Source organism: Streptomyces sp. NPDC046860 (genome assembly GCF_040645115.1).
Taxonomy (GTDB): domain Bacteria; phylum Actinomycetota; class Actinomycetes; order Streptomycetales; family Streptomycetaceae; genus Streptomyces.
In genome coordinates this window covers 228,644-342,032 of record NZ_JBEYXQ010000005.1, presented here as the reverse complement: position 1 = coordinate 342,032, position 113,389 = coordinate 228,644, and the positions used below count along the sequence as shown (strand labels likewise).

General features: G+C 72.4%; 99 protein-coding genes and 1 other RNA gene (2 of these 100 cut by a window edge). 42 read left to right on the top strand and 58 right to left on the bottom strand.

Annotation, left to right across the window (positions count from 1 at the left end; all coding sequences use genetic code 11):
* Positions 1 to 299, top strand: an RNA gene (gene rnpB, locus ABZ898_RS10750) — RNase P RNA component class A; it begins 103 nt to the left of the window's first position.
* Between the two features lie 87 nt (positions 300 to 386).
* A complete protein-coding gene (locus ABZ898_RS10745) occupies positions 387 to 1,247 on the top strand; it encodes a hypothetical protein (protein ID WP_361655502.1) in 861 nt (286 codons plus the stop codon).
* 27 nt (positions 1,248 to 1,274) lie between these two features.
* On the opposite strand, the gene ABZ898_RS10740 is transcribed toward ABZ898_RS10745, so the two are convergent.
* The gene (locus tag ABZ898_RS10740) at positions 1,275 to 1,820 is read right to left on the bottom strand and encodes a DoxX family protein (protein ID WP_361655499.1); all 546 of its coding nucleotides are present in this window, start codon (positions 1,818 to 1,820) and stop codon (positions 1,275 to 1,277) included.
* Positions 1,821 to 1,969: 149 nt separating this feature from the next.
* On the opposite strand from ABZ898_RS10740, the gene ABZ898_RS10735 reads away from it, so the two are divergent.
* From ABZ898_RS10735 to ABZ898_RS10710, 6 genes are all read left to right on the top strand, one after another.
* Entirely contained in the window at positions 1,970 to 2,296 is a 327-nt protein-coding gene (locus ABZ898_RS10735) for a nuclear transport factor 2 family protein (protein ID WP_361655496.1), read from the top strand.
* Positions 2,297 to 2,380: 84 nt separating this feature from the next.
* Positions 2,381 to 3,580, top strand: a complete 1,200-nt coding sequence (locus ABZ898_RS10730; RefSeq protein WP_361655493.1) for a serine hydrolase — start codon at positions 2,381 to 2,383, stop codon at positions 3,578 to 3,580.
* Between the two features lie 102 nt (positions 3,581 to 3,682).
* Positions 3,683 to 4,969, top strand: coding sequence for a multidrug effflux MFS transporter (locus ABZ898_RS10725; RefSeq protein WP_361655490.1), 1,287 nt, complete (start codon positions 3,683 to 3,685; stop codon positions 4,967 to 4,969).
* Entirely contained in the window at positions 4,921 to 6,096 is a 1,176-nt protein-coding gene (locus ABZ898_RS10720) for a serine hydrolase domain-containing protein (RefSeq protein ID WP_361655487.1), read from the top strand. Before ABZ898_RS10725 ends, ABZ898_RS10720 begins: the two co-directional genes overlap by 49 nt.
* Before the next feature lie 55 nt (positions 6,097 to 6,151).
* Positions 6,152 to 7,144: a small ribosomal subunit Rsm22 family protein gene (locus ABZ898_RS10715; protein ID WP_361655484.1), complete on the top strand. Its 993-nt coding sequence runs from the start codon at positions 6,152 to 6,154 to the stop codon at positions 7,142 to 7,144.
* A 206-nt stretch (positions 7,145 to 7,350) separates the two neighbouring features.
* A complete protein-coding gene (locus ABZ898_RS10710; protein ID WP_361655481.1) occupies positions 7,351 to 8,088 on the top strand; it encodes a bifunctional DNA primase/polymerase in 738 nt (245 codons plus the stop codon).
* Between the two features lie 33 nt (positions 8,089 to 8,121).
* Here the strand turns inward: ABZ898_RS10710 and ABZ898_RS10705 are convergent, their stop codons facing one another.
* From ABZ898_RS10705 to efeO, 4 genes are all read right to left on the bottom strand, one after another.
* Positions 8,122 to 9,114, bottom strand: coding sequence for a hypothetical protein (locus tag ABZ898_RS10705; protein ID WP_361655478.1), 993 nt, complete (start codon positions 9,112 to 9,114; stop codon positions 8,122 to 8,124).
* 74 nt (positions 9,115 to 9,188) lie between these two features.
* Complete coding sequence (efeU, locus tag ABZ898_RS10700; protein ID WP_361655475.1) at positions 9,189 to 10,031, bottom strand: iron uptake transporter permease EfeU; 843 nt, start codon at positions 10,029 to 10,031, stop codon at positions 9,189 to 9,191.
* Positions 10,032 to 10,034: 3 nt separating this feature from the next.
* Complete coding sequence (gene efeB / locus ABZ898_RS10695; protein ID WP_361655472.1) at positions 10,035 to 11,285, bottom strand: iron uptake transporter deferrochelatase/peroxidase subunit; 1,251 nt, start codon at positions 11,283 to 11,285, stop codon at positions 10,035 to 10,037.
* A gap of 18 nt (positions 11,286 to 11,303) precedes the next feature.
* Positions 11,304 to 12,440 carry an iron uptake system protein EfeO gene (gene efeO, locus ABZ898_RS10690; RefSeq protein ID WP_361655469.1) on the bottom strand — a complete coding sequence of 379 codons (1,137 nt, stop codon included), beginning with the start codon at positions 12,438 to 12,440 and terminating at the stop codon, positions 11,304 to 11,306.
* Positions 12,441 to 12,653: 213 nt separating this feature from the next.
* Between efeO and ABZ898_RS10685 the strand changes: the two genes are divergently transcribed.
* Positions 12,654 to 13,298: a PhzF family phenazine biosynthesis protein gene (locus tag ABZ898_RS10685; protein ID WP_361655466.1), complete on the top strand. Its 645-nt coding sequence runs from the start codon at positions 12,654 to 12,656 to the stop codon at positions 13,296 to 13,298.
* A 3-nt stretch (positions 13,299 to 13,301) separates the two neighbouring features.
* Here ABZ898_RS10685 and map read toward each other — a convergent pair whose 3' ends face one another.
* Positions 13,302 to 14,159 (bottom strand): type I methionyl aminopeptidase, encoded by an 858-nt coding sequence (gene map, locus ABZ898_RS10680; protein WP_361655464.1) that lies wholly within the window; start codon positions 14,157 to 14,159, stop codon positions 13,302 to 13,304.
* 58 nt (positions 14,160 to 14,217) lie between these two features.
* Between map and ABZ898_RS10675 the strand changes: the two genes are divergently transcribed.
* Complete coding sequence (locus ABZ898_RS10675; protein WP_361655461.1) at positions 14,218 to 14,448, top strand: hypothetical protein; 231 nt, start codon at positions 14,218 to 14,220, stop codon at positions 14,446 to 14,448.
* A gap of 59 nt (positions 14,449 to 14,507) precedes the next feature.
* On the opposite strand, the gene ABZ898_RS10670 is transcribed toward ABZ898_RS10675, so the two are convergent.
* Positions 14,508 to 15,104: a hypothetical protein gene (locus ABZ898_RS10670; protein ID WP_361655458.1), complete on the bottom strand. Its 597-nt coding sequence runs from the start codon at positions 15,102 to 15,104 to the stop codon at positions 14,508 to 14,510.
* Between the two features lie 127 nt (positions 15,105 to 15,231).
* Between ABZ898_RS10670 and npdG the strand changes: the two genes are divergently transcribed.
* Together npdG and ABZ898_RS10660 are read left to right on the top strand one after the other, a co-directional pair.
* A complete protein-coding gene (npdG, locus tag ABZ898_RS10665; RefSeq protein ID WP_361655455.1) occupies positions 15,232 to 15,957 on the top strand; it encodes an NADPH-dependent F420 reductase in 726 nt (241 codons plus the stop codon).
* A gap of 78 nt (positions 15,958 to 16,035) precedes the next feature.
* On the top strand, positions 16,036 to 16,230 hold the full coding sequence (locus tag ABZ898_RS10660; RefSeq protein WP_361655452.1) for a hypothetical protein: 195 nt from the start codon (positions 16,036 to 16,038) through the stop codon (positions 16,228 to 16,230).
* Here the strand turns inward: ABZ898_RS10660 and ABZ898_RS10655 are convergent.
* Positions 16,220 to 17,020, bottom strand: a complete 801-nt coding sequence (locus tag ABZ898_RS10655) for a site-2 protease family protein (protein WP_361655449.1) — start codon at positions 17,018 to 17,020, stop codon at positions 16,220 to 16,222. The two genes, ABZ898_RS10660 and ABZ898_RS10655, sit on opposite strands and share 11 nt — an antisense overlap.
* Before the next feature lie 152 nt (positions 17,021 to 17,172).
* On the opposite strand from ABZ898_RS10655, the gene ABZ898_RS10650 reads away from it, so the two are divergent.
* On the top strand, positions 17,173 to 20,448 hold the full coding sequence (locus ABZ898_RS10650; RefSeq protein WP_361655446.1) for a BTAD domain-containing putative transcriptional regulator: 3,276 nt from the start codon (positions 17,173 to 17,175) through the stop codon (positions 20,446 to 20,448).
* A gap of 14 nt (positions 20,449 to 20,462) precedes the next feature.
* Here the strand turns inward: ABZ898_RS10650 and ABZ898_RS10645 are convergent, their stop codons facing one another.
* From ABZ898_RS10645 to panB, 3 genes are all read right to left on the bottom strand, one after another.
* Positions 20,463 to 21,290: an ABC transporter permease gene (locus tag ABZ898_RS10645; RefSeq protein ID WP_361655444.1), complete on the bottom strand. Its 828-nt coding sequence runs from the start codon at positions 21,288 to 21,290 to the stop codon at positions 20,463 to 20,465.
* Positions 21,287 to 22,312, bottom strand: coding sequence for an ATP-binding cassette domain-containing protein (locus ABZ898_RS10640; protein WP_361655442.1), 1,026 nt, complete (start codon positions 22,310 to 22,312; stop codon positions 21,287 to 21,289). Before ABZ898_RS10640 ends, ABZ898_RS10645 begins: the two co-directional genes overlap by 4 nt.
* 144 nt (positions 22,313 to 22,456) lie before the next feature.
* A complete protein-coding gene (panB, locus tag ABZ898_RS10635) occupies positions 22,457 to 23,320 on the bottom strand; it encodes a 3-methyl-2-oxobutanoate hydroxymethyltransferase (protein ID WP_361655439.1) in 864 nt (287 codons plus the stop codon).
* 185 nt (positions 23,321 to 23,505) lie between these two features.
* Here panB and ABZ898_RS10630 point away from each other — a divergent pair, with 185 nt between their 5' ends.
* The 4 genes from ABZ898_RS10630 to ABZ898_RS10615 all read left to right on the top strand — a co-directional run bounded on the left by ABZ898_RS10630 (position 23,506) and on the right by ABZ898_RS10615 (position 28,367).
* Complete coding sequence (locus ABZ898_RS10630; RefSeq protein WP_361655436.1) at positions 23,506 to 25,092, top strand: MFS transporter; 1,587 nt, start codon at positions 23,506 to 23,508, stop codon at positions 25,090 to 25,092.
* A 75-nt stretch (positions 25,093 to 25,167) separates the two neighbouring features.
* Entirely contained in the window at positions 25,168 to 25,797 is a 630-nt protein-coding gene (locus ABZ898_RS10625) for a TetR/AcrR family transcriptional regulator (RefSeq protein WP_361655434.1), read from the top strand.
* A 189-nt stretch (positions 25,798 to 25,986) separates the two neighbouring features.
* Positions 25,987 to 27,039: an endonuclease/exonuclease/phosphatase family protein gene (locus ABZ898_RS10620; protein ID WP_361655431.1), complete on the top strand. Its 1,053-nt coding sequence runs from the start codon at positions 25,987 to 25,989 to the stop codon at positions 27,037 to 27,039.
* Positions 27,040 to 27,137: 98 nt separating this feature from the next.
* Positions 27,138 to 28,367 (top strand): MFS transporter, encoded by a 1,230-nt coding sequence (locus ABZ898_RS10615; RefSeq protein WP_361655429.1) that lies wholly within the window; start codon positions 27,138 to 27,140, stop codon positions 28,365 to 28,367.
* 67 nt (positions 28,368 to 28,434) lie between these two features.
* On the opposite strand, the gene ABZ898_RS10610 is transcribed toward ABZ898_RS10615, so the two are convergent.
* From ABZ898_RS10610 to ABZ898_RS10595, 4 genes are all read right to left on the bottom strand, one after another.
* Positions 28,435 to 30,189, bottom strand: a complete 1,755-nt coding sequence (locus ABZ898_RS10610; protein ID WP_361655426.1) for an NAD+ synthase — start codon at positions 30,187 to 30,189, stop codon at positions 28,435 to 28,437.
* Positions 30,190 to 30,272: 83 nt separating this feature from the next.
* Complete coding sequence (locus tag ABZ898_RS10605; RefSeq protein ID WP_361655423.1) at positions 30,273 to 32,213, bottom strand: S53 family peptidase; 1,941 nt, start codon at positions 32,211 to 32,213, stop codon at positions 30,273 to 30,275.
* 198 nt (positions 32,214 to 32,411) lie between these two features.
* Entirely contained in the window at positions 32,412 to 33,041 is a 630-nt protein-coding gene (locus ABZ898_RS10600) for a DUF305 domain-containing protein (protein WP_361655420.1), read from the bottom strand.
* Positions 33,038 to 33,712, bottom strand: a complete 675-nt coding sequence (locus ABZ898_RS10595) for a DUF3105 domain-containing protein (RefSeq protein ID WP_361655417.1) — start codon at positions 33,710 to 33,712, stop codon at positions 33,038 to 33,040. Before ABZ898_RS10595 ends, ABZ898_RS10600 begins: the two co-directional genes overlap by 4 nt.
* 333 nt (positions 33,713 to 34,045) lie before the next feature.
* Here ABZ898_RS10595 and ABZ898_RS10590 point away from each other — a divergent pair, with 333 nt between their 5' ends.
* Positions 34,046 to 35,407 (top strand): glutamine synthetase family protein, encoded by a 1,362-nt coding sequence (locus ABZ898_RS10590; RefSeq protein ID WP_030807800.1) that lies wholly within the window; start codon positions 34,046 to 34,048, stop codon positions 35,405 to 35,407.
* A 16-nt stretch (positions 35,408 to 35,423) separates the two neighbouring features.
* On the opposite strand, the gene ABZ898_RS10585 is transcribed toward ABZ898_RS10590, so the two are convergent.
* On the bottom strand, positions 35,424 to 35,813 hold the full coding sequence (locus ABZ898_RS10585) for a VOC family protein (RefSeq protein ID WP_361655413.1): 390 nt from the start codon (positions 35,811 to 35,813) through the stop codon (positions 35,424 to 35,426).
* Positions 35,814 to 36,241: 428 nt separating this feature from the next.
* Here ABZ898_RS10585 and ABZ898_RS10580 point away from each other — a divergent pair, with 428 nt between their 5' ends.
* On the top strand, positions 36,242 to 39,235 hold the full coding sequence (locus tag ABZ898_RS10580) for a bifunctional [glutamine synthetase] adenylyltransferase/[glutamine synthetase]-adenylyl-L-tyrosine phosphorylase (protein WP_361655410.1): 2,994 nt from the start codon (positions 36,242 to 36,244) through the stop codon (positions 39,233 to 39,235).
* Here the strand turns inward: ABZ898_RS10580 and ABZ898_RS10575 are convergent.
* Positions 39,223 to 40,104, bottom strand: a complete 882-nt coding sequence (locus ABZ898_RS10575; RefSeq protein ID WP_361655407.1) for a phosphatase PAP2 family protein — start codon at positions 40,102 to 40,104, stop codon at positions 39,223 to 39,225. The two genes, ABZ898_RS10580 and ABZ898_RS10575, sit on opposite strands and share 13 nt — an antisense overlap.
* A gap of 95 nt (positions 40,105 to 40,199) precedes the next feature.
* Positions 40,200 to 41,234, bottom strand: coding sequence for a LacI family DNA-binding transcriptional regulator (locus tag ABZ898_RS10570; protein ID WP_361655404.1), 1,035 nt, complete (start codon positions 41,232 to 41,234; stop codon positions 40,200 to 40,202).
* A gap of 458 nt (positions 41,235 to 41,692) precedes the next feature.
* Between ABZ898_RS10570 and ABZ898_RS10565 the strand changes: the two genes are divergently transcribed.
* The 11 genes from ABZ898_RS10565 (at position 41,693) to ABZ898_RS10515 (ending at position 60,485) form a co-directional block, all read left to right on the top strand.
* Positions 41,693 to 42,967, top strand: coding sequence for an extracellular solute-binding protein (locus ABZ898_RS10565; protein ID WP_361655402.1), 1,275 nt, complete (start codon positions 41,693 to 41,695; stop codon positions 42,965 to 42,967).
* Between the two features lie 105 nt (positions 42,968 to 43,072).
* A complete protein-coding gene (locus tag ABZ898_RS10560) occupies positions 43,073 to 44,077 on the top strand; it encodes a sugar ABC transporter permease (RefSeq protein ID WP_361655399.1) in 1,005 nt (334 codons plus the stop codon).
* 19 nt (positions 44,078 to 44,096) lie between these two features.
* Positions 44,097 to 45,020, top strand: coding sequence for a carbohydrate ABC transporter permease (locus ABZ898_RS10555; RefSeq protein WP_361655397.1), 924 nt, complete (start codon positions 44,097 to 44,099; stop codon positions 45,018 to 45,020).
* Positions 45,021 to 45,076: 56 nt separating this feature from the next.
* Positions 45,077 to 46,759, top strand: coding sequence for a glycoside hydrolase family 13 protein (locus tag ABZ898_RS10550; protein ID WP_361655394.1), 1,683 nt, complete (start codon positions 45,077 to 45,079; stop codon positions 46,757 to 46,759).
* A gap of 158 nt (positions 46,760 to 46,917) precedes the next feature.
* Positions 46,918 to 48,294 carry an alpha-amylase family protein gene (locus ABZ898_RS10545; protein ID WP_361655392.1) on the top strand — a complete coding sequence of 459 codons (1,377 nt, stop codon included), beginning with the start codon at positions 46,918 to 46,920 and terminating at the stop codon, positions 48,292 to 48,294.
* Between the two features lie 344 nt (positions 48,295 to 48,638).
* On the top strand, positions 48,639 to 54,041 hold the full coding sequence (pulA, locus tag ABZ898_RS10540; protein ID WP_361655389.1) for a pullulanase-type alpha-1,6-glucosidase: 5,403 nt from the start codon (positions 48,639 to 48,641) through the stop codon (positions 54,039 to 54,041).
* Between the two features lie 424 nt (positions 54,042 to 54,465).
* A complete protein-coding gene (locus ABZ898_RS10535) occupies positions 54,466 to 57,219 on the top strand; it encodes a BTAD domain-containing putative transcriptional regulator (protein WP_361655386.1) in 2,754 nt (917 codons plus the stop codon).
* A 53-nt stretch (positions 57,220 to 57,272) separates the two neighbouring features.
* Positions 57,273 to 58,325, top strand: coding sequence for a hypothetical protein (locus ABZ898_RS10530; RefSeq protein WP_361655383.1), 1,053 nt, complete (start codon positions 57,273 to 57,275; stop codon positions 58,323 to 58,325).
* Between the two features lie 98 nt (positions 58,326 to 58,423).
* Complete coding sequence (locus ABZ898_RS10525) at positions 58,424 to 59,278, top strand: alpha/beta hydrolase (RefSeq protein WP_361655380.1); 855 nt, start codon at positions 58,424 to 58,426, stop codon at positions 59,276 to 59,278.
* Positions 59,275 to 59,862: a histidine phosphatase family protein gene (locus tag ABZ898_RS10520; RefSeq protein WP_361655377.1), complete on the top strand. Its 588-nt coding sequence runs from the start codon at positions 59,275 to 59,277 to the stop codon at positions 59,860 to 59,862. Before ABZ898_RS10525 ends, ABZ898_RS10520 begins: the two co-directional genes overlap by 4 nt.
* Positions 59,859 to 60,485 carry an acyltransferase gene (locus ABZ898_RS10515; RefSeq protein ID WP_361655374.1) on the top strand — a complete coding sequence of 209 codons (627 nt, stop codon included), beginning with the start codon at positions 59,859 to 59,861 and terminating at the stop codon, positions 60,483 to 60,485. The genes ABZ898_RS10520 and ABZ898_RS10515 overlap by 4 nt, the downstream gene beginning before the upstream one ends.
* Positions 60,486 to 60,511: 26 nt before the next feature.
* On the opposite strand, the gene ABZ898_RS10510 is transcribed toward ABZ898_RS10515, so the two are convergent.
* The 5 genes from ABZ898_RS10510 to ABZ898_RS10490 form a co-directional block, all read right to left on the bottom strand.
* The gene (locus tag ABZ898_RS10510; protein ID WP_361655371.1) at positions 60,512 to 61,201 is read right to left on the bottom strand and encodes a TetR/AcrR family transcriptional regulator; all 690 of its coding nucleotides are present in this window, start codon (positions 61,199 to 61,201) and stop codon (positions 60,512 to 60,514) included.
* A 66-nt stretch (positions 61,202 to 61,267) separates the two neighbouring features.
* Complete coding sequence (locus tag ABZ898_RS10505; protein ID WP_361655368.1) at positions 61,268 to 62,323, bottom strand: PDR/VanB family oxidoreductase; 1,056 nt, start codon at positions 62,321 to 62,323, stop codon at positions 61,268 to 61,270.
* Positions 62,316 to 63,218 (bottom strand): metal-dependent hydrolase, encoded by a 903-nt coding sequence (locus ABZ898_RS10500; RefSeq protein WP_361655365.1) that lies wholly within the window; start codon positions 63,216 to 63,218, stop codon positions 62,316 to 62,318. Before ABZ898_RS10500 ends, ABZ898_RS10505 begins: the two co-directional genes overlap by 8 nt.
* Before the next feature lie 78 nt (positions 63,219 to 63,296).
* Positions 63,297 to 65,219, bottom strand: coding sequence for a hypothetical protein (locus ABZ898_RS10495; RefSeq protein ID WP_361655362.1), 1,923 nt, complete (start codon positions 65,217 to 65,219; stop codon positions 63,297 to 63,299).
* A gap of 61 nt (positions 65,220 to 65,280) precedes the next feature.
* Positions 65,281 to 65,787: a tetratricopeptide repeat protein gene (locus tag ABZ898_RS10490; RefSeq protein WP_361655359.1), complete on the bottom strand. Its 507-nt coding sequence runs from the start codon at positions 65,785 to 65,787 to the stop codon at positions 65,281 to 65,283.
* Between the two features lie 136 nt (positions 65,788 to 65,923).
* Between ABZ898_RS10490 and ABZ898_RS10485 the strand changes: the two genes are divergently transcribed.
* Positions 65,924 to 66,337, top strand: a complete 414-nt coding sequence (locus ABZ898_RS10485) for a hypothetical protein (RefSeq protein WP_361655356.1) — start codon at positions 65,924 to 65,926, stop codon at positions 66,335 to 66,337.
* Between the two features lie 113 nt (positions 66,338 to 66,450).
* Here ABZ898_RS10485 and ABZ898_RS10480 read toward each other — a convergent pair whose 3' ends face one another.
* The 6 genes from ABZ898_RS10480 to ABZ898_RS10455 all read right to left on the bottom strand — a co-directional run bounded on the left by ABZ898_RS10480 (position 66,451) and on the right by ABZ898_RS10455 (position 72,921).
* Positions 66,451 to 68,028, bottom strand: coding sequence for a DUF1996 domain-containing protein (locus ABZ898_RS10480; RefSeq protein ID WP_361655354.1), 1,578 nt, complete (start codon positions 68,026 to 68,028; stop codon positions 66,451 to 66,453).
* A 119-nt stretch (positions 68,029 to 68,147) separates the two neighbouring features.
* Positions 68,148 to 69,194, bottom strand: coding sequence for an NAD-dependent epimerase/dehydratase family protein (locus ABZ898_RS10475; protein WP_361655352.1), 1,047 nt, complete (start codon positions 69,192 to 69,194; stop codon positions 68,148 to 68,150).
* 61 nt (positions 69,195 to 69,255) lie between these two features.
* Positions 69,256 to 69,858 carry a winged helix-turn-helix domain-containing protein gene (locus ABZ898_RS10470; RefSeq protein WP_361655349.1) on the bottom strand — a complete coding sequence of 201 codons (603 nt, stop codon included), beginning with the start codon at positions 69,856 to 69,858 and terminating at the stop codon, positions 69,256 to 69,258.
* Positions 69,859 to 70,295: 437 nt separating this feature from the next.
* Entirely contained in the window at positions 70,296 to 71,327 is a 1,032-nt protein-coding gene (glnII, locus tag ABZ898_RS10465; protein WP_361655346.1) for a glutamine synthetase, read from the bottom strand.
* A 365-nt stretch (positions 71,328 to 71,692) separates the two neighbouring features.
* Positions 71,693 to 72,451 (bottom strand): hypothetical protein, encoded by a 759-nt coding sequence (locus ABZ898_RS10460; protein ID WP_361655343.1) that lies wholly within the window; start codon positions 72,449 to 72,451, stop codon positions 71,693 to 71,695.
* Positions 72,452 to 72,546: 95 nt separating this feature from the next.
* Positions 72,547 to 72,921, bottom strand: coding sequence for an ArsC/Spx/MgsR family protein (locus ABZ898_RS10455; protein ID WP_361655340.1), 375 nt, complete (start codon positions 72,919 to 72,921; stop codon positions 72,547 to 72,549).
* 211 nt (positions 72,922 to 73,132) lie between these two features.
* On the opposite strand from ABZ898_RS10455, the gene ABZ898_RS10450 reads away from it, so the two are divergent.
* Positions 73,133 to 73,438 (top strand): hypothetical protein, encoded by a 306-nt coding sequence (locus ABZ898_RS10450; RefSeq protein WP_361655337.1) that lies wholly within the window; start codon positions 73,133 to 73,135, stop codon positions 73,436 to 73,438.
* A gap of 52 nt (positions 73,439 to 73,490) precedes the next feature.
* On the opposite strand, the gene ABZ898_RS10445 is transcribed toward ABZ898_RS10450, so the two are convergent.
* Positions 73,491 to 74,213 carry an alpha/beta fold hydrolase gene (locus ABZ898_RS10445; RefSeq protein WP_361655334.1) on the bottom strand — a complete coding sequence of 241 codons (723 nt, stop codon included), beginning with the start codon at positions 74,211 to 74,213 and terminating at the stop codon, positions 73,491 to 73,493.
* Positions 74,214 to 74,304: 91 nt separating this feature from the next.
* Here ABZ898_RS10445 and ABZ898_RS10440 point away from each other — a divergent pair, with 91 nt between their 5' ends.
* The gene (locus tag ABZ898_RS10440) at positions 74,305 to 74,577 is read left to right on the top strand and encodes a hypothetical protein (RefSeq protein WP_361655331.1); all 273 of its coding nucleotides are present in this window, start codon (positions 74,305 to 74,307) and stop codon (positions 74,575 to 74,577) included.
* Between the two features lie 15 nt (positions 74,578 to 74,592).
* Here the strand turns inward: ABZ898_RS10440 and ABZ898_RS10435 are convergent, their stop codons facing one another.
* Genes ABZ898_RS10435 through ABZ898_RS10425 form a run of 3 tightly spaced genes read right to left on the bottom strand, consistent with a single transcriptional unit; the run spans position 74,593 to position 76,422 of the window.
* Entirely contained in the window at positions 74,593 to 75,186 is a 594-nt protein-coding gene (locus ABZ898_RS10435; RefSeq protein WP_361655328.1) for a hypothetical protein, read from the bottom strand.
* 3 nt (positions 75,187 to 75,189) lie between these two features.
* Positions 75,190 to 76,110, bottom strand: a complete 921-nt coding sequence (htpX, locus tag ABZ898_RS10430; protein ID WP_361655325.1) for a zinc metalloprotease HtpX — start codon at positions 76,108 to 76,110, stop codon at positions 75,190 to 75,192.
* Between the two features lie 57 nt (positions 76,111 to 76,167).
* Entirely contained in the window at positions 76,168 to 76,422 is a 255-nt protein-coding gene (locus ABZ898_RS10425; RefSeq protein ID WP_361655322.1) for a hypothetical protein, read from the bottom strand.
* Positions 76,423 to 76,724: 302 nt separating this feature from the next.
* On the opposite strand from ABZ898_RS10425, the gene ABZ898_RS10420 reads away from it, so the two are divergent.
* Positions 76,725 to 76,973: a hypothetical protein gene (locus ABZ898_RS10420; RefSeq protein ID WP_361655320.1), complete on the top strand. Its 249-nt coding sequence runs from the start codon at positions 76,725 to 76,727 to the stop codon at positions 76,971 to 76,973.
* A gap of 75 nt (positions 76,974 to 77,048) precedes the next feature.
* Here the strand turns inward: ABZ898_RS10420 and ABZ898_RS10415 are convergent, their stop codons facing one another.
* Both ABZ898_RS10415 and ABZ898_RS10410 read right to left on the bottom strand, forming a co-directional pair.
* Positions 77,049 to 78,182, bottom strand: coding sequence for a HAMP domain-containing sensor histidine kinase (locus ABZ898_RS10415; protein ID WP_361655317.1), 1,134 nt, complete (start codon positions 78,180 to 78,182; stop codon positions 77,049 to 77,051).
* Positions 78,175 to 78,849, bottom strand: coding sequence for a response regulator transcription factor (locus ABZ898_RS10410; protein WP_361655314.1), 675 nt, complete (start codon positions 78,847 to 78,849; stop codon positions 78,175 to 78,177). The genes ABZ898_RS10415 and ABZ898_RS10410 overlap by 8 nt, the downstream gene beginning before the upstream one ends.
* Before the next feature lie 88 nt (positions 78,850 to 78,937).
* Here ABZ898_RS10410 and ABZ898_RS10405 point away from each other — a divergent pair, with 88 nt between their 5' ends.
* A complete protein-coding gene (locus tag ABZ898_RS10405; protein ID WP_361655311.1) occupies positions 78,938 to 79,933 on the top strand; it encodes an endonuclease/exonuclease/phosphatase family protein in 996 nt (331 codons plus the stop codon).
* Between the two features lie 63 nt (positions 79,934 to 79,996).
* On the opposite strand, the gene glnA is transcribed toward ABZ898_RS10405, so the two are convergent.
* Positions 79,997 to 81,406, bottom strand: a complete 1,410-nt coding sequence (gene glnA, locus ABZ898_RS10400; RefSeq protein WP_161150111.1) for a type I glutamate--ammonia ligase — start codon at positions 81,404 to 81,406, stop codon at positions 79,997 to 79,999.
* 210 nt (positions 81,407 to 81,616) lie between these two features.
* Here glnA and ABZ898_RS10395 point away from each other — a divergent pair, with 210 nt between their 5' ends.
* Positions 81,617 to 82,084, top strand: a complete 468-nt coding sequence (locus ABZ898_RS10395) for an RDD family protein (RefSeq protein WP_361655307.1) — start codon at positions 81,617 to 81,619, stop codon at positions 82,082 to 82,084.
* A gap of 72 nt (positions 82,085 to 82,156) precedes the next feature.
* Here the strand turns inward: ABZ898_RS10395 and ABZ898_RS10390 are convergent, their stop codons facing one another.
* From ABZ898_RS10390 to lipB, 4 genes are all read right to left on the bottom strand, one after another.
* Entirely contained in the window at positions 82,157 to 82,861 is a 705-nt protein-coding gene (locus ABZ898_RS10390; RefSeq protein WP_361655305.1) for a DUF4191 domain-containing protein, read from the bottom strand.
* A gap of 73 nt (positions 82,862 to 82,934) precedes the next feature.
* Complete coding sequence (locus ABZ898_RS10385) at positions 82,935 to 83,132, bottom strand: hypothetical protein (RefSeq protein WP_361655302.1); 198 nt, start codon at positions 83,130 to 83,132, stop codon at positions 82,935 to 82,937.
* Positions 83,133 to 83,361: 229 nt separating this feature from the next.
* Positions 83,362 to 84,327, bottom strand: coding sequence for a lipoyl synthase (lipA, locus tag ABZ898_RS10380; RefSeq protein ID WP_361655299.1), 966 nt, complete (start codon positions 84,325 to 84,327; stop codon positions 83,362 to 83,364).
* Positions 84,328 to 84,449: 122 nt separating this feature from the next.
* Positions 84,450 to 85,244, bottom strand: a complete 795-nt coding sequence (lipB, locus tag ABZ898_RS10375) for a lipoyl(octanoyl) transferase LipB (RefSeq protein ID WP_361655296.1) — start codon at positions 85,242 to 85,244, stop codon at positions 84,450 to 84,452.
* A gap of 251 nt (positions 85,245 to 85,495) precedes the next feature.
* Here lipB and ABZ898_RS10370 point away from each other — a divergent pair, with 251 nt between their 5' ends.
* On the top strand, positions 85,496 to 86,941 hold the full coding sequence (locus ABZ898_RS10370; RefSeq protein WP_361655293.1) for a regulator: 1,446 nt from the start codon (positions 85,496 to 85,498) through the stop codon (positions 86,939 to 86,941).
* A gap of 31 nt (positions 86,942 to 86,972) precedes the next feature.
* Here the strand turns inward: ABZ898_RS10370 and ABZ898_RS10365 are convergent, their stop codons facing one another.
* The 3 genes from ABZ898_RS10365 to ABZ898_RS10355 form a co-directional block, all read right to left on the bottom strand.
* On the bottom strand, positions 86,973 to 88,337 hold the full coding sequence (locus ABZ898_RS10365; RefSeq protein WP_361655291.1) for an FAD-dependent oxidoreductase: 1,365 nt from the start codon (positions 88,335 to 88,337) through the stop codon (positions 86,973 to 86,975).
* A gap of 194 nt (positions 88,338 to 88,531) precedes the next feature.
* Complete coding sequence (locus tag ABZ898_RS10360) at positions 88,532 to 89,428, bottom strand: TIGR01777 family oxidoreductase (protein ID WP_361655289.1); 897 nt, start codon at positions 89,426 to 89,428, stop codon at positions 88,532 to 88,534.
* Positions 89,429 to 89,488: 60 nt separating this feature from the next.
* Positions 89,489 to 90,682: a MarP family serine protease gene (locus ABZ898_RS10355; RefSeq protein ID WP_361655287.1), complete on the bottom strand. Its 1,194-nt coding sequence runs from the start codon at positions 90,680 to 90,682 to the stop codon at positions 89,489 to 89,491.
* A gap of 242 nt (positions 90,683 to 90,924) precedes the next feature.
* On the opposite strand from ABZ898_RS10355, the gene ABZ898_RS10350 reads away from it, so the two are divergent.
* Complete coding sequence (locus tag ABZ898_RS10350) at positions 90,925 to 91,731, top strand: peptidoglycan recognition protein (protein ID WP_361655284.1); 807 nt, start codon at positions 90,925 to 90,927, stop codon at positions 91,729 to 91,731.
* Here the strand turns inward: ABZ898_RS10350 and ABZ898_RS10345 are convergent.
* The 8 genes from ABZ898_RS10345 to ABZ898_RS10310 all read right to left on the bottom strand — a co-directional run bounded on the left by ABZ898_RS10345 (position 91,728) and on the right by ABZ898_RS10310 (position 102,796).
* Positions 91,728 to 92,126: a RidA family protein gene (locus ABZ898_RS10345; protein WP_361655554.1), complete on the bottom strand. Its 399-nt coding sequence runs from the start codon at positions 92,124 to 92,126 to the stop codon at positions 91,728 to 91,730. The two genes, ABZ898_RS10350 and ABZ898_RS10345, sit on opposite strands and share 4 nt — an antisense overlap.
* A gap of 64 nt (positions 92,127 to 92,190) precedes the next feature.
* Positions 92,191 to 92,709 carry a DUF4240 domain-containing protein gene (locus ABZ898_RS10340; protein ID WP_361655551.1) on the bottom strand — a complete coding sequence of 173 codons (519 nt, stop codon included), beginning with the start codon at positions 92,707 to 92,709 and terminating at the stop codon, positions 92,191 to 92,193.
* Between the two features lie 124 nt (positions 92,710 to 92,833).
* Positions 92,834 to 95,545, bottom strand: coding sequence for a pyruvate dehydrogenase (acetyl-transferring), homodimeric type (gene aceE / locus ABZ898_RS10335; RefSeq protein ID WP_361655281.1), 2,712 nt, complete (start codon positions 95,543 to 95,545; stop codon positions 92,834 to 92,836).
* 247 nt (positions 95,546 to 95,792) lie between these two features.
* The gene (locus tag ABZ898_RS10330; protein ID WP_161149184.1) at positions 95,793 to 96,416 is read right to left on the bottom strand and encodes a GntR family transcriptional regulator; all 624 of its coding nucleotides are present in this window, start codon (positions 96,414 to 96,416) and stop codon (positions 95,793 to 95,795) included.
* Between the two features lie 299 nt (positions 96,417 to 96,715).
* Positions 96,716 to 98,536, bottom strand: coding sequence for a 2-oxoglutarate dehydrogenase, E2 component, dihydrolipoamide succinyltransferase (sucB, locus tag ABZ898_RS10325; protein ID WP_361655278.1), 1,821 nt, complete (start codon positions 98,534 to 98,536; stop codon positions 96,716 to 96,718).
* 62 nt (positions 98,537 to 98,598) lie between these two features.
* Positions 98,599 to 99,987 carry a dihydrolipoyl dehydrogenase gene (gene lpdA, locus ABZ898_RS10320; RefSeq protein ID WP_361655276.1) on the bottom strand — a complete coding sequence of 463 codons (1,389 nt, stop codon included), beginning with the start codon at positions 99,985 to 99,987 and terminating at the stop codon, positions 98,599 to 98,601.
* Between the two features lie 230 nt (positions 99,988 to 100,217).
* Positions 100,218 to 101,744, bottom strand: a complete 1,527-nt coding sequence (locus tag ABZ898_RS10315; RefSeq protein ID WP_361655273.1) for a leucyl aminopeptidase — start codon at positions 101,742 to 101,744, stop codon at positions 100,218 to 100,220.
* A gap of 239 nt (positions 101,745 to 101,983) precedes the next feature.
* On the bottom strand, positions 101,984 to 102,796 hold the full coding sequence (locus ABZ898_RS10310; protein ID WP_361655270.1) for an adenosylcobinamide-GDP ribazoletransferase: 813 nt from the start codon (positions 102,794 to 102,796) through the stop codon (positions 101,984 to 101,986).
* A 61-nt stretch (positions 102,797 to 102,857) separates the two neighbouring features.
* Here ABZ898_RS10310 and ABZ898_RS10305 point away from each other — a divergent pair, with 61 nt between their 5' ends.
* Positions 102,858 to 103,622, top strand: a complete 765-nt coding sequence (locus ABZ898_RS10305; RefSeq protein WP_361655267.1) for a hypothetical protein — start codon at positions 102,858 to 102,860, stop codon at positions 103,620 to 103,622.
* Here ABZ898_RS10305 and ABZ898_RS10300 read toward each other — a convergent pair.
* The 3 genes from ABZ898_RS10300 to cobT form a co-directional block, all read right to left on the bottom strand.
* Positions 103,562 to 104,257: a hypothetical protein gene (locus ABZ898_RS10300; protein WP_361655265.1), complete on the bottom strand. Its 696-nt coding sequence runs from the start codon at positions 104,255 to 104,257 to the stop codon at positions 103,562 to 103,564. The genes ABZ898_RS10305 and ABZ898_RS10300 overlap by 61 nt on opposite strands.
* On the bottom strand, positions 104,254 to 106,035 hold the full coding sequence (locus ABZ898_RS10295; RefSeq protein WP_361655262.1) for a phosphatidylglycerol lysyltransferase domain-containing protein: 1,782 nt from the start codon (positions 106,033 to 106,035) through the stop codon (positions 104,254 to 104,256). The genes ABZ898_RS10300 and ABZ898_RS10295 overlap by 4 nt, the downstream gene beginning before the upstream one ends.
* Before the next feature lie 260 nt (positions 106,036 to 106,295).
* On the bottom strand, positions 106,296 to 107,423 hold the full coding sequence (gene cobT, locus ABZ898_RS10290) for a nicotinate-nucleotide--dimethylbenzimidazole phosphoribosyltransferase (RefSeq protein ID WP_361655259.1): 1,128 nt from the start codon (positions 107,421 to 107,423) through the stop codon (positions 106,296 to 106,298).
* Positions 107,424 to 107,555: 132 nt separating this feature from the next.
* Between cobT and ABZ898_RS10285 the strand changes: the two genes are divergently transcribed.
* Entirely contained in the window at positions 107,556 to 108,428 is an 873-nt protein-coding gene (locus ABZ898_RS10285) for a class I SAM-dependent methyltransferase (RefSeq protein WP_361655256.1), read from the top strand.
* Between the two features lie 12 nt (positions 108,429 to 108,440).
* Here ABZ898_RS10285 and ABZ898_RS10280 read toward each other — a convergent pair whose 3' ends face one another.
* On the bottom strand, positions 108,441 to 109,640 hold the full coding sequence (locus ABZ898_RS10280) for a bifunctional adenosylcobinamide kinase/adenosylcobinamide-phosphate guanylyltransferase (protein WP_361655254.1): 1,200 nt from the start codon (positions 109,638 to 109,640) through the stop codon (positions 108,441 to 108,443).
* A gap of 133 nt (positions 109,641 to 109,773) precedes the next feature.
* Here ABZ898_RS10280 and ABZ898_RS10275 point away from each other — a divergent pair, with 133 nt between their 5' ends.
* Positions 109,774 to 109,986 carry a hypothetical protein gene (locus tag ABZ898_RS10275; protein ID WP_361655251.1) on the top strand — a complete coding sequence of 71 codons (213 nt, stop codon included), beginning with the start codon at positions 109,774 to 109,776 and terminating at the stop codon, positions 109,984 to 109,986.
* 56 nt (positions 109,987 to 110,042) lie between these two features.
* On the opposite strand, the gene ABZ898_RS10270 is transcribed toward ABZ898_RS10275, so the two are convergent.
* The 3 genes from ABZ898_RS10270 to ABZ898_RS10260 form a co-directional block, all read right to left on the bottom strand.
* Positions 110,043 to 111,113, bottom strand: coding sequence for a trypsin-like peptidase domain-containing protein (locus ABZ898_RS10270; RefSeq protein WP_361655248.1), 1,071 nt, complete (start codon positions 111,111 to 111,113; stop codon positions 110,043 to 110,045).
* A 56-nt stretch (positions 111,114 to 111,169) separates the two neighbouring features.
* Positions 111,170 to 111,916, bottom strand: coding sequence for a class I SAM-dependent methyltransferase (locus ABZ898_RS10265; protein WP_361655246.1), 747 nt, complete (start codon positions 111,914 to 111,916; stop codon positions 111,170 to 111,172).
* A 74-nt stretch (positions 111,917 to 111,990) separates the two neighbouring features.
* Positions 111,991 to 112,587, bottom strand: coding sequence for a DUF3043 domain-containing protein (locus tag ABZ898_RS10260; RefSeq protein ID WP_361655243.1), 597 nt, complete (start codon positions 112,585 to 112,587; stop codon positions 111,991 to 111,993).
* Between the two features lie 307 nt (positions 112,588 to 112,894).
* On the opposite strand from ABZ898_RS10260, the gene ABZ898_RS10255 reads away from it, so the two are divergent.
* On the top strand, positions 112,895 to 113,389 hold the 5' portion of the coding sequence (locus ABZ898_RS10255) for a PspA/IM30 family protein (protein WP_361655240.1). 303 nt of this gene lie beyond the right edge of the window; 495 of the gene's 798 nt are visible here — the first part of the coding sequence; its start codon is at positions 112,895 to 112,897; the stop codon falls past the right edge of the window.

The window sequence follows — 113,389 nt, the reverse complement described above, 5'->3', positions numbered from 1 at the left end:
GCGGGACAGTGCCACAGAAAACAGACCGCCCGGCGCTCCGGCGCCGGGTAAGGGTGAAACGGTGGTGTAAGAGACCACCAGTGCCCAGGGTGACCTGGGCAGCTAGGTAAACCCCACCTGGAGCAAGGTCAAAAGGAAACACCCCGGTGTTTCTGCGCGGACGACCGAGGGCTGCCCGCCCGAGTCCGCGGGTAGACCGCACGAGGCCGGTGGCAACACCGGCCCTAGATGGATGGCCGTCACCGGGACGCCCGCGAGGGCCCCCGGAACAGAACCCGGCGTACAGCCCGACTCGTCTGTCGTTCCCCTTCCCGCCGCATGCGGCGAGCCCAGTCGGTTTGCGGCAACTTGGTTGCTGCAGAGCGGACTTACTGTAGGTTCCTGCCATGAATCAAGGTGAGGCGGGCGAGAACCCCGAATCGCGCTTCTCCGCGGTGCTGGTGGGCGCGGCCCGGCTGCCGGGCGTGCGTATCCACAGGGAGGCTTACCTCCGCAAGGCGCTGGCACGCTATTGCTCCGAGGACGAGATTCGCAGGGCGATCGAAGAGACCCCCGCGGTGGCAGGCATCAGCACGGACGTTCTGGACAAGGCGGCCGACGACTCCATCCGTTACGAGACCGCCAAGGCCAGCGCTCTCTCCGCCGCGGCCGGTCTGCCCGGCTTCTTCGCCCTCCCCGCCACCGTGCCCGCGGACATGGCGCAGTACTTCGGCCACATGCTCCGTATCGCGCAGAAGCTCGCCTACCTCTACAGCTGGCCCGATCTGTTCTCCGACCGTGGCGATGACGTCGACGACGCGACCATGGGGGTGCTCACGCTGTTCTTCGGCGTGATGTTCGGTACCCAGTCGGCGAACGCCGCTGTGGGCAAGGTCGCCGGAATGATGGCGGAGCAGGTGGCCAAGAAGCTGCCCCAGAAGGCACTCACCCAGGGTGTCGTCTACCCGGTCGTGAAGAAGGTCGCCGCCTACATCGGTGTCCAGATGACGAAGCAGACCTTCGCTAAAAGTGTCTCGAAGGCCATCCCCGTCGTCGGGGCCGCGGTCTCCGGCGGGCTCACCTATGCGACCTACCGGCCCATGGCCAAGCGGCTGAAGAAGCACCTCTCCGAGTCGGAACTGGCGAGGCCGACCCACCGAGTCGTGGTGGTGGAGGCCGAGGAGGCGCGCGAGACCTTCGTGGCCGAATCCGCCGAGAGTCACGCCTCGGACGGAAAGACCGTCACAGCGGAGAGCCCTCGGTCCTGACCTCGCGGATCACCTCGGATGGTGCTCCTACTCCTCGAACAGCACCTCCTGCTCACCCACCACCGTCCGGCGCAGGCGGCGGCTGCGGGCGCCGATGATCGCGGCTGTGGCGGCCGCCGTGACGCCGAGGGCTGCCGGGACCATCCAGTTGCGGTCGAAGACGTGGCCGAGGAGGTGGTCCAGGGAGAGGCGGCCGGGGCCGGTGACGGCGAGGCCCGCCGCGGCCAGGCCGAGGCTGGCCGCGTACTCGTAGCCGCCCTCCTGGGCGAAGAAGCCGTTGGGGACGTGCAGGGCCGCCGCCCCGGCCATCGCGCCGGCCGCCGCCGCGCCCGCCGCGGGGGTCGCCAGGCCGAGCGCCAGCAGCACCCCGCCGCCCGCCTCCGCCGCGCCCGCCGCCGTCGCGCTCGCCTTGCCCGGCGTGAAGCCCACGGACTCCATGAACTGCCCGGTGCCCTCCAGGCCGTGGCCGCCGAACCAGCCGAACAGCTTCTGCGCGCCGTGCGCGGCCAGGACCCCGCCGGTGCTCAGCCGGAGCAGGAGCAGGCCCACATCGCGTCGGTCGTAACAGGTCATGGTGACTCCCTGGGGGCGCGGACGGGTGACCTTCCCTCGTTCCACCGTCGCACCGGGTACCCCGTCCGGCCTCCCGGACCGGGCGTCCGGGTGGCGCGGGCGGCGGACGTCCGGTGGCAGGCCGCGGGGAGCGGTGTGAGCCTGACACCATGACGATTCAGACCGCCAAGCTGCGCGACCCGGCCGTCCGGGCCTTCGTGCACGCCGTCAACTCCCATGACCGCGAGGGCTTCATGTCCCTCCTCGCGCCCGGCGCCACCATGGCCGACGACGGCGCCGACCGCGATCTCGCCGTCTGGATCGACCAGGAGATCTTCTCCACCCACGGCCACCTGGAGGTCGACAACGAGTCCCGGGGCGGACGGGCGCTGGTCGCCCGGTACCGCAACGACACCTGGGGCGAGATGCGCACCCGGTGGACGTTCACCGTCGCCGAGGACGGCCGGATCTCCCGCTTCGAGACCGGGCAGGCCTGAGGCGGTTCACGGGCGGGCAAAGTCCTGGCCGGGGAACCACCCCCGTCCGGCAATGCCCCCTCGGGGCCGGTGTACGGTCCCCGGGTGCGTGAATGTTCCCCGCTCAGCCGACGTGCCCTGCTCGGACTCGCGGCGGCCGCCGTCCCCCTGACGGCCACCGCCTCTCCCGCCTCCGCCGCCGGGGCGAGATCCGCGGGCACGGCCGTCGTCGGCGGTGAACGGCTGGCGCGCGGCGGCGTCCAGGTGCGCGCGGCCGGACTGCCCAGGCTCACCGCCCAGGCGTGGCTCGTCGCCGACCGGGACACCGGTGAGGTGCTGGCCTCCCACAACGCCCACCGGCGGCTCGCGCCCGCGTCGACGCTGAAGATGCTGTTCGCGGACACCGTCCTGCCCAGGTTCGAGCGCGGTCAGCGGCACCGGGTCACCGCCGCCGACCTCGCCGACATCCCGTCCGGCTCCAGCCTCGTCGGCATCCAGCCCGGCACCACGTACACCGTCGAGCAGCTCTGGCAGGGCGTGTTCCTGCGCAGCGGCAACGACGCCGTGCACGTGCTCGCCCACATGAACGGCGGGGTCGCCCGCACGGTCGCCGAGATGCAGGCCAGGGCGGAGCACCTGCACGCCCTGGACACCCATGTGGTCAGCCCCGACGGCTTCGACCACCAGGGCCAGATCTCCTCGGCGTACGACCTGACGCTGTTCGCCCGCGCCGGGCTTCAGAACCCCGAGTTCCGGCGGTACTGCGGCACGCGGACCGCCGACTTCCCGGCCGGCGGCAAGAAGACCTTCCAGATCCAGAACACCGACCGCCTGCTCACCGGCGCCTGGGGGCTTCACCCCTACGAGGGGCTGATCGGCGTCAAGAACGGCTACACCAGCCACGCGGGCAACACCTTCACCGGTGCCGCCACCCGCGACGGCCGCACCCTGCTGGTCAGCGTCCTGCACCCCGCCGAGGGCAGCAACGCCGTCTACGAGCAGACCGCCGCCCTCCTCGACTGGGGCTTCGGCCGCGGCCGCGCCGCCCAGCCGGTCGGCATGCTCGTCGAACCCGGCGGCACGGGCGGCAGCCGCCCCACCGTCAGCCCGGTCCCCGAGGGCGGCGCCGCGCACGCGGCGACCACCCCGCCCGGCCCCTCCGCCTTCCGCCTCGCCGAGGGCGGCGCGGGCACCGCCGCCCTCCTCGGGGCCGGCGCCTGGGCCCTGCTGCGCCGCCGCCGGACCCGTACGGCGGCCGGTCCGGCCGAGGAGGCGCCCCAGCCGGGCGGCCGCCACCGCCGCTGACGGCGGCACCGGTTCCGCTCTCCTCGCACACATGTCCTCCGCATCCCGCGCGAGCTGAGACCATGGGACCCGTCGTACGGGGCGTCGGCCGGGAGGGGCTGTATGGGTGAGCGGGACACGGTGGCGGCATCGGGGGTGGATGCCGTCCCGGAGACGGTCACGGCCAGGGACAGGCCGCGCGGGGTGCTCGTCACCTTCCTGCTCGGCGCGCTGACCGCCACCACCCCGCTGGCGATGGACATGTACCTGCCCTCGCTGCCGGAGGTCACCCGCACCCTGCACGCGCCCGCCGCGACCGTGCAGCTGACCCTCACCGCCTGCCTCGCTGGGATGGCGGTCGGGCAGCTCGTCGTCGGGCCGATGAGCGACCGGTGGGGGCGGCGGCGCCCGCTGCTGACCGGGCTCGCCGTCTACCTCGTCGCGACCGCCCTGTGCGCGCTGGCGCCCACCGTCGGGACGCTGGTCGCCTTCCGGGTGGCCCAGGGGCTCGCGGGCGCGGCCGGGATCGTCATCGCGCGGGCCGTCGTACGCGACCTGTACGACGGCGTCGCCATGGCCCGCTTCTTCTCCACCCTGATGCTGATATCCGGGGTCGCCCCGATCGTCGCCCCGCTGATCGGCGGGCAGATCCTCCGGGTGACCGACTGGCGGGGCGTCTTCGTCGTCCTCACCGGCATCGGGGCCGTGCTGACCGCGCTGGTCTGGCTGCGGCTGCCGGAGACGCTGCCGCCCGCCGAACGGCACCGGGGCGGGGTGAAGGAGTCCCTGCGCACCATGCGCGGACTCCTGGCCGACCTGCCCTTCACCGGCTACCTCCTCGCGGGCGGCTTCGCCTTCGCCGCGCTGTTCGCGTACGTCTCGGCGTCCCCGTTCGTCGTCCAGGAGGTCTACGGCGCCTCCCCGCAGACCTTCAGCCTGCTGTTCGGGCTCAACTCGGTCGGCCTGGTCGCCGCCGGGCAGATCAACGGCAAGCTGCTGGTCGGCCGGGTCCGGCTGGACCGGGTGCTCGCCTCGGGCCTCGCGGTGATCGTGCTCGCCGCGAGCGCCCTGCTGCTCATGGCCACCGGGGTGTTCGGCGAGGCCGGGCTCGCGCCCGTGGCCGCCGCGCTGTTCGTGCTGATGTCGGCGATGGGCTTCACCCTGCCCAACACCCAGGCCCTCGCCCTGCTGCGCACCCGCCACGCGGCCGGCTCCGCCTCCGCGCTGCTCGGCACGACCTCCTTCCTCGTCGGCGCGGTCGCCTCGCCGCTGGTCGGCATCGCCGGGGAGCGCACCGCCGTCCCGATGGCCGTCGTCCAACTGGCCGCCGCGCTGGTGGCGGGCGCCTGCTTCATGGGACTGTGCCGTCCCTGGAAGGCGGGCGCGTGCCCGGAGGGAGCGGACCACTGAGCGCACCGAGACTCCGCGTCGCCACCCCCGAACGGGCCGGGCTCGACCCCGCCGGGATCGCCCGCCTCACCGACGACCTGCACGCCCTCACCGCCGGGACGCGTCCCTGGGCGGCCGGGGCCGTCGCCGTCGCCGGGCGCGGCCCCGTGATCGCCGTCGCCGAGGCGTCGGGCTGGGCGGTGCGCTACGCCTCCTGGGACCCCGACACCGGCACCGGCGTCGAACTGCCGCCCGCCGAGCGGGTGCCCGTCACCCTGGACACCCCCTTCGACCTGGCCTCGCTCACCAAGCTGTTCACGTCCGTCGCGGCGCTCCAGCAGATCGAGCGCGGCACCCTGGGGATCGACGCCCGCGTGGGCGCGTATCTGCCGGAGTTCACCGGGGCCGCCGAACACGGCCTCACCGTACGGCAGTTGCTCACCCACACCTCCGGGCTCGCCCCCGAACTCCCGCTCTACGACTGCCCCGACCTCACCGCCCGCCTCGCCCGGCTGCGCGCCGAACCGCCCACCGGCCCGGTGGGGGAGTACCGGTACTCCGACCTGAACATGCTCCTCCTGCAGGGCGTGCTGGAGCGGATCACCGGTCGCCCGCTGGACCTGCTGATCGCCGACGGCATCACTCGCCCGCTGGGCATGACGGCGACCTCCTACGGGCCGCGCCCCGACGCGGCGGCCACGGAGTACCAGCGGCGGCCCTGGGCGAAGGCGGACCGGGGGATGCTGCGCGGCGTGGTCCACGACGAGAACGCCTGGGCGCTGGGCGGGGTCGCGGGCCACGCGGGCCTGTTCTCCACCGGCCCCGACCTCGCCGTCTTCTGCCGCGCACTCCTCGCGGGCGGCGCGTACGGACCCGCCCGCATCCTCGGCCCGGACTTCGTCGAACTCCTCCTCACCCCGCCGGGGCTCGGCTTCGCCCTCGACCAGCCCTGGTTCATGGGCGAGCTCGGCGGCCGGGGCGCCGCGGGCCACACCGGGTTCACCGGCACCTCCCTGGTCCTGGACCCGGCGTCGGACACGTTCCTCGTCCTGCTGGCCAACACGGTCCACCCGGTACGGCGGCCCGCCGACAGCAACCCGCGAGCCGCACTGGCGACCCGCCTGGCCAGAGCCGTGCGCGGCGCCTGAGCCCGGCCCCGCCGGCCCCGCCCCGGCAGGCCGGAGCACCTGAGAGAATCGAGCGGTGAACGCCCCCGCCTCCACCGCCGATACCCTCCGCTCCACCCTCGCCGGGGTGCTGGACGGGCTGCCGCCCCGGCAGGCGGCGTCCGCCGTCGAGCGGCTCATCGCCAACTACCGGGGGGACACCCCGACGAACGCGCCGATCCTGCGGGACCGGGCCGATGTGGCGGCCTACGCCGCGTACCGCATGCCCGCGACGTTCGAGGCGGTGCGCTCCGCGCTGGAGGCGTTCGCCGACGCGGTGCCCGGGTGGGTGCCCGGCAGCCATGTGGACATCGGGGGCGGCACCGGCGCCGCGACCTGGGCCGTGGCCGCCACCTGGGACGGGGAGCGGCCGGTCACCGTGCTCGACTGGGCCGAGCCCGCGCTCGCGCTCGGCCGGGAGATCGCCGGGGCGCACCCCGCGCTGCGCGGCGCCGAGTGGCGGCGCGCCCGGATCGGGTCCGCGCTGGAGGTGCCGGCCACGGACCTGGTCACCGTCTCCTACGTCCTCAACGAACTGTCCGGACCCGACCGGAGTGCCCTCGTCGACGCCGCTGCCGCCGCCGCGCGGTCCGTCGTCATCGTGGAGGCGGGCACCCCGGCGGGGTACGAGCGGATCATCGAGGCCCGCGGCCGGCTGATCGAGGCCGGGTTCCGCGTCGCCGCGCCCTGCCCGCACAGCGCGCCGTGCCCGATCGTCCCCGGCACCGACTGGTGCCACTTCGCCGCGCGGGTCAGCCGGTCCTCGCTGCACCGGCAGGTCAAGGGCGGCTCCCTGGCGTACGAGGACGAGAAGTTCAGCTATGTCGCCGCCACCCGCCTGCCCGCCGACCCGGCGCCGGCCCGCGTGGTCCGGCGCCCGCAGATCCGCAAGGGGCAGGTGCTGCTGGACCTCTGCGAGGCCGACGAGCGGCTGAGCCGGACGACCGTCACCAAGCGGCACGGCGATCTGTACAAGGCGGCCCGTGACGCCGAGTGGGGCGACGCCTGGCCGCCGGCCGGGGACGCGTAGGCCGCTCCAGAACACCTCGCACGCCCCGGACTCCCCGGACCGCACCAGGCCCCCCTCCTGGCAAAGAAAAGGGAAATTCGCGCATAACCCACCATTGTGAGGTGCGTCTCGTCGGCTTCCTTCGTATCCGTGCTCAGGCTCCCCGGAGCGCAGGAAGGTGGGACGATGAGGCATGCTGTCCGCACCACAGCGAGGCGAGGGGACAGATGAGCGCGACGTTCGGCGGCCGGTCCGGCCGGCAGGGCAGGATCTCCCAGTGGCTGCGCGGACGCCGCCCCGAGGAGGAGAGCGCCGACGACGGCGGCCGTGAGTCGCTGCTGCTCGCCACCGCCGCGGCCGGGCTGCCGCTCGCGCCCGCCGCGTACCCCGCCCCCGGCTACGGCTGTTCCTGCGACCGCGTCGGCTGCCCCACCCCGGCCCGGCACCCGGTGTCCTTCGCCTGGCAGACCCAGTCGACCACCGACCGCGCCCAGATCGAGCGGTGGGCCCGCAACCAGCCGCAGGCCAACTTCATCACCGCCACCGGCATGACCCACGACGTCCTCGACGTCCCCCTGGAAGCCGGACGCGCCGCCCTCGACCGGCTCCTCGGCGAGGGCGTCGAGGTCGGCCCGGTCGCCGAGAGCGACGACGGCCGGATGCTCTTCTTCACCCTCACCCGGGGCACCCCCGAGGACGAGGACGAGTGGTGGCCCTGCGAACTGGACTGCCACCCCGAGACCATGGACGAGCACCCGGGCCTGCGCTGGCACTGCCGGGGCTCCTACGTCCTCGTGCCCCCCGCCCGCCTCCCCGGCGACACCGGCCGCGGAGTGCGCTGGGTCCGCGGCCCCGAGCATCCGCTCCCCGAACCCCTGACTCTGCTGGAAGCCCTGACCGACGCGGGCGCCCGCCACGCGGCCACCGAGACCGACCACCACGCGGCCTGGCCCTCGCGTCGCTGACCCCCGCCGGGGGAGCCAGGACCGGCCGCCGCCCTACTCGCCCCGCGCGGCGGTAAGCCCCTGCACCCGCCCCAGCACCGACACCGGCCCCGCGCCCGGCGGGTCGAGCGCGACCTGGTTGGAGACGAACTCCAGCGTCAGCGACTGCTTCACCTCGCCCTTGGTCAGGGCCTGCACGTCCCGGTTGGGCACCGTCACCGACGTCCCGGCGGCGGCCGTCCGCTTCTCGAAGTGGTGCGAGGCGAAGAACACCAGCGCCCCGCCGTCCGCCGTGCGCAGCGCGAGCGGCGCGAAGTCGCCCCGGGTCAGCGGCTGGTCGACGTACTGCCGCACCAGCCCCGGCTTGCGCGCCTGCTCCGCGCGGACCGTGCGCCAGCCGCTGGTGCTCGGGCCGTCGGCGAACGTCTTGCCCCCGCCGCGCAGATAGTCCGCGTACCGCTCGCTCAGCTCGCCCGGCGGGAGCGCCTCACCGGTGGAGGCGGCGGGCACGGTCTCGGCCCGGCCGTGCTCGTCGAGCCGGAACTTTGGCAGGTCGGCGGGCTTGACCAGCGTCACGTACGACGCCCGCCACGGCTCGCCGGCGCCGTCGCGGAGGAAGACCATCAGCCAGCGGGCGCCGCCACCCTTGCTGCCCTTGGCGTCCGCGACGAACCAGCGGGGCCAGCCCGCCTTGGCGGGGATGGTGAACCGCGCGTCAGTCAGCGTCAGCGGGGTGTGCGCGGGGTTGCCGCCGGGGTTGTTGGCGCGGCCCGCCCGCAGCCGGGCGGAGTCGATCGCGCCGAACGCGCCGGTGACGTGCCCGGCGTCCAGGGAACTGTCGTAGGCCCGGTCGGCCTTGTTGTACGCGTCGGTGAACCGCGTCAGGGCGCGGGCGGCCTCGGCGCGGGTGGCGGCGGGCAGCACCTCGCGCTCGCCGTGCACCACGACACATCCGCTCGTCGTCAGCGTCCAGGCGGCCAGCGAGGCCGCTATGAGTGCCCTGCGGTTCCGGCCGCGAAGCGCGCGGCCGCTGCGATCCCTGCTCATGAGGCGCGTTCACCCTCCCCTTCCCGGAGGCGAACCCTACCGGGACGGGGAGCGGGCCGGACCCGCCGAGGCGCTCACTTCGCCGCGTCCGCCACCGCCCCCGCGTTCCGCGCGGGGCCACGGGAGGGGAGCAGGAACAGGGTGAGCACCGGCACCAGGTACAGCAGCCAGACCGTGATCTGCACGGCCGTCGGGTCCGGCTGGAAGTTGAACACGCCCTTGAGCAGGGTCCCGTACCAGCTGTCCGGCGGGATCGCGCCGGAGATGTCGAACGGCACGTTCGTCAGGCCCGGCACCCAGCCCGCCTCCTGGAGGTCGTGGAAGCCGTACGCCAGCACGCCCGCCGCGACCACGACCAGCATCCCGCCGGTCCAGGTGAAGAACTTCGCCAGGTTGATCCGCAGCGCGCCCCGGTAGAACAGCCAGCCCAGCAGCACGGCCGTGGCGAGACCGAGGGCGACGCCGATCAGCGGGCGCGGGGTGCCGTCGCTCGCCGCGTGCACCGAGGCCCACACGAACAGCGCGGTCTCCAGGCCCTCCCGGCCCACGGCCAGGAACGCGGTGGCGACCAGCGCGCCCGTCCCCATGGCGAGGGCCGCGTCGAGACGGCCGTGCAGCTCCGACCTCAGGTGCCGGGCGGTGCGCCGCATCCAGAACACCATCCACGTCACCAGGCAGACCGCGACGATGGACAGCGAGCCGCCCAGCGCCTCCTGCGCCTGGAACGTCAGCTCCTGCGAGCCGAACTCCAGCGCGCAGCCGAAGCCCAGGGCGAGCGCGACCGCGACGGCGATGCCCGCCCAGATGGGCCGCAGCGCGTCCCGACGGCCGGTCTTGACCAGGTACGCGATCAGGATGCAGACGACGAGCGACGCCTCCAGACCCTCGCGCAGGCCGATCAGGTAGTTGGAGAACACGGACTACGCCTCCTCGGAGAACAGGGCCCGGCCCCACCAGTCGGCGGAGTCGCGGACACCGGGCGGGACCGCGAAGACCGCCGAACCCACGTGCTGGATGTACTCGTTGAGCGCGTCGCCGGCCGACAGCCTGCGCTGGAGCGGGATGAACCCCTCGCGCACGTCGCGCTGGTAGGCCAGGAAGAACAGGCCCGCGTCCAGGCGGCCGAGCCCGTCCGTGCCGTCGGTGAAGGAGTAGCCCCGGCGCAGCAGGGTGATCCCGCCGTTGGAGTCGGGGTGGGCCAGGCGCACATGGGCGTCCGGCTTCATCGCCTTCAGGAACGGCTCGTCGTGCTCCTTCGCCTTGCCCACGGGCGCCCCCTCGCCCTTGTCCCGGCCGAACACGTCCTCCTGCTCCTGGAGCGACGTACGGTCCCAGGTCTCGATGTTCATCCGGATGCGCCGGGCCACCAGGTAGGAACCCCCGGTCATCCAGGCCGACTTCGCGTCCCCGTCGGAGGCGCCCACCCAGACGTGCTTGTCCAGCCGGGCCGTCTCGGTGCCCGCGATGTTGCGGGTGCCGTCCTTGAAGCCCATCAGGTTGCGCGGGGTCTGGGCGTCCGGCGTGGTGGAGGAGGTCTTCCCGAAGCCCAGCTGGGACCAGCGCACGGCGACCTTGCCGAAGCCGACGCGGGCCAGGTTGCGGATGGCGTGCACCGCCACCTGCGGGTCGTCCGCGCACGCCTGCACGCACAGGTCGCCCCCGGTGCGCGACCGGTCCAGGTTGTCGCCGGGGAACTTCGGCAGGTCCGCGAGCGCGTCCGGACGCCGGCCGGACAGGCCGAACCGCTCGAAGAGCGAGGGCCCGAAGCCGATGGTGAGGGTCAGCCGGGAGGGGCTGAGGCCCAGCGCCTCGCCGGTGTCGTCCGGCGGGGCCTCGGCGAGCCCGCCGTACGCGCCCTCGCCGACCGGCTTCCCGGCGGTCATCAGCCGGGCGGCCGCCGTCCAGTCCTTGAGCAGCCGGACGAACTCGGCGCGGTCGTCCGTCTTCACGTCGAACGCCGCGAAGTGCAGCCGGTCCTGCACCGGGGTGGCGATGCCCGCCTGGTGGGCGCCGTGGAACTCCACCCCGCCGCCCGAACCGGCCGGGGCCGGGTCCGGCCGTCCGTCGGAGAGTGCCACTCCGCCGCCCGCCGCGGCGGCGCCCACCGCGAGCCCGGCGCCGCCCCAGCCGATCAGTGCGCGCCGCGAGGGTCCGCGTTCGTTCCCGGTCATCGCCCGTGACTCCCGTGCTTACTTGACGACCGCGGCCGCGAGCTTGGACAGCGGCTCGGCCAGGGCGTTCACCGCGTCCGACAGTTCCTTGCGCTGGTCCTCGCCGACCTTGTCGTAGGAGACGAAGTCGTAGGAGTCCCTCGCGGGGCGGTACTTGTCCAGCAGCTTGTCCAGCGCCGCGAACTGCTCGTCCAGGTCACCGGTGAGCGCGGAGTCGTTCTTGGCGGCGACCGGCTTCAGCAGCTCGTACGCCTTCTGCGCGCCCTCGACGTTGGCCTTGAAGTCGACCAGGTCGGTGTGCGAGTAGCGGTCCTCCTCGCCGGTGACCTTGCCGGTGGCGACCTCGTCCAGCAGCTCCTTGGCGCCGTTGGCCATGGAGGTAGGGGTGATCTCGGCCTTGCCGACCCGGCGCTGCCAGTCCTTGAGGTCGGTGACGAGCTGCGCGGCCAGCTTCCTGTCCTCGGCGCCGATCTTCTTGTCCTGCCAGAGGGACTTCTCCAGCCGGTGCCAGCCGGTCCACTTCTGGCCGTCCTCCAGGCCGTCCGCGCGGGTGTCGACCAGGGGGTCGATGTCGCCGAAGGACTCGGCGACCGGCTCGGTGCGCTCCCAGCCGAGGCGGGAGGGCGCGTACGCCTTCTTCGCGGCGTCGAGGTCACCGGCCTGGACGGCCTTGGCGAAGGTCTCGGCGAGCGGGACCGTCCCGTCGGCCTGGTCCTGGGCGTACTGGCGGTAGGCGGCGACCGCGCCGTCCAGCGCCGGGTTCCGCTTCGCGGACCTGCCGGAGCCGGTCACCTCCAGCTTCTGCCGGACGCCGTGACCCTTCATGCCCGGGCGGCAGGCGATCTCGTAGGAGCCCGCCTTCACCTCGGCGGTCAGCGTGTACTTGGTGCCCGGCCCGATGTTCTCCTTCTCGGAGACGATCCGGTCGTCCGGGAAGACGATCTCGACCTCGGTGGCGCGCGAGCCCTTGTTCTCGATCTTCAGGGTCACCTGGCCGGCCGGCACGGACGTGGCCGAGGTGTCGCACTTGGTGTCGGCGGCGGTGACCTGGATGGCGTCGCCGTCCTTGGCGTCGCTCTTGGCGGTGCAGGCCGACAGGGCGGTCAGCGCTGCCGCCGCGGTGGCGGCGATCGCGATCGGGCGGACGGCTCGCATACGGGCTCCATGCGGTCAGGACGGCACGAATCCGCCCATACGGTTTGGTGAGGCTTGCCTAACTTACCCGAGCCTTAGTCGTCACGTCTCCGCCTGAAACCGGATTCGAACGGCACGAAAAGATCACAGACACGACTTGATGTCGACGTCCCAAAAAGGATCTCAAGGGGCGGCAAAGAGCAGCCCAAGCGCCCTCGGTGCTTCAATGCACCGGTGACTGACTACGACGTACTCCGTGTCTTCTGCGGCCCCGCGGGCGGATACGGGAACGAACTGGGCGTCGTCCGCAACGGCTCGACCGTGCCCGAGCGGGACGACCGGCAGGCGCTCGCCGCCAAACTCGGCTTCAGCGAGACCGTGTTCGTGGACGACCCCGAGCGCGGAGTGATCGACATCTACACGCCCGCCTCACGGCTGCCCTTCGCGGGCCACCCCTGCGTCGGCACCGCCTGGCTGCTCGACGTGCCCGAACTGGTCACCCCGGCCGGGGAGGTGGGCACCCGGCTGGACGGCGAGTTCACCTGGATCGAGGCCCGCGCCGAGTGGGCCCCGCCGCGCACCCTGCGCCAGTACGCGAGCGCCGCCGAGGTCGACGCCCTCCAGGTGCCGCCGCCCGGCGAGTGGATCTACGCGTGGGCCTGGGAGGACGAGGCGGCGGGACGGGTGCGCGCCCGCGCCTTCCCCGGCCGGGACGACGGCATCGACGAGGACGAGGCGACGGGCGCGGCCGCGCTGCTGCTCACCGACCGGCTCGGCCGCGCCCTCAACATCACCCAGGGCCGCGGCTCCCAGATCCTCACCGCCCCCCAGCCGCACGGCTGGGTGGAGGTCGGCGGCCGGGTCGTCCTGGAGCGCTGACCCCTACGGAAGGGTCAGAATGTCCGCGCCGGTGTCCGTCACCACGAGGGTGTGCTCGAACTGGGCCGTGCGCCTGCGGTCCTTGGTGACCACGGTCCAGCCGTCGTCCCACATGTCGTACTCGTGGGTGCCCAGCGTCAGCATCGGCTCGATGGTGAAGGTCATGCCGGGCTGGATGACCGTGGTGGCGTGCGGCGAGTCGTAGTGCGGGACGATCAGCCCGGAGTGGAACGACGAGTTGATGCCGTGGCCGGTGAAGTCCCGCACGACGCCGTAGCCGAAGCGCTTGGCGTAGGACTCGATCACCCGGCCGATGATGTTGATCTGGCGGCCGGGCCTGACCGCCTTGATCGCCCGGTTCAGCGCCTCCCGCGTCCGCTCCACCAGCAGCCGCGACTCCTCGTCCACCTCGCCGACGAGATACGTGGCGTTGTTGTCGCCGTGCACCCCGCCGATGTACGCCGTCACGTCCAGGTTGACGATGTCGCCGTCCCGGAGCACGGTCGAGTCCGGGATGCCGTGGCAGATGACCTCGTTCACCGAGGTGCACAGCGACTTCGGGAAGCCGCGGTAGCCCAGCGTGGAGGGGTAGGCCCCGTGGTCGCACATGTAGTCGTGCGCGACCTTGTCCAACTGGTCCGTGGTGACACCGGGAGCGATGATCTTCGCCGCCTCCGCCATCGCCTGCGCGGCGATCCGGCCGGCGGTCCGCATCGCCTCGACCGTCTCGGGCGTCTGCACCTCCGGACCGGTGTACGGCGTGGGCGCGGGCTTTCCGACGTACTCCGGGCGGCGGATGTTCCCGGGCACCGGGCGGGTGGGGGAGAGCTCCCCTGGTACGAGCAGCGACTGGCCAGACATGCCAGCGAGTCTAACCAGCGGCCATGGGGGAACATGTGGGTGGCGAGAGGAGCCGTTGATGTCCGTGTTCAAGAAGCGCACCCAGGGCAAGCCGGGCGAGTGGTACTACTGCCTGGAGCACAAGAAGGTCGAGGAGGGCCCCGACTGTCCCGGCAAGGACCGGTTCGGCCCCTACTCCTCCCCGGACGAGGCGCGGCACGCGATGGAGACCGCCCGCGAGCGCAACGTCGACTGGGAGAACGACCCGCGCTGGCACGACACCCCGGCCGACGAGTCCGACAAGGACTGACCCCGCCGTATCGCCAGGAGGCCGCCCCCGCCCGTCATGGCGGGGGCGGCCTCCGTCCGTCACCAGGGTGCAGCCGGGGGAGCCGTCAGGGTCTCCGCCAGCCGGGACAGCCGGTCCCGGAACCCCCGGCGCGCCCTCGGCGGGCCCGCGTCCTCGCCGGCCGCCGCGCTCACCAGGTGCTGCACGCTGTCCAGGTCCAGCTCCGCGCCCTCGGGCACCGCCAGCGTCTCGTGGGCCATCGCCGCCAGCTCGGACCCGCCCGCCCCGAGCGCCAGCACCGTCACCCCGGCCCGCCGCGCGGTGTGCACCCGCTCCAGCAGGCCGGCCGGCTCCCGGGGTGCCACCACCAGCAGGGTCTCGCCGCGCCGGGCCTCCGCGATCCGGCCGGGGCCCACCGCCAGATGCGCCGGGTCACCGGGGCGCACATGGTGCCTGACCAGCGTGGGGGCCAGCTCGGGGGTGCCGGACCAGGCCGCCTCGTCCACCAGATGCGCGGCCAGGTGCCAGGGCTCGTACTCCTCGGTGCCCGCCAGCAGCAGGCCGCCGCCGTGCGCCGTCACCGAGCCGCGCAGCACCCCGGCGAACCTCCGCGTCGCCCCCAACCACTCGGTCCCGGCGAGCACTTCACGCAGCAGCGCGACCCGTACGGCGTCCATGCGGCCGCATCCTGCCGCAACCCGTCCCTCCCGCACCGCAGTTCACTCGTGGTTCACCCCCGCGGGTGGCGCGTGACGCGGCCCACCTCGCCGGGTACGGGCGCCCGCGCGGACGTAGAGTCGGCCCATGACCTCCAGCGACAGCGCACAGAACTCCGGTACCGCCCCCGCGAAGGCCCCCGCCAAGGACCCCTGGGACCTGCCCGACGTCTCCGGGCTGACCGTCGGCGTCATCGGCGGCACCGGCCCGCAGGGCAAGGGCCTCGCCTACCGGCTCGCCAAGGCCGGGCAGAAGGTGATCGTCGGCTCGCGGTCGGCCGGGCGGGCGCACGCCGCCGCCGGGGAGCTGGGCCACGGGGTCGAGGGCGCCGACAACGCCGAGACCGCGCGGCGCAGCGACATCGTGATCGTCGCCGTGCCGTGGGACGGCCACGCCGACACCCTGAAGTCGCTGCGCGAGGACCTCGCGGGCAAGCTCGTCGTCGACTGCGTCAACCCGCTCGGCTTCGACAAGCAGGGCGCCTACGCGCTCACCGTCGAGGAGGGCAGCGCCGCCCAGCAGGCCGCCGCCCTGCTGCCGGACTCCCGCGTCACCGCCGCCTTCCACCACCTGTCCGCCGTCCTCCTGGAGGACCAGGAGACCGACGAGATCGACACGGACGTGATGGTCCTCGGCGACAAGCGGGCCGACACCGACATCGTGCAGGCCCTCGCCGGCCGCATCCCCGGCATGCGCGGCGTCTTCGCCGGGCGGCTGCGCAACGCCCACCAGGTGGAGGGGCTGGTCGCCAACCTGATCTCCACCAACCGCCGCTACAAGGCGCACGCCGGGCTCCGCGTCACCGACGTGTGACGGCACCCGGACCGGGCGGCCGGACGGGATGGGGGACACTGGTCGGCGTAGCAGTGTCCCCCGACAGGAGCCGACCCCATGCCCCGCATCGCCCTCGTCACCCTCGCCGCCTGCGTGCTCGCCGTGGCGGCGGCCGTCGTGTCCTTCGCCCAGGGGAGCTGGCTGGGGATCGTCTGGGTGCTGCTGGCCGGGCTGACCTCCAACATGGCCTTCTTCTACATCCGGCGCAGCCGCGCCGCGGCCCGCTCCGGCTCCGGCTCCGTCACGGGATGACGGAGCACACCTGCGGCGTCTCGGACCAGAAGCGGTACAGGAAGTAACCGCAGTCCGAGAAGAAGCTGTCCACGCCCAGCGCGCTCAGCAGGGTGTAGATCACGTCGAAGAACGCCTCGTTGACCGCGGGCACCCACAGCAGCGCGAACACGATCAGCAGGCCGAACGGGGCGATCGGCTCCACCTGCCGCTTGATCCCGTTCGACAGCCAGGGCTCGATCACGCCGTAGCCGTCCAGACCCGGCACGGGCAGGAAGTTCAGGATCGCCGCCGTGACCTGGAGCAGGGCGAGGAAGGCCAGCGCGTACCGGAAGTCGCGCGGCACCCCGTCCAGCGCGTGCAGCCAGAACGGCGCCGTGCACACCGCCGCGAACAGCACGTTCGTCAGCGGACCGGCCGCCGAGATGAGGCTGTGCCGCCAGCGGCCCCTGATCCGGCCCCGCTCGATGAAGACCGCGCCGCCCGGCAGGCCGATCCCGCCCATGATCACGAACAGCACCGGCAGCACGACGCTCAGCAGGGCGTGCGTGTACTTCAGCGGGTTCAGCGTCAGATAGCCCTTGGCCCCGATCGAGATGTCCCCGCTGTGCAGGGCGGTGCGCGCGTGCGCGTACTCGTGCAGGCACAGCGAGACGATCCACGCGGCCGTCACGAACAGGAACACCGCGAGCCCCGGCTGGGCGGCGAACCCGGTCCAGGTCGCCCACCCGGTCACCGCCGCGACGGCCACGATTCCGGCGAACACGGGACTGATCCGGCGGTCGCCGGTACGCGAGAGGGCGGTGGTCATGGGGCTCCTGCCTACGGTGGGTGCTGAGGGTCGACCGTACCCGTGATGGAAGGGGAACGTCCCGGCCCCGCCGCGAGGTTCCGGGCCGCCCGCCGCGCAGGGTTCGCGGGTGCCGGAAACCCGGAGGCGCCGCGGGTGCGTCCCCAGGGACAATGGACCCCGTGCGCTATCGGCTACTCGGCACCACCCAGGCCCTCAGACCGGACGGCACCGCCGTCCCCGTCGGCGGGGCGCGGCTGCGCGCGCTGCTGACCGTGCTCGCCCAGCGCGCGGGGCGGACCGTACCGGCCGCGGTGCTGGTGGACGAGGTGTGGGGCGACGAACCGCCCGCCGACGCGCCCGGCGCCCTCCAGGCCCTCGTCGGACGGCTGCGCAGGGCCCTCGGCGCCGGTGAGATCGCCTCCGCCGACGGCGGGTACCGGCTCACCGCCGCCCCGGACGACGTGGACCTCACCCGCTTCGACCGCCTCACCGGCGACGGACTGCGCGCCCTCGCCGACTCCGACCCGGCCAAGGCCGCCGTCCTCCTCGACGACGCCCTCGCCCTGTGGCGCGGCCCCGTCCTCGCCGACCTGCCCGACCGCACCGCCGACGCGGCCCGCTGGGAGACCCGGCGCCTGGACGCGCTGCGCGCCCGGCACACCGCCGCCCTCGCCCTCGGCCGGGCCGAGACGTCCCTGCCCGAGCTGGCCGCCCTGTGCGACGAGCACCCCCTGGACGAGTCCCTGCAGGTCCTGCGGCTGCGGGCCTTGCGCGACACCGGCCGCACCGCCCAGGCCCTGGCCGCCTACGAGGAGGTGCGCCTGCTCCTCGCCGACCGGCTGGGCTCCGACCCCGGCACCGCACTGCGCGCCCTGCACGCCGAACTGCTCTCCGGCACCGGCCCCGCCCCGGCGGCGCCCGCCCCCGCCGACTCCCGGCCCGCCCCGGGCAACCTGCCGGCCCGGCTGACCTCCTTCGTCGGCCGGGAGTCCGACATCGATGCCATCGGCGCCGACCTCGCCGCCTCCCGGCTGGTCACCCTGCTCGGGCCCGGCGGAGCGGGCAAGACCCGGCTCTCGGTGGAGGCCGCCGACACGGTCCGGGACACCGCCCCCGACGGGGCGTGGCTAGCCGAGCTCGCACCGGTGGACGACCCCGACGCCGTGCCGCAGGCCGTGCTCACCGCCATCGGCGCCCGCGAGACCGTGCTGCACGGCGCGGGCGTCGAGGGCGTGCGTGCCGTGTCCGACCGCTTCGGCGACCCCGTCGAACGGCTGGTGGAGCACTGCGGCCGGCGCCGGATGCTGATCATCCTGGACAACTGCGAGCACGTCGTGGACGCCGCCGCCCGCCTCGCCGAACGCCTGCTGGCCGACTGCCCGCGCCTCACCGTCCTCGCCACCAGCCGCGAACCCCTCGGTGTGCCGGGGGAGTTGCTCCGGCCCGTCGATCCGCTGCCCGGGCCGGTCGCGCTGCGGCTGCTCGGCCACCGCGGCGCGGCCGCCCGGCCCGGCTTCACCGTGGCGGACGACCCGGAGGCGTGCGCCGAGATCTGCCACCGCCTCGACGGTCTGCCCCTGGCGATCGAGCTGGCGGCCGCCCGCCTGCGCATGCTCACCCCGCGCCAGATCGCGGACCGGCTGGACGACCGCTTCCGCCTGCTCACCTCCGGCAGCCGCACCGTGCTGCCCCGCCAGCAGACCCTGCGCGCGGTGGTCGACTGGTCCTGGGACCTGCTGGACGCCGACGAACGCGACGTGCTGGGAAAGCTGTCGGTGTTCGCGGGCGGCTGCGACCTGGCCGCCGCCGAGGCGGTCTGCGGCCCCGTCGCGCTGGACGCCCTCGGTTCCCTGGTCGACAAGTCCCTGGTGGTGGCCGCCCCTTCGCCCGGTGCGGGGATGCGCTACCGGCTGCTGGAGACCGTCGCCGAGTACGCCGCCGAGCGGCTGGACGAGAGCGGCGAACGCGCCGCCACCGAACGCGCCCACCTCACCTACTACCGCGAACTCGCCCGCACCAACGACGCGTTGCTGCGCGGACCCCGCCAGCGCGAGGCCATCGACCGCATCCAGGTGGAGTACGAGAACCTGCGCACCGCCCTGCGGCACGCCGTCGACCTGCGCGACGAGCAGGAGGGGCTGTGCATGGTGCTGTCCCTGGTCTGGTACTGGCAGATGCGCGACCAGCGGCTGGAGGTGCGGGCATGGTGCGAGGAGGTGATGGCGCTCGGCCCCGACCCGTTCGCCGAGCCGGCCGCGCGCGCCGAGCCGGTGTGGACGCGCAGCACCGACACCCCGCCCCCGCTCACCGGAGAGGACCTCGCCGAGGCCCGGCGCGGACTGCACCTCGCCCATCTCGCCTGCATGGACACCGACATGGAGGCCTGGCAGAACCCGGCGGCACGGAGCAAGCTGACCGTCGTCACCGAGGTCTACCGCCCCGGCCTGCCGCAGACCTGCCGCTCGCCCGGCATGCTGTGGTGGTTCGCGGAGATGCTGGTCAACGGCGTCGGACGGCTGCCGGAGATCACCGACGCCACCGTGCGCACCTGCCGGGAGACCCCCGGCTACGAATGGGAGCTGGCGGGCGCCCTCCAGGTCCGCGCCAACCTGCTCGCCAACCGTGCCACCTGGGCGGGCGACGCCGCCCGCGACGCGGACGAGGCGCTGGAGATATACCGGCGCCTCGGTGACGAGTGGGGTCTGGCCGAGGCGCTGTCCGCGCGCGGCGAGGCCCGGGAGCGCAAGGGCATGAACCGCGAGGCCGCCGCCGACTACGAGGGCGCCATGGCGCACGCCGAACACCTCGGCGCCCGCGCCCAGATGGCCGTCCTCGGTGCCCGGCTGGGCAACGTGCTGATGGAGGCCGGGGACGAGGAGCGCGGCGAACGGCTGCTGCGCGAGGTCGTCCACGAACTGGACGGCAGGCACAGCGAGGCGATGCCGGTGGCCCGGCTGCACCTGGCCTCCTGGCTCCTGGCCACCGGCAGGCCCGCCGAGGCGCGGGGGCAGCTCCGGCTGCTGCGGGAGGAGTTCGTCCTCGCCCGGTTCATCGTCTTCGACGCCATGATCCTCGCCCAGGAGGCGTGGCTGGACGCCGAGGACGGGCACCCGGAACGCGCGCTGGACTCGATCCGCCGCGCGCTGGAACTGGCCGGCGACCCGCTGTGCGACGTCGTCGTCCCGCAGATGCCGGCCATCTGTCTCGGCGTCGCCGCGCTGGCCGTCGTCGTCGCCGGTGGCGGGGCCCGGGCCGCGGACGCCGCCCGCTGCCTGGGCGCCGCGGTGGCACTGATGCCGGAGGGGCATCTGCGCTCGCGGGTGGAGCAGATCGCGTACGACCGCACCGAGGCCCGTATCCGGGAGGTCCTGGACGAGGCGGCGTTCCGCGCCGCGTACGCCGAGGGCGGTGGCCTCTCCCTCGGGGAGGCCACCGCCCTGGTGTGAGATCCGGGCGGACCTCAGGTCTTGGTGCGGAACTTGTGGATGGCGACCGGCGCCATCACCGCGGTGATCCCCACCGACCAGGCGACCGTCACCCACAGGTCGTGGGCCACCGGCCCGCCCACCATCAGACCGCGCGCGGCGTCCGCGAGCGTGGACAGCGGGTTGTAGTCGGTGAACGCCTGGAGCCAGCCGGGCATCGACTTCGTCGGCGCGAAGATGGACGAGCCGAACTGGAGCGGGAACAGCACCAGGAAGCCCATCGCCTGCACGGACTGCGCGCTCTTCATCACCACGCCCAGGGTGAGGAAGACCCACATGATCGAGGACGCGAACAGCGTGGCCAGGCCGACGGTGGCGAACAGCCCCGGCCAGTCGGTGATGTCGAAGCCGACCAGCACGGCGACGATCATCAGCACGGTCGTGGCGAACAGCATCCGGCCCAGCTCCACCGCCAGCTTGGCGAAGAGCACCGAGCCGCGGCCGATCGGCAGCGAGCGGAACCGGTCCATGACACCGCTGTTGAAGTCCTGGCTGAAGCCGGTGCCGACGCCCTGCGACATCGTCATGCTCATCATCGCCAGCATGCCGGGGATGACGTACTGCACGTACTGGTCCTGGCCGCCGCCGAGCGCCTGCCCGATGGAGCCGCCGAAGACGAACACGAACAGCAGGGTGAAGACGACGGGCATCAGCAGCGCGTCGAACATCGACTCCGGGTCCTGCTTGATCCACAGCAGGTTGCGGCGGACGAGGGCGCCGGTGTGCCGCAGGTGCCCGCGCAGGGTGATGCGGGAGTCCGCCGCGAGCGGGACGGGCGGGACGGTCGTGGTGGCGGCGCTCATACGGCGACCTCTTCGCGGGTCTCGGCGGGCGCGGCGTCCTGCGGGGCACTGGCGCGGTGGCCGGTGAGCGAGAGGAACACCTCGTCCAGGCTGGGAAGTTCGGTGACGATGGAGGAGATGGTGATGCCGCGCGCGGTGACCGCGCCGACGACCGCGGTGAGCTGCTCGTCGCTGAGGATCGGCACCAGCAGGGTGCCGGTCTGGTGGTCCACGGTGGTGGTGGCCAGGCCGGTGATGCCCAGCTCGTCCAGCGTGCCGGCGAGCGGCTCCAGCTGGAGCGGGTCCACCGGGCGCACCCGCAGGGTGCGGCCGCCGACCTTCGCCTTCAGCTCCTCGATGCGGCCGCCCGCGATGACCTTGCCCCGGTCCACCACGGTCAGCTCGGAGGCGAGCTGCTCGGCCTCCTCCATGTACTGGGTGGTGAGCAGCACGGTCACGCCGTCGCCGACCATCGCCTTCACCTCGTCCCAGACCTCGTTGCGGGTGCGGGGGTCGAGGCCCGTCGTGGGCTCGTCCAGGAACAGCACCTGCGGCCGGCCGATCATGGAGGCGGCCAGGTCCAGGCGCCGCCGCATGCCGCCGGAGTAGGTGGAGGCGGGGCGCTTGGCCGCCTCGGTGAGGGAGAAGCGCTCCAGCAGCTCGTCGGCGCGCAGCCGGGCGTCCTTGCGGGACAGGTCCAGCAGCCGCCCGATCATGTACAGGTTCTCCCAGCCGGGCAGCTTCTCGTCCACCGAGGCGTACTGCCCGGTCAGCCCGATCACCCGGCGCAGCTGCCGGGGCTGGCGCACCACGTCGTACCCGGCCACGAGCGCCTCTCCGGCGTCCGGGGTGATCAGGGTCGACAGGATGCGTACGAGGGTGGTCTTCCCGGCGCCGTTCGGGCCGAGCACCCCCATCACGGTCCCCTCCCGGACCTCAAGGTCGACCCCGTCCAGTGCCTTGGTCTCGCCGTAGTGCTTGACCATTCCCCGCACGGACACGGCGGAACGGCCGCCGCCGGGGTTGTCGTCGATTCGCGTCATGGCCAGGAGCATGCCAGGGGGCACCGACAAAGCACCGACAGCCGGCCGACAGCACCCCGGCACCCCCGGTGCCACCTGCGGGAAAAGGGGCAGCCCGCCGACAGGGGGAAGATCGGCGGGCTGCCCGTGGTGGTGCCGCAGTGGCTAGTGGACGGAGTGCTCCTCCGTCGGGAAGGCGCCGCCGACGACCTCCTCGGCGAACTCCTTGGCCGCGTCGCCCATGACCTCGCGCAGCGCCGCGTACTTCTTGACGAACTTCGGCACCCGGCCCGTGGTCAGGCCCAGCATGTCGGTCCACACGAGGACCTGCGCGTCGGTGTCGGGACCGGCGCCGATGCCCACGGTCGGGATGTGCAGCACCCGGGTCACCTCGGCGGCCAGCTCGGCCGGGACCAGCTCCAGCACGACGGCGAACGCGCCCGCGTCCTGCACGGCCTTGGCGTCGCGCAGCAGCTGCGCGGCCGCCTCCTCGCCGCGCCCCTGGACGCGGTAGCCCATGGCGTTGACGGACTGCGGGGTGAGGCCGATGTGGGCCATCACCGGGATGCCGGCCTCGACCAGCAGCTTGATCTGTTCGTGCGAGCGCTCGCCGCCCTCCAGCTTCACCGCGCCCACGCCGGCGTCCTTGACCAGCCGGGTCGCCGAGCGCAGCGCCTGCACCGGACCCTCCTGGTAGGAGCCGAAGGGGAGGTCGGCGACGATGAGGGCGCGGCCGGTGCCGCGTACCACGGCGGCGGAGAGCATGGTCATCTCGTCGAGGGTGACGGGCACGGTGGTCTCGTAGCCGAGATGGCAGTTGCCCGCCGAGTCGCCCACGAGGAGCACGGGGATGCCGGACTCGTCGAAGACGGACGCGGTCATCGCGTCGTAGGCGGTGAGCATGGGCCACTTCTCGCCCCGCTCCTTGGCGAGGGCGATGTCGCGGACCGTGATGCGGCGGGTGCCCTTTCCTCCGTACAGCGTCTTGCCGTCGGAGGGCTTCGTCTGGGCAGCCGAGAGCTGCGTCATGGCAACGGCTCCTTCAGTTCATCTCGAGGCGCCCTTTCGGCGTCCCCGGATCGTCTCCATGGTGGCACTTCGTGCCGCGGGTGGCCAGGGGGGACCCCCGGTTCGGGAGGGCGCCGCGCAATACCTCGGCAAAGGAATTCAGATACGAGACGGTTCCGTATCGTAATAGGAATACCCTCAGGCACATGACAACCTCCGTTCCCGCCCCCCGGATACCGGAAGCCGTGCACCGGCGCCGCTGGGCGATCCTCGGCGTGCTGATGCTGAGCCTGCTCATCGTGGTGCTGGACAACTCGATCCTGAACGTGGCCATCAAGACCATCGCCACCCCGGCGCCCACCGGCCTCGGCGCCACGCAGAGCGAGATCGAGTGGGCGATCAACTCGTACACGCTCGTCTTCGCCGGACTGCTCTTCACCGCCGGACTCATCGGCGACCGGCTCGGCCGCAAGAAGGTGCTGCTCGGCGGGCTGGTGGTGTTCGGCATCGGCTCGGCACTCGCCGCCGAGTCCGGCTCCCCGGCCCAGCTGATCACCTACCGCGCCGTGATGGCGCTCGGCGCCGCCTTCGTCATGCCCGCCACCCTGGCCGTGCTGATGAACGTCTTCGAGCGCTCCGAGCAGCCCAAGGCCATCGGCATCTGGGCGGGCGGGGTCGGCCTCGCCATCGCCATCGGCCCGATCACCGGCGGCGCGCTGCTGGACCACTTCTGGTGGGGCTCGGTCTTCCTGATCAACGTGCCCATCGTGGTGATCGCCGTCGCCCTGATGGTCTGGCTGGTCCCCGACTCCCGCGACCCGAAGCCCGGCCGCCTGGACCCCGTCGGAGTCGTGCTCTCCGTGCTCGGCCTTGTCCTGCTGGTCTACGGCATCATCAAGGGCGGCGAACTCGCCGACTTCACCGACGCCAAGGTGCTGGCCACGATCATCGGCGGCGTCGTCGTGCTGATCGCCTTCATCGTGTACGAGAAGCGCAGCGACCACCCCTCGCTGGACGTGACCTACTTCCGCGACAAGGTCTTCTCGGCCGCCATGGCCGCCATCGCACTGGTCTTCTTCGCCCTCATGGGCGTCACGTTCTTCGGCGTCTTCTACACGCAGAGCGTGCGCGGCTACTCGCCGCTGGAGTCCGGCCTGCTGATGCTGCCGCTGGCCGCCGCCCAGATGATCTTCGCGCCGCGCGCCCGGCTGCTGGTCGACCGGTTCGGCAACAAGGCCACCACCACCGCGGGCATGCTGCTGATCGCCGCCACCCTGGCCGCGTTCGCCGCCTTCGAGGCCGACACGCCCATCTGGCTGCTGGAGGTCGTCTTCTTCCTGATGGGCACCGGCATGGCGCACATCATGACCCCCACCTCGGTCGTCATCATGCAGGCCCTGCCCCGCGAGAAGGCGGGCTCCGCCTCCGCGCTCAGCAACACCTTCCGCCAGGTCGGCGGCGCCCTCGGCATCGCCGTGCTCGGCTCGGTGCTCGCCACCTCCTACCGGGGCGGCATCGAGGACAGGCTCGGCGCGCTACCGCCCGGTCTGCGCGACACCGCGGGCGAGTCCATCGAGGCCACCCTCGGCATCGCGGAGAAGCTCGGCCCGCGCGGCCAGGCCCTGGTCACACCCGCCTACGACGCCTTCCTGCACGCCATGCACGTCACCGCGCTGTGGGGTACGGGCGTCGCGCTGGCCGGAGCCGTCGTCGTCGCCGTGTTCCTGCCGGGCAGGCCGCCGGCCGGACAGAGCGGTGAACGCGAGCCCGAACTGATCGCCACCGGCGACTGAGCCGGCGGAGACCGGCGGGGGGAGGCCGCCGCTGCGGGACAATCCTCCGCAGCACACCGAGAGGACGACACCGACGTGAGCCTTGCCGCAGACCGGCCCGCGCAGCCCGCCCCCGCCCGGGGCAGGCCCCGCAGCGAGGCCGTGGAACGAGCCATCATCGAGGGCGTGATGAAGCTCCTTGAGGACGGCGTCCCGCTGGCCGACCTCTCCATCGAGCGGGTCGCGCGCACCGCCGGGGTCGGCAAGGCCACCATCTACCGCCGCTGGAGCGGCAAGGAGGAACTGTTCGTCGACGTCATGCGCGCCGCCGAACCCCCCGACCCGGAACTCCCCGGCACCTCCATGCGCGACGACCTCGTCGTCCTGCTGGAGACCCTGCGCCGCCGGGGGCTGGTCAGCCGCTCCTCGGCGATCATGCACAACGTCTACGTCCAGGCGAAGTGCAGCCCCCGGATCTGGGCCGCCTACGAGGCGAGCGTGATAGCGCCCCGCCGCGCACTCGCCCTGGACGTGCTGCGCCGGGGGCAGCGCGACGGCGAACTGTGCCCCGGCGTCGACGTGGAACTGGCCAACGACATGTTCGTCGGCGCCATGCTGGTGCGCACCGTCCTGCGCCCCGAGGCCGACCTGCCCGAGGGGCTCGCCGAGGAGATCGTCGACACTCTTCTCGCCGGCCTACGCCCCGTCAGCCCGGCCGCGCAGTAGTGCGGATGTGCGCGTTTCGTCACAGAACCCCGCTCCGACGGGGTTTTCCGGAACTGCCGGCGCCGCCTCGATCGTCATCGTCTTCCGAACGGCCGTCGACGTACGGCGGAACGAGACCGGACATCCCCTAGGGTCGTACACACACACGGGGGGATGACGGAGTGCACGGCAGGCAGTGAGGCAGACGGTATGGCGCAGCAGGCGTACATGACGGAGACGGACAACGGCGGCTCGGGGCCCGAGCGACCAGTGTCCCGGCTTCGGCGCCTGGCACACCGCCTGCTCGGCGGCTGGCGCGGCGACCCCCGGATCTGGCGCCGGGGCCTGTTCACGGCCGTGCTCGCGCTGCTGCTGGCGCTGGTGATGCTGGTGCACTCGCACATCCCCAACCGGCTCGGCAACCTCGGCAGCCTCATCGAGACCTTCCTGCCCTGGCTGGGCCTGGCGGTGCCGGTGCTGCTCGTGCTCGGCTTCCTGCGGCGGTCCGCCATCGCGCTGATCGCGGTGCTGCTCCCGGCGATCGTGTGGCTGAACCTGTTCGGCGGGCTGCTGCTCACCGACAAGTCGGCCGCCGGCGGCGACCTCGTGGTGGCCACCCACAACGTGAACGCCGACAACCCGGACCCCTCCGCCACCGCCCGTGACGTGGCCGCCTCCGGCGCCGACATGGTCGCCCTGGAGGAGCTGCCCGCCACCGCCGTCCCGGTGTACGGCGACGCGCTCAAGGCCACGTACCCCTATCACGCGGTGGTCGGCACGGTCGGGCTGTGGAGCAAGTACCCGATGAGCCAGGTCGAGCCGGTCGACATCAAGCTCGGCTGGAAGCGCGCCATGCGCGCCACCGTCTCCACCCCGGACGGCCTGGTCGCGGTGTACGTCGCCCACCTGCCCTCGGTGCGGGTGAAGCTGGAGGCCGGGTTCACCGCCCGGCAGCGCGACAAGAGCGCCGACGCGCTCGGCGAGGCCATCGCGGACGAGACGCTCACCCGGGTCGTGCTGCTCGGCGACCTCAACGGCACGATGAACGACCGCTCGCTGAACGCGGTGACCTCGCAGCTGCGCTCCACGCAGGGCGCGGCGGGCAGCGGGTTCGGGTTCAGCTGGCCGGCCGCGTTCCCGATGGCGCGGATCGACCAGATCATGGTCAAGGGCGTCGAGCCGGAGAGTTCCTGGACGCTGCCGCGCACCAACAGCGACCACCTTCCGGTGGCGGCCCGTGTGAAGCTCGACATGCCCTCGTAACCCGCAGGAATAGTGGCCTTGAAAGAGTTTGTTCCGTACGGGAACATAGAAGATTCCCCCGAGCCCTGTACGGCACCAGCTTTCTGAGAGGTCCCCTCATGCCCCTGGCCCTGCTCGCCCTCGCCGTGGGCGCCTTCGGCATCGGTACCACCGAGTTCGTGATGATGGGCCTGCTGCCCGACGTCGCGGACGACCTGCACATCTCGATCCCGACCGCCGGCCACCTGGTCTCGGCGTACGCGCTGGGCGTGGTCATCGGCGCCCCGCTGCTCGCCGCGGTCACCGCCCGGATGTCCCGGCGCACGGTACTGATCGGCCTGATGGCCCTGTTCGTCGCCGGCAACGCGCTCTCCGCGCTCGCCCCCGGCAACGAGTCCCTGCTCGCCGCCCGCTTCCTGAGCGGCCTGCCGCACGGCGCCTTCTTCGGCGTCGGCGCGGTCGTCGCCACCGGCATGGTCGCGCCGGAGCGCAAGGCCCGCTCGGTCTCCCTGATGTTCCTCGGGCTGACCGTCGCGAACGTCGCCGGTGTGCCCGTGGCCACGCTGATGGGCCAGAACCTCGGCTGGCGGGCCACCTTCCTCGGGGTCAGCGCCATCGGCCTGGCCGCGATAGCCGCGCTCGCGCTGCTCATCCCGCGCGACCACACCCACGCCACCGCGACCGGCCTGCGCCACGAGCTGGCCGCGCTGAAGTCCCTGCCGGTCTGGCTGGCGCTGGGCACCACCGTCGCCGGCTTCGGCGCGCTGTTCGCCGCGTACAGCTACGTCACCCCGATGCTGACCGACTCCGCCGGGTACGCCCCCGCCAGCGTGACGCTGCTGCTCGCGCTGTTCGGCGTCGGCGCCACCGCGGGCAACCTGCTCGGCGGGCGGCTCGCCGACCACGCGATGCGGGGCACGCTCTTCGGCGGGCTCGCCGCGCTCGGTGTCGTCCTCGCGCTGTTCCCGGTGCTGATGCGCGCCGAGTGGAGCGCGGCGCTCGGCGTGACCCTGCTCGGCATGGCCGCCTTCGTCACCGGCTCGCCGCTGCAGCTGATGGTGATGGAGAAGGCCGCCGCGGCCCCCTCCCTGGCCTCCTCCGCCAACCAGGCGGCCTTCAACCTGGCCAACGCCGGCGGCGCCTGGATCGGCGGCCTCGCACTGGCGGCGGGCTTCGGCGCGACCTCCCCGGCCCTCGCGGGTGCGCTGCTCGCGGTGCTCGGCCTGGGTGTGGCGGGCGTCGCGTACGGGGTGGACCGGCGGCGTACCGCCCTCTCGCAGGGCGAGGCGGCGACGGGCCGGCTGGTCGCCACGCACGTCCCTGAGCAGCAGGAACACTCCCACCGCTGACACCGGCCCGCGCACACCGTGAGGAGGGGCCCCGGCGAGACCGCCGGGGCCCCTCCGGGGCGTACCGCTACGCCCGCTCCCGCCACCCGTTGGTGATCGGCAGCCGCCGGTCCTTGCCGAAGCCCTTCGCGGAGATCTTCGTGCCCGGCGGGTACTGCCGCCGCTTGTACTCGGCGGTGTCGACCATGCGGAGGATGCGGACGACCAGCTCACGCTCGAAGCCCGCCGCCACGATCGCGTCGGCGCCCCGGTCGTGGTCCACGTACAGGTCGAGGATGGCGTCCAGCACCGGGTAGTCCGGCAGCGAGTCGGTGTCGACCTGGCCCGGGCGCAGCTCGGCGCTCGGCGGCTTGCTGATGGAGTTCTCCGGGATCGGCGGGGTCTCGCCGCGCTCGCCGGCGGCCCGGTTGCGGTACCGGGCGAGCCGGAACACCGAGGACTTGTACACGTCCTTGATCGGCCCGTACGCCCCCACCGAGTCGCCGTACAGCGTCGAATAGCCCACCGCCAGCTCGGACTTGTTGCCCGGTGCCAGCACCAGCTGGCCCTCCTGGTTGGAGACCGCCATCAGCAGCGTGCCGCGCAGCCGCGACTGGAGGTTCTCCTCCGCGAGGCCCGTCAGGCCCAGCGCGCCCATGTACGCGTCGAACATCGGCTCGATCGGCACCGTACGGAAGTGCAGCCCGGTCCGCCGGGCCAGCTCGGCCGCGTCGCCCCGGGAGTGCTCGGAGGAGTACTTCGACGGCATCGAGATCCCGTACACGTTCTCCGGGCCCACCGCGTCGCACGCGATCGCGGCCACCAGCGCCGAGTCGATGCCGCCGGACAGGCCGATCAGCACCGAGCGGAAGCCGTTCTTGGTCACGTAGGCCCGCAGGCCCGTCACCAGCGCGCCGTACATCTCCGCGTCGTCGTCCAGCCGCTCCGCGTAGCCGCCGAGGTGCTCCGGCTCGTACGGCGGCACGGGCTCCGGGGTGAGGACCACGCGGTCGATGCGCAGACCGTCGTCCACGACACCCGTCGGGGCGTCCGGGCCGGCGGCGGGCAGGTCGAGGTCCAGCAGCAGGCAGGTCTCCTCGAACTGCGGCGCCCGCGCGACGACCAGGCCGTCCGCGCCGACCACGATCGAGTCGCCGTCGAAGACCAGCTCGTCCTGGCCGCCGGTCATGGCCAGGTAGGCGGTGGTGCAGCCCGCCTCCTGGGCCCGCTTGCGGACCAGCTCCAGGCGGGTGTCGTCCTTGTCCCGCTCGTAGGGGGAGGCGTTGACCGAGAGCAGCAGCCCCGCCTGGGCCGAGCGGGCCGCCGGGACACGCCCGCCGTCCTGCCAGAGGTCCTCGCAGATGGCCAGCGCCACGTCGATCCCGCGCACCCGGACCACCGGCATGGTGTCGCCCGGCACGAAGTAGCGGAACTCGTCGAAGACGCCGTAGTTGGGCAGGTGGTGCTTGGCGAAGGTGAGGACCACCTCGCCCCGGTACAGCACCGACGCCGCGTTCTGCGGGGCGCCGGCCGGCTGGCCGTACCTGGGCTGCGCGGTCGCCGAGCGGTCGAGGTGGCCGACGACCACCGGCACCTCGCCGAGCCCCTCCGCGGCCAGCCGGGAGGCCAGCGTGCGCACGGCGGCGCGGGAGGCTTCGACGAAGGAGGAGCGCAGGGCGAGGTCCTCCACGGGATACCCGGTCAGCACCATCTCCGGGAACGCGACCAGATGCGCTCCCGCCTCGGCCGACCGCCTGGTCCGGCGGAGAACCGACTCGGTGTTGGCGGCGATGTCGCCGACCCGGGCATCGATCTGATTCAGGGCGAGACGAAGTTGAGGCACCCCGCCAGTGTAATCGTCACTCAGACGCGATGGGGGGCGTGAGGTGTCCGACACCCCACGCCCCCGTCACCGGCCGAAGCCGGTCAGTGGCCCTTGTACGACTGCACGTAGCCGTTCGAGGGCGAGCCCACGCCGGTCACGTCGTCGTAGCCCTTGACCGCGTGCAGCGAGCTGTCCTTGCCGAGGACGCGGACCGAGGTGGCCAGCCCGCCCGAGGCGTCCAGACCGTTCACGAAGTCGGTACGGGCCACCGCCAGGCCGGAGCCCGTCGGGTTGTCGGTGACGTCGTGGAAGACGCCCTTCTTGCCGTACCGCTGGTAGATCGACGGGTTGGCGAAGCCGATCGCCTTGCCGCCGCGCGCCTCCTGCGCCAGCGCCTGCACGGCCGCGATCACCGGCGCGGCCAGCGAGGTGCCGCCGATGCGGTACTCGCTGTAGCGCTGGGTCCCGTCCGGGAAGGTCTGGGTCTGGCCGACCAGGAAGCCGGTGTTCGGGTCGGCGATGGCCGCGATGTCCGGGACGACGCGGTTGCCGGCCTTGTTGTTGGCCGTGGCCAGCTTCTTCGGGACGATGCCCTGCTGGTAGTAAGGCTGCGGCACGGTCTTGCTGGTGCCGCCGCCCGCGCCCGAGGTGAAGGCGCCGGGGAAGGCGTCCCAGCTCTTGCCGTCGGCCGACAGGTTGGCCTTCTGGGTGCCCCAGCCGGTCTCCCACTGGTATTTGTCGCCCTTGCCGACCGCCAGCGAGGTACCGCCGACCGCCGTCACCCAGGCCGAGTTGGCGGGGGTGTCGACCTGCTTCACGCCCGAGGCGGCGACCTGGTCGCCGTCGTCGCCGGAGGAGAAGTAGAAGCCGATGCCCTGCACCGCGCCGAACTGGAACACCTGGTCGTAGGCGGCGGCCAGGTCGGGCGTCTGGTTGCCCTCCACATCGCCCCAGGAGTTGGAGACGATGTCGGCGAGGTGGTTGTCGACGATCTTGCTGAGCGAGTCCAGCAGGTCGTCGTCGTAGCAGGACGCGGCGCCCACGTAGGTGACGTCCGCGTTCGGCGCGACCGCGTGCACGGCCTCGACGTCGAGGGTCTCCTCGCCGTACCAGCCGGAGGCCCCGCACTCCTCGGTCTTGGTGTAGTCGGCCGGCAGCACCTGGTGGAGCTGGCCGGTCTTCCACGCCGCGTCGCCGTGCTTCTTGGCGTAGGAGCCCGCGTCGTAGGCGATGGTCGGCGAGGCGTACGCGTCCGTGATGGCGACGCGCACGTGCTTGCCGGTGTACTTGCCCGCGCCGTAGGCCGGGCGGAGCTGCTTGCCGGTGTACCCCTTGACCGCGTACGGGATCTTGTGGCCGTAGGCGTCCGGCAGGCTGCTCGCGGTGTTCGAGCCGAAGTAGCTGGAGAACGGGCCGGCGTTCTTGAACACGGCGTCCGGCGGCGGAAGCTGCTCGTCGTGGTCCGACTTGTGCGGCGCGTTGTCCAGGCCGGACACGGTGAGCACGGCGCCCCTGAGCGAGGCGGGCGCGGAAGCGGTCTTCGCCGGGGCGCGGTAAGTCCGCTTGCCCTTCGCGTAGTTGTGGAGCTGGGTGCCGAACGCCTTCTCGGCGGCGGCCACGTCACCGGAGACGGCGACGTAGTGCGCGGTGACCCCGGTGACCGTCAGACCGGCCGACCTCAGCCAGGACTTGACGGCGCTCACCTGGGCCTTGGTGGCCCCGAAGCGGGCCTGCGCCTGCTCGGCGCTGAGGTGCTTGCCGTACAGCGGCGAAGCCGGGTCGGAGACGGCCTTGGCGTAGGCCGCCAGCCCGGCCGCGTCCCGCCCGGCCAGGTAGACGCGGGCGTTCACCCGGGCGCTGTCGGCGGCGGCGCCCTTGTCCGCCTTCGCCGTGGCCCACAGCGGCCGGGTGCCCGTCAGCGCGTTGCGCGCCGGGCCGTCCGCGTGGGCCGCGGGTATGCCGAGCGCCAGCGCCCCGGCGATCATCGGCAGCGTCGCCGCCATGCTCACACCGGCGCGCGTCTTGGCGCGGTTGGATCTCATAGAACCCCCTGCGATGCGTTGCGCATGCATGTCGTGTCCGGTACGTCGCGGATGCGCGCCGGTGAAGCGGCGGTGTCGACCGGCGTGGAGATCGCACGACGGGGGCCACTCTGGCCGATGAACCGTTCATGTCAGGGGAAGCAAAAGGTCAAGAGAGGATCAAGTAACCGCGAAAGGGCGCCACTTGACCCGGCCGCCTCACGAACGCGCGGACGCGCCCCGCTTCTTGAGCATGTCCGCCATCAGCCGGATCTCGGACCGCTGGGCGTCCACCATCCCCCGCGCGAGCCGCCGCTCCGGCCCCGCCGCGCACCGGGCCGCACACCCCTCGGCCATGTGCACCCCGCCCTTGTGGTGCTCCGTCATCAGCCGGAGGTAGAACACCTCGGCCGCCCGCCCCTTCAGCGAACCGAGCTCGCGCAGCTCGGAGTCGGTCGCCATGCCCGGCATCAGCGCGCCGTCCCGCCCCGGCGGCATGTCACCCATGCCCATCCAGGTCATCGGCGGCTCGGCGGACACCTTCGGCAGCCCCCACAGGTCCAGCCAGCCCAGGAGCATCCCGCGCTGGTTGGCCTGGGTCTGCGCGATGTCGTACGCGAGCCTGCGCACCTCCTCGTCGCCGGTGCGGTCGCGCACGAGATAGGACATCTCGACGGCCTGCTGATGGTGCACGGCCATGTCCCGGGCGAACCCGGCGTCGGCCGACTCCGCCCCCGGCACCCGTACCGCGACCGGGTCGCTCCCGCCGGCCGCGTACCCCCCGGCCCCCGCGGCGACGACGGCCAGCACGGCCGCCCCCGCCGCGAGCCCGGCGTACCCGCGCCTCACTTCATGACCCCACCCGTGCAGGGGGCGCCCGGCTCCGGGGTCTGCTTGCCCTGCACGTAGGCGGCGAGGAACTTGTCCACCTCGGGGTCGGACGCGCTCTTCACGCTCACCTGGTGCCCCCAGGCCGACAGCATCAGCGGCGCGTCCTGGTCCGCGTACGGGCTCATCAGCGAGTAGGGCGTCCGCTTCACCTTGGCCGCGAGCGCGTCCACGTCGGTCTTGTCCGCCTTGTCGGTGTACGTCACCCAGACCGCGCCGTGCTCCAGCGCGTGCACCGCGTTCTCGTCGCGCACCGGCTCCTTGTACACATTGCCTTCGCAGTTGAGCCACACCGGGTTGTGGTCGCCGCCGACCGGCGGGTGCATCGGGTACGACACCTTGGTGCCGACATGCGTCCGCGACAGCTTGCCGGACCAGGTGCGCACCCCGTCCGCGCCGGTGGTGAAGTGCCCGGAGCCGCCCTTGGCGTCGGCGGCCGTGTCCTTGCCGCCGTCCGGGTCCGACTGGGAGCGCACCAGCACCACCCCGCCCACGGCCAGCCCGGCGACCACCACCACGCTCGCGGCGACGGCCAGCACGCGGTTCCGGCGCTTGCGGGCGTGCTCGGCGTTCCGCATCTCCTCTATGCGCGCGGTGCGCGCGGAGGCGGGGCCGTGCTGATCGGTGCCCATGGGGGTGTCCTTCCGCGATGCGGTCTCGGGGTCCGCTGATCGTAAGGGGGCGCGCGGGGCGCGGGGGAGCGATGTGCGACAACCGGATAATTCGAATCCCACGGCCTCCTTCCGGCCGCGCCCGCCCCCGGCCATGACGGACGGGCCGATGAACATGCAAGATGGGCGGCAGGACGGTATGTCCCCGCAGGCGGAACGTTCAGTCCGGCGACGTCCGGACGATCAAGGTCCGCAACGCGCGCGAAACGCCGATGTGGTGGGATGCTCAGGTGCCGACCGCCTCCATCGCACCACGGACAGGCGGCCTGACCAGCAAGGATGGGGAAGCGGAAGATGGACAAGCAGCAGGAGTTCGTGCTCCGGACCTTGGAGGAGCGCGACATCCGGTTCGTACGCCTGTGGTTCACGGACGTGCTGGGCTTCCTCAAGTCCGTCGCCGTGGCTCCCGCCGAACTGGAGCAGGCGTTCGACGAGGGCATCGGCTTCGACGGCTCGGCCATCGAGGGCTTCGCGCGCGTCTACGAGTCCGACATGATCGCCAAGCCGGACCCGTCCACGTTCCAGGTCCTGCCCTGGCGCGCTGAGGCCCCCGGCACGGCCCGCATGTTCTGCGACATCCTGATGCCGGACGGCTCCCCGTCCTTCGCCGACCCGCGCTACGTCCTCAAGCGGGCGCTGGCCCGCACCTCCGACCTGGGCTTCACCTTCTACACCCACCCGGAGATCGAGTTCTTCCTGCTGAAGAACAAGCCGACGGACGGCAGCCGCCCGACCCCGGCCGACAACTCCGGCTACTTCGACCACACCCCGCAGAACGTCGGCATGGACTTCCGCCGCCAGGCGATCACCATGCTGGAGTCGATGGGCATCTCGGTGGAGTTCTCCCACCACGAGGGCGGCCCCGGCCAGCAGGAGATCGACCTGCGTTACGCCGACGCGCTCTCCACGGCGGACAACATCATGACGTTCCGCCTGGTCATGAAGCAGGTCGCGCTGGAGCAGGGGGTCCAGGCGACCTTCATGCCGAAGCCGTTCTCGGAGTTCCCCGGCTCGGGCATGCACACCCACCTGTCCCTCTTCGAGGGCGACCGGAACGCGTTCTACGAGTCCGGCTCGGAGTACCAGCTCTCCAAGGTCGGCCGCTCCTTCATCGCGGGCCTGCTGCGGCACGCGGCGGAGATCTCGGCGGTCACCAACCAGTGGGTGAACTCCTACAAGCGCATCTGGGGCGGCTCGGAGCGCACGGCGGGCGCCGGCGGCGAGGCCCCCTCCTACATCTGCTGGGGCCACAACAACCGCTCCGCCCTCGTCCGGGTCCCGATGTACAAGCCCGGCAAGACGGGCTCGGCCCGCGTGGAGGTCCGCTCCCTCGACTCCGGAGCCAACCCCTACCTGGCCTACGCGGTCCTCCTGGCGGCCGGCCTGAAGGGCATCGAGGAGGGCTACGAGCTCCCGCCGGGCGCCGAGGACGACGTCTGGGCCCTCTCCGACGCGGAACGCAGGGCGATGGGCATCGAACCGCTCCCCCAGAACCTGGGCGAGGCCCTGACCCTCATGGAGCGCAGCGACCTGGTGGCCGAGACCCTGGGCGAGCACGTCTTCGACTTCTTCCTCCGCAACAAGCGCCAGGAGTGGGAGGAGTACCGCTCCGAGGTGACGGCCTTCGAACTGCGCAAGAACCTCCCGGTGCTGTAGAGGGCGGCGGGCGGCGTCACCGCACGGGCTGCCCGATCCCGATCAGATTCCCCTCGCTGTCGCGGAACCAGACGGCACGCTCGCCGGTGGACCCCTTGCTCGGGTAATTGCCCTCGACGAGGGCGATCCCGCGCTCGTCGGTACGGAAGCCCGGGGCGTCGACGCTCTCGAACCGCACGCCGCGCGAGCGCAGCTCGTCCACCACGGCGTCGAGGTCGGCCACCTCCCAGCCCATCTGGGTGAAGGTGCCGGAGGAGGCGCCGGTGGACCTGAAGACGACGAAGAAGGTGTCCCCGACCCGGTAGAGCAGCCCCCCGGGCCGCTCGTCGAAGGGCTCGAGCCCGAGCTTCTCGGAGTAGAAGCGCCGGGCCCGAGCAAGATCCTGAGCAGGCAGCCGAGTAGCCACGGCCCCGCCCCCCAACAGCCCGCTCACGCGGCGGCCCGCCCGGGCCGAACGGCAGGCACGCCGACTTCGAGACTCATATCCACGCGGGACTCCTCCGTAGACCAGGTAGACCAGGACGACACCCCTCCACGGAACCCGAAACCACCACAGCCCGCCACCGCGCCGCCGCACCCGCGAACGGCGAGAAGGGGACGTGTCGGGGGGTGTCCGCCCGCAGCGGCCGGCGAAACACCAAGCTGAACGCATCGCAGAAACACAAGTCGCCGGACCGAGGACGGACACCCCCCGGCGCGGCCCCGCCCCACGACGACGCGGGGGCGATGCACGACGGCGCGGAGGGCGACGCGAGGGGAATGCCACACGAGGTCCGGACGGCGGCACGGTTAGGCTCTGGCCAGGACCGTCCAGATCCCGAGGGGAGGCCACGGATGACGCCGGGCCGCAGGAGCAGCACGTTCACCAGACTGCTTCGGCACGGCTTCACGGACCCCTCCGGAGCGGAACGCCTCCTGGACGGCCCGGAGCTGACCCAGGTGAAGGCGGACCCCGTCCTCCTGGAGGCGCTGGGCGCCACCGCGGACCCCGACCTGGCCCTGCACGGCCTGGTACGCCTGCTGGAGTCCCAGCCCGCGGCGAAGGACCACCGCGAACTGCTCGACACCCTCATCTCCGCGAAACCCCTCCGCGACCGCCTCCTGGGCGTCCTCGGCGCGTCCGCCGCACTCGCGGACCACCTGGCCCGCCACCCCCACGACTGGCAGGAACTGGTCACCTACGAACCGAGGGACCTCCACCCGGGGATCACGGAGTTCGAACGCGGCCTGGCCGAGGCGACGGACCCGGTGTCGCTGCGGGTCGCCTACCGCCGCTGCCTGCTCTCCATCGCGGCGAGGGACGTCTGCGGCACCACCGACGTCACCCAGACGGCGGCGGAACTCGCGGACCTGGCGACGGCCACCCTGCGGGCGGCGCTGGCGATGGCGGAGGCGGACGCCCCGCAGGACGCGGCGGCCTGCCGCCTGGCGGTGATCGCCATGGGCAAGTGCGGCGGCCACGAGCTGAACTACGTCTCGGACGTGGACGTCATCTTCGTGGCGGAACCGGCCCAGGGCACGGACGAGACGAAGGCCCTGAAGGCCGCCACCAGGCTCGCGTCCCACATGATGCGCATCTGCTCGGAGACGACGATCGAGGGCTCGATCTGGCCGGTGGACGCGAACCTGCGCCCGGAGGGCCGCAACGGCCCCCTGGTCCGCACGCTCAGCAGCCACCTGGCCTACTACCAGCGCTGGGCGAAGACATGGGAGTTCCAGGCCCTGCTGAAGGCCCGCCCGGTGGCGGGGGACGAGGAGCTGGGCCGGGCGTACATGGACGCGGTGACCCCGCTGGTGTGGCAGGCGGCCGACCGGGAGAACTTCGTCGCCGACGTGCAGAAGATGCGCCGCAGGGTGGTGGAGAACATCCCCCCGGCGGAGATCGAACGGGAACTCAAGCTGGGCCCCGGCGGCCTCAGGGACGTGGAGTTCGCGGTCCAGCTGCTCCAGCTCGTGCACGGCCGCACCGACCAGTCCCTGCGCAGCGGCACCACCCTGAAGGCGCTGAAGGAGCTGGCGGCGGGCGGCTACGTGGGCCGGGAGGACGCGGCCCGGCTCGACGAGGCGTACCGCTTCCTGCGCGAGCTGGAACACCGCATCCAGCTGTTCCGGCTGCGCCGCACCCACCTCGTCCCCGAGGCGGAGGAGGACCTGCGCCGCCTGGGCCGCTCGCTGGGCCTGCGCACCGACCCGGTCGCCGGCCTGCGCCGGGAGTGGAAGCGCCACACGGGCGTCGTCCGCCGCCTGCACGAGAAGATCTTCTACCGCCCCCTCCTGGACGCCGTGGCCCAGCTCGCCCCCGGCGAGGCACGGCTCAGCGCGGAGGCGGCGAGGGAACGCCTGGTGGCCCTCGGCTACGCCGACCCCGCGGCGGCCCTGCGCCACCTGGAGGCGCTCGCCTCCGGCGTGACCAGGAAGGCGGCGATCCAGCGCACCCTGCTCCCGGTCCTGCTCGGCTGGTTCGCCGACTCCGCCGACCCGGACGCCGGCCTCCTGAACTTCCGCAAGGTCTCGGACGCGCTCGGCAAGACCCCCTGGTACCTCCGCCTGCTGCGCGACGAGGGCGCGGCGGCGGAGAACCTGGCGCGGGTCCTCTCGGCGGGCCGTCTCGCCCCGGACCTCCTGCTGCGCGCCCCCGAGGCCGTGGCCCTCCTCGGCGACGGGGACGGCGGCGGCCTGGAGCCACGCGGCAGGGCCCAGCTGCAACAGGAGATCACCGCCGCGGTGAACCGGGCGGAGAACGCGGAACAGGGCGTCACGGCCGCCCGGGGCGTCAGGCGCCGGGAACTCTTCCGCACGGCGGCCGCCGACATCGTCGGCTCGTACGGCACGGAGACCACCCCGGCCGAGCCCGACGAGGGCGTCCTCCTGGACCGCACGGGCGGCGCGATCTCGGACCTCACGGCCGCCACGCTGGCAGGAACCCTGCGCGCCGTGGTCCGCGAGGGCTGGGGCGACACCCTCCCGACGCGGTTCTCGATCATCGGCATGGGCAGGTTCGGCGGCCGGGAACTGGGCTACGGCTCGGACGCGGACGTGCTGTTCGTGCACGAGCCGAGGGAGGGCGTCGACGAGCACGAGGCCGCGAAGGCCGCCAACAAGGTGGTGGCCGAGATGCGCCGCCTCCTGCAGATCCCCAGCGCCGACCCGCCGCTGCTCATCGACGCCGACCTGCGCCCGGAGGGCAAGTCCGGCCCGCTGGTGCGCACCCTGAAGTCGTACGAGGCGTACTACCGCAGGTGGTCGCTGGGCTGGGAGTCGCAGGCGCTGCTGCGGGCGGAACCGGTGGCGGGCGACGAGGATCTGGGCCGCCGCTTCATGGAACTGATCGACCCGCTGCGCTACCCGGCCCGCGGCCTGGACGAGGACGCGGTGCGCGAGATCCGCCGGCTGAAGGCGCGGATGGAGTCGGAGCGGCTGCCGCGCGGCGCGGACCCCAAGCTGCACACCAAGCTGGGCCCGGGCGGCCTGTCGGACGTGGAGTGGACGGTGCAGCTCCTCCAGCTCCGGCACGCCTGGGAGGTGCCGGGCCTGCGCACCACGAGGACGCGCGAGGCGCTGGCCGCGGCGCGGGAGGCGGGCCTGATCGGCCCGGAGGACGCGACGGTGCTGGACGAGGCGTGGGTGCTGGCCAGCCGGGTGCGCAACGCGGTGATGCTGGTCCGCGGCAGGGCGGGCGACACCTTCCCGACCGAGCCGCGCGAACTGGCGGCGGTGGGCCGGTACCTGGGCTACGGCGAGGGCAGGGCGGGCGACATGCTGGACGCGTACCGCCGTACGGCCCGCCGGGCCCGGGCGGTGGTGGACGAACTGTTCTACGCGGGGTAGTCACCCAGCCGCGGAGCCGGCCCCGGCGCCGCCCCGGCGTCCGTCCCGGAGCCGCGCACGTGCGGCAGCCGCCCGTACCAGACCCGGGCCAGCGCCACCCCGAAGCCGAGGCACGCCACCCCGCCGACCGCGTCCAGCCAGAAGTGGTTGGCGGTGGAGACGATCACCACCAGCGTGAGCGCGGGGTAGGCGAGCCCCAGCACCCGCGCCCAGGGCACGGAGGCGAGCGCGAACACGGTCAGCCCGCACCACAGCGACCAGCCGATGTGCATGGAGGGCATCGCCGCGTACTGGTTGGACATGTGCTTGAGGTCGCCGGAGGCCATGGACCCCCAGGTCTGGTGCACCGCCACGGTGTCGATGAAGTGGCCGCCGCGCATCAGCCGGGGCGGGGCGAGCGGGAAGAGGTAGTACCCGGCGAGGGCGACGCCCGTGGTCGCGAACAGCACCAGCCGGACGGGGGCGTAGCGGTCGGGATGCCACCGGTAGAGCCACACCAGCACCCCGATGGTGATCACGAAGTGCAGTGTGGCGTAGTAGTAGTTCATGCCGATGATCAGCCAACCCACCGAGTCGGCGGCGTGGTTGACGGACGCCTCGACCGCGATGCCCAGCCGGTGCTCCAGCCACCACAGGGCGTCGGCGTTGCTCAGCGCCTGCTGCCGCTGTTCCGGGACGGCGTTGCGGATGAGGGAGTAGGTCCAGTAACTCGCGGCGATCAGCAGGATCTCGAACCACAGCGGCGGCCGCCCGGGACTGCGCAGCCGTTCGCCGAGGCGGCGTCCGGCGCCGCGCCGGCCCGTGACGGTCCGCGGAACGGCCACCTCCGCGGGGCGGCCGTCCGGGCCTGTCACGGTCGGGTCACTCATAGCTACCAAGTCTGCCAGACAAGGGATGCCCGACTGATCATCCCAAGGCCGGTGCCACCACGCATGTTCTGGGCGCGCACGCCCGGCCGGCGGGCTCAGCCGCGTGGACGCTCGCCCGGCGCGGAGGCGGTGGACCCCCGTACGACCAGCTCCGGCATGAACACGAACTCGCTGTGCGGAGCGGGCGTCCCGCCGATCTCCTCCAGCAGGGTGCGCACCGCGGCCTGCCCCATCGCCGGGACGGGCTTGCGGACGGTGGTCAGCGGCGGGTCGGTGAACGCGATCAGGGGGGAGTCGTCGAACCCGACCACCGAGATGTCGCGCGGCACGTCGAGGCCGAGCTGCCGGGCGGCCCGTATCGCGCCCAGCGCCATCATGTCGCTGGCGCACACCACGGCCGTGCAGTCCCGCCCGATCAGCGCGGCCGCCGCGGCCTGGCCGCCCTCCAGCGTGTACAGCGAGTGCTGCACCAGCTCCTCGGCCACCATGTCGGCGCCCAGCCCCAACTGGTCCTGCATCGCCCGGACGAAGCCCTCGATCTTGCGCTGCACCGGCACGAACCGTTTCGGCCCGAGCGCGAGACCGATCCGGGTGTGGCCCAGCGACACCAGGTGCGTGACCGCCAGGCTGGTCGCCGCCCGGTCGTCGGGGGAGATGAACGGCGCCTGCACCTTCGGCGAGAACCCGTCGACCAGCACGAACGGCACGCCCTGCGCGCGCAGTCGCTCGTAGCGCTGCATGTCGGCGGTGGTGTCGGCGTGCAGCCCGGAGACGTAGATGATCCCGGCCACCCCCCGGTCCACCAGCATCTCGGTCAGCTCGTCCTCGGTGGAGCCGCCCGGGGTCTGGGTGGCCAGCACCGGGGTGTAGCCCTGACCGGTCAGCGCCTGGCCGATGACCTGGGCCAGCGCGGGGAAGATCGGGTTCTCCAGCTCGGGGATGATCAGGCCGACCAGGCCCTCGCTGCGCTGACGCAGCCGCACCGGGCGCTCGTAACCGAGCACGTCCAGCGCGGCCAGGACTGACTGGCGGGTGGTGGCGGCGACGCCCGGCTTCCCGTTGAGGACCCGGCTGACGGTCGCTTCGCTCACCCCCGCCTGTGCGGCGATGTCCGCAAGCCGTGTGGTCACGCCTGTGGACTGTACCGGCCGCACCTGGCCCGGCGCACCGGCGGGACGCCGTGCGCGGGCGGCCGAACGGCCCGCCGTGGATTGCCGCGTCATCGCGCTCCTCGCCCCTTGTGGGAATGTCGTCGCTCGCGCCCGCCGGAGGTCCGCCCGGCAAGAGGCCGCAAGGGGATGATCCCGGCGGCGGCCCCGCGCGGCAAGAGCTTGCAGAGTCTTGCACAAGTGTCCGTCAACCCGTCTACCGGCGGTAGACCAGTATTTCGACAAGGTCTGGCGCAGGTCACGACACGGTAACCCGGGCGTCTTCTTGCACTTTTTTTCTGCAAGGTCTTTCGCGGCGCTTACAACGCTGTTACGTTCCGAGTCGCCCGGCCGCGGCAATGGCGCAGTCGGCACGACGCGGGTGGCGGCAGACGGGGCCGCCCCTGCAATCTCGGGCTTTTCACCCTCAAGGAGAACTCATGCGGCGTGGCATAGCGGCCTCCGCGCTCGTGGCGTCCCTCGCCCTCACGGCGACGGCCTGCGGCGGGAGCGACGACGGCGACAGCAAGTCGGACGGCCCGGTGACCCTCACCTGGTGGGACACCTCCAACGCCACCAATGAGGCGCCGACGTACAAGGCCCTGGTCGAGCAGTTCCAGGCCGCCAACAAGAACATCAAGGTCAAGTACGTCAACGTGCCCTTCGACCAGGCCCAGAACAAGTTCGACACCGCCGCCGGCTCCAAGGGCGCCCCGGACATCCTGCGTTCCGAGGTCGGCTGGACCCCGGCCTTCGCCAAGAAGGGCTTCTTCCTCCCGCTGGACGGCACCGAAGCCCTCGCCGAGCAGGACAAGTTCGAGCCCAACCTGATCAAGCAGGCCCAGTACGAGGGCAAGACCTACGGCGTGCCGCTGGTCACCGACACCCTCGCGCTCGTCTACAACAAGGCGCTGTTCAAGCAGGCCGGCATCACCAAGGCCCCGGCGACCTGGGACGAGCTGAAGGAGGCCGCCGCCAAGGTCAAGGACAAGGCGAAGGTCGACGGCTACTGGGGCTCCACCCAGGCGTACTACGCCCAGAGCTTCCTCTACGGCGAGGGCGCCGACACCGTCGACGTCTCCGCCAAGAAGGTCACCGTGGCCTCCGCCCCGGCGAAGAAGGCGTACGGCACCTGGCTGAGCACCTTCTCCGGCAAGGGCCTGCACAAGGCCGACACCACCGCGGACGCCTACGCCCACATCCAGGACGCGTTCGTCAACGGCAAGGTCGCCTCGATCATCCAGGGCCCCTGGGAGATCACGAACTTCTACAAGGGCTCGGCCTTCAAGGACAAGTCCAACCTCGGCATCGCCACCGTCCCGGCCGGCTCGGCCGGCAAGGCGGGCGCCCCGACCGGCGGCCACAACCTCTCGGTCTACGCCGGCTCGGACAAGGCCCACCAGGACGCGGCCCTGAAGTTCGTGAAGTTCATGACCTCGGCCAAGTCCCAGGAGACCATCGCGCTGAAGAACTCCACGCTGCCGACCCGCGGCGACGCCTACACCTCCCAGGTCAAGGCCGACCCCGGCATCGCCGGCTACCAGGGCGTGCTCCCCGCCGCCCAGCCCCGCCCGGCGCTGCCGGAGTACAGCTCCCTGTGGGGTCCGCTGGACACCGAGCTGCCCAAGGTGGCCGGGGGCAAGGAGCCGCTGGACAAGGGCCTGAGCAACGCCGAGCTGGCCATCGCCAAGCTGGTGCCCGACTTCAGCAAGTGAGCCCGTGTGGCCGCCGGGTTCCCCCGCCGTGGGGGATGAGGGGAACCCGGCGGCCACCGGTCGCCCGACCCAGCCCGCCCCCGAACTCGTAGAAGGTGTCGCACCATGACAGTCGCCATCGACCGCGCGACCGGCAAGCGCCGCGATGAGCGGCCGCCCCGGCCCGGTCTCGGGCAGCGCCTCAGGAACGGGTACCAGAGGTACTGGTACGCCTACGCGATGATCGCGCCCGTGGTCGTCGTGCTCGGGGTGCTCGTGGGCTACCCGCTGGTGCGGGGCGTCTACCTCACCCTCACCGACGCCAACAGCCTCAACTCGGCGCGCACCATCGGCGTCAACCACATCGAGGCCACCTACGAGTTCATCGGGCTCGACAACTACCAGGACATCCTCTTCGGCCCCACGGCCTACGACCGCTTCTGGTCGCACTTTTTGTGGACCGTGTTCTGGACCGCCGCCTGCGTCACCCTGCACTACGTCATCGGCCTCGGCCTCGCGATGATGCTCGACCAGAAGCTGCGCGGCCGCACCGTCTACCGGCTGCTGCTGGTGCTGCCCTGGGCCGTGCCCACCTTCGTCACCGTCTTCTCCTGGCGGATCATGCTGGCCGACTCCGGCGTGCTCAACCAGGTCCTCGGCGCCCTCCACCTGCCCCAGCCGGCCTGGCTGGAGGACACCTTCTGGCAGCGGTTCGCCGCCATCATGGTCAACACCTGGTGCGGTGTGCCGTTCATGATGCTCTCGCTCCTCGGCGGACTCCAGTCCATCGACTCCACGCTGTACGAGGCCGCCGAGATGGACGGCGCGACCGCCTGGCAGCGCTTCCGGCACGTCACCCTGCCCGGTCTGCGCTCGGTCAGCTCCACCGTGGTCCTGCTCGGCGTGATCTGGACCTTCAACCAGTTCGCCATCATCTTCCTGCTGTTCGGCCCCACCGGCGCCCCGGACGCGCAGATCCTCGTGACCTGGGCCTACTTCCTCGGCTTCGGACAGCAGCCGCGCGACTTCGCCCAGTCCGCCGCGTACGGCGTCCTGCTGCTGTCGATCCTGACCGTGTTCACCTCCTTCTACTTCCGCTGGCTGAAGCGCAATGACCAGCTCGCCGTCTGACGCCGCAGGAGCCGCCGCCATGAGCACCACGACACCCCCCGAGACCGCTCCCGGCCGCCCGCTCACCGCCGCCGGGGCCCCGGCCGCCGCCCCGCCCCGCGCGACCCGCCGGCGCGGTGAGCGCGGACCGCTCGGCACCGCCCTGCTGCACGGCGGCCTGGTCCTGGCCAGCCTGATCGCGCTGGTCCCGGTGGCCTGGCTGTTCTTCCTGTCGCTCGGCCCGGACAAGGACGACTACCTGCACCCGGGCAACATCTTCGGCAAGGCGGGCTTCTCCAACTACGCCTTCGTGCTCCAGCACACCGGCTTCTTCGACTGGTTCAGGTCGACGATGATCGTGGCGCTCGGCACCACCTTCATCGGCGTCTTCGTCGCCGCGACCACCGGCTACGCCGTCTCCCGGATGCGCTTCCCCGGCTACAAGCAGCTGATGTGGGTCCTGCTGCTCACCCAGGCGTTCCCGATCGCCATCCTGATCGTGCCGATGTACGAGATCTTCGTCGAGCTGGGCCTGATCGACACCTACTGGTCGCTGATCCTCATCAACTGCACCACCGCCGTGCCGTACAGCGCGTGGCTGCTCAAGGGGTACTTCGACACCATCCCCTTCGAGATCGACGAGGCCGGCCGGGTGGACGGGCTCACCCCCTTCGGCACCTTCTTCCGGCTGATCCTGCCGCTGGCCCGGCCGGGCCTGGCCGTCGCCGCCTTCTACAACTTCATCACGGCGGTCAGCGAGGTCGCCTTCGCGACGACCTTCATGCTGGACGACTCCAAGTACACCTTCGCCGTGGGCCTCCAGACCTTCGTCAGCGAGCACGACGCGCAGTGGAACTACATGGCCGCCACCGCGGTGCTGATCGCGATACCCGTGTCCGTGTTCTTCTACCTCGTGCAGAAGAACCTCGTCACCGGCCTCACCGCGGGCGGCACCAAGGGCTGACGCCCCGCCGCACCCACGCACCAACGAACCGAACCTCGTCACGCACCAAGGACGCCATGAGCCAGCAGCACCTCGCAGCCCCGGCCGACGAAACCGCCGCCGACCCCGCCGCCCGCCACCGCGACTGGTGGCGCGGCGCGGTGATCTACCAGGTCTATCCGCGCAGCTTCGCCGACAGCAACGGCGACGGCATGGGCGACCTGGAGGGGGTGCGGGCCAGACTGCCCTACCTGCGCGACCTCGGTGTGGACGCCGTCTGGCTCAGCCCGTTCTACGCCTCCCCGCAGGCCGACGCCGGCTACGACGTGGCCGACTACCGGGCCGTCGACCCCATGTTCGGCAGCCTGCTCGACGCCGACGCGCTGATCCGCGACGCCCACGCGCTCTCCCTGCGGATCATCGTCGACCTCGTCCCCAACCACTCCTCCGACCAGCACGAGTGGTTCAAGCGGGCGCTCGCCGAGGGCCCCGGTTCGCCGCTGCGCGAGCGCTACCACTTCCGCCCCGGCAAGGGGAAGAACGGCGAACTCCCGCCCAACGACTGGGAGTCCATCTTCGGCGGCCCCGCCTGGACCCGGGTCACCGAGCCCGACGGCACGCCCGGCGAGTGGTACCTGCACCTCTTCGCGCCCGAGCAGCCCGACTTCAACTGGGAACACCCGGCCGTCGGTGACGAGTTCCGCTCCATCCTGCGGTTCTGGCTCGACATGGGCGTGGACGGCTTCCGCATCGACGTGGCCCACGGCCTGGTCAAGGCCGAGGGCCTGCCCGACCTCGGCGCCCACGACCAGCTCAAGCTGCTCGGCAACGACGTGATGCCGTTCTTCGACCAGGAGGGCGTGCACGAGGTCTACCGCCAGTGGCGGACCGTCCTGGACGAGTACGCGGGGGAGAGGATCTTCGTCGCGGAGGCGTGGACGCCGACCATCGAGCGGACCGCCCACTACGTCCGCCCCGACGAGCTGCACCAGGCGTTCAACTTCCAGTACCTCGGCACCGACTGGGACGCGGCCGGGCTGCGCGAGGTCATCGACCGCACGCTCGCCGCGATGCGCCCGGTCGGCGCCCCGGCCACCTGGGTGCTCTCCAACCACGACGTCACCCGGCACGCCACCCGCTTCGCCAACCCGCCCGGCCTCGGCACCCAGATCCGCACCGCCGGTGACCGCGACCTGGGCCTGCGCCGGGCCCGCGCGGCCACCCTGCTGATGCTGGCGCTGCCCGGCTCCGCCTACCTCTACCAGGGCGAGGAACTTGGTCTGCCCGACGTGGTCGACCTGCCCGACGAGGTGCGCCAGGACCCCGCCTACTTCCGGGGCGAGGGCCAGGACGGCTTCCGTGACGGCTGCCGGGTGCCGATCCCCTGGACCCGCGAGGGCTCCAGCCACGGCTTCGGCGACGGGGGCAGCTGGCTGCCGCAGCCGGCGGGCTGGGGCGAGCTGAGCGTGCAGGCGCAGACCGGCGTGCCCGGCTCGACGCTGGAGCTGTACCGGGCCGCGCTCGCCGCCCGGCGCGAGCAGCCCTCGCTCGGCGCGGGCGAGGACATCGAGTGGCTGACCGCTCCCGAGGGCGTCCTCGCCTTCGGGCGCGGGGAGTTCACCTGCGTCGCCAACACCACCGGCGCCCCGGTCACCGTCCCGGCCCACGGGCGGGTGCTGCTGGCCAGCGGGGAGATCCGCGAGAGCGCCGCCGGTGCCGAGATCCCGGCCGACACCACGGTCTGGTGGACCACGGCCTGACAGCCGACTTCTGAAAGTTCCCGCATCAACTTCCCACGGCCCGCTGCCTTTTCAGGTGGCGGGCCTTTAACATCTGCGTCACCGCAAGTTTGCTGAAACATTTCAGCAAGGGCATTCAGTCCTGCGGCAACAGCCTTCAACGACGAAGGAACCCCCACATGGCACGCAGAACCCTCACCGTGGCGCTCGCCCTCGCGGCCGCCGCCTCGGTTGGCATGTACCCAACTACCGCACAGGCCGCCCCGCCCGGCACCAAGGACGTCACCGCCGTCCTCTTCGAGTGGAACTTCGCCTCCGTCGCCCGCGAGTGCACCACCACCCTCGGCCCCTCCGGCTACGGCTACGTGCAGGTCTCCCCGCCCGCCGAGCACATACAGGGCTCGCAGTGGTGGACCTCGTACCAGCCCGTCTCGTACAGGATCGCCGGCCGCCTGGGCGACCGCACCGCCTTCAAGAGCATGGTCGACACGTGTCACTCGGCCGGCGTGAAGGTCGTCACCGACACGGTGATCAACCACATGTCCGCGGGCAGCGGCACCGGTACCGGCGGCTCGTCGTACACGAAGTACAACTACCCGGGCCTGTACTCGTCGCCCGACTTCGACGACTGCACCGCGCAGATCAGCAACTACCAGGACCGCTGGAACGTCCAGCACTGCGAACTGGTCGGCCTGGCCGACCTGGACACCGGCGAGGAGTACGTCCGCAAGACCATCGCCGGGTACATGAACGACCTGCTCTCGCTGGGCGTCGACGGCTTCCGCATCGACGCGGCCAAGCACATCGACAAGGCGGACCTCGCCAACATCAAGTCCCGGCTGACCAACCCGTCCGTGTACTGGAAGCAGGAGGTCATCTACGGCGCGGGCGAGGCCGTCCAGCCCACGGAGTACACGGGCAGCGGGGACGTCCAGGAGTTCCGCTACGCCTACGACCTCAAGCGGGTCTTCAACAACGAGAACCTCGCCTACCTGAAGAACTACGGGGAGGGCTGGGGGTACATGAGCGGCTCCACCTCGGGGGTCTTCGTCGACAACCACGACACCGAGCGCAACGGCAGCACGCTCAACTACAAGGACGGCGCCAACTACACGCTGGCCAACGTGTTCATGCTGGCCTATCCGTACGGCGCCCCGGACATCAACTCCGGCTACGAGTGGTCGAACGCGGACGCCGGGCCGCCCAACGGGGGCAAGGTCAACGCCTGCTGGCAGGACGGCTGGAAGTGCCAGCACGCCTGGCCCGAGATCAAGTCCATGGTCGCCTTCCGCAACGCCACCCGCGGCCAGGCCGTCTCCAACTGGTGGGACAACGGCAACGACGCCATCGCCTTCGGGCGCGGCAGCAAGGGCTTCGTGGCCATCAACCACGAGCCCTCGTCCCTGTCCCGCACCTACCAGACCTCGCTGGCGGCGGGCACGTACTGCAACGTGCAGAACAACACCACGGTGTCGGTGAACTCCAGCGGCCAGTTCACCGCGAGTCTCGGCGCCAACACCGCGCTGGCCCTCTACGCGGGCAAGTCGAGCTGCTGAAGCTCCTCTTGAGGGGTCTTCCGGCGAACCGTCCGTCGTATACGGGCGGTTCGTCCCCCGCTCATCGTTGAAATTTCTTTCTTCATGTTTCACAAGTCTTGCTGCAAGGCTTTCGGCGGCGGTACGGTCACGCCGCGTCCGGCAGCGAAGCCGTGCCGCAGGCCCTAGGGAGTGTCTCCCCGATCTTCGCGGGCCCGCGACGCCTGGCACGGCACCTCGCCGCACGGCCGAATCGCCCAAGTACATCCAGTACGAGGGCGACTCGACCGCACGCCGAGGCACCGCACCAGACGCCGCGGCCTGATCCACGAAGATCGAAGAGACACCCCCTAGGAGTTGTGCCCGTGAGACCGATCTGGCAGGCGCGCCGGTCGCGCCGCACCCCCTACCGGCGCCGGGCGGCGACCGTCGTCGTGGCGGCCCTCGCCGCTTCCCTGGTGACGCCCCTGTCCGCCCATGCGGCGAGCCCGCCCGCGCCCCCGTCCGACGCCCGCCTCGCCGCCGAGCCCGCGCGGCACGACGACACGCGTGAGCAGTTCTACTTCGTCATGCCGGATCGTTTCGCCAACGGCGACCGCTCCAACGACCGCGGCGGGCTGACCGGTTCGCGGCTGAGCACCGGCTACGACCCCACCGACAAGGGCTTCTACCAGGGCGGCGACCTCAAGGGCCTCACCCGGCGCCTCGACTACATCAAGGGCCTCGGCACGACCGCCATCTGGCTCGCCCCGATCTTCAAGAACCGCCCGGTGCAGGGCTCGGGGGCCGACGCGTCGGCCGGCTACCACGGCTACTGGATCACCGACTTCACCCAGGTCGACCCGCACTTCGGCACCAACGCCGACCTGAAGGGCCTGATCGCCCAGGCGCACGCCAAGGGCATGAAGGTCTTCTTCGACGTCATCACCAACCACACCGCCGACGTCGTCGACTACCAGGAGAAGTCCTACGACTACCTCTCCAAGGGCGCCTTCCCGTACCTGACCGAGGACGGCCGCCCCTTCGACGACTCCGACCACGCCGACGGCCGGAAGAGGTTCCCGGCCGTGGACACCTCCTCCTTCCCGCGCACCCCGGCCGTGCGCAGCCGCGACAAGGTCCCGGCCTGGCTCAACGACCCGACGATGTACCACAACCGGGGCGACTCCACCTTCGCGGGCGAGTCCGCCGAGTACGGCGACTTCTCCGGCCTGGACGACCTGTGGACCGAGCGTCCCGAGGTGGTCAGCGGCATGGAGAGGATCTACCAGCGCTGGGTGCGCGACTTCGCCGTCGACGGCTTCCGCATCGACACCGTCAAGCACGTGAACATGGAGTTCTGGACGCAGTGGGCCACCGCGCTGGACCGCTACGCGGCCGCGCACGGGCGGAAGAACTTCTTCATGTTCGGCGAGGTCTACTCCGCCGACACCTCGGTCACCTCCCCGTACGTCACCCAGGGCCGCCTCGACGCCACCCTGGACTTCCCCTTCCAGGACGCCGCCCGCACCTACGCCTCCCAGGGCGGCAGCGCCAAGAAGCTCGCCGGGGTCTTCGGGGACGACTACAAGTACACGACCGACAAGGCCAACGCCTACGAGCAGGTCACCTTCCTCGGCAACCACGACATGGGCCGCATCGGCTCCTTCCTCAAGCAGGACGCCCCGGACGCCTCCGACGCCGAACTCCTGCGCAAGGACCGCCTCGCCAACCAGCTCATGTTCCTCAGCCGGGGCAACCCGGTCGTCTACTACGGCGACGAACAGGGCTTCACCGGTTCCGGCGGCGACAAGGACGCCCGCCAGACCATGTTCGCCTCCAAGGTCGCCGACTACCTGGACGACGACGAGATCGGCACCTCCCGCACCCACGCCCGCGACGCCTACGACACCGGCGCCCCGCTGTACAAGGACATCGCGGCCCTGGCGAAGCTCCGCAAGGCCAACCCGGCCCTCACCGACGGCGTCCAGACCGAGCGCTACGCGGCCGACGGCGCCGGTGTGTACGCCTTCACCCGCACCGACGCGCGCACCGGCGCCGAGTACGTGGTCGCCCTCAACAACGCCGCCACCGCGCGGACCGCGTCCTTCCGGTCCGGCTCCGCCCGCATGACCTACCAGGCCCTCTACGGCACCCACGGCACGGTGCGGACGGACGCCGGCCGCGAGCTGACGGTCACCGTTCCGGCCGGGTCCGCCGTGGTCTACAAGGCCACCGGTCCGCTCGGCAGGCCCTCGGCCGGGCCGGAGCTCACCCTGACCGCCCCCGCGGCCGGGGCCACCGGCACGGTGGAGGTCGGCGCCGACGTGTCCGGCGGCGGCCTGAACCGGGTCGTCTTCGCCGCGCAGGTCGGCAACGGGGCCTGGAAGACGCTGGGTTCGGCGGACCACGCCCCGTACAAGGTCACCCAGGCCATCGGCAAGGACGTACCCGCCGGGACCGCACTGCGCTACAAGGCCGTGGTGATCGACTCGGCCGGGCGCACCGCCGGCGCCCTGGCGACCAGCACGACCGGCACCGTACCCGCCCCCGAGACCCCCGCCGCCGCCTCCCGTGACTACGCGGTGGTGCACTACAAGCGGGCCGACAGCGACTACGCGAACTGGGGCCTGTACGCCTGGGGCGACCTCGCGGACGGCGAGGCCACCCAGTGGCCGGCCAGCCACCCCTTCACCGGCCGCGACGCCTACGGCGCCTTCGCCTACGTCAAGCTCAAGCCGGGCGCCTCCAACGTCGGCTTCCTGGTCATCGACAAGGACGGCAATAAAGACGTCTCGGCCGACCGGACCATCGACGTCACGAAGACGGGTGAGGTCTGGATCGAGCAGGGCAAGCCCGAGATGCTCACCGAACGGCCCGAGTACCCGGCACAGGACCAGGACAAGGCCGTACTCCACTACCACCGCGCCGACGGGAACTACGACGGCTGGGGCCTGCACACCTGGACGGGTGCCGCGAACCCCACCGACTGGTCGAAACCCCTGACGCCGGTGAAGACTGACGCCTATGGCGCGGTCTTCGAGGTACCGCTCACCGAGGGTGCCGGCAGTCTCAGCTACATCCTGCACAAGGGCGACGAGAAGGACCTGCCCACCGACCAGTCCCTCGACCTCAAGGCCGACGGCCACGAGGTGTGGCTGTTGAGCGGCCAGGAGAAGTACCTGCTCCCGCAGCCCAAGGGCAGCGCGGCCGCGCTCGACCCGAGCACCGCCAAGGCGGTCTGGATCGACCGGGACACCCTCGCCTGGAACGGCGTCGAGGGCGCCGCCTCCACCCAGCTCCTCTACTCCCGCGACGGCTCGATCGCCGTCAAGGACGGGACCCTGACCAGCGACGACGAGCGCTGGCTGCGGCTGGCCAAGGGCACGCTCACCGACGCCCAGAAGGCGAAGTTCCCGCACCTGAAGGACTACACCGCCTGGACCGTCGACCCGCGCGACCGGGACCGCGTCCGCGAGGCCCTCACCGGCCAGCTGGTCGCGTCCCAGCGCGCGGCCAACGGCGCGGTGCTTGCCGCGACCGGGGTGCAGATCGCCGGGGTGCTGGACGACGTGTATCCCGGAGCGGCCAAGGCGGACCTCGGGCCGGTCTTCCACGACGGCAGGCCCACCCTCTCCGTCTGGGCGCCGACCGCCCAGAGCGTCTCGCTGGAGCTGGACGGCTCCCTCAAGACCATGCGCCGCGACGACACCACCGGCGTCTGGTCCGTCACCGGCCCCGCCTCCTGGACGGGCAAGCCCTACCGGTACGTGGTCAAGGTGTGGGCGCCCACCGTCGGCAAGCTCGTCACCAACTCGGTCACCGACCCCTACTCGGTCGCCCTGACCGCCGACTCCGAGCGCAGCCTGGCGGTCGACCTCGCCGACCGCTCCCTCGCCCCCGAGGGCTGGGCCCGGCTCGCCAAGCCCAAGGCGGTGCCGCTGAAGGACGCGCAGATCCAGGAACTGCACATCCGGGACTTCTCGGTGGCCGACGGGACCGTCCCGGCGAAGGACCGGGGCACCTACCTGGCCTTCACCGACAAGAACGGCGCCGGCTCCAGGCACCTGCGCGAGCTGGCGAAGGCCGGCACCTCCTACGTGCACCTGCTGCCCGCGTTCGACATCGCCACCATCCCCGAGAAGAAGGCCGACCAGGCCACCGTCGACTGCGACCTGGCCTCCTTCCCGGCCGACTCCGACAAGCAGCAGGAGTGCGTGGCGAAGGCCGCCGCCAAGGACGCCTACAACTGGGGGTACGACCCGTTCCACTACACGGTCCCCGAGGGCTCGTACGCCACCGACCCCGACGGCACCGCCCGCACCGTGCAGTTCCGCGAGATGGTGCAGGGGCTCAACCAGGACGGGCTGCGGGTCGTCATGGACGTCGTCTACAACCACACGGCGGCCAGCGGGCAGGCCGACACCTCGGTGCTCGACCGGATCGTGCCCGGCTACTACCAGCGGCTCCTCGCCGACGGCAGCGTGGCCAACTCCACCTGCTGCGCGAACACCGCGACCGAGAACACCATGATGGGCAAGCTCGTCGTGGACTCCATCGTCACCTGGGCCAAGCAGTACAAGGTCGACGGCTTCCGCTTCGACCTCATGGGCCACCATCCCAAGGGCAACATCCTCGCCGTCCGCAAGGCGCTGGACGCGCTGACCCTCGCCAAGGACGGCGTCGACGGAAAGAAGATCATCCTCTACGGCGAGGGCTGGAACTTCGGCGAGGTCGCCGACGACGCCCGGTTCGTGCAGGCCACCCAGAAGAACATGGCCGGCACCGGCATCGCCACCTTCTCCGACCGGGCCCGTGACGCCGTGCGCGGCGGCGGCCCCTTCGACGAGGACCCCGGCGTCCAGGGCTTCGCCTCCGGTCTGTACACCGACCCCAACTCCTCGACCGCCAACGGCACCGAGGCCGAGCAGAAGGCCCGGCTGCTGCACTACCAGGACCTGATCAAGGTCGGCCTGACCGGCAACCTCGCCGGGTACCGCTTCACCGACAGCGCGGGCAAGGAGGTCACCGGCGCCGGGGTCGACTACAACGGCTCGCCCGCCGGATACGCGGCCGCCCCCGGCGACGCCCTCGCCTACGCGGACGCCCACGACAACGAGTCCCTCTTCGACGCCCTCGCCTTCAAGCTGCCCAAGGACACCCCGGCCGCCGACCGGGCCCGGATGCAGGTGCTGGCGATGGCCACGGCCGCGCTCTCCCAGGGCCCGGCCCTCTCCCAGGCGGGCACCGACCTGCTGCGCTCGAAGTCGCTGGACCGCAACTCCTTCGACAGCGGCGACTGGTTCAACGCCATCCACTGGAACTGCGCCGACGGCAACGGCTTCGGACGCGGGCTGCCCCCGGCCGCCGACAACCAGTCCAAGTGGAGTTACGCGCGGCCCCTGCTGAGCACGGTGAAGGTGGGCTGCCCGCAGATCACCGGCGCCTCCGCCGCCTACCGTGACCTGCTGCGCATCCGGACCACCGAGGACGCCTTCTCCCTCGGCAGCACCGAGCGGGTGCAGGACCGGCTCTCCTTCCCGCTCTCCGGCGAGGACGAGACGCCGGGCGTGATCACCATGCGCCTGGGCGACCTGGTCGTGGTCTTCAACGCCACACCCCAGCGGCAGGACCAGCACGTCCCCGCCCTCGCGGGCACCGCCTACCGTCTCCACCCCGTCCAGGCGTCGGGCACCGACGAGGTGGTCAAGTCGGCCTCCTACGCCCCCGCTTCGGGCACCTTCACGGTCCCGGCGCGGACGGTGGCGGTGTTCACGGCCGGCGGTTGACGGCCGCCGAGGCGGGCGGCCGCGAGTCCGCCCGCCTCAGCGTGCCCGCTTGCTTACCGGCCTCACTTCGCCCCGTCTTGCGGGCAGAGTGAGGCCGACCCTCGTCGATGACGCGTGCGCGCTTCCGGGACATCCTTCCTCCTGTAGAGCTCGAAATTGTCCGGCCAGAATGTCGCCGGCCGCTTACGGGTGGCTCCGCAGAAGCTGCGGCGACGCTACCGTCACGCTGACCCGAGGACTCGCACCGCCAAGTCGTCCCGTCACCGACTGTGGCGCACTGCTGATTGTCGGTAGCATCGATCCTCACTCGGGCGGGGTCACGACAGCCGAGCGTCAGCGAAACGACAGCACCACGCCCTAGAACAGGCAGCATCAGTGGCCCTGTGCGGACGTCATCGTGCGAGGTGCGAGGAGGCGAGCGCGGGTGGAGATCCGGATTCTCGGGTCGGTCGAGGTCGACGTCGACGGAGAGACCGTCGTCCTGCGCGGCAAGACGGCCTCCTTGCTGGGAGTTCTCGCTCTGCACTCACCGCGGCCGGTGGAGAAGCAGCGCCTGCACGATGTCATCTGGGACGGCCAGGGCCGGGTGAATGTCGTCGAGGGCAAGATCAGGGTCGTCCGCGCCAAGCTCGGCCTTGCCGCCAACCAGGGGGTCCTCACGCATGGTTCGGCCTATCAGCTCCAGGCCGAGACCGATGTCCAGCGATTCCAGGACCTGGTCGGACTGGCGGACAGCCGTAAGGAAGCCGGTGAACCGGGTGCCGCCGCGGAGGGATACGCACAGGCGTTGGGCCTGTGGCGAGGCGAGCCACTGCCGGAGCTGACGGACGACCATGTGCGCGGCGAGATCGCGGCACTGATGCATCAGCGTCGGGCGGCGCAGCTGAGCCGCCTGCGGATTCTCATGGACCTGGGCGCGCACAGCGAGGCTCTCGGCGCAGCCGACCAGCTTCGGGTGGAGGACCCCTACTGGGAGGAGGTGCTGCGCATCAAGGTGCAGGCCCTCTACCAGGCGCAGGGGGGCCACGCGGCCTCCAGACTGCTGCGGCAGTTCAGCGAGGAACTGGCCGAGCAAGGTCTGGATCCGTCTCCGCAGTGGCACACGCTCGCCGGCCGGGTACTCAACCACGAACTGCCCGTCGTGCCGACCGTCGCCTCGCTGCCGAGCCAGAGGCAGTTCGTTCCCGCGTCGGAGGCCGAACCGCAGGCAGACGCTCCCGTCGACAACATCCCTCCCGCGACCTACTCCAGATTCGTGATGCGCCCCCAAGCATGGGCTCGGCTGGAGGAGGCCGTCGGCCAAGGACTGCCGGTGATCAGCCTGGTCGGTATCGGCGGTTGCGGAAAATCGACGATCGCCCGCGAGTTCGCGGTGCGCTGCATCGAGGAGGGCTCCCGGTTCCAGGGCGCGGTCTGGGTCTCGGACCGGGAGCAGCCCGGCACGACCACGCTGGTCAGGGTGCTGGACACCATTGCCCTGACCATGAACTATTCCGGACTGCTCGGGCTGGATGCGACGCAGAAGAAGCACCAGGTGCGCCGTCTGCTCCGGCGCAGCCCGGTCCTGCTCATCGTGGACAATCACGAGACCATCGAGGATCTCGAACTCGACGAGTGGCTGGTGTCCGTACCGGAACCGAGCAAGGTCCTCGTCACCAGCATCACCCACGCGCGAGCCATCAGCCCGCACTCGTTCCAGGTCGACATGCCGGGCATGACTCCCGAAGAAGCGGACGACTTCTACGTCCAGTGCCTCAACCGCATGGGGATGCGGGACCTTCTGGTCAGGCAGAAGTCGCTCGACGCGCTGCGACGCGTCGCTGAAGGGAATCCACGGCTCATCGAGTGGGGACTCGGCCAGGTGAAGAGGCGGGGCCGTTCGCTGGAGGAAGTGGCCGAGGAGATCGGCAACGCGCCGACCGGCGATCGCAGTGGCGACATCGTTCTGCGCGAACTGTTCCGGGAGAGCTGGACGTTGCTCAGTCATTCCGCGCGATGTGTGCTCGGCGCACTGGCGTGTTTCCCCTATGGCGCGGAGCGCGAGGCCCTGCGGCAGGTGTCCGGCTGTGGTGACGGGCTCGAGGATGCGCTGGCCGAGCTGATCGATTTCTGCTTCGTGTCGCGTCAGGTACAGGGCGACGGAATGGAACCGCAGTACGTCGCCTACCCGCTCGCCGCGAACCGGCTCTCGACCATGCGGACGACGTACATGGAGGTCATTCGCCAGCAGTGGCTGGAATACCTTGTCGCACTCACGCGGGAGGTCGGATTCTGCCCGGACGACGTCAGCCGTCTGCGGCGCCTGGACGCGCCGGGGCTTCGCCAGAATGTCGAGTTCGCGCTCGTCTGGGCTGCCGACCACCAGTACTGGCGGGAAGTGATCGACATCGCCAGGGAGGCCCGCTATTACTACTACGTGCGCGGCCTGTGGGCCGGTCAGCCCGACATCCATCTGCTTCGCGCGAAGGCGGCGCGGAGTGTCGGTGACCCGGCCGAGGAGTTCGACGCCCTCGTGTACCACTTGAACATCGCGGCGAAGCAGGAGAATCAGGCCCAGGCGCAGTTCGTGCTGACCCGTATCGAGGAATTGCTGTCCCTGCATCCCGAGAGCTTCGATCCCCGGCAACTGGGCGAGTACCGTCATGCCCTCGCGCTCCATCTGCTGTCGCAGCACCGGTTCGTGGAAGCGGAGCGTCAGTGGCGGGCGAACCTGGCGGAGCCGGAGGTGCACGGACCGGCCAACTACAGCGCCAACCTGAGGTGGCTCGCCATCTGTCTGGCCCGTTCCGGCACCCGTGACACGGAGGCGCTCGCCTTGTTCGAGGAGGCACGTACGCACGCGCACGTACACGCCTTCCGCCGGGCCGAACTCCTCATCGATCTCCAGATCGCCGAACTGCGGCTGGCCATGGACAGCAGCCGTGAGGCGACTCTCGCGGTTCTCGGTGACCTGGGCGAGCGGACCCCGCAGATCGCCAACATCGCTGATCAGCGCTATCAGGCCGATCACGCCTGGCTGCTCGGCCAGGCTCACCAACGCCTGGAGAACCATTCCCTCGCCGGACCGCTGCTCAGCCGGGCGGGTGAGTTGTACAGCAAGCTGGGCCTCGTCGAGCGGGCCGCCCAGGCAAGGAACCTCGAGGCCACGTGTGCAGGTCCGCACAGGAGGCAAGCGTGAGAATGCTGCGTGATCCGGACGCCACTCAGAGAGAGATCCTCGCTCACTTACATGTGACGGAGAACCTGCTTTCCCGGACGGCCACGCTGGTGTCGGGCCGGGCCTGCGACGCCGAGATCGTGCCGATGCCCGATCTCGGGCTGCCGCACAATGTGCGGCGCATCCACGGAGGCTTCTACACCGGGGCCTTCTACCAGTGGGAGAGCACGGTCCCCATGGTCCCGGTGGATGCCACCGTCAACCTGTGCGGCGTCTCGTTGTTCCGGGTCGACGACGACTTCGCCGACGAGCGGCACTTCCGCGAGCGAGTGGCGGCGGCGAGAGCGGTGCTGAGCGACCGGTCCAGCTACGTATGGAATTTCACCAGTGGAAACCACTTCGTGATCCTCGCGGAGAACCGCACGCCGGGAGTCCTGCCTCAGGGCCGGTACCTGGTCCTGCACGCGTCGGCGGCGGAGTTCAAGAATCAGTACAACGGCCTGTATCCGGCTCCGGGGAACTGGTACCACGAGGAGGTCAGAGTACTGGCCGGGCCGGACGGCAGATATCTGCGCTATCTGAGCGGAAAGCCGGCCGAGAGGTTCGCGAGCATGGTCTCGATGATCGAGGCCTATCAGCATGAGCGGCAGCGCATGTGCGCGGCCCTGATTCTGGGGTCGGAGGCCCGGATCACCGAGGAGATCTGCTCCGTCCTGCATTACGGCATGCCGGACGCCTCGTCCATCGCGATCGGCTGTCAGTGGCTGTCCGGCGACGACCCGCGGTCGCTGCTGTTGACCCGCCCCGGAGCTCCGCTGTTCCTCGTGCGCTCGGAGGCAGGCGGCTCGAACGAGGTGCACACCGCTCACGGCCCCCGCACCCTCACCCCTCACGGCCTGGGAGTCCAGGCGACGCTGCCCCTCGGTCTCGGTTTCGGCGCCGATCACCTGCTCATAGGCGGCCGGCGCGTGGGGCTCGAGGAGTCCCTGGCCGGGGGCGACTTCGTCGCCATCCGAGACTTCTCTCCCCAGACCGACCTGCCCAGGATTCTCGCCGAGTGTCCCGGAACGGTCGAGGCAGAACTCCAGCAGGTGTACTCCTACCACCGAACCCAAGAGGGACCATGAACACGCTAGATCCACAGGCCCAAGCACTGGTCGACGCGGCGGCCGCCAGCGGTCTTCCGCCCGTCTACACCCTGCCGCACCAGGAGGCGCGCGCCCGCATGCGGGCCGCTTTCCTGCAAGGAGCCCCCGAGCAGATCGCCTCGGTGCGGGACTTCGCCGTCCCCGCGGAGCACGGGAGCATTCCGGTACGGGTCTACCACCCGGATCCCGCTCGGACGCTTCCGGTCGTGCTGTTCTTCCACGGCGGCGGCTGGACGGTCAACGATCTCGACACGCACGACAGGCTCTGCATCCTCCTGGCCAAGGGGTCCGACAGTGTCGTCGTGTCGGTCGACTACCGTCGGGCGCCGGAGCACAAGTACCCGGCGGCCTTCGAGGACGGCTGGACCGCCCTGCACTGGGTGGTGGGAGGCGCCCCGGATCTCGGGGCGGATCCGGCGAGGATCGCCGTGGCCGGGGACAGCTCCGGAGGCACGATCGCCGCCGCCCTGGCGCTGAAGGCACGCGACGAGGGCGGCCCCGTGATCACGCAGCAGTTGCTGATCTATCCCGTCACCGACTACCTCGACCCGCCGACCGGTTCGTACGTCTCACGAGCGAACGGATACTCGCTCAACCTCCCCTTCATGCAGTGGTCCTGGGAGAACTACCTGCCGGAGGAATGGTCCCGTGAGGACAGCGGCCTGTTCCCGCTGCGTGCCCGCAGTCTCCGGGACCTGCCTCCGGCGCTCGTGCTGACGGCCGAGTTCGATCCGCTGCGTGACGAGGGGATCGCCTATGCGGAGCGCCTGCGAGGTGACGGCGTGCCTACCGAGCATTGGCACTTCGACGACCAGATGCACGGTTTTGTCATGCAGACACGCGCCATCGCCCGGGCCAGGAAAGCGGTCGAGGACGTAGCGGCTCACCTCGCATCCGGCTTCCGGCGCGACGCGGAGGAGGGGGGACGATGACCTCTCCCGTGCTCATCGTCGTGCGGCACGCACCCACCGCCTCCAACGGCGCGCATGTGTTCATGGGAAGCGCCGACGTACCGGCCACGGCCGACGGGCTGCGCGATGCCGCGTCCCGTGCGCCCGTCTTCCGTGAGCTGGGGCGCGAGCCGGTGTTCGCTTCACCGCTTTCGAGGGCCACGGAGACCGCGCGGGCACTGTTCCCGGACGCCACCGTTCAGGTGGACTCACGTCTCGCCGAGCGGGATCTGGGTGAATGGGCCGGTCAGCCGCAGAGCCAGGTACGCCTCGAATTCGCCCAGGCGTTCCGCGACACCGGCGTGATGGACCCGCGCTTCACACCGCCCGGCGGCGAGGCCCTGGAGACGTTCGAGACACGCATCCGCTCCTTCCTCGAGGACGCGGTGGAGCTGTGTGAGACGGCCACCCCGGTGGCCGTGAGCCACAACGGGTGGATCCGCACCGCTCAGTACGTCCTCGGGCTCGTCGAGGCGGAGGAGATCTTCGCTGAGGGGGTGCCCTTCCTGGAGCCCATCCACCTCGACCTGCGGCCGTTGATGGCCGGCCGGATCGCCTCACGGTGAGAAAGGAGATCGCGGCGTACGAGCGGGGCGACTCGTCCGCACAACCGTTGTTCGAGGGCTACCAGTCCTGGCGGCGCCTGCAGTTCTGGGCTCTGCGGCGGCTGTTGCCGCTCATCGGGACCGGATCGCACAGCTGGCACATCGTGCAGGACCGCCTCGCGCGCACGTCGTCCGTCGGTGTCGATCTGGAGATGCGCTCCTGGTTCTACAGTCGCACCATCTCCGGCTGCGGCGAACTGCTGTGTGTGTTCCCGGACGTCACCATGCACTATCCGGCGAACATCACCGTCGGGACCGAGGTGTTCATCAACCGCGGGGTCAACATCACCGCGCCGGCTCGCGTCAGCCTTGGCGATCACGCGCTCATCGGCCCCTACACCGTGATCAACAGTGGCAATCACCGGTTCTCGGATGCCGGACGGCGTATCCGCGATCAGGGACACGACCTCGCCCCCATCTCCATAGAGAAGGACGTATGGCTCGGTGCCCATGTCAGCGTCCTCGCGGGTGTGCGTATCGGTGAGGGGGCGGTGGTCGGAGCCGGTGCCGTGGTCACCCGTGACATTCCTGCCTACGCCGTGGCCACGGGGGTGCCGGCGCGGGTCACCGGGCACCGGGCCTGACCGGGAGGCGTGGCCACCGGCCTCCTTCAGGAAGCCAGCGTGATCAGCCGGGTGGCGAGTTCCGCGAAGGGACCGTCACCCGGCTCGTTCGCCACGAAGGTGCGCACCACGGCGGCCATCTCCGGGTCGTAGGCGGCGCTGACGGCGGCCAGGGCCGCGAAGTCGTGCACCAGCTGGCGTTCCAGTTCCTCGCGCGGCACCCGCCGGCCGTCCAGCCAGATCAGCGCCGTCGACTCCACCAGCGAGATCCAGGAGCGCACCACCAGTTCGAGGCGGGCGGGGGCCTCGGTGAGGCCCAGATGGGACAGGATCTGCTCGTAGGCCGCCTGCCGCACGGAGTCGATGAGCGCGTTGGTGGCCGAGGAGCCGACCGCCGGGCCGCCCCGCATCAGGGCGGAGAAACCCGGCCCGTGGTCGTCCACGAAGTCGAAGAAGCGGCCCATCACCCGCAGCAGCCGGGAGCCGAGCGGGCCCTCGTGCGGCTCCTCGAAGCGGCCCGCCAGATCCTCCGCGGCCCGCGTCAGCGCGGCCTCGTACAGGCTGAGTTTGCCGGGGAAGTAGTGGTAGACCAGCGGGCGGGAGATGCCCGCGGCGGACGCTATCTCGTCGATCGAGACCTCGTCGGGGGAACGGCGGCTGAACAGGTCGAGCGCGACCTTGATCAGCTGCTGCCGACGCTCCTCGACGCCCATCCTGCGACGACCACCGGTACTCATGGGCTCAACCTTACCGACCGGCAACGACACTTGGACGATCCGCTTCCGCCCGGCCGCTCTCCACCCTCACATGTCCAGGACCAGCCGCTCTCCCCGGGCCCGGGACACACAGATCAGCATCGAGTCCTCGCGCTCGCCGTCCGTCAGCAGCTCGTCCCGGTGGTCCACCTCGCCCTCCAGCACCGGTTGCAGGCAGGTCCCGCAGAACCCCTGCTCGCAGGAGTAGAGGGTGTCCGGCAGCTCCCGGCGCACCTCGGCCAGCACCGTCGAGCCCGCGGGCACGGTCAACGTCCTTCCGCTGCGCCGCAGTTCCACCTCGAACGCGGTGTCGGCGCCGGCCGCCGCGCGCGGCGCGAACCGCTCCAGGTGCGGCGCGGTCCCCTCGGGCAGCGCCGCCTCCACCGCCGCCATCAGCCCCTCCGGGCCGCAGCAGTACACGGCGGCGCCCTCGGGGAGCCCGGTCAGCACGGCCGCGAGGTCGGGGCGCCCGTCCTCGTCCTCGGCCACCACCACGCACCCGTCCCCGGCCAGCTCCGCGACCTCCCGAAGAAAGGGCATCGAGGCCCGCGTACGCCCGCAGTACAGCAGCCGCACGTCCGCCCCCTCGGGCAGCGCCCGCAGCATCGGCAGGACGGGGGTGATGCCGATGCCGCCCGCCACGAACACGTACGCGGGCGCCTCGACCAGCGGGAAGCGGTTGCGCGGGCCCCGCACCTCCAGCTCCATCCCCTCGGTGAGCCGCTCGTGCACCTCGCGCGAGCCGCCCCGCCCGTCCTCGACCAGCCGCGCCGCGACCTCGTACGCGGACCGGTCCGCCGGGTCCCCGCACAGCGAGTACTGCCGGACCAGCCCCGAGGGCAGCACCAGATCCAGATGGGCGCCCGGCTCCCAGGCGGGCAGGCCGGTGCCCTCCAGGCGGAGCCGCACCACCCCGTCCGCGATCCGCTCGTGCCCGGTCAGCCGCAGCCGCAGCGCCCGTGAGCGGGGGCGCCCGGAGACCGGCGGGTCCAGCGCCGGCATCGGCCACAGCGGTGATCGCCGCACCCGGCGGCGCAGAGCCCGCCGGGTCAGCAGGCCGGCACCCGCCAGGAGCGCGGCGGCGGCCACGGTCCGCCTAGGCATCGTGTTCCGCCCTCTCCGCGGCCAGCGCCGCCGGGGACGAGGCCAGGTAGGCCACCGCCTGCGCGGTCGAAGCCTCCTGGGACGGGTGGTAGGCACGGCTGAGATAGCGCGGTATCGACTTCAGCAGGGCCCCGGTGGCGGGCAGCGTGCCCCGGCGGCCGCCCGCCCAGAACTCCCGGAACGACGCCCTGCCGTCGACCAGCGTCGGGTCGTTCTCCATGAAGAACCGGGCCCCGCGCTGCCAGAGGAACATCAGCGCCGCGAACGCCAGCGCCCAGGTCCGCACCCGGCGCCGGTAGCCGCCGTCCACGTGTACGAAGAGGTCGAAGGCGACCGAGCGGTGCTCGACCTCCTCCGCGCCGTGCCAGCGCAGCAGGTCCAGCATGGTCGGATCGGCACCCCGCCGGTCCAGCTCCCCGGCGTTCAGCACCCAGTCGCCGAGGAACGCGGTGTAGTGCTCGATCGCCGCGATCAGCGCGATCCGCTCCAGCAGCCACCAGCGGCGCGCCCGGCCCGGGGGCAGCGTGCGGTCCCCGAGCAGCTTCTCGAAGAACCAGTCGACCTGCGCGGTGTACGGCGTCGGGTCCAGCCCCTGCTCGCGCAGATGCGGCAGCACCTCGTCATGGGCCTGGGAGTGCATCGCCTCCTGCCCGATGAACCCGATGACGTCCTCACGCAGCCGCTCGTCCCGGATCAGCGGCAGCGCCTGCCGGTACACATGGACGAACCACCGCTCACCGGCGGGCAGCAGCAGGTGCAGCACATTGATGGTGTGCGTGGTGAAGGGGTCGCCGGGCACCCAGTGCAGCGGGGTGTCCTCCCAGGCGAAGGACACCTTGCGCGCCTTCAGCGGGATGCGCTCGGCCTGTACCGGCCGGGCCTGCTTGTTAGACATGGCGTCAATGTACTGAGGGGTACGCCGCCTGAGAACCCCCGTGCACCACCTTGTTGGGCACGTTGTCAGCAAGCGCCGTCAGCGCAGCCCGCTGATCTTCCGCCCGCCCTCCAGCGTTCCCGACAACCGCGCCTGGGCGCCCTGCTCCGCCTTGGCCACCAGCAACCGCCCCGGCCCGGCCGCGGTCACACCGCCCGACGAACGGATCGAGGCCACGTCCTCACTGCCCGCCGCCAGCAGGTACCAGTGGCCGCCGCTCGACTTCCACAACACCCCCGCCAGCACCTGGGGATCACGCGGACCGCACGCCGTGGTGTCCCCGGCCTTGGCCACGACCGCCCCCACGGGCCCGCCCGGAGTACGGAACTGCGCCAGCGCCACCGTGCCGTCACCGCGCCAGGTCTCGGCCCGCGTGCACACCCACTCCCCGTCGCCGCTCGCGTCCGGCAGCGGCTGCTCGGCGAACGCCCAGGAGTTCACCCCGCGCACCCCGGCCGCCCGCTGCGCCGCCAGCGAGCAGGCGAACGGCGCCCAGGCCCGCAGCCCCTCGGCCCCCGTCGCCTCACCGGCCGCGCCGGGGCGGCCCGCGGTGAGGTGCGCCGGCACCAGCTCGCCCAGGTCGGTGGAGAGACTGCTGCCCGAACCGTCCGAGAGCTGGAGCACGTTCCACGAGGTGCAGTCGCCCGTGCGCAGCGCGGGGCTGGCCAGCGGGGACGTCACGCCGTCGGTGAGGGCGAGCGGACTCGCCGCCGACCGCGGCTTGGTCAGGTCCCGCTCGGCCGCCTTCTTCACCCAAGGGGCGGTCAGATAGCGGACGTTGCCGTCGGAACGGCCGAGCACCAGCGCGCTCGCCTCGGCGCCGGTCGCGCCGTCGACGCGGGCGAAGTCCAGGGCCGCGCCCTCGGTGCCGTCCCTCGGCTCGGCGTAGCGGGCGATGCGCAGACCGTCGTAGAGGATCACCACGCGGGCCGCGTCCACCTCGCCCGCGTACAGCAGCTGGGGCGGTCCGGCGGGGCCGCCGGTGAAGGTGCCGGGGGTCGCCGAGACGCGGACCGTGGCGCCGGGGCGGGCCCAGACCGCCAGTGCGCGACGCAGCAGGGCCTCGTCACCGGTGAGCGGGCCGCGTGCGGGCCAGACGGAGAAGTCGGTGCGCGCGGAGGTCTTCCACGCCGCCGGGGCCACCCGCCCCACCTTGCCGGGATCGAGCGCGGCGAGCGCGGCCGGGTTCCCGGCGTAGGCGGGCGCGGCGGCGCCGTCCGGGCCCCAGCCGCCGCCGGGCAGCGCGACCAGCGCGCAGGCCACGACGAGCGCGGCGGCCGCGGCCAGCGCCGCCTTGGTGTGCTGGCGGCGCCGCATCAGGTCGGTGGGGCGGGCCTGGAGCGAGCAGGCGTCGAACTCGGGGGAGGCCAGCAGCGCGTACCGCGCGGGCACACCGTTCGCCCCGGCCAGCGCCGACTCGGTACGGGTGACCCCGGCGGCCTTCAGGACCGCGCGCACGTCGTCGTCCTGAAGCCCCTCCAGGCCGCGCAGGACGTACGCCGCGCGTGCCGGGCCGGTCAGGGCCGACAGCTCCTGGTCCAGGGCGAGTTCGTCGGCGCCGCCGGAGCGCGGGAAGAGCCTGAGGCCCCACACCTGGGGGAGCGGGGCGGGGAGCCGGGAGAGCTTGGGCAGTCCCTTGCGCGGCCCGGACGCCTCCAGCGCGGAGCGCAGCACCCGCAGCCGGACCAGGGCGTAGCCGGGGTCGCCGTCGCGGCCGGCCGGCTGGGCCGGGATCGGCGAGCGCTGCTTGCGGCCGCGTGGCAGGGCGCGCTGGGCGAGGGCGTGTGCGGTCAGGACCCGGCGCCCCCGGCCGAGCGCGGGCGGGAGCACCAGGTAGGCGAGCCGGACCAGCCGCGGGTAGTGCTCGACGAGCGCGGCCTCGGCCCGGCCGACGTCGACGGCCGGGTCCTGGGTCCGGGAGGAGGCGGGTGCGTGACGGTGGGCTACATCCTGTGACTGCACATCGGGGAGAACGAGCGAGTCGGCCCGAGGTCACCGCCGCACGGGTGAGGTGCGGCGGGGCTCACACCGGTTCCGTCAGCGCGCGGGCGTAGTTGGCCATCGACCGCTGGTAGCGCGGGAGATGGGGGGCGAGCGCGCCGAGCACCAGGGAGAGGCCCTCGCGGTCCCGGCCCAGACTGGACAGGCACAGCGCCAGACAGGCCCGTACCGCGTCGTCCAACTCGTCGGACGGGGCGTCCAGTTCGGGGGTGAGCAGTTCGACGCCCTCCGCCGCGTGCCCGGTGTTCCGCAGTGAGCTGGCCAGTTGGATCTTCGTCCGGCGGGCCCGGTACGGGCTGGCCTCGGCCAGACCGCGCTCCAGCGCCGCGCGGTACAGCCCGGCCGCCTCGGCCGAGTGGCCGGTGGAGTCGAAGGCACAGGCCCGCTCGAACAGCGCCAGCGGGCTGTCCTCGGGCAGTTCGGCGGCCAGCTTGTCGACGGCGGCGCGGAACCCGGCCGCGTCGTCCTCGGGCCAGGTGTCGAAGGCCGCCCAGGCGGCCGCCACGCGCTCTTCCCAGTCTCGGTCCATCGGCCCACCCTGGCAGGCATCCGGCCTTTCGATCAAGGGATTTGAGCGTGCCGCCGCCCGCAGCCGTATCCGAGGGTCGGGGCCCTCGCGGGGCTCCGCGTGCGCGATGCTTGGCCCACCAGGACCGGAGGAACAGATGAGGATGACCAGCGCGATGCTCGTGGGCGCCGCGGTGCTGACACTGGCGGGCTGCGGCGCGGGCGGCGACTCCGGCGGCGCCGAGAAGGTGCCGGCCACCGCGACCGGCAGCCTGGAGAGCCTGGCCGCCGAGGTCAGGTGCCGCCCCGACATGCAGACCGACGCGGACGAGATCCGCCAGGCGCTCTGCAAGAACGCCGACGGGAAGTTCGTCCTCGCCACCTTCGCCACCGACCGGGGCCAGCGCGAGTGGATCAACGACGCGAAGGACTACGGCGGTCACTACCTCGTCGGCCGCAAGTGGGTGGCCGTGGGCGACGACGGCGTGGTCAACGCGCTGCGCGGCACGCTCGGCGGCGACGTGGAGGTCGGCACGGACCACAGCGGCCACGGCGCGAAGCACTCCGGCTGACGCCGGCCCGCGGCACACGACGGCGAAGGCCGGTGACGGGAGGTTCTCCCGGCACCGGCCTTCTGTCGTGATCCCCCGAGGAGGGGGGTCTTCAGAGGATCACGAGCCTGTGATCACTGGCAGTTCTGACCGCGGTTCACACAGTTGGCGATCTTGTTGGCGAGCCCGCCCTTGGTGATGGCGATGAAGTCGTCGTGGTCGGTGGAGGGCTTGTGGAGCTGCTCCGGGAAACCGTCCACGGCGTAGGCGTTCTTCACCTGGCCGTTCTCGATGGTGGGCGGCGCGATGTCGTACACCAGGCGCATGGTGAGCTGCGGAATGGCCTTGAAGTTGTTCTGGCAGTTGCCGTTGGCGTCCGCGAAGGCCACGTGCGTGCGGTGGTTGGCGCTGTCGGCGTTCTGGCCGTCCCAGCAGCTCTGGAAGGCGAAGGTCCGCACGACCTTGCTGCCCTGCGGGCAGATCGGGTACTGCTCGGTGAGCTGGACCTTGTTCTCGAAGCCGGTGCAGCTCCAGTGCGCGTTGGCGTTGGCCAGACCGTTGGTGGTGGTCTTCGCGTCACCGGTGATGATCCGCAGGAACTGCGGCATCGCCACGACCTTGCCGGTGGGGCTGCCGACGTACTTGATCTGCGCCGAGGTGGGCGTCAGGATCTTGCCGACGTTGCCCTCCTTGCCGCCGCCGTCGTTGTTCTGGTCGAAGTCCTGCGAACCGTCCTGGACACGGACGACCGGCCAGTAGTACGACGACAGGTCGTTCTTGTTCTGGCAGCTCGAACCGCCCTGCAGGAACGTGTCGTTGCTGGCGAAGGCGTCGATCTTCTGGTTGCCGACGTAGTCGTGCAGGTGGTGCGCGCCGTTCTTCACGCCGGGCGCCACGATCACGTTGTCGGTGTTGTGGTTCTTGTTGGTGTTCACACCGCAGCGCGTGGTGAAGGTGCCCCGCGAGGCGTTGCGCGCCTGGCGCGGCTTGGCCTTCACGTTGGCCTGGGCCTTGGTGATGTCGACGAAGTCGGCCGCGACGGGGCCGTTGCCGGCCTGGCCGCCGATGGCGCCGCCCTGCTGCTGGCCGCCGTTGTTCTGGCCGCCCTGCTGCTGACCGCCGCCCTGCTGCTGGCCGCCGCCGTTGTTCTGGCCGCCCTGCTGCTGGCCCCCGCCCTGCTGCTGGCCGCCGTTGTTCTGACCGCCCTGCTGCTGGCCGCCGGCGTTGGTCTGGTCGGCCGGGGTGCCGGTGCAGTTGGCCAGGGTGTCGAGGTCGCCCGGGGCGGTGCCGCCCACGCGGGTGATCTCCAGCTTGATCCGGTCCAGGATGTTCTGGCGGCGCTCCTTGAGCGGCTGCAGGATGCTGTTCTGCACGAAACTCGCGTCACGGGTCTGCGCGTCACGCGTGGTCGCCAGGCGCTGGTACGCCTCGGTGATCTGCCGGTCCAGATTGGACAGTTCACCGGCGACGTCGGTACGGGCCTTGTCCGGCACGTTGGTCAGCTTCTGGCCGACGTCCGGGCAGGAGATCGTGGCGACCTGGGCGGCCGTGGCCTTGGTGCGGTTGCCTCCCCACGCGTCGTTGTTCGACTCGTGAGCCGAGGCGTAGAAGTTCGCCCAGATCAGCCCGCCCCCGCCGAGCGCTAGGGCCGCCGATGCGGCGGTGACCTTCACGGCCAGCGGCGAGCGGCGTTTACGTATGTTGCGTCCCATGGAACTCCTCTGACTTCCTTGCGGGGCAGCTTCGAGGCGCCCGACAGGAGTGAAGCGGCGCCCTTCCATACGCACGCCGCACCAGAGGTGTTCACCGGTCTCACAAATATTTCCCAGTCCTACCCCGGCTCCGCAGAGGAAATGCCTTCTGAACTGGGGGAGTTGAGAGGTGACCCGAGTGCCGCGGCCTCCTTCTCGGCCGGGACGCCCGGCGCCGTGCGGCCCGGCTCCTCGGGCAGACGGCCGCCGAGGGAGGCCAGCCAGCGCCAGGTGTCGGCGACCGTCTCGTCCACCGGCCGGCAGTCCAGCCCGGTGGCCAGCGCGCGCGACACGTCCCCCCGGTGCACACAGGACAGGTCGCCGTCCGGCGGGGTCCACACCGGCAGCTCGGTCCACGGCTCGATCCCGGCCGCGAGGATCGTCTCCGGGTCGGTCCAGCGCAGCTCGGCGGCCGATCCGGTGACCTCCCGGCACCGCTCCAGCAGCTCGCCCATGGTGGCGTGACCCGACGGACTCGTCAGGTCGAACGGCCCGCTCAGCCCCTTGTCCAGCGCGCCCAGCAGCCAGTCGGCCAGGTCGCGGACGTCGATGTACTGGACCGGCATCTCGCGCGGTCCCGGCGCCAGCACCTCGCCGCCGCGCGCGATCCGGGTCAGCCAGTAGGGCAGGCGCCCGACGTGCTCGTACGGACCGAGGATCAGCCCGGCCCGGGCCAGCAGGGTGCGGTCGGGGCCGAAGCTCTCCAGCGCGGCCAGTTCGCCGCCCCGCTTGTCCGCCCCGTAGTCGGTGGCCTCCGCGTCGGCGGCGCCCTCCACCAGCGGCCCGTCCTCGGCGAGGCCGCCCAGGGTGGGCCACGGCCAGGTGTAGACGGACCGGGTGGATATGTAGGCGTACCGCTCCACGCGGTCCTTCAGCAGCCGGGCCGTCTCCCGTACGGTCTTCGGCGCGCCCTTCCAGGTGTCCACGACGGCGTCCCAGCGGGTGTCGTCGGCGGCGAGCGCGGCCAGACCGGCGGGGGAGGTGCGGTCGCCGTGCAACGACCGTACGTCCGGCGGGGGCTGGCGATTGCCCCGGTTGAACGCGGTCACCTCCCAGCCCCGCTCCAGCGCGGCCTCCACCACGGCCCTGCCGACGAACTCGGTTCCGCCCAGCACGAGAAGCTTCATGCGGGTGATCGTGCCCCGGGCGGACGCGGGTCGCACACGCGTCCGCTCAGAGCGGACCGGATCAACCGGCCGTCGGCGGCGTGTACTTGTAGCCGACCCGGCGCACGGTCTGGATGGCCTGCCGGTACCGGGCGCCCAGCTTGCGGCGCAGCCGGGCGATGTGCACGTCGACGGTACGGCCGTCGCCGACATGGCCGTACCCCCACACCGTGGTGACCAGGTGGTCGCGGGTGTGCACCCGGTGCGGGTGAGCCACCAGATGGGCGAGCAGCTCGAACTCCAGGTAGGTCAGGTCGAGTTCCGTTCCGTCCACCTGGGCGATCCGGCGCACGGCGTCGATCCGCACCACCGGTTCGGGGGCGGGAGCGGCCGGGGCGGGGACGGCCACCGGGGCGAAGGGCGGCCGCTGGCCGGCGGGGACCAGGACCAGATAGCCGACCATCGGCGGCCGGCCCGGCAGGTCGGGCAGGGTGTGCGGCGGGGCGGGCAGCCAGGTGGCACCCGGCGGCAGCAGGCCGGCCACGGTCTCCGCGACGGCGGTGGCGGGCAGCTGCCACTCCTCGTCCCGGTCGACGGCGCGCAACCGGTGCCGGGGCGCGGCGGCCGGGGCGGCGGGGTGCTCGGTCAGAGGGGTGGCGGTGGACTGGGGAAGGTGAGTCGCCATGAGGGGTCAGCTCTTTCGCGCGAGGAGTGTCGTCGGGCGAGGCGGCGACCTCGACTCGTGGTCGGGTGCGCGCCGGGGACGTACGTCGTACGGCGCTGGCCGGAGGCCGGGTCGTCCATGAGGCCGGTGGTGTACGGCGCTCAGGAGGCCACGATGCTCACAGGGCCCGCGCGTCGGTCGCGCGGCAACACACTCGGTCGAAGTCGTCGTGCTGACGGGAAGGCCAGAACGGCTCGAGGTCCTCACGACCTGGAGCTACGCGGTTCTGGAAGCCGACCATGGACCCATTGAAGCAGACCCGGATGCCGGGGAGGAGCCCTCTTCCATCCATTGGACGCGTCCTGGACGCCTTCCTGACCGAAATCCGCCGCCCGGACCGGGGACGCCGAAGGGGCGCCCGCCGGTCCGGCGGGCGCCCCTTCGCGGGATCGGCGTGATCAGGCCTGGCCGGCCTTCTCCAGCGCGGCGCAGCAGGTGTCGACCAGCAGACGGGTCACCACGTACGGGTCGACGTTGGCGTTGGGACGGCGGTCCTCGATGTAGCCCTTGCCGTCCTTCTCGACCTGCCACGGGATGCGGACCGAGGCGCCGCGGTCGGAGACGCCGTAGCTGTACTCGTTCCACGGGGCGGTCTCGTGCAGGCCGGTGAGGCGGTCGTCGATGCCGGCGCCGTAGTTCTTGACGTGGTCCAGCGGCTTGGAGCCCTCACCGAGCGACTCGCACGCGGTGATGATCGCGTCGTACCCCTCGCGCATCGCCCTGGTGGAGAAGTTGGTGTGCGCGCCCGCGCCGTTCCAGTCGCCCTTGACCGGCTTGGGGTCGAGGGTGGCGGAGATGCCGAAGTCCTCGGCGGTGCGGTAGAGCAGCCAGCGCGCGATCCAGAGCTGGTCGGAGACCTCCAGCGGCGCGAGCGGGCCGACCTGGAACTCCCACTGGCCGGGCATGACCTCGGCGTTGATGCCGGAGATGCCGAGACCGGCCTTGAGGCAGTTGTCCAGGTGGGCCTCGACGACGTCACGGCCGAAGATCTCGTCGGCGCCGACACCGCAGTAGTAGCCGCCCTGGGGGGCCGGGAAGCCGTCCTTGGGGAAGCCGAGCGGCCGGGTCCCGTCGAAGAAGGTGTACTCCTGCTCGATGCCGAAGATCGGCTCCTGGGCGCCGAAGCGCTCCTCGGTCTCGGCGAGCGCGGCACGGGTGTTGGACACGTGCGGCGTCATGTCGATGTCGAGGACCTCGCACAGCACCAGGATGTCGTCGCCGCCGCGGATCGGGTCCGGGCAGGTGAAGACGGGCCGGAGCACGCGGTCGGAGGCGTGGCCCTCGGCCTGGTTGGTGGAGGAGCCGTCGAAGCCCCAGACGGGCAGCGCGTCGAGACCGGCCGGAGCACCCGTGATGATCTTCGTCTTGGAACGGAGCTTGGCCGTCGGCTGGGTGCCGTCGATCCAGATGTACTCGGCCTTGAAGGTCACGGGGACACATCCTTCGGGGTGGTTCGGGCCGCACTCGCGGTGCCGCGGCGCCGCGGCACCGTACGCCGCGTCGATATGCCCGGCAGCGTGCCAACAGGCGATTTCCCGATCATTGCCCTCGTGTGAACCCCGTGTTACCTGGGGGTTCTGTGGCGGGGGTCACGAGTGTCACGCGGGTCCGCGCGTGACGGAGGCGGGGTCCGGAAGGCGCCGCCTGTTCCTCCTGCGCGGGGTGCGCGCAAGGCGGCGAGTTCCGGACCCCGCCCGTCGACGGGGGGTCCCGGGAGACCGGGGAGCGGCCCGGAGCCGACGAGCGTGTCGGTCCGGGCCGTCGTCTCACCGGTTTCCGTTCACCTCGTGGTACCTCACCCCACCTTCTCGATCAGGGCGCGGCGGATCAGGAACTTGCCCGGCTCCCGGACCTGTTCGAAGGCCGCGTTGTTGAGCAGGGCGCAACTGCCGGACACCGAGGCGACCTTGACGGTCGTGGACTTGCTGTTGTCCAGGTTGGTGACCTTCAGCGTGGTCCCGATCGGGAACAGGTTGCTGGACGCCGCCGGGGCGCCGCCCTCGCCGGAGAGCGTGACGGTGGAGCCGTTGCAGACCTGCTGGCCGGAGGCCGCGGCACCGCCGCCGTTGCCCTGCGCGGGCGGGGCGCTCTGCTGACCGCCGGCCTGCTGGCCGCCGCCCGCCTGCTGACCGCCGCCCGCCTGCTGACCGCCACCGGCCTGCTGGCCCGCGCCCTGCTGGGCGCCGCCGCCCTGCTGCTGGCCGCCGGGCGCCGCCTGGGAGTCCTGAGCCGACTCCCCAACGGTGCAGCCCGCAGCCTTCTGCTGGACCTTGATCTGCTCGATGACCGCCTCACGGTTGGCGATCCGGGCCGAGGACTGCGCGTCCGGGTTCGCCTTCTGGCCCTCGATGAACTTCTGGTTGTTGCCGAGGGCCGTGGCGAACCCCTGGCACGCGGTCGAGTCCGCGGCCGACGACAGGGTCTTGGCGTCCTGCGGGCTCTGTGCCGCGTTCGACGTGGTCGCCAGGGCGAAGGCCCCACCGCCCGCCACCGCGGCGGCGCTGACCAGCAGCGCGATCTTCTTCTTGGTGCCGAGACTTCTCCTGCGCGACATCGGCGCCTCCAGGGGTAGGGGAGCGTACGCCGCTATGTACGGGAGGCCCGGCCGTCGTGACTCAAGGGTTACACCCGTTGCCGAAGTAACCTACGTCACACGGCAGTTGTGCCCCGCCCCAGCGCCTCCCGCACCGCGTCCTCCGACCGTGCCACGAGCGCCGTGCCGTCGTCCGCCGTGATGATCGGCCGCTGGATCAGAACGGGGTGCCCGGCGAGCGCCGCGATCCACCGCTCCCGCGAGTCCGCGTCCCGCGCCCACTGCCCGAGCCCCAGCTCGACCGCGACGGCCTCCCCGGTCCGGGCGATGTCCCACGGCTCCAGTCCCAGCCGGCCGAGCAGCTCCCGGATCTCCCGCGCGCTCGGCACGTCCTCCAGGTAGCGCCGCACGGTGTACCCGGCTCCCTCGGCGTCCAGCACGTCGAGCGCGCTACGGCACTTGGAACAGGCGGGATTGATCCAGATCTCCATGCGGACACGGTACGCGCCGCTCTGCTTGTTCGAATGTCAGACACCCCTCGCGCCCCTCGGGTGACAGGGCGCCAATTCCCTTTCCCGCCAGGGATTCTGCGCTTCAGTGCGCCCTGCCCGTTGTCAGTGCCCGGCAGTAGACTGGGAGCAGTGTTCGAGAGGATTCGCCGGGATTCCCGGCGGGTGCTCCGCTCGCCACAGGAGGTTGCCCGTGCCCGTCGCCGCTCCGAGGAACAAGCCGTCGCCGACCCAGTCCACCGCCAAGCGTCCCGTGCCGCTCGACTCGCCCTACGCGCCCACCGCGAAGCGCCCGCTGCCGGCGGGGCGGCCGCGTGAGTGGTACGTCTCGCACAACCGGCGCCTGAAGGCCATGCGCCTGGCCATAGCCCTGCTCGACTCGGGCGTCTACCTCCCGGCCCAGGCCCGCGACGCGGCGATCCGCGACACGGCGGACAGGCTCGGCGTCCACCCGCCGTCCGCCACCACCTGCCGCATGGTCCGGGCCCTGCTGCACTGAGCCCACCGGCCGGGCGCCCCCTGCGGGGCGGCGCCCGGCACCGGGGCGGGGCTCACCCCGCCAGCAGCTCCGCTGCCAGCTTCCGCCCGTCCTCCGGGTGGTCCCGGAGCCACATCCCCAACGCGTGCTCCGCGTCCGGCAGTTCCAGGCGCGTGTACCGCGCCCGCGCCGACAGCGCCTCCTCGACCGCCTTCGTCACCTCGGCCGGGATGACCGCGTCCGTGCCCGGGACGACCAGCACCGCCCGGCCCTCGAAGGCGCGGAGAGCCGGCAGGGCGGGGGAGTCCCGCCAGCTGTCCGGGGTGCGCAGAATCCTGGTGAAGGCGCCGGTCCCGTCGCCGAACGGCTCGTCCCACGCCGCCGCCGCGAACACCCCCGGCGCGCACAGGCCCACCGCGACCACCCGGCGCCCGTAGTGCCGCACCAGGTCCGCCACCGTCTGGCCGCTCATGCTGAACCCGGCCAGCACGAGCGGGCCGTCCCCCGCGTGGGCGTCGATCACCGCGGCCGCCTGCTCGAAGCGGCGGCGCAGACTCAGTCCGGACAGGCGGCCCGTGCTCCGGCCGTGGCCGGAGAAGTCGAACGCCAGGGCGTGGCAGCCCCGTTCGGCGAAGGCGCCCAGGAGGGGCAGCAGGCGCTCCTTGCTGCCCGTGCCGGCGCCGTGCAGCAGCACGGCCGTGGTCGTCGCCCCGGGTGTGCCCGCGCGCACCGCGCTCAGCCGCTCGCCGTCGCAGGGGACGGTGAACTCGTGCAGCGTGAAAGGAGGTTGAGTCATGAAGGGCATTCACCCACAGTCACCGGCACCCGAAAAGAAGATGCACGCACAGTAGCGGCGGCGCTACGTTGAGGTGTCAGGAGGTTCCGCCATGAGCGTTCTCATAGTCGCCGCCACCCTGACCCTGGCCGTCCTCGGCACCGGCAACCACCTCTACTGGCTCGCCGCCGTCGCGCTGCTCTGGCTGTACCTGAGAAGCGGGCGCGGCACGCCACCACCACCCCCGCCGCCGGGCGCCGCCCCGCCCCCGGACACCTACCGCGCCTACCGGGACCGCCGCGACCGGCAGGCCAGGTGGGAGCGCCGCTACCGCCGCGAGCGCCCCCACGAGATCCGCCGGCAGCAGCGGGAGAAGAGCCGCTGACGGGCCCCGGACCCCTCAGCCGGTCATCCCCGGCGCGTCCCACAGCGGGAACCACCGGGACGTGTCCTTCTCGATCCGCAGGTCCCCCTCCAGCGCCGACGCCACCTGCAGCTCCAGGGCGTTGTCCCGGCGCTGGTGGCCGGGGCGGGTGCACAGCGGATAGAAGGTGCCGCGCTTGTAGAGGTAGACCAGGGCCAGCCGGCGGTCGTCATCCTGGTCCGCCCGTTCGAAAGCGGCGAGCGAGCACAGCAGTTGGGGGCCGAAGCCGCCGGCCTCCAGCGAACTGTTCACCGCGTGCAGGTCGTTCACCAGCTCGGGGAGCTGATCGGGGGAGCGGCGGGAGCTGATCCAGGAGTACCCGTAGTCGTCCCGGGTCAGCTCCACCGGCCCGCTGCGCTCCGCGTCGGCGTCCAGCAGCTCCCGTACCTCCCGGTGCGCCCGCTCGAACGCCGCGCCCTCCACCGTGGCGAAGCACACCGCGCCCGACCCGGCCGGGGTGAACCCGGCCGCCGCCTGGAGGGTGATCGCTGCCGAGGGCAGCGCGAAGAGCTGATCGAGATCGGGCGCCACCGGCTTCGTACGCCCCAGCAGGATGTCCAGCAGACCCAATGATCAGCCCGTCTTCTCGGGAGTGGCGGCCTCGCCCAGCTCCGCGGAGATCCGGCCCAGTTGCGTGAGCCGCTGCTCCAGGGACGGGTGCGTGGAGAAGAAGCGCTCGATACCGGGCTCCTTGCCGGTGGCCGGGGTGAAGTAGAACGCGTTGAACGCCTGCGCCGTGCGCAGGTCCTTCGTCGGAATCCGGGCGATCTCCCCGGACACCTTGGTCAGCGCCGACGCCAGTGCCGACGGGCGGCCGGTGAGATGCGCGGCGGCGCGGTCGGCGGCCAGCTCGCGGTACCGCGACAGCGCCCTGATCAGCAGGAAGCTGATCGCGTACACGGCGGCCGAGACACCGATCACCGCGGCGAAGATCGCGGCGGTGTTCTGGTCGCGCCGGCCCCCGCCGAACAGCTGCGAGTAGAACATGAACCGGACGATCAGCCCGGCGATCACACCCAGGAACGACGCGATGGTGATCACGGCGACGTCCTTGTGCGCCACGTGCGACAGCTCGTGCGCGAGCACCCCCTCCAGCTCGGCCGGCTCCAGCCGCCGCAGCAGGCCGGTGGTCACGCAGACCACCGCGTGATCGGGGTTGCGGCCGGTGGCGAAGGCGTTCGGCATGCCGATGTCGGACACGGCGATCACCGGCTTGGGCATGTCCGCGATCGCGCACAGCCGGTCCACCACCGCGTGCAGCTCCGGATACTGCTCCCGCTCCACGACATGCCCGCGCATCGCGAACATGGCGATCTTGTCGGAGAACCAGAACTGCGCCACGAACATCGCGGCCACCAGCACGGCGACCAGCACCCACGACTTCAGCAGCACGATCAGCGCGGCCACGAACGCCACGTACAGCAGCCCGAGCAGAAACATGGTGACCGTCATCCGCACGGTCAGCCGACGGTCACTGCGAAAACGGCCAGTCATCTCGAATCACCCCGCACTCGACCTCTCCCCGTGCCTCCAGTGTGCACCCGCGCACGTTCAATACGACGACCGCATCTGCGCGTACCCCAGCAGCACGATCAGCGCTGCCACGGAGCCGAGTACCACCGCCGTGGACACCCATGAGCCTCTGCGGGGGGCCGGGGTGGGGGCGGCGCGGAAGGGGGCCGGGTCCGGGGGGTTCTCCTTCCAGCGGGCCGCGAGCATCCGGGCCCGTGCGGAGGGCTCTTTGTGTTCGGCGGAGTCGGCCCAGCCGAGGTCGAACTCCCGCTGCCAGTCGTCCTGTTCCGTCATCCTCGTACGACCTCTCTCGTCCGGCGCCATCGGGTGAGGCTGATCTTCTCCCATGAACCAAGAAGCCCGGGCGGCGGGAAAGGTTGCACGGGCTCCGGGCCCGCTTCCGCTCCGGATGCCGAGCGGGCGGAGGTCACCTAGCATCGTGGGAGTGCCGCAGCGCGGGACGCGCTCTGTACTGGCGTCGTCCCGGCGGACTCAAGGCGGCCAGCCCACCGACCGCGCCGGACCTCCGCTCCGGATGCGCGGCCATCGAACCGTGCTGTCGCGGACCGCACGTGGGGTGGAAGGAAGGTACGTCCATGAACGCACAGCGAGCCAAGCGCCTCATGGCGGCATCCGCCGCCGGACTTCTCCTGGCAGGCGGAGCCATCGCCGGTACAGCCTCGGCGGCCACTCCCGGCCACGTCACGTTGCCGACCAACCGCGGCTGCGGCTGGTGGGGCAACTGCGGCTACGGCTACGGACCGGGCTACGGCTTCAACAACGGCTTCGGCCCCGGCTACGGCTACAACAACGGCGCCGTCGTGGTGATCGTGGTCCCGGGGTGATTCCCGCACTGTGACAGCGGAGGGCCGCCACCCAGCAGGGTGGCGGCCCTTCTCGTAGGGCTGAGGCGCCGCCGGTCACGGGCCCGGAGGGCGACCACCGGCCGCCCGGCCCGCCGGGAGTTCCACCGTGATCCTCAGCCCGCCCGAAGTGCGCGGGACGAGGGTCAGGGTGCCGTCGTGGGCCTGGGCGATGGTCCGCACGATCGCCAGGCCCAGGCCGGAGCCCGCGTGGTCGGTGTGGACACGTTCGGTTCCGCGCCGGAACGGCTCGGTGAGCGTCGCGGCCAGCCCGGGCGGGAGCACCTCACCGGTGTTCTCCACGGTGAGCGTCACGGTTCCGGGACGGACACCCGTGGTGACCCACACCCGGCCCCGCCCGTCCCGGCCGGGCAGGTTGTGGACGATCGCGTTGTGCACGAGGTTCGTCGTGAGCTGGAGCAGCAGCGCCTCGGACCCGGTCGCCGGCGTGATGTCGCCGGAGGTCTCGACGGTGATGCCGTGCTTCTCCGCGAGGGGGAGCAGCGTCTCGGTGGCCTCCTCCGCCAGCAGGGACAGGTCGACGTCCTCCCGGACGAAGGCCCGCTGCTCGGCACGGCTGATCAGGAGCAGCGCCTCGGTGAGGCCGATGGCACGGGCGTTCACGGCGTGCAGCCGGCCGAGGAGCTCACCGGTGTCGCGGTCCGGGTCGGTGCGGGCCACGTCGAGCAGGGCCTTGGAGATCGCCAGCGGGGTGCGCAGCTCGTGCGAGGCGTTGGCCGCGAACCTCCGCTGCTCGGCGACGTGCGCGTCGAGCCGGGCCAGCATCGTGTCGAAGGCGTCGGCCAGTTCGCGGAACTCGTCCCCGCGCCCCGGCAGAAGGATGCGGTGGGAGAGGGAGCCGTCCGCGGCCGCACGCGCGGCCTCCGTGACGCGGCTCAGCGGCGCGAGCATGCGGCCCGCGAGGAACCATCCGCCCGCCAGCCCGAACAGCAGCAGGAACGCCAGCACCCCGGCCGCCCGCGGGGCGAAGACCCGCAGCAGGTTGGACCGGACGGGAAAGACGTCGTACGTGACCGGGGTGCCCGAGGGCACGATGAGCGCCCGCTCGGGCACGTACCGCAGCAGGAACAGCCACACCGCGGCCAGCAGCAGGGCGCCCGCGAGCATGAGGAACCCGGCGTAGCTGAGGGTGAGCCGGAGGCGGACGCTGGGCCCCGGTGCCCTATCCACGCCCGCCCCCGGCGTCGACGCGGTACCCGGACCCCGGCACGGTGAGGACGATCCAGGGCTCGCCGAGCCGCTTGCGCAGGGCCGAGACGGTGATGCGGACGGCGTTGGTGAACGGGTCGGCGTTCGCGTCCCACGCCCGCTCCAGCAGTTCCTCGGCGCTGACGACCCCGCCCTCGGCGGCGACGAGCACCTCCAGCACCGCGAACTGCTTCCGGGTCAGCGCGACATGGCGCCCGTCCCGCCGCACCTCCCTGCGGAACGGGTCGAGCCACAGCCCCGCGATCTCCCGCACGGGCGGCCGGTGATGGGCCCGCCTGCGGTCCAGCGCCCGCAGCCTGAGCACGAGTTCGCGCAGGTCGAAGGGTTTGGTGAGGTAGTCGTCGGCGCCGAGCCCGAACCCGGACGCCTTGTCGTCCAGCCGGTCGGCCGCGGTGAGCATGAGGATCGGCATCCCGCTGCCGGAGGCGACGATCCGCCGCGCGACCTCGTCGCCGGACGGCCCGGGGATGTCCCGGTCGAGCACGGCGATGTCGTACGCGTTGATCTCCAGCAGCTCCAGCGCGCGGTCCCCGTCCCCGGCGATGTCCGCCGCGATCGCTTCCAGGCGCAGCCCGTCGCGGACGGCCTCCGCCAGATAGGGCTCGTCCTCGACGATCAGCACACGCATGCCGTCGAGGCTACGAGGCGGTACGTATCGTCCGTGTATCGGAATCCGCATACGCTCCGGCAACACCGCACCGTCTTGGCTCGGACGCATGATGCGAAACGCCCTCCGCGCCTGTTCCCGCCCGGAGCCCTGGAAGCGCGGCCCGGTGCCCGCCGTACTGGCGCTGCTCCTCGGCCTGCTCCTGCTGCTGCACGCGGCGCTCCCGGACCCCGCGGGGCTCGGCGGTCTGCTGGAGAACCTCCTGCCGTGGCTCGGCGTGTTCGTCCCCGTACTGCTGGCCGCGGCTCTTCGGCGCCGGTCCCTCTCCGCGACGGCCGCGCTGCTGCTGCCGACGGTGGTGTGGACGACCCTCTTCGCCGGCCTCCTGCACGACAAGTCCCACCCCGGCGGCGACCTCACCGTGGCCACCCACAACGTCGGCGCCGCCAACCCCGACCCGGCCGGCACGGCCCGCGCCCTGGCCGCCTCCGGCGCGGACCTGCTGGCCCTGGAGGAACTGACCCCGAAAGCGGCCCCCTCGTACGAGCGGACGCTGGCCCGGACCTACCCGTACCACGCGGTACGCGGCACCGTCGGGCTCTGGAGCAGGCTCCCCCTCTCCGGGACCCGCACGATCGACATCATGAACTACGGCCCGCTGGCCGCCACCAGGTCCGCCGCCGCGCGACTCCCCGGGAACCGGGCCCTCCACACCACGGTGGCCACCCCGCACGGCCCCCTCGCGGTGTACGTCGCCCACCTGGGTTCCGTCCGCCTCATGCCCCGCACCGGCTTCTGGACCAGCAGCCGCGACATCGGCGCTGCCGCCCTGAGCCGGGCCGTCGCCACCGAGCGCAACCCCCGGGTGCTCCTCCTGGCCGACCTGAACGGCACCCTGGACGACCGCGCCTTCACGGACCTCCGGGCCCGCCTCCACTCCACCCAGACCACCGCCGGCACCGGCTTCGGCTTCACCTGGCCGGCCGCCTTCCCGGTGGCCCGCATCGACCACGTCCTCTACCGGGGCCTGCGGGCCGACCGCTCCTGGACCCTCCCCGGCACCGACAGCGACCACCTGCCGGTGGCGGCGACGCTGACCTGGTGAAACAGAACCGCCCCCGCCTCCGGGACGGAGACGGGGGCAGGGCCCGGTTTCAGGGGGCGACGATCACACGTCGTAGTACAGCTCGAACTCGTGCGGGTGCGGACGCAGCTGCAGCGGCGCGATCTCGTTCGTGCGCTTGTAGTCGATCCACGTCTCGATGAGGTCCGGGGTGAAGACGTCGCCCTGGAGCAGGAAGTCGTGGTCGGCCTCGAGGCGGTCGAGGACGGCCGGGAGGGAGGTCGGGACCTGGGCGACGCCCGCGTGCTCCTCGGGGGCCAGCTCGTAGAGGTCCTTGTCGATCGGCTCGGCCGGCTCGATCTTGTTCTTGATGCCGTCGATGCCCGCGAGCAGCAGGGCGGAGAAGGCGAGGTACGGGTTGCCGGAGGAGTCGGGCGCGCGGAACTCGACGCGCTTGGCCTTCGGGTTGGAGCCCGTGATCGGGATGCGCATCGCGGCGGAGCGGTTGCGCTGCGAGTACACCAGGTTGATCGGCGCCTCGAAGCCCGGGACCAGGCGGTGGTACGAGTTCACCGTCGGGTTGGTGAAGGCCAGCAGCGACGGGGCGTGCTTGAGGATGCCGCCGATGTAGTAGCGCGCCATGTCCGACAGGCCCGCGTAACCGGCCTCGTCGTAGAAGAGCGGGGCGCCGCCCGACCACAGCGACTGGTGGACGTGCATGCCCGAGCCGTTGTCGCCGAAGATCGGCTTCGGCATGAAGGTGGCCGTCTTGCCGTTGCGCCAGGCGACGTTCTTCACGATGTACTTGAAGAGCTGGAGGTCGTCCGCGGCGGCGAGCAGCGTGTTGAACTTGTAGTTGATCTCCGCCTGGCCGGCGGTGCCGACCTCGTGGTGCTGGCGCTCGACCTGGAGGCCGTTCTTCTCCAGCTCCAGGGAGATCTCGGCGCGCAGGTCGGCGAAGTGGTCGACCGGCGGGACCGGGAAGTAGCCGCCCTTGTAGCGGACCTTGTAACCCCGGTTGTCCTCGACGGCGCCGGTGTTCCAGGCGCCCGCCTCGGAGTCGATGTGGTAGAACGCCTCGTTCTCGGCGGTCTTGAAGCGCACGCTGTCGAACACGTAGAACTCGGCCTCGGGGCCGAAGAACGCGGTGTCGGCGATGCCGGTGGAGGCGAGGTACGCCTCGGCCTTCTTGGCCACGTTGCGCGGGTCACGGGAGTACTGCTCGCCCGTGATCGGGTCGTGGATGAAGAAGTTGATGTTCAGCGTCTTGTCGCGGCGGAACGGGTCCACGCGGGCCGTCGACAGGTCGGCGCGCAGCGCCATGTCGGACTCGTGGATGGCCTGGAAGCCACGGATCGACGAGCCGTCGAACGCCAGCTCCTCGTCCGGGTCGAACGCCTGGACGGGCACGGTGAAGTGCTGCATGACGCCCGGCAGGTCGCAGAACCTGACGTCGACGAACTTGACGTCCTCGTCCGCGATGAACTTCTTGGCCTCGTCGGCGTTCTGGAACATCCAGCTCCTCCTACTCCCGACCGTTCCCGCCGGGGTGGTAGATCGTTCGTGCGGCCAGTGCGGTGGCACACGCTGGTCTCGACCCTAGGGACGGGTGATTTCTCGGGCGTGACTCGTTTGTTTCGCAGAAGTTAACCGGCCATGCCTCAACCCTAGCGCCGACACACCCCTGCGCGTACTGCCCGAAAGCGGGCGCAGTACCGTGGTCGGGTGGACAACAGGGAAGTGATGGGGTCGTGGCTCTCCGGGCCGCGCGCGGCCATGGAAGAAGCGGGCGCCGACTTCGGCTACCGGGGCGAGCAGCTCGGGCTGCCGGAGACCGGGCCGAACTCGATCGCCCGTCCGGGGCGCCGGCTCGGCGCCCTCGCCGTGGACTGGGGGCTGTGCGTGCTGATCGCATACGGCCTGATCACCCACGGCAACAGCCCGGCCACCAGCAACTGGGCCCTGCTCGTCTTCTTCGTCCTGAGCGCGCTCACCGTGGGCACCCTCGGCTCCACGCCGGGCAAGCGCCTGCTCGGGCTGCGCGTCGTCGCGCTGCGGACCGGCACGGTCAGCCCGCCGCGCGCCCTGCTGCGGACCTGCCTGCTCTGCCTGGCCGTCCCCGCGCTGGTCTGGGACCGCGACGGCCGCGGCCTGCATGACCGGCTCGCCCAGACGGTCGAGGTCAGGATCTAGCACGCGCCAAGAAGAACAAGAAGAAGGGGCGCCCGGAGAGTCTCCGGGCGCCCCTTCTCATGTCGTCGTCGGTCAGCGGGACCTGCCGCCGCCGCCCTTCGGCATCCGCATGCCCTTCGGCATCGGACCCTTGGGGAGCGGCATGTTGCTCATGAGGTCGCCCAGCGCGCGCAGGCGGTCGTTGGTGACGGTCACCTGGGGGCCGGTGAGCACCCGGGGGTACTTCAGCATGGTCGTGCGCAGCTTCTTCAGCGGCACCTGGCCCTCGCCGTCGCCGACGATCACGTCGTGCACCGGGACATCGGCGACGATGCGGTTCATCTTCTTCTTCTCGGCCGCCAGCAGGCTCTTCACCCGGTTCGGGTTGCCCTCGGCCACCAGCACGATGCCGGCCTTGCCGACCGCGCGGTGCACCACGTCCTGGCTGCGGTTCATCGCCACCGCGGGGGTGGTGCTCCAGCCCCGGCCGATGTTGTCCAGTACCGCGGCGGCGGCGCCCGGCTGGCCCTCCATCTGACCGAACGCGGCCCGCTCCGCCCGGCGGCCGAACACGATGGCCGTCGCCAGCAGACCGAGCAGCACGCCCAGGATGCCGAGGTAGACCGGGTGCCCGACCAGGAAGCCGATCACGAGGAGGACGGCGAAAATGCCGAGTCCGACAGCCGCGAGTACAAGACCGATCGTCTTGTCGGCCTTGCGGGTCATCTTGTACGTGAGAGCGATCTGCTTCAGTCGCCCTGCGCTCGCGGCGTCCGCCGCGGTTTCCTTCCTCGCCATGCCCCCGAGTCTACGTGGCCGCCGGAGCACTCTCGACGGCGGTGCCCGCGCGGGGACGGCGGGGTGATCCGGGTCAGGGGCGGGTGGACGCGCGGTCGAGGAACTGCTGCGCCTCGACCCGGTCCTTGGCGCGGCGGCGGTCCTCCAGGACGGAGGTCCAGGCGTTGCGGCGGGCGGTGCGCTGGCCGCCCTGGAGCAGCAGCGTCTCGACCGCGCGCAGGGCGACGGCGAAGGACGGGATGGCGGTGGCGCGGACGGGTGCGGCCTGCATGATCGAGGTCCCCCCTCGGTGCGGGTGGTGTACGTGGCGTGATACCAGGGTCACTGATTGGTGTTACCAGCGCGTGACCGACCGGTCAAACGGTGGTGAAGCCCCGGCGAGGGGCCCGCACACGCCGACGCGGCCCCGCGAGCGCCCTCATCAGCGAGGACGGACGGGACCGCGTCGACTCGGCCACTACTGGCCAGTAGGAACTTGTGCGTGATTTCACACGACTTGCTCACACCGCCTGGGCGGCGATGTACGTACCACGCTTCTCGATCGCCATCTGGTAAAGACGCCCGGCGCGGTAGGAGGAACGGACCAGCGGGCCCGACATCACGCCGGAGAAGCCGATCTGCTCGGCCTCCTCCTTCAGCTCCACGAACTCCTGCGGCTTCACCCAGCGCTCGACGGGGTGGTGGCGCACGGAGGGGCGCAGGTACTGGGTGATGGTGACCAGCTCGCAGCCCGCGTCGTGCAGCTGCCGGAGCGCCTCCACGATCTCCTCGCGGGTCTCGCCCATGCCGAGGATCAGGTTGGACTTGGTGACCAGGCCGAAGTCGCGGGCCTCGGTGATGACCTTCAGCGAGCGCTCGTAGCGGAAGCCGGGGCGGATGCGCTTGAAGATGCGCGGGACCGTCTCGACGTTGTGCGCGAAGACCTCGGGGCGGGACTCGAAGACCTCGGCGAGCTGCTCGGGCACCGCGTTGAAGTCCGGGGCCAGCAGCTCGACCTTGGTGCGGCCGGTCTCGCGGCCCGCGGTCTGGGCGTGGATCTGGCGCACGGTCTCGGCGTACAGCCAGGCGCCGCCGTCCTCCAGGTCGTCGCGGGCGACGCCGGTGATCGTGGCGTAGTTGAGGTCCATGGTGACCACGGATTCGCCCACGCGGCGGGGTTCGTCGCGGTCCAGCGCCTCGGGCTTGCCGGTGTCGATCTGGCAGAAGTCGCAGCGCCGGGTGCACTGGTCGCCGCCGATGAGGAAGGTCGCCTCGCGGTCCTCCCAGCACTCGTAGATGTTGGGGCAGCCGGCCTCCTGGCACACGGTGTGCAGGCCCTCGCTCTTCACGAGGTTCTGCATCTTGGTGTACTCGGGGCCCATTTTCGCCCGCGTCTTGATCCACTCGGGCTTGCGCTCGATGGGGGTCTGGCTGTTACGGACCTCCAGGCGCAGCATCTTGCGTCCGTCGGGTGCGACTGCGGACACGACCGGCTCCCTGCTTGTTGCGAAGTTGAGTCTTCGATTCTTCGGCGTACACCAGAGTACGCCCGTGTACATCGGGTCCTACCGGGGGCGAAAACCTCGCGGACGCAGGCCGCATTCCCGGATCAGACCGCGGCGGGCTTCTCGATCACCCGGGGCGCGAGGACGGCCTCGGCCATGACCTCCCGCAAGTGGCGTTCGACCACGGGTACGACCTCCTCGATCGTGATGTCCCGGCCCAGCTCGTTCGCCAGGGAGGCGACACCGGCGTCGCGGATGCCGCACGGGATGATCCGGTCGAACCAGCGGTTGTCCGGGTTCACGTTGAGGGCGAAGCCGTGCATCGTGACACCCTTGGCGACGCGGATGCCGATCGCGGCGATCTTGCGGTCCTCGCGGCGCTGGCCGGCGTTGGAGGGCGCGTACTCCGGGCCGTTCATCCGGGGGTCGAACTCCTCGTCCGCGATCCGCGGGTCGAAGTCCAGCGAGAGGCCGCCGAGGCGCTGCTCGACCGGGTCGCCGAGGACCCAGACCCCGCTGCGGCCCTCGACGCGGGTGGTCTCGACGCCGAACTCCGCGCAGGTGCGGATCAGGGCCTCCTCCAGGCGGCGCACATGGGCGATCACGTCCACCGGGCGGGGGAGCTTCTGGATGGGGTAGCCCACGAGCTGGCCCGGACCGTGCCAGGTGATCTTGCCGCCCCGGTCCACGTCGATGACGGGAGTGCCGTCCAGCGGGCGCTCGCTCTCCTCGGTGCGGCGGCCGGCGGTGTACACCGGCGGGTGCTCCAGCAGCAGGACCGTGTCGGAGGTCTCGTCGGCGAACCGGGCGGCGTGCACCCGGCGCTGCTCGTCCCACGCCTCCTGGTAGTCGACGGCGTCCGCGCCGAATCCCATGTGGACGAACCGCAGCTCACTCACGGCAAGCGCCTCCCTTGGCCGGGCACCCCTCGTCGGGTCTGTCAGGCGCGTACGGCGCCCACGCCACTGTACGTCCGGACGGGTGACGTCAGCCCCACGGGTAATCCTCACACGATCGGATGAATGCCTGGGGATCTATGCGTCGGGTTGTTCACTCTCCGCTACATTCGCGCCGTTCGTGAGGCCAAAAGGGCTGCTCACAGCCCGTCCCGGCACCTCAGTGGCCTGTCAGTCAGGAGACCGCACCGCACATGACGGACCGACCCGCGCAGCGCACCCCCAACCGCCAGCTCGCCGCGCTCATCGCAGAGGCGGGGTTCTCCAACGCGGGTCTGGCCCGTCGCGTCGATCAGCTCGGCCTGGAACACGGGCTGGACCTCAGATACGACAAGACCTCGGTCACCCGCTGGCTGCGCGGACAGCAGCCGCGCGGGACCACCCCCGCGCTGATCGCCGAGGTGTTCACCCGCCGCCTCGGCCGCCGGCTCACCGCACAGGACCTCGGCCTCGACGCCTGTGCGCCGGTGTACGCCGGGCTGGAGTTCGCGGGCACCCCCGAGGAGGCCGTGGACATCGTCGGCGGGCTGTGGCGCAAGGACTCCGGCAGCCACGCCGAGCTGAGCAAGATCGCGTTCACGCCCGCGGGGCTGGTGGTCCCCAGCCGGGACTGGCTGATCGGCAAGGCCGACGACCGGGTGGCGCGCGAGCCGGCCGCCCGGGTACCGGCCCAGGCGCGGCCCGTGGAGGCGGGGTCCGCACGCCCTCCGGCCGCCGGTGCCGGACGGCCGCCCGCGCACCGGGTGACCGGTGGCGACCTCGCCGCGCTGCGCTCGGTGGGGGAGCTGTTCCGCGCCCTGGACGACCAGTACGGCGGCGGGCACGCCCGGCAGGCCCTCGTGCGCTACCTGGAGCACGAGTGCGAGCCGATGCTGCGCGGCAGCTACTCCGAGCAGACCGGCCGCAGGCTGTTCGGCGCCGCCGCCGACCTCACCCGGCTCGCGGGCTGGACCTCGTACGACATCGCCGCGCACGGGCTCGCCCAGCGGTACTTCGTCCAGGCCCTGCGGCTCGCCCAGGCGGCCGGGGACCGCGCCTACGGCTCCTACGTGCTGGTCACCATGAGCCGCCAGGCCGTCTACCTCGGGCACGGGCGGGAGGCCGTCCAGCTGGCGCGGGTCGCCCAGCAGGGCATCGGCACCGGCGCGCCGCCGGTGGTGCAGGCCCTGCTGCACGCGGCGGAGGCGCGGGCGCACGCCGTCCTCGGCGAGGCCCGGGCGTGCACCGGCGCGCTGGTACGGGCCGAGCGCGCCCTGGAGACCGCCCGGCCCGGCGACGACGTGCCGCACTGGGCGCGCTTCTTCGACGAGGCCCAGCTCGCCGACGAACTCGGCCACTGCCACCGGGACCTGCACCAGTTCCGGCCGGCCGCCCAGCACGCGGAGCGCTCGCTGCGGCTGCGCCCCGCCGCGCACGCCCGCAGCCGGGTGTTCTCCCGTGTGGTCCTGGCCACCGCCCGTCTGGGCCTCGGCGACCTCGACCAGGCGTGCGCCCTCGCGGCCGAGGCCGCCGCCCAGGCCGCCGAGATGCGCTCGGTCCGGGCCGTGGAGTACATCCGCGACTTCGAACGCCGCCTGGAGCCCTACCGCGACGCGCCTCCCGCCCGCGGGTACCGGGAGCGGGTGGCGGCGCTGGGTTAGGCCAGACGGGCTACGGGCTACGGGCCCCGCGCTACGCCGCTCGCGGCATCGTCGACGGCGGGTCCGACCGGTGCATCGAGGCGGTGACGCCCAGGTCGGTGAGGACGGCCGCGGTGGCCCGGCCCGCCGACTGCAGGGCGCCCTGGACGGTGCCGGTGTCGCGGTGGTCGCCGCAGACGTAGAGACCGGCCAGGAGGCGCACCGGGCGGTGGGGGTCGTACGGGGGGCGCATCGCCGGAACCGCGTCCGGGGTGTGGTGGACGGCCAGGGTCTCCCAGTGCTTCGTGGGCGTGCCGTACAGGCGGGCCAGGTGGGCGCGGACGGCCGCGTCGACGTCCTCGGGCGGGGCGCCCAGCACGGTCGAGGAGATCAGCGCCCGGCCCGCCGGCGCCCGGCCCGGGTCGACTTCGCTGAGCACCGCCGTGTGCGCGACCGGGCCGCCCCGGTCGGCGTCCAGCAGCAGCGAGGAGCCGGTGGCCAGCGCCGGTCCGGGGTCGTCGGTGGTGTGGTGGACCACGGTCACCGGGTGGAAGTCCGGGACGCGCAGGCCCGGCAGCAGCTCGGCCGCCGCCCGCGCGTCCGTGGCCAGCAGGACCGCGCGACAGCGCAGGACACCGTGCTCGGCCGTGGTGACCGAGGTGGTGGAGACCGAGGTGACCCGCACCCCGGTGCGCACCGTGCCCGGCGGCAGGTGGCGTGCCAGCAGCCGGGGCAGCGCCTCGGCGCCGCCCTCCGGCACGGCCAGCCGTCCCCCGGCGAACGCCCGCAGGGCGAGGTCGGCGCCGCGGCTGGAGGTGGTCAGTTCCGGGTCGCACAGCAGCGCGGCCAGCAGCGGGCGCAGGAAGCCCTCGACGGTACGGGCGGGTATCCCGCGTGCCGCCAGCGCGTCGGCGGCGGCCTCCTCCGGGCGGGCCAGCAGGCGTTCCACGGGGGTGGCCGCGATCCGGGCCAGCGCGGCGCCGAGCCGGGCCTGGTCCCACGCCCCGCCCACCGGTGTCCCGGTCCGGCCGGGGGCGGCGACCGGCCCCCTGGGGGCGCTCGCCAGGGCGCGCGCCACATGAAGTGCGCCCCTCGCGCCCCCGGCCGGCGCGGGCGCGCCCGCGCGGTGCGTGCGGCCGTCCCGGTGCAGCAGCACACCGGGGGCGAAACGCCGCAGCGCCAGCGGCTCCAGCCCCGGCGCGGTGCGCAGCTCGGGGCCGGGTACGGACAGCGGCCGTCCGACGCGGTCGAGACGGAAACCGTCGACCGTCTCGGTCGACATGCGGCCGCCGACCTCCGGGGCGGCCTCCAGAACTGCGGTCGTCACTCCTGCGCTGGTGAGCCGATGGGCCGCCGCGAGTCCGGCGACCCCGGCTCCCACGACGACGACGTCCACCTGGTACGCGGGCTCAAGCACGAGGCCCCTCCTGTGGTTGCGCGGCCGGTGGAGACGTCATGCCCCCGACCGGCCCGCCGGATACGCGAATTCGGGTCGAGGTTAGGACCCTTGTCGGTCAAGGACAGTCGCGCATCGACAGGGCACGGTCGCATGGAGGTCGCATACAGTCATATCCGCTCGCTGCCCGCCTTGGACGGCTCTACTCCACCGCGCTACTCGGCCGCCCGGATCGTCTCCTCGATCCCCGGGAACGCGAACCGGAACCCGGACTCCAGCAGCCTCTTCGGCACCACCCGCTGACTGCCCAGCACGTCCCCGGCCATCTCGCCCAGCACCGTGCGCAGCACCGCCGCCGGCACCGGGAACGGCGTCGGCCGGTGCAGCACCCGGCCCATCGCCTCGGTGATCTCCTGGTTGGTCAGCGGGTCGGGCGCGGTCAGGTTGAAGGGGCCGGACAGGTCGTCGCGGTCCAGCAGATGCCGGATCGCGGCCACCTCGTCGTGCAGCGCGACGTACGACCAGTACTGCCGCCCGTCCCCGAGCCGGCCGCCGAGCCCCGCCTTGAACAGCGGGAACATCCGCGCCCACGCCCCGCCCCCGGACGCCACGACCAGCCCGGTGCGCGCGAAGACCGTGCGCACGCCCGCCTCCCGCACCGGCGCCGCCGCCTCCTCCCACTCCTCGCACACCGAGGGCAGGAAGCCCTCGCCGGGCGGGGCGTCCTCGTCCGTGATCCGGTCGCCGGTCTCGCCGTAGAAGCCGATCGCGCTGCCGTTCACGAAGACTCGCGGCGGCTCCGGCAGGGAGGCGGCGGCCTCCGCGAGCGCGGTCGTGCCCAGCACCCGGCTGTCGCGGATCACCCGCTTGTACTCCGGCGTCCAGCGCTTGTCGCCGATCCCGGCCCCCGCGAGGTTGACCACCGCGTCGCAGCCCGCCAGCCCGGCCGCGTCGACGTACTGCTCCTCGGGGTCCCAGCGCACCTCGTCGGGGCCCTGCGGCTCCCGCCTGACCAGCCGCACCACCTGGTGCCCGTCGTCGGTGAGGGACCGCACCAGGGCGCTGCCGATGAGACCGGACGCGCCGGCCACCGCGATTCGGGAAGAGTCCATGATCCCAGCATGCCCCGCGGGCCCGGAATCAGGGCGGCGCGCCGTACCCCTGACGGCCGCCTACTCCGTGATCAGCTCGCCCGTGTCCACCGGCGCCGTCGCCGTCCGCGCCCGCCGCGCGTCCGCGGAGACCTCCGACGCGGTCAGCACGTACCCCGTCTCCGAGTTCGAGGTGGACCGGGCGAAGACCACGCCGTAGACCCGGCCCTGCGTGGTCAGCAGCGGCCCGCCCGAGTTGCCCGGCCGCACGGTGGAGCGGATGGAGTAGATCTCCCGGGTGACCGTGCGGTCGCTGTAGATGTTCTGGCCGGTCGCCCGCACCCGGTTCGCCACCGTCGCCGCCTGGAGGTTCAGGCTCCCGTCCTGCGGATAGCCCGCCACCACCGCCGACGCGCCGCGCCGCGCCGAGCCGTCGAACGGCAGCACCGGCGCCCGCAGACCCGGTACGTACAGCACCGCCACGTCCCGGTCCGAGTCGAACAGCACCACCCGCGCCCGGTACGACGGACCCACCCCGCCGATCCGCACCGTCGGGTCGTCGATGCCGGCCACCACGTGCGCGTTCGTCATCACCCGGCGCGGCGCGTACACGAACCCGCTGCCCTCGCGGCCCTCGGCGCCCGCCGCACCCTCGATCTTCACCGTGCTGCGCCGGGCCGCCTCCGTGGCCGCCGGGGTCACACTGTCCCCGGAGGGCTCGGCCACCTGGGCGGTCGACTCGTTCTCGAACGGGTTGAACACCTGCGGGAAGCCCGCCTCCGTCAGCGCGGAGGTGGCCCGCGAGAACCAGGCCGGGGTGGTCTCGGGCATCGTCCGCTGCACCGCGCCCAGCAGCGCGGAGTCGCGGATCGCCGACGTCACCGTCTGCGAGGGCGCCGCCCCCAGCACGCTCGCCGCGACCCAGGCCACCAGCAGCACGGCGACCCCGTTGGCCGCGGCGCCCCCGACACCGTCCGCCACCCGCAGCGGACCGCGGCCCGACTCGTCCATCCGCCGCCGCAGCCGCAGCGCCAGCCGGCCCGCCAGCTCGTGCCCGATCATGCCCGGCACCAGCACCGTCAGCACCGCGACCACCGTCGCCGCCGCCGAGCCGCGCGTCACCAGACCGGTGACCCACGGCAGCGCCCACACGCCGACCGCCGCGCCGCCCACGAATCCGGCCAGCGAGACACAGCCCGCCACCAGGCCGCGCCGGTACCCGGACGCCGCGTAGAGCAGGATCACCAGCACGAGCAGCACGTCGAGCAGGTCCACGGAGCCGCCTTTCTCTCGCACCCCCTAGGGAGTGTCTCTCCGAACCTCACGGGTCCGCGACGGCCGGAGAGATACCCCTAGTACGGGCGGAGCAGCCCCGATGATCAGCCGCCCGCCCTGCCGCCTGGGCGAACGGTCCTCGTGTGTGTGTACCCACAGAAACGTCCCAACCCGGGACGATGGTTCCACCGGGTGGCACACCACACATCGCGGACCCGTCGCCGCGACCCGAGAGTGGGATCATGAAGTGGTCACCGGCGTGGACGCGCCACCGGCGTTCCGCGCGCCCGCCCGGCGCCCTGCCGACCTCGTTCGGCTGCCTCTCCGCCCTCACCGCCGTCGTGGTCCTGCTGCTGTTCGCGCGGGGCAGCGAGCGCTCCGTCACGGCCCAGCCCGCGCACCCGGCCCCGCGGACGGCTCCCATCGCCCACCGCGCGCCCCACCCGGCCATCCTGCCCCGCTCCGCCTGGCTGGACGGCACGGCCCGGCGCAGCCAGCCGCCGCCGCGCTACGACGACAAGGTCGTCGCCGTCTTCATCCACCACACCGACTCGCCCAACGACTACGACTGCGCCGACTCCCCGCGCATCATCCGCGCGCTGTACTCCGGCCAGACCGGCGGCCGGCACTGGGACGACATCGGCTACAACTTCCTGGTCGACCGCTGCGGCACCATCTACGAGGGCCGCGCCGGGGGCGTGGACCGGGCGGTCACCGGGGCCCACACCCAGGGGTTCAACCACCGCTCGGCGGGCATCGCCGCGCTCGGCACCTTCACCTCGGGGGCCACGGTCCCGCGGGCGATGACCGACTCCATCGCCGCCCTCGCCGCCTGGAAACTCGGCCCCTCCGACACCGACCCCCGGGCCCGCGTCCGCCTGGTCTCCACCAGCGGCCTCAGCCGCTACAAGTCGGGCGTCACCGCCACCTTCCCCACCGTGGCGGGCCACAACGACGGCTACCCCACCACCTGCCCCGGAGCGGCCCTCACCGCCACCCTCCCCACCATCCGAGCCAAGGCAGCCCTCCTCCAGGGCCGCATCCGCTAGTCGCCCTCCGGCACCAGCGCCCACGCCTCGATCTCCACCCGGAAGTCCGGCCGCACCAGCCCCGCGACCCGCACCAGCGAGCAGGCGGGCGGCCGCTCGGGGTCCTGGTGCTCGTCGCGGACCTTGCGGAAGGCGGCCAGGTCGTCCAGGTCGGTCAGGAAGACGGTCAGCTTGACCACGTGCCGCAGCCCCGACCCCGCGGCCCGCAGCGCGGCGTCCAGGTTGGCGTAGACCTGCCGCACCTGCGCCTCGGCGTCCCCCTCGCCCACCAGCCGCCCCTCCGCGTCCACCGGGACCTGCCCGGAGACCGCGACCATGGGCCCCGCGAACGTCACCGCGTGGCTGTAGCCGTTCACCGGCGGCGTGCCCCCGGGCCTGACGAAGTGCCGCATCACAGCTCCCACCCCTCGACGAAGGAGCCCATGATCACGGCGCGGCAGCCGGCGGGTCAACGGGCGATCAGGGCTTGAAGCGTTCCCACAGGGTGGGGTAGCGCGTGGCCAGGGTGCCGTCGTTCTCGAAGTCGACCGGGGTGCCCGCGGGCTCGCCGGGGGCCGGGGCGATGCCCAGGTCGGGGGCGACCATGCCGGTCAGGCGTTCGTACGCCTCGTCGGCGGCGTAGCCCAGTTCCTCGCCGTCGCCGTCGATCTCCTCGTCGAACTCGTCCAGCAGCCCGGCCAGGGAGTCCGGGTCGTGCAGGGCGCCCTCGAAGACCTCGCGGCCCTGGCCGATGAGCCAGCAGCGGAAGTAGTCGAACGCGTCGTCGCTCGCCCCGTCCAGCAGCAGCCAGGCCGCGCCCCACAGGTCCCAGCGGTAGGCGCGGTTGTAGCGGGCCTCGAAGTGACGGGCGAAGTCCAGCACCATGTCCGGGTCGAACTGGAGCAGCCGGTCGACCAGCAGGTCGGCCTGCTCCTCGGGATCGCCCTCGGCGGCCTCGCGGGTGGCGTCGATCAGCTCCCAGAACTCCGTCTCGTCCATCACGGCACCAGCATCGGGCCTGTACCCCCACCCCGCACGCGGAACGGCGGGGGAAAAGAACGGCGGGGGAAAAGGGAGAAGGGGTACGGCGCAGCGCCGTACCCCTTCTTCCGACCTCAGGAGGTCACAGACCGTACTTCTCGCGGGCTTCCTTCACCGCCGTCGCCTGCACCTCGCCGCGCTTGGCGAGCTGGGCGAGGGCCGCGACCACGATCGACTCGGCGTCGACACCGAAGTGGCGGCGGGCGGCCGCGCGGGTGTCGGAGAGACCGAAGCCGTCCGCGCCCAGCGAGGACCAGTCCTGCTCGACCCACTGCGCGATCTGGTCCGGGACCTGGCGCATGTAGTCGGAGACCGCCAGCACCGGGCCCTCGGCGCCCTGGAGCGCCTGGCGGACGAACGGCACCCGCTCCTCGCCGCGCAGCAGGGCCGCGTCGGCCTCCATGGCGTCCCGGCGCAGCTCGGACCAGGAGGTCGCGGACCACACGTCGGCGGCGATCCCCCACTCCTCGGCCAGCATCCGCTGCGCGGTGAGCGCCCAGTGGATCGCGGTGCCCGAGCCCATGAGCTGGATGCGCGGGGCGTTGGCCGGGACGGTGACGCCCGCGGACTCGGCCGTGTTGAACCGGTACAGGCCCTTGACGATGCCCTGGTCGATGCCGGGGGCGGCGGGCTTGGCCGGCTGCGGCATCGGCTCGTTGTAGACGGTGAGGTAGTAGAAGACGTCCTGGTCCTCGCCCGGCAGGGCCTCGCCGTACATCCGGCGCAGACCCTCCTTGACGATCGCGGCGACCTCGTAGGCGAACGCCGGGTCGTACGTCAGCGCGGCCGGGTTGGTCGCGGCGATCACCGGGGAGTGCCCGTCGGCGTGCTGGAGGCCCTCACCCGTCAGGGTGGTGCGGCCGGCCGTCGCGCCGACGAGGAAGCCGCGGCCGAGCTGGTCGCCGAGCTGCCACATCTGGTCGGCGGTGCGCTGCCAGCCGAACATCGAGTAGAAGATGTAGAACGGGATCATCGCCTCACCGTGCGTCGAGTACGCGGTGGACGCGGCGATGAAGTCGGCCATCGAACCGGCCTCGGTGATCCCCTCGTTGAGGATCTGGCCGTTCTTGGCCTCCTTGTAGTACATCAGCTGGTCGCGGTCGACCGGCTCGTACGTCTGGCCCTTGGGCGAGTAGATGCCGAGCGAGGGGAACAGCGACTCCATGCCGAAGGTGCGCGCCTCGTCGGGGACGATCGGCACCCAGCGCTTGCCGGTCTCCTTGTCGCGGACCAGGTCCTTGACCAGGCGGACGAACGCCATGGTGGTCGCCACGTTCTGCGAGCCGGAGCCCTTGTCGAAGGAGGCGAACGCCTTCTCCGCCGGGGCGGGCAGCGGGGCGAGCGGGTGCGTCCGGCGGGCCGGTGCGGGACCGCCGAGGGCCGCGCGGCGCTCCTGGAGGTAGCGGACCTCGGGGGAGTCGGCGCCCGGGTGGCCGTAGGGCACCTGGCCGTCGGCGAACGCGCTGTCGGAGATCGGCAGCTCCAGCAGGTCCCGCATCGCCTTGAACTCGTCCACCGAGAGCTTCTTCATCTGGTGGTTGGCGTTCTTGGAGGCGAAGCCCGGGCCCAGGGTGTGGCCCTTGACCGTCTGGGCGAGGATCACGGTCGGCGCGCCCTTGTGCTCGACGGCCGCCTTGTACGCGGCGTAGACCTTGCGGGCCTCGTGACCGCCGCGCGACAGGTGGAAGACCTCGAGGATCTTGTCGTCGCTCAGCAGCTTCGCCATCTCCACCAGCGCCGGGTCGGCGCCGAAGAAGTCCTGGCGGATGTAGGCCGCGTCGCGCGTCTGGTACGTCTGGATCTGGGCGTCCGGCACCTGGCGCAGCCGGCGGACCAGCGCGCCCGTGGTGTCGAGCTGGAACAGCTCGTCCCAGGCGGTGCCCCACAGCGTCTTGACGACGTTCCAGCCGGCGCCGCGGAACTGGGCCTCCAGCTCCTGCACGATCTTGAAGTTGGCGCGGACCGGGCCGTCCAGGCGCTGCAGGTTGCAGTTGATGACGAACGTGAGGTTGTCCAGCTCCTCACGCGCGGCGAGCGCGAGGGCCGCCGTCGACTCCGGCTCGTCCATCTCGCCGTCACCGAGGAACGCCCACACGTGCGAGGCGGAGACGTCCTTGATGCCGCGGTTGGTCAGGTAGCGGTTGAACCGCGCCTGGTAGATCGCGGAGAGCGGGCCGAGGCCCATCGACACCGTCGGGAACTCCCACAGCCAGGGAAGCCGGCGCGGGTGCGGGTACGACGGGAGGCCGTTGCCGCCCGCCTCCTGACGGAAGTTGTCCAGGTGCGCCTCGTTCAGCCGCCCGTCGAGGAAGGCGCGGGCGTAGATGCCGGGGGAGGCGTGGCCCTGGATGTAGAGCTGGTCACCGGAGCCGTCGGCGTCCGGGGACTCCTTGCCCTTGAAGAAGTGGTTGAAGCCGGTCTCGTACAGCCACGCGGCGGAGGCGAAGGTGGCGATGTGGCCGCCGACGCCGTGCTTGCTGCCGCGGGTGACCATCGCCGCCGCGTTCCACCGGTTCCACGCGGTGATCCGGGACTCCATCGCCTCGTCACCGGGCACGCCCGGCTCGGCGGCGGTGGGGATGGAGTTGACGTAGTCCGTCTCCAGGAGCTTCGGCAGCGCGACACCGCCCGCCTCGGCACGCTCCAGCGTGCGCCGCATCAGGTACGCGGCACGGTGCGGGCCCGCTTCCCTGGCGACGGCGTCCAGGGAGGCCCGCCACTCGGCGGTCTCCTCGGGGTCGCGGTCCGGGAGCTGGTCGAGCGCGCTCGGCTGGATGGCGTTGGGGTCGGTCATCTCGCCGCCTTCCTCAGTCGAAGGGGGAAACCCTCATGGGTGAGGGTTCGGGGTTGCCCTTGGTCTTTGGCAGGACAGGGCGAGAACTCGGTAGAAGTCCGTCGGTGACAATAACTCCCTGATCGATGATCGATCAAAGGTTTGGGGACGAAAACCCGGTCTTTGCGAGAAAGTAGGCACCCGGTGTCTTGCCTGCGGGCACGCGGTGCCTTGTTTTCCCAGGTGAGCGGGGCGCCGCCCGGCCGGTTCAGGGGCGGGGCGCGCAGCCCAGCACGTGCGCCTTCACCAGCTCGGCGATCCGGGGGTCACGGCGCTGGAACGCCTGCACGAGCTCCTCGTGCTCCTCGGCGTAGGACTGCTGGACCGTGCCCAGCCAGCGGATCGACAGGGCCGTGAACACCTCGATGCCCAGCCCCTCCCAGGTGTGCAGCAGCACCGAGTTGCCCGCGGCGCGGACGAGTTCGCGGTGGAAGCCGACGGTGTGGCGGACCTGGCCGGTGCCGTCCGCGGCCCTGTCGGCCTCGTAGAGGGCCGCGACATGGGGCTCCAGGGCCTCGCAGCTCTCCGCGAGGGTCTCGGCCGCGAGTTCCGCCGCGATGGCTTCCAGCCCGGCGCGGACGGGGTAGCTCTCCTCCAGGTCGGCCGCGGTCAGGTTGCGTACCCGGACGCCCTTGTTGGGGGCCGACTCGATGAGGCGGAGGGACTCCAGTTCGCGCAGCGCCTCCCGCACCGGGGTCTGGCTGACCTCCAGTTCCGTGGCGATTCGGCGCTCCACGATGCGCTCGCCCGGCTGCCAGCGGCCGCTGACGATGCCCTCCACGATGTGCTCGCGGATCTGTTCGCGCAGCGAGTGGATTACGGGCGCGGTCATGGGGGCTCCTCTTCAAGGGGCGTGGCTCTATGACCTTACGGGTGTCATGCGCGTGCCGTGCGGCGCATCGGGGGGCTTTTGCCCAGGTGAGACGAGTTGCACAGGGTGTTTTCGAGGGGTCTCGCCGTGGGGGTGTCGGTTTGGGGGTGGGTGCGGGTGTGTTGTGGCTGGTCGCGCCCGCGCGGCGGAGCCGCATATCGACACAGCCCCGCGCCCCTGGGTGGGACCAGTCGGCCTGTGCTGAAACGGCGAAGCCCCCCTGTCCTTCGACAAGGGGGCTTCTTCACAGGCCGTGAGAGTTACAGGCCGAGCTCGACCTCGAACTCGCCCGCCTCCAGGATCTGCTTGACCGTCGTCAGGTAACGGGCCGCGTCGGCGCCGTCGACCAGGCGGTGGTCGTAGGAGAGGGTCAGGTAGGTCATGTCGCGGACGGCGATGACCGTGCCCTCCTCCGTCTCCAGGACGGCCGGGCGCTTCACCGTGGCGCCGATGCCGAGGATGGCGACCTGGTTCGGCGGCACGATGATCGTGTCGAACAGGGCGCCGCGCGAACCGGTGTTGGAGATGGTGAAGGTCGCGCCGGACAGCTCGTCCGGGGTGATCTTGTTGGCGCGGACCTTGCCGGCCAGGTCGGCCGTGGCCTTGGCGATGCCGGCGAGGTTGAGGTCGCCCGCGCCCTTGATGACCGGGGTCATCAGGCCCTTCTCCGAGTCCACCGCGATACCGACGTTCTCGGTGTCGAAGTAGGTGATGGTGCCCTCGGCCTCGTTGATGCGGGCGTTGATGACCGGGTGGGCCTTCAGCGCCTGCGCGGCGGCCTTGACGAAGAACGGCATCGGGGAGAGCTTGACGCCCTCACGGGCGGCGAAGGAGTCCTTCGCCTTGCCGCGCAGCTTCATCAGACGGGTGACGTCGACCTCGACGACCGAGGAGAGCTGGGCCTGCTCGGTCAGCGCCTTGACCATGTTGTCGCCGATGACCTTGCGGATGCGGGTCATCTTGACGGTCTGGCCGCGCAGCGGGGAGACCTCCAGCGCGGGGGCCTTCTTCGCGGCGGACGGGGCGGCCGCGGCGGCCGGAGCCGGAGCGGCGGCCTTCGCGGCCTCGGCGGCGGCGATGACGTCCTGCTTGCGGATACGGCCACCGACCCCGGTGCCCTTGACGGCGGCCAGGTCGACACCGTTCTCGGCGGCGAGCTTGCGCACCAGCGGGGTCACGTAGGCACCCTCGTCGGTCGCCTGGGCGGCGGTCGGCGCGGTGGGCGCGGCAGCGGGGGCGGCCGGAGCCGGAGCCGGAGCCGGGGCGGGCGCCGGGGCCGGAGCGGCCGGGGCCGGCTCGGGAGCCGGGGCGGTCTGCTGCTGCGGAGCCGGAGCCGACGGGGCCTGCGGGGCCGGGGCGGCCGGAGCGGGGGCGGCCGGAGCCGGAGCGGCCGGGGCCTCGGCGGCGGGCGCCTTCGGGGCCTCGGGGGCGGCGGCCGGGGCGGCACCCGCGGCACCGATGACGGCGAGCTTGGCGCCGACCTCGGCGGTCTCGTCCTCGCCGACCACGATCTCCAGCAGGGTGCCCGCGACGGGCGCCGGGATCTCGGTGTCGACCTTGTCGGTGGAGACCTCGAGCAGCGGCTCGTCGGCCTCGACGGAGTCGCCCACCGACTTCAGCCAGCGGGTGACGGTGCCCTCGGTGACCGACTCGCCGAGCGCGGGCAGGACCACGTCGGTGCCCTCGGCGGAACCGCCGCCGGAGGTCGCCTCGGCGGTCGGCGCCGGGGCGGGCGCCTCCTGCTCGGTGGACGGGGCGGCCTGCGGGGCCTCGGCGGCCGGGGCCGGAGCCTCGGCGGCGGGGGCCTCGGCAGCGGGGGCCGCGGCCTCGGCGGGGGCGCCGGAGCCGTCGTCGATCAGGGCCAGCTCGGCGCCGACCTCGACCGTCTCGTCCTCGGCGACCTTGATGGAAGCCAGCACGCCGGCGACGGGCGAGGGGATCTCGGTGTCGACCTTGTCGGTCGACACCTCGAGCAGCGGCTCGTCGGCCTCGACGCGCTCGCCCTCGGCCTTCAGCCAGCGGGTGACAGTGCCCTCGGTGACGCTCTCACCGAGCGCCGGAAGGGTTACGGAAACCGCCATGGTTTCTGTTGCTCCTTAAGGAATTGCGGAAGTCTGTGTCGTCGCGCCCGGGGGCCGAAGGCTCAGTCGTGGGCGTGCAGCGGCTTGCCGGCCAGCGCCAGGTGCGCCTCGCCGAGCGCCTCGTTCTGCGTCGGGTGGGCGTGGATGAGCTGGGCCACCTCGGCGGGCAGCGCCTCCCAGTTGTAGATGAGCTGGGCCTCGCCGACCTGCTCACCCATGCGGTCGCCCACCATGTGGACGCCGACCACGGCACCGTCCTTGACCTGGACGAGCTTGATCTCGCCCGCGGTCTTGAGGATCTTGCTCTTGCCGTTGCCCGCGAGGCTGTACTTCAGGGCGACGACCTTGTCCGCGCCGTAGATCTCCTTGGCCTTGGCCTCGGTGATGCCGACGGAGGCGACCTCCGGGTGGCAGTACGTCACACGCGGGACACCGTCGTAGTCGATCGGGACGGTCTTCAGGCCGGCCAGCCGCTCGGCGACCAGGATGCCCTCGGCGAAGCCGACGTGGGCGAGCTGGAGGGTCGGGACGAGGTCACCGACGGCCGAGACGGTCGGCACGTTGGTCTGCATGTACTCGTCGACCAGGACGTAGCCGCGGTCCATCGCGACGCCCTGCTCCTCGTAGCCCAGACCCTGCGACACCGGGCCGCGGCCGACGGCGACGAGCAGGACCTCGGCCTCGAACTCCTTGCCGTCGGCGAGGGTGACCTTGACGCCGTCCTGGGTGTACTCGGCCTTCTCGAAGAAGGTGCCGAGGTTGAACTTGATGCCGCGCTTGCGGAAGGCGCGCTCCAGCAGCTTGGAGGAGTTCTCGTCCTCGACCGGCACCAGGTGCTTCAGGCCCTCGATGACGGTGATGTCCGAGCCGAAGGACTTCCACGCCGAGGCGAACTCGACGCCGATGACACCGCCGCCGAGGACGATCGCGGACTTGGGCACGCGGTCCAGGACGAGGGCGTGGTCGGAGGAGATGATCCGGTCGCCGTCGATCTGCAGGCCCGGCAGCGACTTCGGCACGGAGCCGGTCGCCAGCAGGATGTGACGGCCCTCGACGCGCTGCCCGCCCACGTCCACCGACGTGGGGGAGGACAGCCGGCCCTCACCCTCGATGTACGTGACCTTGCGGGAGGCGATCAGACCCTGAAGGCCCTTGTACAGGCCCGAGATCACGTCGTCCTTGTACTTCTGGACGGCCGGTACGTCGATGCCCTCGAAGGTCGCCTTGACGCCGAACTGCTCGCTCTCGCGGGCCTGGTCGGCGATCTCGCCCGCGTGCAGCAGGGCCTTGGTGGGGATGCAACCCTTGTGCAGGCAGGTGCCGCCGACCTTGTCCTTCTCGATCAGGGCGACGTTCAGGCCAAGCTGCGCTCCGCGCAGGGCCGCGGCGTAACCACCGCTGCCACCGCCGAGGATCACTAGGTCGAAAACGGTGCTGGCGTCGTTCGCCACGTCACGTCCTCCATGCATGTGCGCCTGTGCCGGTCTCCGATGACCGGCAGGCGGCTGGTGTCCGGCCGCTCAATGCTTCGGCCCTGTGGTGGGGCCCTGTCCTGCCGGACTCCATCTTTGCACCTGTCGGGGGTACGGAGGACGCCGGGCCGGGGTGTGAGACGCCCCACGTCCGTCGCCGGGGGCGTGGACCGGTCCGGTCCACGCCCCCGGCGGACGCCTCGGAAGGCTCAGCCGAGGTCGCCGTCGGCGGCCTGCTCGGCCAGCCGCACCAGGGTGCGCACGGCCGTGCCCGTACCGCCCTTGGGCGTGTAGCCGAAGGCACCGCCCTCGTTGTAGGCCGGGCCCGCGATGTCCAGGTGGGCCCAGGTGATGCCCTCGCCGACGAACTCGCGCAGGAACAGGCCGGCGACGAGGCCGCCGCCCATGCGCTCGCCCATGTTGGCGATGTCCGCGACGGGGGAGTCCATGCCCTTGCGCAGGTGCTCGGGGAGCGGCATCTGCCACGCGGGCTCGCCGACCTCCTCGGCCGCCTCGTGCACGGCGGTGCGGAACGCGTCGTCGTTGGCCATGACGCCGAAGGTCCGGCTGCCCAGCGCCAGCACCATCGCGCCGGTCAGCGTGGCCACGTCCACGATCGCGTCCGGCTCCTCGGCCGAGGCGGCCCACAGCGCGTCGGCCAGCACCAGGCGGCCCTCGGCGTCGGTGTTGAGCACCTCGACGGTCTTGCCGCTGTACATGTGCAGTACGTCACCGGGGCGGGTGGCGGAGCCGGAGGGCATGTTCTCGGCGAGCGCCAGCCAGCCGGTGACGTTGACCTTGAGGCCGAGCCGGGCGGCCGCGACGACGGCGGCGAACACGGCGGCGGCACCTGCCATGTCGCACTTCATCGTCTCGTTGTGCCCGGCGGGCTTGAGCGAGATGCCGCCCGAGTCGTAGGTGATGCCCTTGCCGACGTAGGCGAGGTGCTTGTCGGCCTCCGGGTGCGTGTACGCCAGCTTCACCAGACGCGGGGTGGACACCGAGCCACCGCCGACGCCGAGGATGCCGCCGTAGCCGCCCTCGGTCAGGGCCTGGTCGTCGAGCACCTCGACCGTGAGGCCGTGCTCCTCGGCGGCGGCCCGCGCGACGGCGGCGAACGCCTCCGGGTTCAGGTCGTTCGGCGGGGTGTTGACCAGGTCACGGGCGCGGTTCAGCTCCTCGCCGACCGCGGCCGCGCGGTCCACGGCGGCCTGGAAGGCGGCTTCGCCCTCCTCGCCGCCGAGCAGCACGGCCTCGCCGAGCGGGCCGCCGTCGTTCTTCGCCTTCTCGTCCCGCGGCTTCTCCTTGTACGCGTCGAAGGCGTACGCGCCGAGCAGCACGCCCTCGGCGATCGCGGCGACGGCGCCGGGGCCGTCGACGGGGAGCGCGAAGGCGGCCTTCGCGGTGCCGGACAGGCCGCGGGCGGCCACACCGGCGGCCCGGCGCAGCGCCTCGGCGTCGTACCCGGCGTCCGCCTCGGGCTCGGCGCCCAGGCCCACCGCGATCACGAGCGGGGTGCCGAGGGAGGCGGGGGCGGGCAGCTTGGTCAGCTCGCCCTCGGCGCCCGAGGCGCCGAGGGTCTTGAGGACGCCGGCCAGCCCGCCTTCGTACGCCTGGTCCACGGCCTCGGCGCCCGGGGCGATGACGGGGCCCGTGCCGGCCTTGGCGACACCGATCACGATCGCGTCGGCCCGCGGGCCCGGCGCGACGGCTGGCTTGAGAGTCAGAGCAGTCACGGTGGTGAAATCTCGCTTCCGATGTGAAGTTTGCTGGGGCCGTTTTGCGCAAGCCGGTCGTCCGCGAGGGGCGACCGCCGCAAGGGGTGGGTCGACTCCCTGTCGGCGAACACCCGCCACGAGACTACGCGCGTACGAGCGCCCGCTCATTGCCGAGGACCACCCCGGACGCCGCCACTTCGGGCACCCCTGTCAGGAAGGTGGGACAACTCGCCGCAGGTACGGAACAGTTGCCGCTCTCAGCCGCCCAGCGGGCCGGTGCCTCCCAGGCACAGCACCACCAGTGCGGCCGTGGCCGCGGTCTCCGCGAGGGCGCCGAACACGTCCCCGGTGACCCCGCCGAAGCGTGCGACGCAGCGGCGCAGCAGGAGTTCGGCCGGCACCAGGCAGAGCGGGACGGCGGCCGCCGCGCGCACCGCCTCCCACGGCCCGAGCAGCGCGCCGCCCGCACCCGCCGCCAGCGTCACCGCCGCCCCCGCCGTCAGCGCGCCCGCGACCGGCACCACCCCGGCCACCGCCGCCCCGAGCCCCTCCGGACGTGCGGCCGGCACCCCGGTGCGCGCGGCCAGCGTGAGCGCCAGTCGGGCCGCGACCCCGGAGACGACGGCCCCGAGCGCGCCCCGCGCCCAGGAGTCGCCGTACAGCCCGGAGAGCGCGGCGACCTGGGCCAGCAGGGTCAGTACGAGGGTGAGCACGCCGAACGGCCCGATGTCGGACTGCTTCATGATCGCGAGCGCCTGCTCGGCGGGCTTGCCGCTGCCCAGCCCGTCGGCGGTGTCCGCGAGCCCGTCCAGGTGCAGCCCCCGGGTGAGCGCGGCCGGTACGGCGGCGGAGGCGACGGCCGCCAACAGCGGGCCCGTGCCCAGCAGCAGGAGCGACAGCCCGAGCGCGGCGGACGCGAGTCCGACGACCAGCCCGGTCAGCGGCGCGCACAGCATGCCCGCCCGCGCGGCCGTCCGGTCCCAGCGGCGCACCCGCACGGGGATCACGGTGAGGGTGCCGAAGGCGAAGCGGGGTCCGTCGAGCGGGCCGGGCGGGGAGGTCTCGGGCATCGGCGCAGGGTACCGGGGCTGTCGCCGGGCCACGGCGGCGGGCCGGGGATAAAGTGCGCACATGGGGCACTGGTGGGAGCGGAACATCCTGGAACCGGGCAAGCTTCCGCTGCTGCTGGCCCTCTCCGCGTTCGTGCTGACCTTCGTCGTCACCCGGACCATCACCCGGCTGATCCGGGCCGGGAAGGGCCCGTTCGGCAACGTCCAGGCGGGCGGGGTGCACATCCACCACGTGGTGCCCGGCGTCGTGCTCACCGTCGTCGGAGGCTTCGGCGCCGTCGCCAGCGACCGGCACGGCGCGGGCGGCGCGATCGCCGCCGTGGTCTTCGGGACCGGGGCCGGGCTGGTGCTGGACGAGTTCGCGCTGATCCTGCATCTGGACGACGTGTACTGGAGCGCGGAGGGCCGCAAGAGCGTCGAGGTCGTGGTCATCACCGCCGCGCTGGTCGGGCTGCTGCTCGGGGGGTTCTCGCCGTTCGGCGTCAACGACCTCTCGCACGACGAACTCCAGGACCGGGGCGGCGTCATCGCCTTCGTCGCGGCCAACTTCCTGATCTCGCTGGTCGCGTTGAGCAAGGGCAAGGCCCGGATCGCGGTGTTCGGCGCGATCGTGCCGCTGGTGGCCCTCGCGGGCGCCCTGCGGCTGGCCACGCCGGCCTCGTTCTGGGCCCGCCGCTTCTACGGCCGCCGGCCCCGCGCGCGGGCCCGCTCCCTGCTGCGGGCCTACCGTCACGACCGGCGCTGGGCGAAGCCCCGGCGGGTGGTTCAGGACTGGATCGGGGGCAAGCCCGACCCGTCCCCGGCCCGGCTGCCCAGGGGGAGCTGAAGCCGCGTCGGGCCGGCCAGGCACAGGGTGCCCACGGCCAGCAGCGCGGCCAGGTGCTCCTTGCCGGCCAGGTTGTCCTTGAGCAGCACCTCGGCCACCATCGCGGCCGGCACCAGCGCCGCCGTCACCCGGGCCCGGTGCCGCACCGCGACGTACACCGCCAGCCCCACCACGGCCGCCGAGGGGCCGGTGTCCACCACCCACGCGTCGGAGGCGGGCAGTCCGAGCGGGGCGTGCGGGCCGAGCGCGATCCCGAGGCGGGCGTACAGCGTCCCGGCGAGCGTGGCGGCGTAGGCGATGAGCAGGGTGCGGCGGCGGCCCAGGCACAGCTCGGCGACGCCGAACACGCCCAGCACCTGGGCCAGCGCGCCCCACACCGGCAGGTCGAGCGCGGGCACGAACAGGGAGAGCGGCGTGCGCAGCAGCGCCGCCCACAGCGGGTCGGCGGCGCGGACGGCGCCCGCCGACTGCACGAGGCGGAAGCCCCAGGGCTGGTTCTGCGCGAACTGCAGGAGCGCGGTCAGGGCCACCGCGCCGAGCGTCAGCGGGGCCGCCCGCAGCGGGCCGCGCGTGCGCAGCGCCGTCCGCGCGGCCCCATACACCGGGCCCCACTCGGCGCGCGCCCACGCTCTCACCGGTGCGTCTCCAGCTGTCTGCGGTGCAGCCACTTCGGCAGGCCCGGCGCTTCGAGGAAGCCCTCGGCGCGGGCGGCGGCCAGCGCGATGCGGGGCAGGTCGGCGCTCTTCTCGAAGAGCAGGAAGCGCGGCTCCCAGATGGGCCGGTACTTGGCGTTGGCCCGGTACAGCGACTCGATCTGCCACCAGCGGGAGAAGAAGCCGAGCAGCGAGCGCCACAGCCGCAGCACCGGCCCGGCGCCGAGGCGCGAGCCGCGCTCGAACACCGAGCGGAACACCGCGAAGTTCAGCGATACCTGGGTGACGCCCAGCTCCCGCGAGCGGCGCAGGAGGTCGATCACCATGAACTCCATCAGCCCGTTGTCGCTCTCCCGGTCCCGGCGCATCAGGTCCAGGGAGAGCCCGTGGGGGCCCCAGGGCACGAACGACAGCAGGGCGCGCAGCCGGCCCTCGGCGTCGGTGCACTCCAGCATCACGCACCGGCCGTCCTCGGGGTCGGCGAGCCGTCCCAGGGCCATGCTGAAGCCCCGTTCGGTGGCGCCGTCGCGCCAGTCGTCGGCCCGCTCGACGAGGTGGGCCATCTCGGCCGCCGGGATGTCCTCGTGCCGCCGCATCCGCACCCGGTACCCGGCCCGCAGCACCCGGTTGTACGCCTGCCGCACGGTGCGCATGGCCCGGCCCTCCAGGGTGAACTCGGCCACCTCCACGAGGGCTTCGTCGCCGAGTTCGAGGGCGTCCAGGCCGTGCCGGGCGTAGATGGTCCCGGCCTCCTCGCTCGCCCCCATCACCGCCGGGATCCAGCCGTGCGCCCGCGCCTGGGCCAGCCAGGGCGTGATGGCGCCGGGCCACGCCTCGGGGTCGCCCAGCGGGTCCCCGGAGGCCAGGCTGACCCCGCCCACCACCCGGTAGGCGACGGCCGCCTTGCCGGTCGGCGACCACAGCACGCTCTTCTCCCGGCGCAGCGCGAAGTAGCCGAGGGAGTCGCGTTCGCCGTGCCGCTCCAGCAGTTCCCGCAGCCGCTTCTCGTCGTCCTCGGTGAGCGGGTCGACGGCGCGCCGGGAGCGGAACGCGGCGTACAGGGCGCCGAGCAGGAGGGCGGTGCTGAGCACGTTGATGCTGACGTCGGCCCAGCCCGGCGGGGCGATGCCGGGGAAGCCGGACTCCTCCACGGCCACGGACACCAGCCGCTGGGCGCCGTAGCGCCAGCGCTCGGCGAACGTCGAACGGGCGGCGTCCGGCGCCTGGTTGGTGACCGTCACCAGCAGCGCGGCGAGCAGCGAGGCGACCGCCGTGCCGCCGAGCGCGACGGCCGTGGCCAGCTTGGGGTTGGCGCGGTCGCCCGTGGCGTAGAACTCGCGGCGGCCGGCGATCAGGACGGCGACGAAGGCGGCCGTGAGGGCGAGCGAGATCCAGTTCTGCGGGTACCGGCGGATCTCCGGGAAGGCCATGGCGAACGCGAACAGGGCCAGGAACGCGCCGCTGAGCGCCAGGTTGAGAATCCATGCCGCCCGCTTGCGCCGCCGCATGGTGACGGCCAGGAAGGCGGTGAAGACCCCCGAGGCGAAACCGGCCGTCAGCAGGTACGGCGTGAAGAGGTTCTCCTGGTTGTGGCGGCGCACGTCCTGCCCCAGCGAGACCCACACCGCGCTGAGGAAGTTGACGAACGCGACGGCCCGCAGGTACCAGACCGCTCCCGCGGCCGCCCGGCGGGACGCCACCCCGCCCGGCCGCCGCTCCGGCTCGGTCCGCTGGTCCACGGCAACTCGGGCATCTCCCATGAGCGGGGATCTTATGTCCGCATATGCCGCGAATCGCGCTCATCGGGGCCGTCGGCCGCGCCCGGCCGGACGGCCTAGGGCCTGTCTTCCGGATCTTGCCGGGGTCGCGGGCCCTGGCACGCACGTCTGCCGCGTTGTCGTCGCTCGCCGACGCTCCGCGTCGACTCCCTCCTCCGCCTTGCAGCCGCACGCACCAGACCCCGCTCGGCTCGGCCCGGAGGCACCGTCGGCCCGAGCCGGCCTGATCCGGAAGAAAGGCCCTAGCCGACGCCCTCGGTGCCCTCCGCTTCGTCTGCTTCCTTCGCTTCCTTCGCGCCCTCGGTGTCCTCGGGCTTCTCCGGCTCCGGCCGCTCCGGAAGCTCGGCGGCCAGGGCGGCGGCCGCGCGGACCAGGGGGAGCGCCAGCAGGGCGCCCGTGCCTTCGCCGACCCGCACACCCTGGGTCAGCAGCGGTTCGAGAGCCATCCGGTCCAGCGCCTTCGCCTGCCCCGGCTCACCGCTGTCGTGCCCCGCCAGCCACCAGTCCGGTGCCCGGAACGCCACCCGCTGGCCCACCAGCGCGCACGCCGCGGCCACCACGCCGTCCAGGATCACCGGCAGCTTGCGCACCGCGCACTGGAGCAGGAACCCGGTCATCGCCGTCAGGTCGGCACCGCCCACCGCCGCCAGCAGTTCGAGCTGGTCGCCGAGGACCGGCCGCGCCCGGCGCAGCGCGTCGCGGACCGCCGCGCACTTGCGCATCCACGCCAGGTCGTCGATGGGCTCGCCGCCCCGCCCGGTCACCACCGAGGCGTCCGTCCCGCACAGCGCGGCCACCAGCACCGCCGCCGCCGTCGTGCCGCCCACGCTCACGTCGCCGAGCACCACGAGGTCCGTACCGGAGTCGGCCTCCTCGTCGGCGACCGCCATGCCGGCCCGGAACGCCGTCTCGGCCTCCTCGGCGGTCAGCGCGTCCTCGATGTCGATCCGGCCGCTGCCGCGCCGCACCCGGTGCCGTGAGACCTCCGCCGGGAAGGCGTCCGGCGCGCAGTCCAGCGCCAGGTCCACCACCCGTACCGGCACGTCCAGTCGCCGGGCGAGCACCGCGGCCGGGCTCGCGCCCTCCAGTACCGCCCGCACCAGGTCCGCCGCGCTTCCCTCCGGGCGCCGGGAGACACCGAGGGCGGCGATGCCGTGGTCACCGGCGAAGAGGACGGCCTTGGGCCGCTCGACCGGCCGCAGCGGCACCGTGCCCTGCGCGGCCGCCAGCCACTCGCCCAGCTCGTCCAGCTTGCCCAGCGCGCCGGGCGGCACGGCCAGGCGCTCCCGCCGTGCCTCGGCGTCCCGGCGCACACCGCCGTCCGGGCGCTCGATCAGATCGGTGAAGTCGTCGAGTCGAAGCCTGTCCATTCGCGGAACAGTACCGCCCGCGCGCGAGGCGCCCCGCGCCACACCGCCACCACACCCGGCCCACGTCATTGCGTCCAAGATCGGCATCCCATACGTTCCGGTTTACCGCGAAATGCCGTACAGGGAGCCGCCATGCCGCCCTCGCCCTCCGTCCCGCAGGTCAGCGACCGCTTCCCCGGCCCGCGCCGCGAGGACTGTCCCTGGTGCGGTTCCGCCCGGCTGCGCACCCGGCTGAGAGCCCCCGGGCGGCAACGTGGCGCCGCCGTCGCCCTCGACGAGTGCGGCGCCTGCGCGCACGCCTTCCAGAACCCCCCGTCCGCCGACGGCGCCCCCCGCGCGCTGCCGGGCCGGCGCCACCGGGCCACCGCCCGCGCGCTGGCCGGACTGGCCGACCCGGAGAGCTGGCTCGACGTCGGCACCGGGCACGGCCACTTCCCCGAGGCCGCCAAGGAGTTCTTCCCGTACACCAGCTTCGACGGGCTCGACCCCACCGCGCGCGTCGAGCGGGCGCTCGGCGAGGGCCGCGTCGAGGAGGCCCACCGGGGGCTGCTGACCACGCCCGGCGTCACCGACCGGCTGCGCGCCCGCTACGACGTCGTCAGCATGTTCCACCACCTCGCCCACGTCCCCGACCCCCGCGCCGAACTGCGCGCCGCGCTGGCCGTGCTGCGCCCCGGCGGCCACCTCGTCGTCGAGGCAGCCGACCCCGACAGCGCCTACGCCGCCCTCCTCGGCCCCCGCTGGCTCCCGCACAGCCACCTCCACCTGCTCCCCCTGTCCAACCTGGAGGCCGAACTCGCGGGCCTCGGCTGCGCGATCACCACCACGGTCCGCACCCACCACCCGCAGGAACCCGCGACGGCCCGCCCGCTCCCCGCACCCCTGCGCGCCCCGCTGGCCGCGGCCGCGGCCCTCGACCGCCTCCTCGCCCCCCTCACCCGCCACACCCGCCTCGCCAACACCTACCGGGTGGTGGCCCGTACACCGGGAAACCCGCCCGCCTAGGCAAGCGGCGGCTCAGCCGCGCAGCACCAGTGCCTGGCCCGCCACCACCAGCACCACCTGCTCGCACTCGGCGGCGAACGCCGCGTTCAGGCGGCCGAGTTCGTCGCGGTAGCGGCGGCCGGAGGCGGTGGCGGGGACGATGCCGGAGCCGACCTCGTTGGAGACCGCCACCACCGTGCGGGGCGTCTCGCGCACCGCACGCGTCAGGTCCCGCACCCGCTCGCGCAGCGCCTTCTCGCCGCCGTCCGCCCACTGCGCGTCGTCCCAGGCGCCGACCGCGTCCATGACGTCGGTCAGCCAGAGCGAGAGGCAGTCGATCAGCAGGGGCGGCCCGTCCTCGGCCAGCAGGGGGACCAAATCCGTGGTCTCCGCCGTACGCCAGGAACCCGGACGGCGCTCGCGGTGCGCCGCCACCCGGTCCGCCCACTCGAGGTCCCCGGAGCGGGTGCCGCCGGTCGCCGCGTACACCACGTCGGGGAAGGACTCCAGGCGCCGCTCGGCCTCCACCGACTTGCCCGAGCGCGCCCCGCCCAGCACCAGCGTCCGGCGCGGCACGTCCGGCACCTCGTCGTACGCGCCCACCGCCAGCGTCACCCCGTCCGGCACCGCCCGCGCCCCGGCCGCCGCCAGCCGCCTGGGCAACTCCGCGGCCTGCGGCACGTCATGGTCCAGGTGGACCGCGACGACGTCCGTGGCCGGACCCACCCCGCCCGCCGCCCGCAGCCGGGCCAGCGCGTCCGGCCGCCCCACCACATCGGCCAGGACCATGTGGTACGGCTCCTCCGCACGCTCCAGCCCCGCCGGGGAGCCGCCCGGCGGCAGATACAGCAGCCGGAGCCCGCTCGGCCCGGTCACCTCGTACCCGGTGCCGCCCGCGTCCATCGCCAGGGCCCGCACCCGATGCCCCGTCAGCAGCGTCAGCTCGCGGCCGTCCGGCACCCGGACCGGCTGCGGCAGCCCGGCCGGCACCTCCACGGCGGGACCGTCGTGCGGGTGGGACAGCAGCACCTGGCGCACCCCGCCCAGCGAATGCCCGGCCCGCGCCGCCGCGAACGCCGCGCCCGGCGTCAGGTCCAGCAGCAGGACCCCGTCCACCAGCAGCGCGGTGGCCGCCCGCGCGTCCGGGCCGAGCGCGCTCGCGCACACGGCACAGGGGCAGTCGGGGCGGGGCAGCCCCGCGGGGGCACCGGTGCCGAGCAGAGTGACGTCCACGGAACCGATTTTCACCTGTCCCGGCGGCCCCCGCGCACCGGGCCCGCTGCGCGGACGATGATCCACGTTGTCCTGTGGGCGGCCCCGGCGACCGCATACGCTGCCCGCAGAAGTCGGATCGAAGGAGGCGCGCATGACAGCTTGGACGTGGCGGTTCGAGAAGGCCGACGGGACCGAGGTCCCGCCCGCCGTGGAACCGGAGGAGTTCACCACGCAGGGCGACGCCGAGTCCTGGGTCGGCGAGAACTGGAAGGCGCTGCTGGAGGGCGGCGCCGAGCAGGTGCGGCTCTTCGAGGAGGGCGCCGAGATCTACGGGCCGATGAGCCTGAACGCCGAGGAGGGGTAACACCCCCGCGCCCTCGCGGGAGCGGGGTCCTCCCGCTCCCGCCGGCCGGCGGGGAGTCACTGCTCCCCGAGCGTCACCGGTGCCGTGTGCCCGGTGCCCGAGCGCTGGTAGGTGACCGTCGTCCGCGCCCCCGGCTCCTTTGCCGCCAGCGCCTGGGCGAGTTCCGTGGTCGAGCCGGTCGGCGTGTCACCCAGCCGGGTGATCACATCGCCCGCCCGGAGCCCCGCCTTCGCCGCCGGACCGCCCGCCTCCACCGTGACCACCGCCGCCCCGGCGGGCCGGAGGCCGTCGTCCACGACCGTACGCACCGTCACGCCCAGCGCGGCCCGCCCCGAGTCGGTGACCTTGCCGCTGCCGATGATCTGCCCGGCCACCGTGCGCACCATGGACGCCGGGATGGCGAAGCCGATGCCCGGCGCCGCCCCGCCCTGGATGCCGGGGTCGGTCGCGCCCAGGGTCGGGATGCCGATCACCCGGCCGTCGAGGTTCACCAGCGCGCCCCCGCTGTTGCCCGGGTTGATGGCCGCCGAGGTCTGCACCATGTCGGTGAGCGTGGCGCCCGTACCGCCCTCCTCACCGCCCTCGCTGACGGTCCGTCCGGTGGCCGAGACGATGCCCTGGGTCACGCTGGACGAGAGACCGAGCGGCGAGCCCATGGCCAGCACGATCTGGCCGACCTCCACCTCGTCGGAGCCGCCGAACACCGCCGGGCGCAGCCCCTGCGGCACCCGTTCCAGCTTGATCACCGCGAGGTCCTGCTCGGGGTAGGAGTAGACCAGCTTCGCCGTCAGCGGCTCCTCGCTGCTGGCCGTGGTCACCTCGAAGGTCTTCTCCGCGCCGACCACGTGCGCGTTGGTGACGATGTGGCCCCCGTCGTCGTACACCACGCCCGAGCCCAGGGACTGCCCCGCCCGGAGCTGCACGACCGAGGGCAGCACGTCCTTGATGACCTTCTGGTACCGGTCCTGGAGGTCGACCTCCGGCAACGTCAGCGCCGCCTGCGAGGTCGGGCCGCCCTTCCGCGCCGACGACAGCGGGTCCGAGCAGCCGGGGAGCAGGACGGCGGCGCACAGCAGCACGACGGCCGCGGCACCCCTGCGCCCGGCCCGGATACGGGAAGCGTCCATGACCGAGTCTCCCCACGGGGGAAGGACCCCGGCCCGCCGGGCACGCCCGAACGGGGTCAGCCGCGCACACCGCACAGGTGCAGCAGTTCCGCGATCCCGCGGTAGGGGTCGGTGCGGCCGGCGCGTTCCTCGGCCGCGAGCAGGGTCTCCAGGGCGGCCGGGGAGGCGGGGCCGGCCGACGCGGCCGGGGTGCGGCCGGTGAAGACGCCCACGCCGTACCAGGCGTGCAGCGGGGCGGCGATGCCGTGCAGGGTGGCGGTCAGGGCGGCCAGCCGGTCGGCGCGGCCCCCGGGGCCGGGGGACACCGGGGCGTCGCCGTCCGCCTCGGTGCGGGAGCGGGGGAGCAGGGCGGTGCTGTCCAGCGCGGCGAGCGCGCCGGCCCAGTCGCCGGTGAGACCGGGACCCATGGCGAGGGCGTCGCCGTTGCGGACCAGCAGGGAGAGCAGGCCGCCGGGGGCGAGCATCCGGGCCAGCCCGGCCACCAGCGGATCGGGCTCCTCCACGTACATCAGCACGCCGTGGCACAGCACCACGTCGAAGCTGCCCGGCAGGAAGTGCACACCGGTGTCGTGCCCGTCGCCCTGCACCAGCCGGACGCGCTCCCGGATGCCGTCCGGCTCCTCGGCCAGCGTGCCGCGGGCGGCCGCGACCAGCCCGGGGTCGCGCTCGACGCCGGTCACCTGGTGGCCCAGCCGGGCGAGCCGCAGCGCCTGCGCGCCCCGGCCCATCCCCACGTCCAGCACCCGCAGCCGGCGGCCGACGGGGAAGACGCGGGCCAACTGCTCGTCCAGTTGCCGGGTCACCAGCCGCTGCCGGACGGGCTCGCCCGGCGGGTGGGGCCGGTCGACGGCCGCCGTGCCGGGCGCAGCGTCTGCGCTCAGGGCCGCTCTCCGCGCTTGACCTGCGGCTTGGGCAGCCGCAGCCGGCGCATCTGCAGGGAGCGCATCAGGCCGTAGGCGACGGCGCCCCGGCGGCTGACGTCCGGGAACTTCTCGGCGAGCCGCTTGCGCAGCCGGTAGCCGCTGAAGGCGGAGTCGATGACGATCAGCACGATCACGATCAGCCACAGCAGCAGCGCGATGTTCTGGATCGAGGGGACCCGGACCACGCTGAGGATCAGGATCACGATGGCCAGCGGCAGGAAGAACTCCGCCACGTTGATCCGCGAGTCCACCCAGTCGCGGGCGAACTTGCGCACCGGGCCCTTGTCCCTGGCGGGCAGGTACCGCTCGTCGCCCCCGGCGAGCGCGCGGCGCTGCCGTTCCAGGGCCTGGCGGCGGTCCTCACGCTGCCGCTTGGCCGAGTCCTTGCGGGACACGGGCGTACTGGCGACACTGCGGCGCTGGGACTGGGCCTCACTGCGCTTGGGCGTGGGCCTTCCCTTGCGGGCCTGCGGGTCGCGGGGCTGACTGGAGCCGGTCACCTGCGCCTGGTCGGCGGGTGCCTTCTCTTCCTTCGCACGGCTACGGAACACAAAACCCAAGGGTACGGGCATCACCGGCATCCGCCCCAGTCCTCCGGGGAACGATCCGGCAACACCGGACGTCTACAGGGGTACAGAGCGGACGCCGGCGGCCCTATCCGGGCGAGTCGCGCGACCGCCGGGGGCCGCCCCCGGGGATCACCTACTCCTCACGCCGGAGTGGGCGGGCCGGCGCTCGTCCTTGGGGAGGAGCGCATCGCTCCCCGAACGGTGCGGTAATGGAGGCAGGGCCCGTACTGTGGGTTCTGTCGCAGGATCGGTGAGCCGGAGTTCCGTCAGAAGGGGGCGCGCGAAGCCCATGAGCGGTGTCATGAAGCGTATGGGGATGATCTTCCGCGCGAAGGCGAACAAGGCCCTTGACCGGGCCGAGGACCCGCGCGAGACCCTCGACTACTCGTACCAGAAGCAGCTCGAACTGCTCCAGAAGGTGCGGCGTGGCGTCGCCGACGTGGCGACCTCCCGCAAGCGGCTCGAGCTCCAGCTCAACCAGTTGCAGCAGCAGTCCGGGAAGCTGGAGGACCAGGGCCGCAAGGCGCTCGCGCTCGGCCGCGAGGACCTCGCCCGTGAGGCGCTCTCCCGCCGCGCCGCGCTCCAGCAGCAGGTGACCGACCTGGAGACGCAGCACGCCACGCTCCAGGGCGAGGAGGAGAAGCTCACCCTCGCGGCCCAGCGCCTCCAGGCCAAGGTGGACGCCTTCCGTACGAAGAAGGAGACCATCAAGGCCACCTACACCGCCGCCCAGGCGCAGACCCGCATCGGGGAGGCGTTCTCCGGCATCTCCGAGGAGATGGGC

What these genes read in the sequence shown, in the direction of transcription:
- ABZ898_RS10525 (WP_361655380.1), top strand. Translation starts at nt 58,424, where the DNA reads ATGCGGGCCGCTTTCCTGCAAGGAGCCCCCGAGCAGATCGCCTCGGTG.
- ABZ898_RS10285 (WP_361655256.1), top strand. Translation starts at nt 107,556, where the DNA reads ATGCCGCCCTCGCCCTCCGTCCCGCAGGTCAGCGACCGCTTCCCCGGC.
- ABZ898_RS10485 (WP_361655356.1), top strand. Translation starts at nt 65,924, where the DNA reads ATGAGGATGACCAGCGCGATGCTCGTGGGCGCCGCGGTGCTGACACTG.
- ABZ898_RS10500 (WP_361655365.1), bottom strand. Translation starts at nt 63,218, where the DNA reads ATGTCTAACAAGCAGGCCCGGCCGGTACAGGCCGAGCGCATCCCGCTG.
- ABZ898_RS10295 (WP_361655262.1), bottom strand. Translation starts at nt 106,035, where the DNA reads ATGGGAGATGCCCGAGTTGCCGTGGACCAGCGGACCGAGCCGGAGCGG.
- ABZ898_RS10445 (WP_361655334.1), bottom strand. Translation starts at nt 74,213, where the DNA reads ATGACTCAACCTCCTTTCACGCTGCACGAGTTCACCGTCCCCTGCGAC.
- ABZ898_RS10360 (WP_361655289.1), bottom strand. Translation starts at nt 89,428, where the DNA reads ATGGACTCTTCCCGAATCGCGGTGGCCGGCGCGTCCGGTCTCATCGGC.
- sucB (WP_361655278.1), bottom strand. Translation starts at nt 98,536, where the DNA reads ATGGCGGTTTCCGTAACCCTTCCGGCGCTCGGTGAGAGCGTCACCGAG.
- ABZ898_RS10505 (WP_361655368.1), bottom strand. Translation starts at nt 62,323, where the DNA reads ATGCCTAGGCGGACCGTGGCCGCCGCCGCGCTCCTGGCGGGTGCCGGC.
- ABZ898_RS10455 (WP_361655340.1), bottom strand. Translation starts at nt 72,921, where the DNA reads ATGGAGATCTGGATCAATCCCGCCTGTTCCAAGTGCCGTAGCGCGCTC.
- ABZ898_RS10660 (WP_361655452.1), top strand. Translation starts at nt 16,036, where the DNA reads ATGCCCCGCATCGCCCTCGTCACCCTCGCCGCCTGCGTGCTCGCCGTG.
- ABZ898_RS10425 (WP_361655322.1), bottom strand. Translation starts at nt 76,422, where the DNA reads ATGACGGAACAGGACGACTGGCAGCGGGAGTTCGACCTCGGCTGGGCC.
- ABZ898_RS10490 (WP_361655359.1), bottom strand. Translation starts at nt 65,787, where the DNA reads ATGGACCGAGACTGGGAAGAGCGCGTGGCGGCCGCCTGGGCGGCCTTC.
- ABZ898_RS10305 (WP_361655267.1), top strand. Translation starts at nt 102,858, where the DNA reads ATGGGGCACTGGTGGGAGCGGAACATCCTGGAACCGGGCAAGCTTCCG.
- ABZ898_RS10555 (WP_361655397.1), top strand. Translation starts at nt 44,097, where the DNA reads ATGAGCACCACGACACCCCCCGAGACCGCTCCCGGCCGCCCGCTCACC.
- ABZ898_RS10520 (WP_361655377.1), top strand. Translation starts at nt 59,275, where the DNA reads ATGACCTCTCCCGTGCTCATCGTCGTGCGGCACGCACCCACCGCCTCC.
- ABZ898_RS10645 (WP_361655444.1), bottom strand. Translation starts at nt 21,290, where the DNA reads ATGAGCGCCGCCACCACGACCGTCCCGCCCGTCCCGCTCGCGGCGGAC.
- ABZ898_RS10390 (WP_361655305.1), bottom strand. Translation starts at nt 82,861, where the DNA reads ATGGCGAGGAAGGAAACCGCGGCGGACGCCGCGAGCGCAGGGCGACTG.
- ABZ898_RS10580 (WP_361655410.1), top strand. Translation starts at nt 36,242, where the DNA reads ATGACGCCGGGCCGCAGGAGCAGCACGTTCACCAGACTGCTTCGGCAC.
- npdG (WP_361655455.1), top strand. Translation starts at nt 15,232, where the DNA reads ATGACCTCCAGCGACAGCGCACAGAACTCCGGTACCGCCCCCGCGAAG.
- ABZ898_RS10475 (WP_361655352.1), bottom strand. Translation starts at nt 69,194, where the DNA reads ATGAAGCTTCTCGTGCTGGGCGGAACCGAGTTCGTCGGCAGGGCCGTG.
- ABZ898_RS10405 (WP_361655311.1), top strand. Translation starts at nt 78,938, where the DNA reads ATGATGCGAAACGCCCTCCGCGCCTGTTCCCGCCCGGAGCCCTGGAAG.
- ABZ898_RS10620 (WP_361655431.1), top strand. Translation starts at nt 25,987, where the DNA reads ATGGCGCAGCAGGCGTACATGACGGAGACGGACAACGGCGGCTCGGGG.
- ABZ898_RS10275 (WP_361655251.1), top strand. Translation starts at nt 109,774, where the DNA reads ATGACAGCTTGGACGTGGCGGTTCGAGAAGGCCGACGGGACCGAGGTC.
- ABZ898_RS10330 (WP_161149184.1), bottom strand. Translation starts at nt 96,416, where the DNA reads ATGACCGCGCCCGTAATCCACTCGCTGCGCGAACAGATCCGCGAGCAC.
- ABZ898_RS10560 (WP_361655399.1), top strand. Translation starts at nt 43,073, where the DNA reads ATGACAGTCGCCATCGACCGCGCGACCGGCAAGCGCCGCGATGAGCGG.
- ABZ898_RS10735 (WP_361655496.1), top strand. Translation starts at nt 1,970, where the DNA reads ATGACGATTCAGACCGCCAAGCTGCGCGACCCGGCCGTCCGGGCCTTC.
- ABZ898_RS10655 (WP_361655449.1), bottom strand. Translation starts at nt 17,020, where the DNA reads ATGACCACCGCCCTCTCGCGTACCGGCGACCGCCGGATCAGTCCCGTG.
- efeB (WP_361655472.1), bottom strand. Translation starts at nt 11,285, where the DNA reads ATGACCGGGAACGAACGCGGACCCTCGCGGCGCGCACTGATCGGCTGG.
- ABZ898_RS10340 (WP_361655551.1), bottom strand. Translation starts at nt 92,709, where the DNA reads ATGGACGAGACGGAGTTCTGGGAGCTGATCGACGCCACCCGCGAGGCC.
- ABZ898_RS10440 (WP_361655331.1), top strand. Translation starts at nt 74,305, where the DNA reads ATGAGCGTTCTCATAGTCGCCGCCACCCTGACCCTGGCCGTCCTCGGC.
- ABZ898_RS10675 (WP_361655461.1), top strand. Translation starts at nt 14,218, where the DNA reads ATGTCCGTGTTCAAGAAGCGCACCCAGGGCAAGCCGGGCGAGTGGTAC.
- ABZ898_RS10460 (WP_361655343.1), bottom strand. Translation starts at nt 72,451, where the DNA reads ATGTCGCGCAGGAGAAGTCTCGGCACCAAGAAGAAGATCGCGCTGCTG.
- ABZ898_RS10590 (WP_030807800.1), top strand. Translation starts at nt 34,046, where the DNA reads ATGGACAAGCAGCAGGAGTTCGTGCTCCGGACCTTGGAGGAGCGCGAC.
- cobT (WP_361655259.1), bottom strand. Translation starts at nt 107,423, where the DNA reads ATGGACAGGCTTCGACTCGACGACTTCACCGATCTGATCGAGCGCCCG.
- ABZ898_RS10410 (WP_361655314.1), bottom strand. Translation starts at nt 78,849, where the DNA reads ATGCGTGTGCTGATCGTCGAGGACGAGCCCTATCTGGCGGAGGCCGTC.
- glnA (WP_161150111.1), bottom strand. Translation starts at nt 81,406, where the DNA reads ATGTTCCAGAACGCCGACGAGGCCAAGAAGTTCATCGCGGACGAGGAC.
- ABZ898_RS10710 (WP_361655481.1), top strand. Translation starts at nt 7,351, where the DNA reads ATGAGCGCGACGTTCGGCGGCCGGTCCGGCCGGCAGGGCAGGATCTCC.
- map (WP_361655464.1), bottom strand. Translation starts at nt 14,159, where the DNA reads ATGTCTGGCCAGTCGCTGCTCGTACCAGGGGAGCTCTCCCCCACCCGC.
- ABZ898_RS10370 (WP_361655293.1), top strand. Translation starts at nt 85,496, where the DNA reads ATGACGGACCGACCCGCGCAGCGCACCCCCAACCGCCAGCTCGCCGCG.
- ABZ898_RS10745 (WP_361655502.1), top strand. Translation starts at nt 387, where the DNA reads ATGAATCAAGGTGAGGCGGGCGAGAACCCCGAATCGCGCTTCTCCGCG.
- htpX (WP_361655325.1), bottom strand. Translation starts at nt 76,110, where the DNA reads ATGACTGGCCGTTTTCGCAGTGACCGTCGGCTGACCGTGCGGATGACG.
- ABZ898_RS10615 (WP_361655429.1), top strand. Translation starts at nt 27,138, where the DNA reads ATGCCCCTGGCCCTGCTCGCCCTCGCCGTGGGCGCCTTCGGCATCGGT.
- ABZ898_RS10630 (WP_361655436.1), top strand. Translation starts at nt 23,506, where the DNA reads ATGACAACCTCCGTTCCCGCCCCCCGGATACCGGAAGCCGTGCACCGG.
- ABZ898_RS10575 (WP_361655407.1), bottom strand. Translation starts at nt 40,104, where the DNA reads ATGAGTGACCCGACCGTGACAGGCCCGGACGGCCGCCCCGCGGAGGTG.
- ABZ898_RS10420 (WP_361655320.1), top strand. Translation starts at nt 76,725, where the DNA reads ATGAACGCACAGCGAGCCAAGCGCCTCATGGCGGCATCCGCCGCCGGA.
- ABZ898_RS10470 (WP_361655349.1), bottom strand. Translation starts at nt 69,858, where the DNA reads ATGGCGACTCACCTTCCCCAGTCCACCGCCACCCCTCTGACCGAGCAC.
- ABZ898_RS10705 (WP_361655478.1), bottom strand. Translation starts at nt 9,114, where the DNA reads ATGAGCAGGGATCGCAGCGGCCGCGCGCTTCGCGGCCGGAACCGCAGG.
- ABZ898_RS10650 (WP_361655446.1), top strand. Translation starts at nt 17,173, where the DNA reads ATGGACCCCGTGCGCTATCGGCTACTCGGCACCACCCAGGCCCTCAGA.
- ABZ898_RS10725 (WP_361655490.1), top strand. Translation starts at nt 3,683, where the DNA reads ATGGGTGAGCGGGACACGGTGGCGGCATCGGGGGTGGATGCCGTCCCG.
- ABZ898_RS10565 (WP_361655402.1), top strand. Translation starts at nt 41,693, where the DNA reads ATGCGGCGTGGCATAGCGGCCTCCGCGCTCGTGGCGTCCCTCGCCCTC.
- panB (WP_361655439.1), bottom strand. Translation starts at nt 23,320, where the DNA reads ATGACGCAGCTCTCGGCTGCCCAGACGAAGCCCTCCGACGGCAAGACG.
- ABZ898_RS10270 (WP_361655248.1), bottom strand. Translation starts at nt 111,113, where the DNA reads ATGGACGCTTCCCGTATCCGGGCCGGGCGCAGGGGTGCCGCGGCCGTC.
- efeO (WP_361655469.1), bottom strand. Translation starts at nt 12,440, where the DNA reads ATGCGAGCCGTCCGCCCGATCGCGATCGCCGCCACCGCGGCGGCAGCG.
- ABZ898_RS10605 (WP_361655423.1), bottom strand. Translation starts at nt 32,213, where the DNA reads ATGAGATCCAACCGCGCCAAGACGCGCGCCGGTGTGAGCATGGCGGCG.
- ABZ898_RS10670 (WP_361655458.1), bottom strand. Translation starts at nt 15,104, where the DNA reads ATGGACGCCGTACGGGTCGCGCTGCTGCGTGAAGTGCTCGCCGGGACC.
- ABZ898_RS10350 (WP_361655284.1), top strand. Translation starts at nt 90,925, where the DNA reads ATGAAGTGGTCACCGGCGTGGACGCGCCACCGGCGTTCCGCGCGCCCG.
- ABZ898_RS10480 (WP_361655354.1), bottom strand. Translation starts at nt 68,028, where the DNA reads ATGGGACGCAACATACGTAAACGCCGCTCGCCGCTGGCCGTGAAGGTC.
- aceE (WP_361655281.1), bottom strand. Translation starts at nt 95,545, where the DNA reads ATGACCGACCCCAACGCCATCCAGCCGAGCGCGCTCGACCAGCTCCCG.
- ABZ898_RS10310 (WP_361655270.1), bottom strand. Translation starts at nt 102,796, where the DNA reads ATGCCCGAGACCTCCCCGCCCGGCCCGCTCGACGGACCCCGCTTCGCC.
- ABZ898_RS10740 (WP_361655499.1), bottom strand. Translation starts at nt 1,820, where the DNA reads ATGACCTGTTACGACCGACGCGATGTGGGCCTGCTCCTGCTCCGGCTG.
- ABZ898_RS10545 (WP_361655392.1), top strand. Translation starts at nt 46,918, where the DNA reads ATGGCACGCAGAACCCTCACCGTGGCGCTCGCCCTCGCGGCCGCCGCC.
- ABZ898_RS10510 (WP_361655371.1), bottom strand. Translation starts at nt 61,201, where the DNA reads ATGAGTACCGGTGGTCGTCGCAGGATGGGCGTCGAGGAGCGTCGGCAG.
- ABZ898_RS10640 (WP_361655442.1), bottom strand. Translation starts at nt 22,312, where the DNA reads ATGACGCGAATCGACGACAACCCCGGCGGCGGCCGTTCCGCCGTGTCC.
- ABZ898_RS10595 (WP_361655417.1), bottom strand. Translation starts at nt 33,712, where the DNA reads ATGGGCACCGATCAGCACGGCCCCGCCTCCGCGCGCACCGCGCGCATA.
- ABZ898_RS10385 (WP_361655302.1), bottom strand. Translation starts at nt 83,132, where the DNA reads ATGCAGGCCGCACCCGTCCGCGCCACCGCCATCCCGTCCTTCGCCGTC.
- ABZ898_RS10550 (WP_361655394.1), top strand. Translation starts at nt 45,077, where the DNA reads ATGAGCCAGCAGCACCTCGCAGCCCCGGCCGACGAAACCGCCGCCGAC.